Origin of the sequence: Chryseobacterium sp. FH2 (assembly GCF_001045455.1) — a bacterium.
Classification (GTDB): Bacteria; Bacteroidota; Bacteroidia; order Flavobacteriales; family Weeksellaceae; genus Chryseobacterium.
In genome coordinates this window covers 1-115343 of record NZ_LFNE01000004.1, presented here as the reverse complement: position 1 = coordinate 115343, position 115343 = coordinate 1, and the positions used below count along the sequence as shown (strand labels likewise).

The 115343-nt window shown below is 34.1% G+C and carries 112 protein-coding genes and 1 tRNA gene (1 of these 113 running past the window's edge); 64 read left to right on the top strand and 49 right to left on the bottom strand.

The window, feature by feature from the left end; all coding sequences use genetic code 11:
• The 6 genes from ACM39_RS07725 to ACM39_RS07700 form a co-directional block, all read right to left on the bottom strand.
• Window positions 1–1025, bottom strand: the 5' portion of a protein-coding gene (locus ACM39_RS07725) for an acetyl-CoA C-acyltransferase (protein ID WP_048510465.1). It extends 157 nt beyond the left edge of the window; 1025 of the gene's 1182 nt are visible here — the first part of the coding sequence; its start codon is at window positions 1023–1025; its stop codon lies off the left edge, out of view.
• Between the two features lie 23 nt (window positions 1026–1048).
• Window positions 1049–3442, bottom strand: coding sequence for a 3-hydroxyacyl-CoA dehydrogenase/enoyl-CoA hydratase family protein (locus ACM39_RS07720; RefSeq protein ID WP_048510464.1), 2394 nt, complete (start codon window positions 3440–3442; stop codon window positions 1049–1051).
• A gap of 8 nt (window positions 3443–3450) precedes the next feature.
• Window positions 3451–3900: a MarR family winged helix-turn-helix transcriptional regulator gene (locus ACM39_RS07715; RefSeq protein WP_048510704.1), complete on the bottom strand. Its 450-nt coding sequence runs from the start codon at window positions 3898–3900 to the stop codon at window positions 3451–3453.
• Window positions 3901–4065: 165 nt separating this feature from the next.
• The gene (locus tag ACM39_RS07710) at window positions 4066–4989 is read right to left on the bottom strand and encodes an ABC transporter ATP-binding protein (RefSeq protein WP_048510463.1); all 924 of its coding nucleotides are present in this window, start codon (window positions 4987–4989) and stop codon (window positions 4066–4068) included.
• 86 nt (window positions 4990–5075) lie between these two features.
• Complete coding sequence (locus ACM39_RS07705; RefSeq protein WP_048510462.1) at window positions 5076–6047, bottom strand: FecCD family ABC transporter permease; 972 nt, start codon at window positions 6045–6047, stop codon at window positions 5076–5078.
• A gap of 20 nt (window positions 6048–6067) precedes the next feature.
• Window positions 6068–6628, bottom strand: a complete 561-nt coding sequence (locus tag ACM39_RS07700; RefSeq protein ID WP_048510461.1) for a TlpA family protein disulfide reductase — start codon at window positions 6626–6628, stop codon at window positions 6068–6070.
• A 32-nt stretch (window positions 6629–6660) separates the two neighbouring features.
• Here ACM39_RS07700 and ACM39_RS07695 point away from each other — a divergent pair, with 32 nt between their 5' ends.
• Entirely contained in the window at window positions 6661–7785 is a 1125-nt protein-coding gene (locus tag ACM39_RS07695; RefSeq protein WP_048510460.1) for a ferredoxin--NADP reductase, read from the top strand.
• Between the two features lie 29 nt (window positions 7786–7814).
• Entirely contained in the window at window positions 7815–8399 is a 585-nt protein-coding gene (locus ACM39_RS07690) for a vancomycin high temperature exclusion protein (protein ID WP_410470242.1), read from the top strand.
• Here ACM39_RS07690 and ACM39_RS07685 read toward each other — a convergent pair.
• On the bottom strand, window positions 8396–10996 hold the full coding sequence (locus tag ACM39_RS07685) for a BamA/TamA family outer membrane protein (RefSeq protein ID WP_048510458.1): 2601 nt from the start codon (window positions 10994–10996) through the stop codon (window positions 8396–8398). The genes ACM39_RS07690 and ACM39_RS07685 overlap by 4 nt on opposite strands.
• Here ACM39_RS07685 and ACM39_RS07680 point away from each other — a divergent pair.
• Window positions 10982–11707: a TrmH family RNA methyltransferase gene (locus tag ACM39_RS07680; RefSeq protein ID WP_048510457.1), complete on the top strand. Its 726-nt coding sequence runs from the start codon at window positions 10982–10984 to the stop codon at window positions 11705–11707. The genes ACM39_RS07685 and ACM39_RS07680 overlap by 15 nt on opposite strands.
• Before the next feature lie 87 nt (window positions 11708–11794).
• On the opposite strand, the gene ACM39_RS07675 is transcribed toward ACM39_RS07680, so the two are convergent.
• From ACM39_RS07675 to porQ, 5 genes are all read right to left on the bottom strand, one after another.
• Window positions 11795–12292 (bottom strand): hypothetical protein, encoded by a 498-nt coding sequence (locus ACM39_RS07675; protein WP_048510456.1) that lies wholly within the window; start codon window positions 12290–12292, stop codon window positions 11795–11797.
• 3 nt (window positions 12293–12295) lie between these two features.
• On the bottom strand, window positions 12296–12604 hold the full coding sequence (locus ACM39_RS07670) for a phage holin family protein (protein WP_048510455.1): 309 nt from the start codon (window positions 12602–12604) through the stop codon (window positions 12296–12298).
• Window positions 12605–12684: 80 nt separating this feature from the next.
• The gene (locus tag ACM39_RS07665; protein WP_048510454.1) at window positions 12685–13035 is read right to left on the bottom strand and encodes a YtxH domain-containing protein; all 351 of its coding nucleotides are present in this window, start codon (window positions 13033–13035) and stop codon (window positions 12685–12687) included.
• 93 nt (window positions 13036–13128) lie between these two features.
• Entirely contained in the window at window positions 13129–13803 is a 675-nt protein-coding gene (cmk, locus tag ACM39_RS07660) for a (d)CMP kinase (protein WP_048510453.1), read from the bottom strand.
• A 94-nt stretch (window positions 13804–13897) separates the two neighbouring features.
• The gene (porQ, locus tag ACM39_RS07655; protein WP_048510452.1) at window positions 13898–14890 is read right to left on the bottom strand and encodes a type IX secretion system protein PorQ; all 993 of its coding nucleotides are present in this window, start codon (window positions 14888–14890) and stop codon (window positions 13898–13900) included.
• 167 nt (window positions 14891–15057) lie between these two features.
• Between porQ and pyrH the strand changes: the two genes are divergently transcribed.
• Window positions 15058–15765 carry a UMP kinase gene (gene pyrH, locus ACM39_RS07650; protein WP_048510451.1) on the top strand — a complete coding sequence of 236 codons (708 nt, stop codon included), beginning with the start codon at window positions 15058–15060 and terminating at the stop codon, window positions 15763–15765.
• Between the two features lie 126 nt (window positions 15766–15891).
• Complete coding sequence (frr, locus tag ACM39_RS07645) at window positions 15892–16446, top strand: ribosome recycling factor (RefSeq protein WP_048510450.1); 555 nt, start codon at window positions 15892–15894, stop codon at window positions 16444–16446.
• Between the two features lie 53 nt (window positions 16447–16499).
• Here frr and ACM39_RS07640 read toward each other — a convergent pair whose 3' ends face one another.
• The 4 genes from ACM39_RS07640 to ACM39_RS07625 form a co-directional block, all read right to left on the bottom strand.
• Window positions 16500–17129, bottom strand: a complete 630-nt coding sequence (locus ACM39_RS07640; protein ID WP_048510449.1) for a hypothetical protein — start codon at window positions 17127–17129, stop codon at window positions 16500–16502.
• 103 nt (window positions 17130–17232) lie between these two features.
• Window positions 17233–18687 carry an LptF/LptG family permease gene (locus ACM39_RS07635; RefSeq protein ID WP_048510448.1) on the bottom strand — a complete coding sequence of 485 codons (1455 nt, stop codon included), beginning with the start codon at window positions 18685–18687 and terminating at the stop codon, window positions 17233–17235.
• Between the two features lie 154 nt (window positions 18688–18841).
• Window positions 18842–19489 carry a LolA family protein gene (locus tag ACM39_RS07630; protein WP_048510447.1) on the bottom strand — a complete coding sequence of 216 codons (648 nt, stop codon included), beginning with the start codon at window positions 19487–19489 and terminating at the stop codon, window positions 18842–18844.
• A 69-nt stretch (window positions 19490–19558) separates the two neighbouring features.
• The gene (locus tag ACM39_RS07625) at window positions 19559–22123 is read right to left on the bottom strand and encodes an FtsK/SpoIIIE family DNA translocase (RefSeq protein ID WP_048510446.1); all 2565 of its coding nucleotides are present in this window, start codon (window positions 22121–22123) and stop codon (window positions 19559–19561) included.
• Window positions 22124–22611: 488 nt separating this feature from the next.
• On the opposite strand from ACM39_RS07625, the gene ccsA reads away from it, so the two are divergent.
• The 3 genes from ccsA to ACM39_RS07610 all read left to right on the top strand — a co-directional run bounded on the left by ccsA (window position 22612) and on the right by ACM39_RS07610 (window position 27300).
• Window positions 22612–25857 (top strand): cytochrome c biogenesis protein CcsA, encoded by a 3246-nt coding sequence (gene ccsA, locus ACM39_RS07620; RefSeq protein WP_048510445.1) that lies wholly within the window; start codon window positions 22612–22614, stop codon window positions 25855–25857.
• A 288-nt stretch (window positions 25858–26145) separates the two neighbouring features.
• On the top strand, window positions 26146–27012 hold the full coding sequence (locus tag ACM39_RS07615) for an SPFH domain-containing protein (protein ID WP_048510444.1): 867 nt from the start codon (window positions 26146–26148) through the stop codon (window positions 27010–27012).
• Between the two features lie 99 nt (window positions 27013–27111).
• Complete coding sequence (locus tag ACM39_RS07610; protein ID WP_048510443.1) at window positions 27112–27300, top strand: hypothetical protein; 189 nt, start codon at window positions 27112–27114, stop codon at window positions 27298–27300.
• Window positions 27301–27434: 134 nt separating this feature from the next.
• Here ACM39_RS07610 and ACM39_RS07605 read toward each other — a convergent pair whose 3' ends face one another.
• Entirely contained in the window at window positions 27435–27635 is a 201-nt protein-coding gene (locus tag ACM39_RS07605; RefSeq protein ID WP_048510442.1) for a hypothetical protein, read from the bottom strand.
• A 135-nt stretch (window positions 27636–27770) separates the two neighbouring features.
• Here ACM39_RS07605 and ACM39_RS07600 point away from each other — a divergent pair, with 135 nt between their 5' ends.
• The 10 genes from ACM39_RS07600 to ACM39_RS07555 all read left to right on the top strand — a co-directional run bounded on the left by ACM39_RS07600 (window position 27771) and on the right by ACM39_RS07555 (window position 38853).
• Entirely contained in the window at window positions 27771–29321 is a 1551-nt protein-coding gene (locus ACM39_RS07600; RefSeq protein WP_048510441.1) for an aldehyde dehydrogenase family protein, read from the top strand.
• Window positions 29322–29410: 89 nt separating this feature from the next.
• Window positions 29411–30736, top strand: coding sequence for an L-lysine 6-transaminase (lat, locus tag ACM39_RS07595; protein ID WP_048510440.1), 1326 nt, complete (start codon window positions 29411–29413; stop codon window positions 30734–30736).
• A 63-nt stretch (window positions 30737–30799) separates the two neighbouring features.
• The gene (locus tag ACM39_RS07590; protein ID WP_048510439.1) at window positions 30800–31030 is read left to right on the top strand and encodes a DUF2007 domain-containing protein; all 231 of its coding nucleotides are present in this window, start codon (window positions 30800–30802) and stop codon (window positions 31028–31030) included.
• A 220-nt stretch (window positions 31031–31250) separates the two neighbouring features.
• Window positions 31251–31763, top strand: coding sequence for a GNAT family N-acetyltransferase (locus ACM39_RS07585; RefSeq protein ID WP_048510438.1), 513 nt, complete (start codon window positions 31251–31253; stop codon window positions 31761–31763).
• Window positions 31764–31879: 116 nt separating this feature from the next.
• Entirely contained in the window at window positions 31880–32335 is a 456-nt protein-coding gene (locus tag ACM39_RS07580; protein ID WP_048510437.1) for a hypothetical protein, read from the top strand.
• 1 nt (window position 32336) lies between these two features.
• Entirely contained in the window at window positions 32337–33521 is a 1185-nt protein-coding gene (locus ACM39_RS07575) for an efflux RND transporter periplasmic adaptor subunit (RefSeq protein ID WP_048510436.1), read from the top strand.
• A gap of 1 nt (window position 33522) precedes the next feature.
• Window positions 33523–36669 (top strand): efflux RND transporter permease subunit, encoded by a 3147-nt coding sequence (locus ACM39_RS07570; protein WP_048510435.1) that lies wholly within the window; start codon window positions 33523–33525, stop codon window positions 36667–36669.
• 83 nt (window positions 36670–36752) lie between these two features.
• Complete coding sequence (locus tag ACM39_RS07565) at window positions 36753–38168, top strand: efflux transporter outer membrane subunit (protein WP_048510434.1); 1416 nt, start codon at window positions 36753–36755, stop codon at window positions 38166–38168.
• A 193-nt stretch (window positions 38169–38361) separates the two neighbouring features.
• A tRNA-Ala gene (locus ACM39_RS07560) sits at window positions 38362–38435 on the top strand.
• A 40-nt stretch (window positions 38436–38475) separates the two neighbouring features.
• The gene (locus ACM39_RS07555) at window positions 38476–38853 is read left to right on the top strand and encodes a hypothetical protein (RefSeq protein ID WP_048510433.1); all 378 of its coding nucleotides are present in this window, start codon (window positions 38476–38478) and stop codon (window positions 38851–38853) included.
• Window positions 38854–38906: 53 nt separating this feature from the next.
• Here ACM39_RS07555 and ACM39_RS07550 read toward each other — a convergent pair whose 3' ends face one another.
• The gene (locus tag ACM39_RS07550) at window positions 38907–39554 is read right to left on the bottom strand and encodes a hypothetical protein (protein ID WP_048510432.1); all 648 of its coding nucleotides are present in this window, start codon (window positions 39552–39554) and stop codon (window positions 38907–38909) included.
• A 154-nt stretch (window positions 39555–39708) separates the two neighbouring features.
• On the opposite strand from ACM39_RS07550, the gene ACM39_RS07545 reads away from it, so the two are divergent.
• From ACM39_RS07545 to hisIE, 14 genes are all read left to right on the top strand, one after another.
• Entirely contained in the window at window positions 39709–40278 is a 570-nt protein-coding gene (locus ACM39_RS07545) for a C40 family peptidase (RefSeq protein ID WP_117590734.1), read from the top strand.
• A gap of 183 nt (window positions 40279–40461) precedes the next feature.
• Window positions 40462–41274, top strand: a complete 813-nt coding sequence (locus tag ACM39_RS07540; protein WP_048510431.1) for a 2,3,4,5-tetrahydropyridine-2,6-dicarboxylate N-succinyltransferase — start codon at window positions 40462–40464, stop codon at window positions 41272–41274.
• Between the two features lie 29 nt (window positions 41275–41303).
• On the top strand, window positions 41304–42470 hold the full coding sequence (locus ACM39_RS07535; protein ID WP_048510430.1) for a glycosyltransferase family 87 protein: 1167 nt from the start codon (window positions 41304–41306) through the stop codon (window positions 42468–42470).
• 3 nt (window positions 42471–42473) lie between these two features.
• Entirely contained in the window at window positions 42474–43403 is a 930-nt protein-coding gene (locus tag ACM39_RS07530; protein WP_048510429.1) for a glycosyltransferase family 2 protein, read from the top strand.
• Complete coding sequence (locus tag ACM39_RS07525) at window positions 43404–44180, top strand: polysaccharide deacetylase family protein (RefSeq protein ID WP_048510428.1); 777 nt, start codon at window positions 43404–43406, stop codon at window positions 44178–44180. It begins immediately after the preceding gene.
• Window positions 44177–45274 carry a glycosyltransferase family 4 protein gene (locus ACM39_RS07520; protein ID WP_048510427.1) on the top strand — a complete coding sequence of 366 codons (1098 nt, stop codon included), beginning with the start codon at window positions 44177–44179 and terminating at the stop codon, window positions 45272–45274. The genes ACM39_RS07525 and ACM39_RS07520 overlap by 4 nt, the downstream gene beginning before the upstream one ends.
• Before the next feature lie 247 nt (window positions 45275–45521).
• Complete coding sequence (gene hisG, locus ACM39_RS07515) at window positions 45522–46379, top strand: ATP phosphoribosyltransferase (RefSeq protein WP_048510426.1); 858 nt, start codon at window positions 45522–45524, stop codon at window positions 46377–46379.
• Window position 46380: 1 nt separating this feature from the next.
• On the top strand, window positions 46381–47676 hold the full coding sequence (gene hisD, locus ACM39_RS07510) for a histidinol dehydrogenase (protein ID WP_048510425.1): 1296 nt from the start codon (window positions 46381–46383) through the stop codon (window positions 47674–47676).
• Entirely contained in the window at window positions 47663–48688 is a 1026-nt protein-coding gene (gene hisC, locus ACM39_RS07505) for a histidinol-phosphate transaminase (protein WP_048510424.1), read from the top strand. Before hisD ends, hisC begins: the two co-directional genes overlap by 14 nt.
• A gap of 4 nt (window positions 48689–48692) precedes the next feature.
• Window positions 48693–49787, top strand: a complete 1095-nt coding sequence (gene hisB, locus ACM39_RS07500) for a bifunctional histidinol-phosphatase/imidazoleglycerol-phosphate dehydratase HisB (RefSeq protein WP_048510423.1) — start codon at window positions 48693–48695, stop codon at window positions 49785–49787.
• Between the two features lies 1 nt (window position 49788).
• On the top strand, window positions 49789–50367 hold the full coding sequence (gene hisH, locus ACM39_RS07495; protein ID WP_048510422.1) for an imidazole glycerol phosphate synthase subunit HisH: 579 nt from the start codon (window positions 49789–49791) through the stop codon (window positions 50365–50367).
• 3 nt (window positions 50368–50370) lie between these two features.
• Window positions 50371–51093 carry a 1-(5-phosphoribosyl)-5-[(5-phosphoribosylamino)methylideneamino]imidazole-4-carboxamide isomerase gene (gene hisA / locus ACM39_RS07490; protein WP_048510421.1) on the top strand — a complete coding sequence of 241 codons (723 nt, stop codon included), beginning with the start codon at window positions 50371–50373 and terminating at the stop codon, window positions 51091–51093.
• Complete coding sequence (gene hisF, locus ACM39_RS07485) at window positions 51086–51838, top strand: imidazole glycerol phosphate synthase subunit HisF (protein ID WP_048510420.1); 753 nt, start codon at window positions 51086–51088, stop codon at window positions 51836–51838. The genes hisA and hisF overlap by 8 nt, the downstream gene beginning before the upstream one ends.
• Entirely contained in the window at window positions 51835–52422 is a 588-nt protein-coding gene (gene hisIE, locus ACM39_RS07480) for a bifunctional phosphoribosyl-AMP cyclohydrolase/phosphoribosyl-ATP diphosphatase HisIE (RefSeq protein WP_048510419.1), read from the top strand. The genes hisF and hisIE overlap by 4 nt, the downstream gene beginning before the upstream one ends.
• A 30-nt stretch (window positions 52423–52452) precedes the next feature.
• Here hisIE and ACM39_RS07475 read toward each other — a convergent pair whose 3' ends face one another.
• The 11 genes from ACM39_RS07475 to ACM39_RS07425 all read right to left on the bottom strand — a co-directional run bounded on the left by ACM39_RS07475 (window position 52453) and on the right by ACM39_RS07425 (window position 61774).
• Window positions 52453–53628 carry a M28 family peptidase gene (locus ACM39_RS07475; RefSeq protein WP_048510418.1) on the bottom strand — a complete coding sequence of 392 codons (1176 nt, stop codon included), beginning with the start codon at window positions 53626–53628 and terminating at the stop codon, window positions 52453–52455.
• Window positions 53629–53725: 97 nt separating this feature from the next.
• The gene (locus tag ACM39_RS07470; protein WP_048510702.1) at window positions 53726–54898 is read right to left on the bottom strand and encodes a M28 family peptidase; all 1173 of its coding nucleotides are present in this window, start codon (window positions 54896–54898) and stop codon (window positions 53726–53728) included.
• 103 nt (window positions 54899–55001) lie between these two features.
• Window positions 55002–55346 carry a 50S ribosomal protein L20 gene (gene rplT, locus ACM39_RS07465; RefSeq protein ID WP_048510417.1) on the bottom strand — a complete coding sequence of 115 codons (345 nt, stop codon included), beginning with the start codon at window positions 55344–55346 and terminating at the stop codon, window positions 55002–55004.
• Between the two features lie 122 nt (window positions 55347–55468).
• On the bottom strand, window positions 55469–55666 hold the full coding sequence (rpmI, locus tag ACM39_RS07460; protein ID WP_048510416.1) for a 50S ribosomal protein L35: 198 nt from the start codon (window positions 55664–55666) through the stop codon (window positions 55469–55471).
• Window positions 55667–56006: 340 nt separating this feature from the next.
• Window positions 56007–56828 carry an alpha/beta fold hydrolase gene (locus ACM39_RS07455; RefSeq protein ID WP_048510415.1) on the bottom strand — a complete coding sequence of 274 codons (822 nt, stop codon included), beginning with the start codon at window positions 56826–56828 and terminating at the stop codon, window positions 56007–56009.
• Between the two features lie 238 nt (window positions 56829–57066).
• Window positions 57067–57627 carry a translation initiation factor IF-3 gene (infC, locus tag ACM39_RS07450; protein WP_082140546.1) on the bottom strand — a complete coding sequence of 187 codons (561 nt, stop codon included), beginning with the start codon at window positions 57625–57627 and terminating at the stop codon, window positions 57067–57069.
• A gap of 41 nt (window positions 57628–57668) precedes the next feature.
• Entirely contained in the window at window positions 57669–59588 is a 1920-nt protein-coding gene (gene thrS / locus ACM39_RS07445; RefSeq protein ID WP_048510413.1) for a threonine--tRNA ligase, read from the bottom strand.
• Window positions 59589–59932: 344 nt separating this feature from the next.
• Window positions 59933–60118, bottom strand: coding sequence for a hypothetical protein (locus tag ACM39_RS07440; RefSeq protein ID WP_048510412.1), 186 nt, complete (start codon window positions 60116–60118; stop codon window positions 59933–59935).
• A gap of 11 nt (window positions 60119–60129) precedes the next feature.
• Window positions 60130–60735: a DUF4230 domain-containing protein gene (locus tag ACM39_RS07435; protein ID WP_048510411.1), complete on the bottom strand. Its 606-nt coding sequence runs from the start codon at window positions 60733–60735 to the stop codon at window positions 60130–60132.
• Window positions 60736–60741: 6 nt separating this feature from the next.
• Complete coding sequence (locus ACM39_RS07430) at window positions 60742–61305, bottom strand: TlpA family protein disulfide reductase (RefSeq protein ID WP_048510410.1); 564 nt, start codon at window positions 61303–61305, stop codon at window positions 60742–60744.
• Window position 61306: 1 nt separating this feature from the next.
• The gene (locus ACM39_RS07425; RefSeq protein WP_048510409.1) at window positions 61307–61774 is read right to left on the bottom strand and encodes a nucleoside triphosphate pyrophosphohydrolase family protein; all 468 of its coding nucleotides are present in this window, start codon (window positions 61772–61774) and stop codon (window positions 61307–61309) included.
• Window positions 61775–61866: 92 nt separating this feature from the next.
• Between ACM39_RS07425 and ACM39_RS19200 the strand changes: the two genes are divergently transcribed.
• Entirely contained in the window at window positions 61867–62037 is a 171-nt protein-coding gene (locus tag ACM39_RS19200) for a hypothetical protein (protein WP_165585108.1), read from the top strand.
• 24 nt (window positions 62038–62061) lie between these two features.
• On the opposite strand, the gene ACM39_RS07420 is transcribed toward ACM39_RS19200, so the two are convergent.
• From ACM39_RS07420 to ACM39_RS07410, 3 genes are all read right to left on the bottom strand, one after another.
• Window positions 62062–64992 carry a reprolysin-like metallopeptidase gene (locus ACM39_RS07420; RefSeq protein WP_048510408.1) on the bottom strand — a complete coding sequence of 977 codons (2931 nt, stop codon included), beginning with the start codon at window positions 64990–64992 and terminating at the stop codon, window positions 62062–62064.
• Between the two features lie 205 nt (window positions 64993–65197).
• Window positions 65198–65695 carry a DinB family protein gene (locus ACM39_RS07415; protein ID WP_048510407.1) on the bottom strand — a complete coding sequence of 166 codons (498 nt, stop codon included), beginning with the start codon at window positions 65693–65695 and terminating at the stop codon, window positions 65198–65200.
• Window positions 65696–65715: 20 nt separating this feature from the next.
• Window positions 65716–66855 carry an acyl-CoA dehydrogenase family protein gene (locus ACM39_RS07410; protein WP_048510406.1) on the bottom strand — a complete coding sequence of 380 codons (1140 nt, stop codon included), beginning with the start codon at window positions 66853–66855 and terminating at the stop codon, window positions 65716–65718.
• Window positions 66856–67049: 194 nt separating this feature from the next.
• Here ACM39_RS07410 and ACM39_RS07405 point away from each other — a divergent pair, with 194 nt between their 5' ends.
• The 5 genes from ACM39_RS07405 (at window position 67050) to purF (ending at window position 72728) form a co-directional block, all read left to right on the top strand.
• A complete protein-coding gene (locus tag ACM39_RS07405; RefSeq protein ID WP_048510405.1) occupies window positions 67050–68915 on the top strand; it encodes an endonuclease in 1866 nt (621 codons plus the stop codon).
• Between the two features lie 150 nt (window positions 68916–69065).
• Entirely contained in the window at window positions 69066–69671 is a 606-nt protein-coding gene (locus tag ACM39_RS07400; RefSeq protein WP_048510404.1) for a SatD family protein, read from the top strand.
• 2 nt (window positions 69672–69673) lie between these two features.
• The gene (locus ACM39_RS07395; protein WP_048510403.1) at window positions 69674–70369 is read left to right on the top strand and encodes a DUF3307 domain-containing protein; all 696 of its coding nucleotides are present in this window, start codon (window positions 69674–69676) and stop codon (window positions 70367–70369) included.
• 36 nt (window positions 70370–70405) lie between these two features.
• Window positions 70406–71125 (top strand): phosphoribosylaminoimidazolesuccinocarboxamide synthase, encoded by a 720-nt coding sequence (purC, locus tag ACM39_RS07390; protein ID WP_048510402.1) that lies wholly within the window; start codon window positions 70406–70408, stop codon window positions 71123–71125.
• Between the two features lie 103 nt (window positions 71126–71228).
• Window positions 71229–72728 carry an amidophosphoribosyltransferase gene (gene purF / locus ACM39_RS07385; RefSeq protein ID WP_048510401.1) on the top strand — a complete coding sequence of 500 codons (1500 nt, stop codon included), beginning with the start codon at window positions 71229–71231 and terminating at the stop codon, window positions 72726–72728.
• An 81-nt stretch (window positions 72729–72809) separates the two neighbouring features.
• Here purF and ACM39_RS07380 read toward each other — a convergent pair whose 3' ends face one another.
• The 4 genes from ACM39_RS07380 to aroB form a co-directional block, all read right to left on the bottom strand.
• On the bottom strand, window positions 72810–73541 hold the full coding sequence (locus ACM39_RS07380) for a porin family protein (RefSeq protein ID WP_048510400.1): 732 nt from the start codon (window positions 73539–73541) through the stop codon (window positions 72810–72812).
• Between the two features lie 385 nt (window positions 73542–73926).
• Window positions 73927–74481, bottom strand: coding sequence for a porin family protein (locus ACM39_RS07375; protein ID WP_048510399.1), 555 nt, complete (start codon window positions 74479–74481; stop codon window positions 73927–73929).
• Between the two features lie 216 nt (window positions 74482–74697).
• Entirely contained in the window at window positions 74698–75348 is a 651-nt protein-coding gene (locus tag ACM39_RS07370) for a porin family protein (RefSeq protein ID WP_048510398.1), read from the bottom strand.
• A 250-nt stretch (window positions 75349–75598) separates the two neighbouring features.
• Window positions 75599–76645 (bottom strand): 3-dehydroquinate synthase, encoded by a 1047-nt coding sequence (gene aroB / locus ACM39_RS07365; protein WP_048510397.1) that lies wholly within the window; start codon window positions 76643–76645, stop codon window positions 75599–75601.
• A 291-nt stretch (window positions 76646–76936) separates the two neighbouring features.
• On the opposite strand from aroB, the gene ACM39_RS07360 reads away from it, so the two are divergent.
• Window positions 76937–77896: a pseudouridine synthase gene (locus tag ACM39_RS07360; RefSeq protein WP_048510701.1), complete on the top strand. Its 960-nt coding sequence runs from the start codon at window positions 76937–76939 to the stop codon at window positions 77894–77896.
• Between the two features lie 200 nt (window positions 77897–78096).
• Here the strand turns inward: ACM39_RS07360 and pncA are convergent, their stop codons facing one another.
• Window positions 78097–78702, bottom strand: coding sequence for a bifunctional nicotinamidase/pyrazinamidase (pncA, locus tag ACM39_RS07355; protein WP_048510700.1), 606 nt, complete (start codon window positions 78700–78702; stop codon window positions 78097–78099).
• A 170-nt stretch (window positions 78703–78872) separates the two neighbouring features.
• On the opposite strand from pncA, the gene ACM39_RS07350 reads away from it, so the two are divergent.
• The 6 genes from ACM39_RS07350 (at window position 78873) to ACM39_RS07325 (ending at window position 82760) form a co-directional block, all read left to right on the top strand.
• Window positions 78873–80015, top strand: coding sequence for a DEAD/DEAH box helicase (locus ACM39_RS07350; protein ID WP_048510396.1), 1143 nt, complete (start codon window positions 78873–78875; stop codon window positions 80013–80015).
• 209 nt (window positions 80016–80224) lie between these two features.
• Complete coding sequence (locus ACM39_RS07345) at window positions 80225–80821, top strand: hypothetical protein (protein ID WP_048510395.1); 597 nt, start codon at window positions 80225–80227, stop codon at window positions 80819–80821.
• Window positions 80802–81338 (top strand): YfiT family bacillithiol transferase, encoded by a 537-nt coding sequence (locus ACM39_RS07340; protein ID WP_048510394.1) that lies wholly within the window; start codon window positions 80802–80804, stop codon window positions 81336–81338. Before ACM39_RS07345 ends, ACM39_RS07340 begins: the two co-directional genes overlap by 20 nt.
• A complete protein-coding gene (locus ACM39_RS07335; protein WP_228377074.1) occupies window positions 81332–81793 on the top strand; it encodes a DUF1569 domain-containing protein in 462 nt (153 codons plus the stop codon). The genes ACM39_RS07340 and ACM39_RS07335 overlap by 7 nt, the downstream gene beginning before the upstream one ends.
• Window positions 81790–82164: a bacillithiol system redox-active protein YtxJ gene (gene ytxJ, locus ACM39_RS07330; RefSeq protein WP_048510393.1), complete on the top strand. Its 375-nt coding sequence runs from the start codon at window positions 81790–81792 to the stop codon at window positions 82162–82164. Before ACM39_RS07335 ends, ytxJ begins: the two co-directional genes overlap by 4 nt.
• Window positions 82164–82760 (top strand): Crp/Fnr family transcriptional regulator, encoded by a 597-nt coding sequence (locus ACM39_RS07325; RefSeq protein ID WP_048510392.1) that lies wholly within the window; start codon window positions 82164–82166, stop codon window positions 82758–82760. Before ytxJ ends, ACM39_RS07325 begins: the two co-directional genes overlap by 1 nt.
• Window positions 82761–82815: 55 nt before the next feature.
• Here the strand turns inward: ACM39_RS07325 and ACM39_RS07320 are convergent, their stop codons facing one another.
• On the bottom strand, window positions 82816–84231 hold the full coding sequence (locus tag ACM39_RS07320; RefSeq protein WP_048510391.1) for a PLP-dependent aminotransferase family protein: 1416 nt from the start codon (window positions 84229–84231) through the stop codon (window positions 82816–82818).
• Window positions 84232–84321: 90 nt separating this feature from the next.
• Here ACM39_RS07320 and ACM39_RS07315 point away from each other — a divergent pair, with 90 nt between their 5' ends.
• The 6 genes from ACM39_RS07315 (at window position 84322) to ACM39_RS07290 (ending at window position 87381) form a co-directional block, all read left to right on the top strand.
• Entirely contained in the window at window positions 84322–84726 is a 405-nt protein-coding gene (locus ACM39_RS07315; RefSeq protein WP_048510390.1) for a hypothetical protein, read from the top strand.
• Window positions 84727–84790: 64 nt separating this feature from the next.
• Window positions 84791–84997, top strand: a complete 207-nt coding sequence (locus ACM39_RS07310) for a hypothetical protein (RefSeq protein WP_048510389.1) — start codon at window positions 84791–84793, stop codon at window positions 84995–84997.
• Window positions 84998–85083: 86 nt separating this feature from the next.
• A complete protein-coding gene (locus ACM39_RS07305) occupies window positions 85084–85272 on the top strand; it encodes a hypothetical protein (RefSeq protein WP_048510388.1) in 189 nt (62 codons plus the stop codon).
• Window positions 85273–85306: 34 nt separating this feature from the next.
• Window positions 85307–85921 carry a Crp/Fnr family transcriptional regulator gene (locus tag ACM39_RS07300; protein WP_048510387.1) on the top strand — a complete coding sequence of 205 codons (615 nt, stop codon included), beginning with the start codon at window positions 85307–85309 and terminating at the stop codon, window positions 85919–85921.
• Window positions 85922–86128: 207 nt separating this feature from the next.
• Entirely contained in the window at window positions 86129–86638 is a 510-nt protein-coding gene (locus ACM39_RS07295; RefSeq protein ID WP_048510386.1) for a CinA family protein, read from the top strand.
• Window positions 86635–87381, top strand: a complete 747-nt coding sequence (locus tag ACM39_RS07290) for an SDR family oxidoreductase (protein WP_048510385.1) — start codon at window positions 86635–86637, stop codon at window positions 87379–87381. Before ACM39_RS07295 ends, ACM39_RS07290 begins: the two co-directional genes overlap by 4 nt.
• Before the next feature lie 105 nt (window positions 87382–87486).
• Here the strand turns inward: ACM39_RS07290 and ACM39_RS07285 are convergent, their stop codons facing one another.
• Window positions 87487–88638 (bottom strand): helix-turn-helix domain-containing protein, encoded by a 1152-nt coding sequence (locus tag ACM39_RS07285; RefSeq protein ID WP_048510384.1) that lies wholly within the window; start codon window positions 88636–88638, stop codon window positions 87487–87489.
• A gap of 259 nt (window positions 88639–88897) precedes the next feature.
• Between ACM39_RS07285 and ACM39_RS07280 the strand changes: the two genes are divergently transcribed.
• Window positions 88898–91783 carry a TonB-dependent receptor gene (locus ACM39_RS07280; RefSeq protein ID WP_048510383.1) on the top strand — a complete coding sequence of 962 codons (2886 nt, stop codon included), beginning with the start codon at window positions 88898–88900 and terminating at the stop codon, window positions 91781–91783.
• Window positions 91784–91795: 12 nt separating this feature from the next.
• Entirely contained in the window at window positions 91796–92620 is an 825-nt protein-coding gene (locus ACM39_RS07275) for a tyrosine-protein phosphatase (RefSeq protein ID WP_048510382.1), read from the top strand.
• Window positions 92621–92707: 87 nt separating this feature from the next.
• On the opposite strand, the gene ACM39_RS07270 is transcribed toward ACM39_RS07275, so the two are convergent.
• Window positions 92708–93217: a pyridoxamine 5'-phosphate oxidase family protein gene (locus ACM39_RS07270; RefSeq protein ID WP_048510381.1), complete on the bottom strand. Its 510-nt coding sequence runs from the start codon at window positions 93215–93217 to the stop codon at window positions 92708–92710.
• A 274-nt stretch (window positions 93218–93491) separates the two neighbouring features.
• Here ACM39_RS07270 and ACM39_RS07265 point away from each other — a divergent pair, with 274 nt between their 5' ends.
• Together ACM39_RS07265 and ACM39_RS07260 are read left to right on the top strand one after the other, a co-directional pair.
• Window positions 93492–94628, top strand: coding sequence for an MFS transporter (locus ACM39_RS07265; RefSeq protein ID WP_262483794.1), 1137 nt, complete (start codon window positions 93492–93494; stop codon window positions 94626–94628).
• A gap of 193 nt (window positions 94629–94821) precedes the next feature.
• Window positions 94822–95745 carry a DUF3078 domain-containing protein gene (locus tag ACM39_RS07260; RefSeq protein ID WP_048510379.1) on the top strand — a complete coding sequence of 308 codons (924 nt, stop codon included), beginning with the start codon at window positions 94822–94824 and terminating at the stop codon, window positions 95743–95745.
• Window positions 95746–95890: 145 nt separating this feature from the next.
• Here ACM39_RS07260 and ACM39_RS07255 read toward each other — a convergent pair whose 3' ends face one another.
• The 3 genes from ACM39_RS07255 to ACM39_RS07245 form a co-directional block, all read right to left on the bottom strand.
• A complete protein-coding gene (locus ACM39_RS07255) occupies window positions 95891–96706 on the bottom strand; it encodes a ferritin-like domain-containing protein (protein ID WP_048510378.1) in 816 nt (271 codons plus the stop codon).
• A gap of 25 nt (window positions 96707–96731) precedes the next feature.
• The gene (locus ACM39_RS07250; RefSeq protein WP_048510698.1) at window positions 96732–97442 is read right to left on the bottom strand and encodes a ferritin-like domain-containing protein; all 711 of its coding nucleotides are present in this window, start codon (window positions 97440–97442) and stop codon (window positions 96732–96734) included.
• Between the two features lie 86 nt (window positions 97443–97528).
• A complete protein-coding gene (locus tag ACM39_RS07245; protein ID WP_048510377.1) occupies window positions 97529–98098 on the bottom strand; it encodes a fasciclin domain-containing protein in 570 nt (189 codons plus the stop codon).
• A 278-nt stretch (window positions 98099–98376) separates the two neighbouring features.
• Between ACM39_RS07245 and ACM39_RS07240 the strand changes: the two genes are divergently transcribed.
• The 3 genes from ACM39_RS07240 (at window position 98377) to ACM39_RS07230 (ending at window position 100863) form a co-directional block, all read left to right on the top strand.
• Window positions 98377–98946 (top strand): RNA polymerase sigma factor, encoded by a 570-nt coding sequence (locus ACM39_RS07240; RefSeq protein WP_228377073.1) that lies wholly within the window; start codon window positions 98377–98379, stop codon window positions 98944–98946.
• A 1-nt stretch (window position 98947) separates the two neighbouring features.
• Complete coding sequence (locus tag ACM39_RS07235; protein ID WP_048510376.1) at window positions 98948–99757, top strand: anti-sigma factor domain-containing protein; 810 nt, start codon at window positions 98948–98950, stop codon at window positions 99755–99757.
• Window positions 99758–99918: 161 nt separating this feature from the next.
• Window positions 99919–100863 carry an aldo/keto reductase gene (locus ACM39_RS07230; protein WP_048510375.1) on the top strand — a complete coding sequence of 315 codons (945 nt, stop codon included), beginning with the start codon at window positions 99919–99921 and terminating at the stop codon, window positions 100861–100863.
• Window positions 100864–100931: 68 nt separating this feature from the next.
• On the opposite strand, the gene ACM39_RS07225 is transcribed toward ACM39_RS07230, so the two are convergent.
• Window positions 100932–102776 carry a chloride channel protein gene (locus ACM39_RS07225; RefSeq protein ID WP_048510374.1) on the bottom strand — a complete coding sequence of 615 codons (1845 nt, stop codon included), beginning with the start codon at window positions 102774–102776 and terminating at the stop codon, window positions 100932–100934.
• 77 nt (window positions 102777–102853) lie between these two features.
• The gene (locus ACM39_RS07220) at window positions 102854–104122 is read right to left on the bottom strand and encodes an NAD(P)/FAD-dependent oxidoreductase (RefSeq protein ID WP_048510696.1); all 1269 of its coding nucleotides are present in this window, start codon (window positions 104120–104122) and stop codon (window positions 102854–102856) included.
• Window positions 104123–104256: 134 nt separating this feature from the next.
• On the opposite strand from ACM39_RS07220, the gene ACM39_RS07215 reads away from it, so the two are divergent.
• Both ACM39_RS07215 and ACM39_RS07210 read left to right on the top strand, forming a co-directional pair.
• Window positions 104257–105246: an aldo/keto reductase gene (locus ACM39_RS07215; RefSeq protein WP_048510373.1), complete on the top strand. Its 990-nt coding sequence runs from the start codon at window positions 104257–104259 to the stop codon at window positions 105244–105246.
• Window positions 105247–105412: 166 nt separating this feature from the next.
• Window positions 105413–105763 carry a hypothetical protein gene (locus ACM39_RS07210; protein WP_131701426.1) on the top strand — a complete coding sequence of 117 codons (351 nt, stop codon included), beginning with the start codon at window positions 105413–105415 and terminating at the stop codon, window positions 105761–105763.
• Between the two features lie 84 nt (window positions 105764–105847).
• On the opposite strand, the gene ACM39_RS07205 is transcribed toward ACM39_RS07210, so the two are convergent.
• Window positions 105848–106237: a hypothetical protein gene (locus tag ACM39_RS07205; protein WP_228377072.1), complete on the bottom strand. Its 390-nt coding sequence runs from the start codon at window positions 106235–106237 to the stop codon at window positions 105848–105850.
• A 293-nt stretch (window positions 106238–106530) separates the two neighbouring features.
• On the opposite strand from ACM39_RS07205, the gene ACM39_RS07200 reads away from it, so the two are divergent.
• Both ACM39_RS07200 and ACM39_RS07195 read left to right on the top strand, forming a co-directional pair.
• A complete protein-coding gene (locus tag ACM39_RS07200; RefSeq protein ID WP_048510371.1) occupies window positions 106531–109719 on the top strand; it encodes a TonB-dependent receptor in 3189 nt (1062 codons plus the stop codon).
• Window positions 109720–109872: 153 nt separating this feature from the next.
• Complete coding sequence (locus ACM39_RS07195) at window positions 109873–110439, top strand: OmpH family outer membrane protein (RefSeq protein ID WP_048510370.1); 567 nt, start codon at window positions 109873–109875, stop codon at window positions 110437–110439.
• A 146-nt stretch (window positions 110440–110585) separates the two neighbouring features.
• Here the strand turns inward: ACM39_RS07195 and ACM39_RS19025 are convergent, their stop codons facing one another.
• Both ACM39_RS19025 and ACM39_RS07190 read right to left on the bottom strand, forming a co-directional pair.
• Window positions 110586–110756 carry a lmo0937 family membrane protein gene (locus ACM39_RS19025; RefSeq protein ID WP_117590730.1) on the bottom strand — a complete coding sequence of 57 codons (171 nt, stop codon included), beginning with the start codon at window positions 110754–110756 and terminating at the stop codon, window positions 110586–110588.
• A 123-nt stretch (window positions 110757–110879) separates the two neighbouring features.
• Window positions 110880–111680: a Cof-type HAD-IIB family hydrolase gene (locus ACM39_RS07190; RefSeq protein ID WP_048510369.1), complete on the bottom strand. Its 801-nt coding sequence runs from the start codon at window positions 111678–111680 to the stop codon at window positions 110880–110882.
• 272 nt (window positions 111681–111952) lie between these two features.
• On the opposite strand from ACM39_RS07190, the gene ACM39_RS07185 reads away from it, so the two are divergent.
• Window positions 111953–112759: a helix-turn-helix domain-containing protein gene (locus ACM39_RS07185; protein ID WP_048510694.1), complete on the top strand. Its 807-nt coding sequence runs from the start codon at window positions 111953–111955 to the stop codon at window positions 112757–112759.
• Between the two features lie 45 nt (window positions 112760–112804).
• Window positions 112805–113941, top strand: coding sequence for an FAD-dependent oxidoreductase (locus tag ACM39_RS07180; protein WP_048510368.1), 1137 nt, complete (start codon window positions 112805–112807; stop codon window positions 113939–113941).
• Window positions 113942–114015: 74 nt separating this feature from the next.
• On the opposite strand, the gene map is transcribed toward ACM39_RS07180, so the two are convergent.
• Window positions 114016–114780 (bottom strand): type I methionyl aminopeptidase, encoded by a 765-nt coding sequence (gene map / locus ACM39_RS07175; RefSeq protein WP_048510367.1) that lies wholly within the window; start codon window positions 114778–114780, stop codon window positions 114016–114018.
• Window positions 114781–115343: the final 563 nt, after the last annotated feature.

Sequence of the window (115343 nt, the reverse complement as noted above, 5' to 3'; positions counted from 1 at the left end):
CCGTTTACATTCAAAATATCAGGATTTAACCCTAATTCTTTTTTGATGGCAACAGACTGTGATGCAAATGCTTCGTTTAACTCGATTAATTCAATATCTTTTAACTCTAAACCGGCCTGTTTTAGTGCTTTTGGAATTGCATAGATTGGTCCCATTCCCATGATTCTCGGTTCAAGACCTGCTGCTGCATACGCCATTAATCTTGCTTCCGGTTCCAATCCTAATTCTTTTACCATTTCTTCGCTCATCACCATTACAAAAGCGGCTCCATCGCTCATTTGGGAAGAATTTCCGGCAGTTACGCTTCCTCCGTTGGCGAAAACGGGTTTTAATTTGGCCAAACCTTGCAAAGAAGTATCTGCTCTTGGTCCTTCATCTACAGAAAAATCAAACTTTTTGGTCTGCATTTTCTGGCTTTCATCCAGAAAATTATATTCAACAGGAATCGGAACAATCTGGTTGGCAAATTTACCTTCCTGATTCGCTTTTAAAGCCTTCATGTGGGATTCAAAAGCGAACTGGTCCTGTTCTTCTCTTGTGATATTGTATTGTTTTGCCACTTCTTCAGCAGTATAACCCATTCCCCAATAATAATCAGGGTTTGTTTTTGCGATATCCGTTTCCGGAACCGGTTTGTAGCCTCCCATAGGAATATAAGACATAGATTCTGTACCACCTGCGATAATGCAATCTGCCATTCCTGCCTGGATTTTTGCAGAAGCAATCGCAATCGCCTCGCTTCCTGATGCGCAATATCTGTTTACGGTAACTCCGGGAACTTTGTCTGTATTTAATCCCATTAAAGAAATCAAACGGGCAACGTTCAAGCCTTGTTCAGCTTCGGGCATTGCATTTCCTACGATAAGGTCGTCAATTCTGTTTTTGTCTAATTGCGGAAGCTCTGCCATTAATTTTTCAATAACGGTAGCCGCCATTACGTCGGGACGAGTAAAACGAAGGGAGCCTTTAGGTGCTTTTCCTACCGCTGTTCTAAATCCTTTTACTATATATGCTTGTTTTGACATTTTAATTTTTAATTGTTAGATGATTAATTTCTAAGCGGTTTTCCATTCTGTAACATATACTGAATTCTCTCCAAAGTTTTCCTTTCTCCACAAAGTTGTAAGAACGTTTCTCTTTCAAGATTCAATAAGTATTGTTCAGTTACGACCGTTGGTTCAGAAAGATTTCCTCCGACCATTACGTTGGCTAATTTGTCTGCGATTTTCTTGTCATGCTCAGAGATGAAGTTCCCTGTCAACATCTGGTCAGTTCCAACATAAAACATTCCCAAAGCGTCTTTACCTAAAACTTTTACTCTCTGCTCAATCGGCTGAGTATAGCCCTGTTCGGCTAATAATTTCGCAATTTTTTTAGCTTCTGCAATCTGCCTGTTTTTACTTACGGAGACAATATCTTTTCCTTTTTCAAGGATTCCCATATCGTACGCCTCGTAAGCGGAAGTGGCTACTTTACCCATCGCGATATTCATGAAGGCTTCACGAAGCCTGTTGTTTTTAACATCATCACTGTGGAATTCTCTGGAAGTTCTCAATGTCAGCTCTTTTGTTCCGCCACCGCCGGGAATTACACCAACTCCGGTTTCCACCAATCCGATGTAGGTTTCTGCTGCTGCAACGACTCTGTCTGCATGCATCGTCATTTCGCAACCGCCACCAAGTGTCATCCCGTGAGGAGCAACAACAACTGGAATGGAAGAGTAGCGAACTCTCATCATCGATTTTTGGAAATAAGCAATCGCCATATTCAAATCATCCCAATCCTGCTCGATAGCCATCATTAAAATCATCGCTAAATTCGCTCCGACAGAGAAATTTGTCCCCTGATTTCCGATTACTAATCCGTCATACTCTTTTTCAGCTAAATCAATGGCTCTGTTTAATCCGTCTAAAACTTCACCTCCCAAAGAGTTCATCTTGGAACGGATTTCAAAATTGATAATCCCGTCGCCTAAATCTTCAATCGCAGCACCGGAATTACTCCAAAGCGTTTTGTTTTTTCTGATATTATCTAAAATAATGAAAGCATCCTGACCCGGAATTTTGTTGTACTCACCTGAGCTTTTATCTACGTAAATGCTTTGTCCTTCATCATTCACCTTATAGAAAGTTTCTACGTTTTTCACCCAGCCTGAAACTTCGTAACCGGCATCTTTAGCCAATTCAATACCTTTCTGAACGCCCACTGCATCCCAGATTTCAAACGGCCCGTTTTCCCAACCGAAACCAGCTCTCATCGCATCGTCGATTTTGTACACTTCATCGGAAATTTCAGGAATTTTATGGGAAACATAGGCGAATAACGCTCCAAAAGATTTTCTGTAAAGCTCTCCGGCTTTGTCTTTTCCACCAATTAAGACTTTAAACCTGTCAATCGGCTTATCAATATTTTTAGTTAATTCTAAAGTCGGGAAAGAAGATTTTCCCTGAAGCTCATATTCTAAAGTATCAAGGTTTAATCCGTGAATTTCAGATTTTCCTTCTGCATTTTTCACTTTCTTATAGAAACCTTGCTCTGTTTTTGAACCCAACCATTTATTATCAACCATTTTCTGGATGTAATCAGGAAGGGCAAAAACATCATTGAAATCATTAGCTTCGGCACCGCTTTGACGCACGCCATTCGCAACCATTACCAGCGTATCCAGACCAACAACATCTGCTGTTCGGAACGTTGCAGATTTTGGGCGACCGATTACAGGACCTGTCAGTTTATCAACTTCAGAAACTGTCAATCCTAATTTCTGAACGTTGTGAAGCAAGTCCATCATCGAGAAAACCCCGATTCTGTTGGCGATAAATGCAGGCGTATCTTTTGCTAAAACAGTCGTTTTTCCTAAGAATTTTGCTCCGTAATTCATATAGAAGTCGATTACTTCCGAAGACGTATCATTGGTAGGAATAATTTCTAAAAGAGGAAGGTATCTCACAGGATTAAAGAAGTGTGTTCCTGCAAAATAATGCTTGAAATCATCACTTCTTCCTTCTGTCAAAAGATGAATAGGAATCCCTGATGTATTCGAAGAAATCAAAGTGCCCGGTTTTCTGAACTGTTCGATTTTTTCGTAAACTGATTTTTTGATGTCGAGTCTTTCAACCACAACTTCAATAATCCAGTCTGTATTTTTTATTTTTGGTAAATCATCATCAAAATTTCCAACTTTAATTCTATCCGCGAATTTAGGAGAATAGAGCAGAGCCGGGCTTGCTTTTTTCAGTTTTTCAAAGTTTTCGGAAGCGATTCTGTTTCTTACCGCTTTATCATCTTTGGTCAAACCTTTTTTCTGTTCTGCTTCAGTCAATTCAAAAGGAACGATATCCAAAAGCGAAACTTCTACGCCAATATTGGCAAAGTGAGCCGCAATACCGCTTCCCATAATTCCTGAACCAAGAACCGTAACGTGTTTGATTCTTCTTTTCATTTGATTTATTATTTTCTGTTATTTAAATCGGTGGCAATTTTCATGATTTGAACCATTACTTCCTTAAAAGTTTCTAACTTTTCAGGAGCAATTTTCTCCATCACTTTTTTATTGAAATTTACAACAACTTCTTTAGACATATTTCTGGAATTCAACCCCTTATCTGTAAGTTTAATGATAACTTCCCGTTTATCGGCAGTTGTTTTTTCCTTATAAATATATCCGTTGTCTTCAAGAAGTTTGATAATTCTGGTTAATGAAGTTGGCTCGATAGCCATTTTAGGGCCTAGGTTTGTACTTCTTGTTCCTTCTTTAGGGTCAATTTTAAGAAGAGTAAGGGCTTGAACAGCCGTAGAATCATGCTCTTGGGCAAGATCTGTGTACATTTTAGAAACAGCTAGCCAAGTCTGTTTTAAAATTAAATCTACATTTTCTATTTTATCTTTATTATTATCCATCATTTTCGTTGAAATGGTTTAATCCAAATTTAGTAAATATTATGCATGCATAGTATTTATTATCGTTAAAATTTGTTAATACACTGATAATAAAATGATTAAATTGTATGATAAGCATAATACTATGCATGCATAGTATGTGAAATTAATAAATAAAAACAAGTATTAATAGATGGTTTTCACTAAATTAACTATTTCTTCAAAAGATTCACATTGCTGTTTCAATGAATCATTAGAAATGATCCAAAAGTTATTTTGAAACTCAAAATTTAATGAAGAAAGATCCTTTTGGAAATTTTTTTGAAGTAAAGAATATAGCATTTCTTTATAAAAATCCGGCGCAATAATTTTTGGAGCAACAAAATTTTCATTTACTTGAAACAAAGAAGCATTTGTCAGTTCACTATGTTGAAGCAATACATCTTCTACAATTCCGGAATGCAAATGATGGTTTTTTATGTACCAGATTTTGTCTGCAAATTCTTTCGCTAAACGCCAATCATGTGAAGAAAAAAGAATCAGTTTGTTTTGCTCTTTAGCTAATTTTCGAAGCGTTTTTAAGATGGTGACTTTATTTTTCTCATCTAAATGCGTTGTTGGCTCATCGAGAATGATGATAGGGGAGTTTTGTGTCAAAGCTCTTCCAATAAAGGCTTTTTGAAGATTTCCGTCTGAAAGATTTTTGAGTAACGTATATCTGTATTGATTTAAATCCAATTCTTCAATAATGTGCGATACTTCCTCTTTGTCTTCTTTTTTAAGTTCAAAATAAAAAGGATAGTAAATATATTTTCCTAAAGAGATAAGATCTTCAACCGTATAATTTTGTGGTATAACCGATTTGGAAAAAACAACAGCAATATTTTCTGCAATTTCTTTAACGGAGAGATGTTTTACCTTTTTATCATTAATGCAAATTTCACCTTTTAAAAGAGGAATTTGATGTAAAATAGATTTGATTAAAGTTGTTTTTCCTACACCGTTATTCCCGATTAACAAGCATACATCTCCTAAATTCAGGTCTGCATTGACATCTGAAATTAAGGTTGTATTATAACCGATATTTGCTTGTTTGATTTGTAGGTGCATTTTTGTTGTTTTTATTGCAAGGTCGCAAAGGTTATTACTTAATCTACAGTTTTTATTTTTAAAATTGATTTTGTTCTATCCTCAAATTAAACCTTATTCTGTTTCAAAAGCATCATCAAAATTACAGGAATTCCAAATATAGAGCTTATCACATTTAAAGGAATCTGAGATTTTTCTGCAACGATTGAAAAAAACAGCATCATTAACATTCCCAAAAACATATTTAAAATCCATTGCTGCCAAAGTTTTGCAGGATTATAAATCAATCGGCAAAAATGCGGAACTATAATTCCTATAAATAAAATAGGACCTAAAAATGCTGTAACAGAAGCAGAAAGCAGGGAAGAAGCAATAATTATCAAGATTTTTAAATGCTGGAGATTTACTCCTAAACTTTGTGCATAAGAACTTCCTAATGAATTTCCAATCAGTGGTTTTATGGTTTTAAAGCAAATAAATAATCCTACTAAAATTAAAATTGATAAAACATAAATCTGATTCCTTGTCACCATATTATTTGCTCCGAAAGACCACAAGATATAGTTTTTCAAGCTTTGATTTTCGGCATAAAGTTGTAATATAGAAACAATTGCTCCGGCAAATGCAGAAACCAAAAAACCAAAAATAATTAAATAAGATTTATCCTGAAATTTATTTGACATGGATAATAAAACCAGCATCAGAAGCAAACTTCCAACAATTGCAGATAAGCTGAGAAAACTGTTTTTTAAAAAATCGGGAAGGAGAATATCAGATGAGAAAAAGATGTAAAATGCTACCGATAAACTCGCCACCGAAGTTATCCCTAAAATATCAGGCCCGGCTAAAGGATTCTGAAAATATTCCTGCATGAGAAAACCCGAAGTAGGGATAGAAATCCCTGCCAAAAGCATTACCAAAACGCGATTCACACGGATTTCGGCAATCTGGCTGTTTGAAGAGTTCTGAAAGAAGTCCTGAAAGTGTAAATGTAAAAATCCTGTGTTCAGATTAATAACCGCAGTAAAAATAATAGCGATTAACAGCAATAAACACAGAATTTTAAATTGGGTTGACATTACAAAGAATCTGTAAAGTTTTATTTCAAAAGAGAATGAAGCTTATTATTCAATTCTTCTTCTGTCATCATACCTAAAAATTCTTCAGTTTTACTGCCTTTTCTAAAAAAAGTAAAAGGTATCGAACCTCCATCCCATTTCTGGAAATTTTCCGGAAAGAAATTCTCATCCAATTTTTTACCGTCCAGTAAAACTATATTTTCAGCTAAGTTATTTTCTTCAGCGAATTTTTTTACAGCTCCGTTCCATTCAGATTTTTCATCCAGATTCACGAAAGTAAATTTTACAGGTTTTCCTTTCAGTTCCTCAATTTTATTTTTAAAATGAGGAATTTCCCTCATACACGGCCCGCACCATGTTGCAAAAAAATTGGTAACATATAATGTATCATTGTTTTTTGCTAAGTAATCACCGATTTTTTCAGGAGCAATTTCCGGAGAAACAAACGATTCGCCTGCTGATTCAACATTTTGGGACACGGAAAGCGAATCTGTAGTGGTTGCATCATTATTTTTCTCGCTCTCTTTTTTACAACTTGCCAATGCAAATAGAACAAGCGTGGATAAAATTATCTTCTTCATAAATTATTTTTTATCTATTTTTGAATTGAAGTATGGAACAACAAATCTATAAAGGGAAACTGACACAGTTTCATTGGCTAAAAATAGCGAAAAAGGAAGAACTGACCAAAAATACTTTTTCTCTGGAGTTTGATATTCCTGAGAATCTGAAGGAGAATTTTACATTTGAAGCAGGGCAGTTTGTAAGTCTGAAATTTCAATCTCATGGTAAAGAAGTTATTAATGACTATTCGATGACTTCTGCTCCTTATGAAAATAAAATAGCTTTAGGAATAAAAGTGAATTCTCCTGATGGAGAAACCTCACAGCTATTTAAAAATTATAATACCGGTGATGAATTATTGGTAAGCGAACCCAGCGGAAGGTTTACTTTAGTTTCAAAACCAAGTGAATTCAGAACGATCGTAGGTTTTGCCGCAGGAATCGGTATTACCCCAATTTTAAGTCACTTTAAAAATATTCTTCATAATGAACCAAGAACCAGGATGTTTTTATTTTTTGGAAATAAGAGTTCAGAAGATTTGGTTTTTAGAGAGGATTTAGATAATCTTGCCAGAACTTGTGGGGACAGATTACAAATTTTCTATTTCTTCTCACAGGAAAAGCCAAGTAATCATTTCTTTTATGGAAGGCTGGATGAAAAAAAATTAAATCTGATTATTAACCAGATTCTGCATTTAGACGATACTGACGAAGAATCTACTATTTGGGATGCCGTAGATGAAGTTTTGATATGTGGAAAAGGTGAAATGATTAAGACTCTGGCAAATGCATGCTATCATCACGGAATCCCAAAGAAAAATATTCATTTTGAGCTTTTTGAAGAATTTAATGACGATATTTACCCTATCGAAAAAGAATTTCCGTTAATCGAAAATGTTGAAGTAGAATTTAAAATGTTTGGAAAAGAGTTTAATACTGAATTTCCAACCAATGAGGATAAAATTTTACAACAATTATTAATTCAAAAATTCCCTGTCCCTTACTCCTGCAAATCAGGGATTTGTGGCAGTTGTGAATGTATTTTGGAAGAAGGTGAGGTTGAACTTTTGGAGAATGAATATTTAACAGAAAAAGAAGAAGGGAAGGGGCATATTTTAGCTTGTATGTCGATTGCTAAAAGTCAGAAAATAAAGCTTAACTTTGATCTCATTTGAGAATTGTAAAAAACATAATTAATCTTGCATTGATATCAATAGAAATAGGAATTCTACTGATATGCCTTTGCAATGCTTGGGTTTTTGGACTTACAGACGGTAGAACCTATACCAAAATCTCAAAAATTCCTCCAAGAGAAGCTGCTCTTGTTTTGGGAACTTCACCTAAGATGAGATCGGGGCTTTCCAATCCTTATTTTACAAAAAGAATGGATGCAACGGCTCTACTTTATCATCACGGGAAAATCAAAAAAATTATTGTGAGCGGAGAGAAAAGTAAGGGCTACAACGAGCCCGCGGCTATGAAAAATTATTTAATTTATCAAGAGGGCGTTCCGGAAGATATTATTATTGAAGATCCGAAAGGTTTTAATACATATAAAAGTATTTTGCGCTGTAAAGATGTGTATAAAGAAAAAAATGTGATTATCGTTTCACAGGGTTTTCACAATCTCAGAGCGTTGCTTTTTGCACGAAATAATAGCATGAACGCTTTGGGTTTTGATGCACAGGACGTCACAAAACCAGAAAGTTACTACAGAAACCAATTCAGAGAAATACTCGCAAGAACAGTTGCTGTAGTATATTTGGCGTTAGGAATTTCTCCTGATTAGAATGGATATCCGAAGGCAATGTTCAATGTTGGCTTGAAAGGATTAAAACTGCTGAATCTCCATTTTTCACCGTCCGGTTTGTTGGGATCATAGATTTTATAGGCTAAATCAAGTCTCAATGTGATGTAAGCAACATTCACCCTTAAACCAAATCCACTACCAATACCCATTTGTCCCAAGAATTTATTGAATTTAAATTCGTCCCCGTATCCGTCATTATAATTTTTAAGACTCCAAGTATTACCAATATCTGTAAACAATGCACCTTCATACATATCGGTAAAGGGAACCCTGAACTCAATATTTGTAGTAAGTTTTATATTATCTGTCATATAAGTACGAACCCTTTCGTCAACTTGGGAATCTGCAGGTCCAAGACCTCCATAAGCTACCCAAGCTCGAATATCATTAGATCCGCCATTAAAATAAGATCTGATGACCGGCATATCCTTAGAATTTCCGTATGGAATACCCACACCAATGAACTGGCGTAAAACTAAAGTGTTTTTATTAAACTTAAAATATTTTCTTGTATCAACATCAAATTTTACAAACTGGGCGTACGGAACGCCAAAAATAGTTCTTTGAGGGCTCGTTACAATACCCCCGCCGTCGTTTCTCTTTTGATTGAAAACACTTAAAATATTTCCGGCCAATTCTACTTTTCCATTGAAATAAAAAGCATTGGGATAATCTTTTTTTCCAATTTCATTATAAACAAAATTATAAATCATTGATGAAATAAGAACATCCTGTGTTTGCCTGTCTTTATTCACTAAAGTCCCTAAAAAGGCAATCATGCGATTTTCGCCAGCTGCATCAAGGCTATTTCGATAATCAAAATCCTCTGTGATATGCTGGGAAACCTGATCGATAGTAAGCTGTCCGGAATTAAAATCTTGCTCAACCGAAGGATGAGAAGCAAAATAGTCGGTAAAAATTTCTTCCCTAATAGCATTGTCATTCACAAAATAGTCATAATAAGCAGATTTATTTTTCGTTAAGCTCAATTGTGTATTAAATAATGTCAACTTATGATAAACCTGATCATTTACATTAGCCTGAAAGTTAAGACCTGTTGTAAAGTTTACCCTTCCTAAACCAATATTGTTCTGAACAGAAGCTCCTAAAATAATCGATGAAGTAGGAGTGTACCTCTTCGGAATAAACTTATAATAATCAAAAGGAAGCAGCAATCTTGGAAAATTAAGAGATGCCTGAGCAGATAACTCGTAAGCCAAAACTCTTTTATTAATATCTTGTGTACTTCTGATAGAACCGAAAGTTCCTGATAAACTGGTAGAAAGGTTTTCCATACCTCTGAAAACATTCCTGGTTGTTAAATCTATTGACGGAGAAATTCCAAGATTTAAAACCTGAGAATAATTAATATCTGTTCCTAATTTTAATTCATATTTATCGAGAGGTTTTAATAAGTATAAAACATCTACTATACTATCATTAGGACTTGTACCGCCGCCATGCCTTAAAGAATCCCTGGATTTTAGAATACTGAAATTATTCATTGCCAGAAAGTTTCGTTTAGTCACATCAAGCTTTTTCTGATCATAAACCTGTTTGTTGTCTACAATGATCGCTCTCCAGAGTGATGAAGTTTTATACCTATCATCCATTTTATGAAATCTTACCCTTCGTAAGCTGTCTTTTGTAGTATTTTTAGGAAAATCACTTGCTTTATCTACAATCGCAACATCAATATTCCCGATAGTAGCAACTTTATAAGGTGTATCAACAGAGTCTTTATGAATTTCCAAAGTCAAAGGCACCTGTTTTCTGCTCTTTAAAGAGTCTGCAACGAAATAAACTTCATCATTAGAACTGTTAAATCTGTAATATCCATTTTTCCTCATCAATTCATTCAGTCTTGTTACTTCTTTTTCAAGAACTGTCTGATCAAGAACCTGCCCGGATTTTATATAAGTTTCCTGTATTGAATACTTATAAACATTCTTAATCTTCTCATCCGGAATATTATAGTAATAATCCTTTATATAGGTAGGATCGTTATGCTTAATAAAATAAGTTACAGCAGCTTTTTTCGCAGCGGAATCTATGTCATGTTTAAATTTAACCTCTGCATCCCAAAAACCTCTGTACGTAAGTCTTTTTTCAATGGATTCGGCACTTTTTTCTGTTCTGGACTGATCCAAAATAACAGGAGGCGTTCCCCAATTGTGGTATAACCTGTCTAAAAGTAAGCTTTTTCCTACACTGCTCTTCATATTGTATTTAATGAAAAGAGAATCCCTCAGGTTTTGAGTTCTCATTTCACTGGGATAAGTCATATATTCATTCAGAATCGTATCGTACTTCGGGTTTGCAGCATTATAGAGCAGTAAACTCAGAGGCATGAAAAGAAGTTGCTTTTTATTAGGTTTTTGCTGAACGTAGTTTTTTAGTTCGTCATCAAAATTTTCTGTCTTATCTTCAAACTGAAAGTTGTTCTTTGTAAGCAAATATTCACCATCCGGAACTTTTTTTGTCGTACTACAAGCATAAAGGAGACCAACAAATGTTGCGAATGAAATAATTTTATAATATTTTTGAGGAGAATTCTTATAATGCTTACAGCTCATACAATAAAAATTTTACAGTCTTTAGATAAAAAGAAGTTCAGGCAAAAATACAATTTGTTTTTGGTTGAAGGTAATAAAATCATTTGTGAACTTTTCAATTCTAACTTTAAAATTAAAGAAATATTATCTACCGATCCGCAAAAATTGGACCGCACTGATATACCTATTACTCATATCTCTGAAAATGAGCTTAAAAAAATTAGTTTTTTACAAAACCCGAAAGATTCTGTAGCGGTTTGCTGGCTCAATGAAGAAAAAGTGTTTGAAGATAAAAATATTCAGTTAGTTTTAGATGGAATTCAGGATCCCGGAAATTTGGGTACAATTATTCGTTTGGCAGACTGGTTTGGAATTGAGCAGATAATCTGCAGTGAAGATACCGTAGATTTTTATAACCCAAAAGTAATTATGGCAAGTATGGGATCTTTTACAAGGGTAAATATTGTTTATACGAATCTTGTAGAATACCTTTCAAAAACTGAAAATATCAATATCGGAACCGATATGGAAGGGGAGAATATTTACACTTTTCAAAAGCCTGAAAAGATTAATTTAATTTTGGGAAATGAAGGAAACGGAATGCGCCCTGAGACAGAAAAATTACTTCAAAAAAGTATTAGTGTTCCAAGATTTGGAAAATCGCAATCTACAGAAAGTCTGAATGTTTCAATGGCTGCCGGAATTATTTTAGGGCAACTATTTTCTAAATAAAAGTTATATATTAGAGGCTGGAAATTAGTAAAGCTTAATACAATTTTAAAACTAACTTCCAGCCTCTAATATATAACTTCTAATAAATTATATAAGTTGCTCCATACTGGAAACACTTTTGTTTTTCTGATAAGTTTCTAATTTTTTCCTTACAAACTTTAGTGCAACCGGTGCCAGATAAATCAAAGCAACACCTATCAGTTTTTTCTTCCACTTCGGGCTTTTCATACTTTTCTTTGCATAGTTGCCCACCAAAGCTGTTATACCTAATTTTATAATAGTATCCAAAGCATTTCCTGAAAAAGCAGATCCGGCAATACTCATTGCAGTATTCTTACTAATCAACATATCTTTTACCTCAGAAGTAACCTGTTTAGCAATTACGTCTTTTCTCAAAACTATTTTTTCATCACCGTTTTTATCTACTTTTTCCTGAAGATACTGATCAGTAAGTCCGTTGGTAAATGCGCTTAAGCTTTCTTTGGTATTTTTAAATGTCAAAAGGTTTTCCAAATCATCAATTTCATCTTTCAATAGCTTTTTCTTTATCCTTAATTCATTTAAATTTTCATAACTTCTCCCCATAATTTAGTGGTTTAAAAATTTAATAACATTATCTGCAACAGTATTTACTATCTTATTCTTAAAGATAACAATAAAAATCATGATTAAGAAATAAAATGCTGCTACGATAAGAAAACCGTATGATGTATTATCTAAAGCTTTACCAATAAGAAATGCAATTCCGAAGTTGAAAAGAACAATAAAAAAAGCAAAAGCAACAAGCAGTACTACAAAATAGGTGACAAGCCCTGCGGAAAGAGAAGATTTTTCAGTCGCTTCTATTTTCAGCAAATCGATTCTCTTAGACGCATATTCTTTAATAGTTTCTATCATTGTTTTTTTTTTAAGTTACAAAAAAAGGAACTTTTATACGCAAAGTTCCTTCCACAATTTAATCTTAAAAATTAAATTATTTATTTTTTAAGATCATTTAATTCTGCCTCTACATCTTTTACAACGTCAGTAGTTTTCGCAACAATTTGATCTTTGTATCTGTCATAACCGTCTTTTACAGTATGAGCTACATTATTAGCTGTTTCTTTAAAAGTAGAAGAGATATTGCCATATTGATCTTTTACTTTGTCAGAAACTTCTTCATACTTATTTTTAGCCTGATCTTTTAAATCGTTTGCCTTAGTTTTAATTTTTTTTCTGGTTTCTTTACCTTCTTCCGGCGCATAAAGCATTCCTAAAATTACACCCGCCGCAGCACCTGCAAGAAGTCCCGCTAATATACCTGCTGTATTGTTTCCTTTTCTAGACATTTTTCGTTTTTTTAATAGTTAATAAACATTAGTTTTTACAGTAATAAAACTACAATTAACATACCAAAGGGTGTGAATGACTTATAAAAAATGTTAAATCTTTTGAATGTGAGATAGAATACTGTTTATGGTTTCATCTTTCGTAAGATTTGTGTTATCTATGACAGTGGCATCTTCAGCCTGCCTTAATGGCGCAATTTCTCTTTCACTGTCAATTTTGTCACGTTCGAGAAGATTTTTTTTCACCTGCTCCTCTTCTGTATTGATTCCTAAACTTAAAAGTTCATGGTATCTTCTTTTCGTTCTCTCATCAATACTTGCTGTAAGAAAAAATTTGAAATCAGCATTTGGTAAGACAACAGTTCCGATATCTCTTCCGTCCATAATAATTCCGCCTTTTTGTGCCAGAGTCCGCTGGGACTGTAATAAAAAATCTCTTACTTCTTTTTGTTTTGCCACAAAACTTACATTATCTGACACCTCATTAGTACGGATTGCTTTTGAAATATCTATATGATTGAGAAAAAGAATTAATTCTCCGTTATCATTCTTAAACTCAAGCTCGATCTGATCAAAAGAAGAAAATAATTGTCCGAGATTAATAGAACCATCTTCATACAGGCAGTTTTGTAAAGCAAACCATGTAACACCTCTGTAAAGCGCACCCGTATCTAAATGAATAAGCCCCAATTTTTGGGCAATGACTTTAGATATTGAACTTTTTCCGGTAGACGAGTACCCATCGATAGCAATTACAGGTTTTTTCATACCGCAAATTTCAAGATTTTTTTTAAAAAACCAAGAAACCTTAAGAGATTTTCTTAAGGTTTCTGTATATGTTGTTATTATTTAAGGATAAAAATTATTCTCCACGATGACTGCTAAGGTCTACTGAAACGCCTATCTGATTCACATTTGAAGCATTATGATATCTTATATGCGCATAATCTAAACGAAATCTTGAGACTTTGATTCCAAAACCACCTGAAAGACCTGAAAAGTTTCTCTGGTCAGCTACGGCAAGTTCGTTTCCGCGTTTCACGTTATATCCCAGCCTGATATTAAAGTTTTTCTCAGGGAACAATTCTGCTCCAACAGAAAAGTGATCAGCAATTTTTCTTCCAACATTTACTTCCTGACCGTTTACGTTGTAATCTGAAGAAATATTAAATTCCTGCAAATCATGAGCTGTGACTGTAATCGCAAGCGGAATCGCTTTTAAAGTCCGGGTATATCCCAAATCTATTCTAAAAGGTAGATTTTCCCTCGTTCCATTGAAAGATTTAAACTGATATCCGAAATTCCTTAAGACTAATGAAGCTACTTCTTTAGTCTTTTTATTGTGATAAGTAATCCCCGCTGTTCCCGCAATCGCAGAAGAAGTGTAGGTATCAATTTTTGAAGTAATGAAGTTTAATCCCCCGCCAATTGTCCAGTCTTCTTCGAATTGGTAGGCATATCCTGCTCCGATCGCAACATCTGAGGCCGAAAATGTACCGTTTTCAAACCCACTTTCATCTGTTCTCGGAATATTTCCATAGCTCATATACCGAGCGTTGACAGTAGCCATATGACCATTATCAAAGTCTTTAGCATAGGCAATGGTTCCGTATTTAGAGTCTGCTAAATAAGCAGCTCCGTTGATGGAAAGCTGTTTGTCTGAATCTTTATTCAACAAAGCCGGATTTGCAATAGCAAATGAAGCATCATAATCCCTTATCGTAATTGCGTCTCCTCCTAAAGCAGCCTGTCTTGCAGAGACGGGAATGTTTAAGAAAGGGTAAACATTTGCTCCTGTTTGTGCAAAAGAAACAATTCCTGATAGAAACAATGAAAAAATGACAATTTTCTTCAATTCAGTTTATTATTAATGCAAAAATAATCCTTTTTCGTACTTTTCAAAATATTTCTCACATTATTTATACTTAAATATTTTTCTTTTATCAATATTTTTAATGATTATATTTGCAAAGTCAAATTTTTGACAAATCAGGTAAACAAAAAAAGTTATTTAAAATAAAGATGAAATATAAAAGAATCCTTCTAAAACTTAGTGGTGAGGCCTTAATGGGGAACAGACAATACGGCATTGATACTGACAGATTACAGGAATATGCTGTAGAAATCAAAAAAGTGGTAGATAAAGGTTGCGAAGTTGCCATTGTAATTGGAGGAGGAAACATTTTCCGTGGAGTAGCAGGTGCTGCAAAAGGGATGGACAGAGTGCAGGGAGATTACATGGGAATGCTTGCAACAGTAATCAACGGAATGGCCCTGCAAGGTGCCTTAGAGCATGCAGGAATCAAAACAAGACTGCAATCAGCCATCGAAATGGATAAAGTGGCTGAGCCCTTCATTAAAAGAAGAGCGGTAAGACACCTTGAAAAAGGAAGAGTTGTCATCTTCGGAGCGGGAACAGGGAACCCTTATTTTACAACGGATACGGCAGCAACTTTGAGAGCTATCGAAATCGGGGCTGATGTTATTTTAAAAGGAACCAGGGTAGATGGTATCTATGACAGCGATCCTGAGAAAAATGCAGGTGCTGTAAAATATAATTCATTATCTTTCGATGAAGTTTTCGAAAAAAATCTTAAAGTAATGGATATGACAGCATTTACTTTAAGCCACGAAAATAAATTGCCCATTATTGTTTTTGATATGAACAAAGATGGTAATTTAGAAAAAATTGTAGACGGAGAAAATGTCGGAACTTTAGTTGATTTGTAGGTTTGGTAACGGATAAAATATTAGGGTCAGGTAAACCAATTTAAATATACCACCTATTATTTAGTTACTTATCTAAAAAATCAGTTATTATATAAAATGTGTAACTTATCAAATTTTGAATATATAATGGAAGAATTAGATCTTATATTAGAATCTGTAAAGCAGGACATGGATGCAGCTGTAAAGCACTTAGAACACGCATTTCAGAGAATTAGAGCAGGACGTGCTTCTACATCAATGGTTCAGGATGTTATGGTAGAATATTACGGGGCTCCGACACCTATCAACCAGGTTGCCAATGTTTCTGTACCGGATGCTATGACAATCTCTATTCAACCTTGGGATAGAACAGCTATCGGTGCAATAGAAAAGGCTATTATCAACTCTAATTTAGGTTTTGCACCTTCTAATAACGGGGAAAATATTATCCTTAATGTACCTCCATTAACAGAGGAAAGAAGAAGAGAATTGGCAAAACAGGCTAAAGGAGAAACGGAAGATACTAAAATCGTTGTAAGAAATGCCAGACAAAACGGGTTGAAAGAACTTAAAAAACTAGACGGTGTTTCTGAAGACGTTATCAAAGGATTAGAAGAAGAAATCCAGGTTCTTACTGATAAATTTGTGAAGACCTGTGATGAACATCTTAAGATAAAAGAAGCTGAAATTATGAAAGTATAATTTTCGGTTTTTTGAAAAAATAAAGGGGCTTCAGTTTTGAAGTCCCTTTATTTTTAAAGACATTTTATTTCGCCTTTTTTATCTTTATTTTTAAGGATTGACCGATAAACTGCCATCAGTTCTTTCACATTATATTTTATTTCCTTGTTTGGAACGGTTTCAGGGTCTACATTTTTACCAATTGATCTTACGGTGAAATTTTTCTCCAGAGATTTTATAGGATTGTTGTTTTGCAGATAAATTCGAAGTTGATTAATACTATCTTTCGTAATTGGTTTTCCAGTCGTTCCGCCATCAAATTGCCATACTGTATCATCTTTGAAGATGAAAAATATATGGCCATTCTTCACGTAATACTTTGTTAAAGAAGAGTAATGACTGTCTGCCAGAAAGTGTTTTACCATTTTTAGCTTTTGATTTTCATAATAAAAATGAATTTCACCTTCTATTTCTTCGCAGTTATAGCTAAAACCGGTTGAATCAAGCTTTTTGGCAATTAGTTTATCATTCAAAACAGCAAATTCTTTTTTAATGTCATCAATAGTTTGAGGATTATTTGTTTGAATTGAGTCTATTTGTGATACTTGGTTGTTTTTTGAAACAGACTTTAAAACATTTTCATCTGATTCTTTTTTGCAGGAAATAATTAATATAAAACTTAGTATTGCAAGTATAATTTTCATATAAAAGTGATTGTGTAATGCTAAAAGTACAAAAACTTAAAAAAAATAAATAAAAAAAGATTCAGGAAACTCTGAATCTTTTTTTGTTTTGAATCGTAAAAGATTACTGATACCTCTTATGTTCTTTATTTTTAGAAAACCTTCTTGTAACAGGCTTAAAGAATGCTTTATATTTTTCAGCGTCAAACAACTGAGAATCTGTAAGTGCTTTATACGTCATCCAAATTCCGAAAGGGAGCAGAATCATGTTCGGAAGCCAAGCTGCTAAATAGGGGTCCATTTTTCCAACCCAGGCAATATTTTCAATTCCTAAATTCATTACGTAGAAAACAATGAAAATCACAATTGCAATAATTACAGGAACACCCATTCCTCCTTTTCTGATGATCGAGCCTAAACTTGCACCAATCAGGAAGAAAATAATACATGTAAATGAATAGGAAAGAATTCTTTGCTGATAAATAATGACTTTACTGAAATACTTTACATTTTGTTTTATTTCAGTGCTTTTTCCATCCAGGGTAGTTTTCAGATTGTCTAATCTATTGTGAGCATTATAAATCATTTCAAGCTTTGTTTTAGACTTTACCGTATCAATTTTTACCTGCTGTTTCGGTTTTTCTTTCTTCTTATTTTGCTCCATGTAGCTTACCACGGAATTTGTCTGATTCAATGCATCACTTGTAGTAGTCTCTATAAACTGTTTGTTATCTTTCTTAATTTTTGAAATCGTTTCGAAAAGCTCATTAAATGTGTTAAAACGATAATCGTCTGTAATTTGTTCTTTTTCGATAGCTTTATTAATGATATCACTAATATCGAAATGAGAAGTCAGTGTATCAAATTTTATCGCCTGGTCGGGTTGTTTTTCACGGGCATTCCCACTTTTTCCTTCAAAAGCATCTTCGTAAACATATCCATTATATAAAACCAATTTCAGGAAATTTCTATTAGCTGCTGGAACAAATTTTCCTTTTTCCGCTACAATTGACTGTTGATTTTCGTAAGTGCTGGATTTTCTGTGAACAAAAACGCCTTCAATATTTTCCCCGTTTTCACCATAAATTTTATCAAACTTCACCATATAACCGGGAATCTGATCAATAAACTGTCCCGGAGTAAAGTTCAGGGCAGGTTTGGTTTGAGCAATATTAAAAAGCATGTTTTTTGCTTTTTTCTGAAAATCAGGAATGATGTTATTTGAAAAGAAATATAGCATGATGGCCAGTAATGTGGTAACTCCCAACAGTGGCATCATGACTCTCGTTAGGGATATCCCGGCAGCTTTCATGGCAGCGAGTTCGTACCGTTCTCCAAATTCTCCGAACGACATAATACTCGCCAAAAGAATGGTAAGCGGAAGTACCATGCTCACAACATTCACTCCAAGGTAAAAAAGAAGTTTGAGGATTTGCCAGTAAGTCAATCCTTTCCCCATAAATTGCCCTAATTGAACCCAGATAATGTTTACAATAAAAATGAAAAACAATACACTGAATATAAAGAAAAATGGTCCGAAGAAGGTCTTTATGATATATTTATCCAGAATTTTTAACATGCGCCAAAATTAATGAAAAAGCCACAAAGTTTTCTTTGTGACTTTAATATTTATTATTTTTTTATAATTAAAGAAAAAGCGAAATCGTAAAACAGCAAATCTGCTTTTGAATTGTTCATTTTCTTGCGATTCTATGATTTCGCCATTTATACTTTTATAATTCTGTAATGATATAATTTTTAAACTTACTTTTATCAAATACAAACATATTTGAATCTAAATTCTGGTTTTCTTTATATTCCTTAATAGCAATTACAGCCACATCATTATTATTTCCGTGCTGTTCCAGTTTTACCATTTGCTTTTTTGCGGAATCTACAAACAGGTAAACATATTTTAATCCGTTTGCCTTTACCGGAGTAAGTTTTATGAAATCTGCGCTTATACCGTTTACCGTTTTCTTACCGCCATATGTCACATTATAATCATTTCTATAGGTTGTAAGATAATTGATAGGGGAGAACATGCTGCTGCTTTCATTTGGTTTAGCAATTGTCACCTCCATATCTTCTGCATTGATATTATAGATTTTATTTCCGTCAAAAATCTGTTCTGTATCCATGATTTTCAACTTATATTTATCTCCTGCAGCATAATAAATTCCCGGTTCCGTTTTAGCAACCTGGCCATTAATGCCACTTCCGAAAGAAAATTTAAAATATGTATTCTTTTTAGAATTATAATTTGCTGTAATATCGTCTAATATTTTTTTTGCCTTTGCATCGATCTTTTGTGCAGTGGCAAAACCCACAGCTCCTACAACAAAACTTCCCAATACAATTTTTGAAATAATACTTTTCATTTTTAATTTTTATATATTTTAGACATTCTCAAATGATAAAAGTTAAACTCAAAATTGTCTGTTTATCCCTTACCCACGCAAATCTTCCAAAAACTGTTCCAAAGAATGAAGATCACTGATGATTACTTCTCTTGCTTTGGCTCCGTTGAAGCCTCCTACAATACCGCTTGCTTCCAACTGATCCATAATTCTTCCCGCTCTGTTATATCCTAATTTTAATTGTCTCTGAAGCATAGAAGTAGAACCTTGCTGAGTTGAAACAATAATTCTCGCCGCATCTTCAAATAATGCATCTTTTTCATTCGGATCAAAAGTTCCTACGGTATTGGTAGAGTCCTCAGACACATATTCCGGAAGCAGGAATGCTGAAGAATATCCTTTTTGCTCACCGATAAATTCAGCTAATTTTTCCACTTCAGGAGTGTCCACAAATGCACATTGAAGTCTTAGAATTTCATTTCCGTTAAAATAAAGCATATCTCCTTTACCGATAAGCTGATCTGCGCCTGTAGAATCCAGAATGGTTCTCGAATCGACACTTGAAATTACTCTAAAAGCTGCTCTTGCAGGAAAGTTAGCCTTAATCATACCTGTAATTACATTTACAGAAGGTCTTTGTGTTGCCACAATCAGATGAATACCAACGGCTCTTGCTAACTGTGCTAATCTGGCAATTGGTAGCTCAACTTCTTTTCCGGCAGTCATAATCAAATCCGCAAATTCATCAACTACTAAAACAATGTATGGCAAATAACGGTGTCCGTTTTCAGGATTTAATTTTCTTTCCGTGAATTTTTTATTGTATTCTTTCAAATTTTTACAGAAAGCATTTTTAAGTAAATCATATCTTGTATCCATTTCGATACAAAGAGAATTTAACGTATTAATTACTTTATTGGTATCCGTAATAATGGCGTCTTCTGAATCCGGAAGTTTTGCCAAATAATGCCTTTCAATTTTTGAATATAAAGAAAGTTCCACTTTTTTGGGGTCAACCATCACGAATTTTAATTCGCTCGGATGCTTTTTATACAGAAGAGAAGTAAGAATCGCATTAATACCGACAGATTTACCCTGACCTGTAGCACCCGCCATTAACAAGTGAGGCATTTTTGATAAATCAGCCATGAAAACTTCGTTGGAAATCGTCTTACCGAAAACCACAGGCAAATCCATATCTGTATTCTGGAATTTGTGAGAAGCAATCACAGAACGCATAGAAACCATCGTAGGATTTTTTCTGGGAACTTCAATTCCGATTGTTCCTTTTCCTGGCATCGGTGCAATAATTCTGATTCCCAAGGCTGAAAGATTCAATGCGATATCATCCTGCAATTTTTTAATAGCAGCAACTCTGATTCCCGCTTCCGGAACAATTTCGTACAAAGTAACAGTTGGGCCAATCGTAGCTTTAATTTCGGCAATCCCAACATTAAAGTTTTTAAGAAGCCCAACAATTTTATTTTTGTTTTCCTCTAATTCTTCTTTATTTATAGAAATTTCTTCGTTTCCGTAATCTTTTAAAAGTTCGACCGGCGGCATTTGGAAATTTGCTAAATCCAGTTTATGATCATAAAGACCATGCTTATCGACTAATTCCTGAGATTTTCTGTCTGATTCATCCAAAACATCGATTACGGGTGCAACCTCTACATTGAATTTTATTTCATCTTTAGCAACAGTTACCGAAGAAGGAGAAGAATTCCCTGAAGGCTTAATATCAAAAGCCTGTTCCGGAGATGTTGTCGGGATATTTGGTTTTGTATTTAAATTTAAATTAACCGATTGTGAAAAATCATTTTTGTCATCCTCAAATGAAGTATGATTTGGCGTCACAATTGTATTTAAATTTGTAGAAACAGGAACTTCCGGAAAATCTTTAGGAATATTTACGGGATCAGGTTCTGTAATTTTCACATTGGTTTTTTGAGCAACTTCTGTTACCGTAACTTTCGGTTGAACATCTTCAGTACTTCCTGCTTCCTCCATTAATTCTTCATCAGCTTCAAAATCTTCATCAGAACTTGGCATCATAGATTTTACCTTTCCAATGGTATTTTCGTTGATTTCGTTGAATTTATTTTTAATAGAACTTGGTCTTAAATTAAACTCCAAAACGAAATATAGAATAATACTGGCTGCCAAAACAAGCCAAAGCCCAACACTTCCGATAATAGCATCCATCGAATCCATGATTTGATAACCATAAACTCCGCTCAAAACTCCCTGACCTTTTGTAATAGCTCCAAATAAAATGGGTAACCAGCAGATGAAAAACAAAGAATGGCCAAATGTTTTCCAAGGCTTAAAGATTTTCTTTTTCAGGATCATTGTTCCAAGAACCAAAAATAAAAATGCTATAATAAATGAAGCAACTCCAATACTTTCAAAAATGAAAAGATTTCCCAGCCAATCTCCCAGTTTTCCAAAAACATTTGATGATTTTATACTTTTATCCAACATAGTCCCTGCCTGGCTCTGATCAGCCTTCCAATTTGCTAAATATGAAACAAATGAGAAAGTAAGAACTATAGAAAAAAGTATACATATAAGCCCAAAAAATACTCTTGGCTTTGATAAAAGTTTGCCTTTCTCAGGCGACTCCTGCTGCTTGTTTTGTGTCTTTTTATCCATAATATCAATGTGGCAAATTTAATGTTTTTTCAACAGTAAAATAATCTTTTGTACTTAAAAAAAACTGTTAAATTCTCCTTAAATAATTAGATTTTAATTTTATTTCGTTTAATAATTATTGATTAAAAATATTTAAAATAATTTAATTATTAGTTTAAAGTTTACTTATGGTTTATATTATATAAAAGAACAAAGTTTAAAAAATTTCGGAATAAAATAGTATAATAATAAATTATCTTACTTATTGTAATTATCTATTAAACAGTATTTTATGTTTATAATTTTGTATGGAAAATTCAATTATATAATCAGCTATTTTAGATTCACGTCCTAATTTACATTAAAATTTAAATTTTTCTCAAGTAAGAATAAGCTTATTAAGAATGATTCAAAATTACAAAAACAGGCTTTAAAATGACAAAAAACAGCTTTTTTTATCTGCTTTGTTCTTTATCCTGCTTATTTTTGCATGTCAAGTAAAAAAAATCATGAAGAAGCTCCAAGATATTATTATCTCAACCAGAACAATGGCTGTGTTGTTATTGGTGTATGCATTCGCAATGGCTTATGCAACGTTTTTGGAAAACGATTACGGAACTCCAACAGCAAAAGCTCTAATTTATGAAGCAAAATGGTTTGAATTAATCATGTTCCTGCTGATTCTCAACTTTATAGGCAATATCGGAAGATATAGACTTTGGAAGAGAGAAAAATGGCCGGTTCTGATTTTCCACCTTGCCTTTGTGCTTATTTTCTTAGGTGGTGCTATCACAAGATACATCAGTTTTGAGGGGACAATGCACATCAGAGAAGGGGAAACTTCAAACGAAATTGTAACCGACAAAAATTTCTTTAAAATCAAAATTGAAGAAAAAGGCGATGCGCTTGATTATCAAGATATTCCTTATTTGATGTCTCCGCTGCACAAAGATTTTAGTGCCACTTATGATTTCCACGGAAAAGAGATAAAAGTTGTTGCTAAAGATTATGTTCAAAGAAAAAAAGACAGTTTGGTTGCTGAATCAAACGGTACAGAATATCTTCATTTGGTTTCTACAGGAAATACGGGAAGACAGAACATTTATATCAAACCAGGTGAAACAAAATCTATTAACGGTACTTTGGTAACGTTCAACAGAGCAATTGACGGTGCAGTAGAATTCAGGAATGATGGTGGAAAATTAATGATCAAAACACCTGTTGATGCGTCTTATATGACGATGGCAACTCAAGCGACAGGAAATACAACAAAAAATGAATTTCAGCCTTTAGCTTTGAGAAGTTTATACAGCATTAACGAATTGAAACTTGTCGTGCCCGAAGGCCTTAAAAAAGGACGGCTAATCGCTATCGAAGGTGACAGAAAGAAAGACCAAATGGTTCCTGATGTACTCACTGTAGAAATTCAAGGTCCTAAAACAAAACAATTGGTAGATTTATCCGTTGAAAAAGGAAATCCGAATGCTTACAAACAAGTAGCCATGGATGGGCTGAATATCATGCTTGGTTTCGGGCCAAAAATTTACAATACCCCTTTCGCGCTTAAATTAGATGATTTCGTCATGGAAACGTATCCCGGAAGTTCATCTCCAAGTGCGTATGAAAGCCATGTTAAAATTATTGATAAAGGAACAGAAACTCCTTATAAAATTTATATGAACCATGTTTTGAATCATGGCGGTTACCGTTTTTTCCAGTCTAGTTTTGATCCGGACAGAATGGGAACAGTACTTTCTGTAAACCACGATTATTGGGGGACTTTGATTTCTTATATTGGATATGCATTTTTATTTATCGGAATGTTTGTTATCTTCTTCTGGAAGGGAACTCACTTCTGGAAACTAAATAAAATGTTGATAAACGTTAATAAGAAAAAAGCTACGATGGTTGTTTTGTTGCTTTTAAGTTTAGGCTTAAATGCTCAAAAAATTGAAACACATGGTACCACAGATGGAAGCAGAGAACACGTTCATATAGAAGGTGATGGCCATACTCATGCAACCGCTCCTGAAACAGTTCAGCCACAAGGTCCACAGCCGTTTACAAAGATGAAAGTGGTTTCGGCAGATGAAATTATTGCCAGAAACAAAATAAGTAAAGAACATGCTGATAAATTCGGATATCTTTTGGTTCAGAATTTTGAAGGAAGAATTGTTCCAATTAATACGGAAGCTCTAGATGTTTTAAGAAAACTGTATAAAAAAGACGAGTTCAAGGGAACAGATGGAAAATCGCTTACTGCGAATCAATGGTTTTTATCTGTCAATACAGATACTCCAAGCTGGACAATGGTTCCAATGATTCGAGTTGGAGAGAAAGGAGGTGATGAATTGAAGAATAAAACAAAAGCGAATGATGATGGCTACACTTCATTGATGAATCTTTTCCCGGCTGATGCCAATGGAAACCTTACATACATCTTAGAACATGATTACAACACTGCATTCCGTAAAAAACCGGCAGAACAGACAAATTATGACAAAGAAGTAATTGCCGTAAACGAAAGAGTTCAGATTTTCAACGAATTTTTCAGCGGACAGTTTATGAGAATCGTTCCTGTGAAAAATGACCCAAACCATACTTGGCATTCTTGGCTTGATCAAAAATTCGAACCGGATATGGAATCTCAACAGGTAATGGGGCCATATTTCGCAGAAGTTTTACAAGCACAGCAATCAGGAAACTGGAGCAAAGCAGATGTTGAATTGGCAAAGCTTTCAGATTATCAGCAGAAATGGGGGAAAGCAGTAGTTCCTGCAAAATCGAAAGTTGATCTGGAAGTTTTCATGAATAAAGTAAATATCAACTTCAAATTATTGATTTTCTATACGTTAATTGGAGGATTACTTTTAATTTTAGGTTTTGTTGAGTTATTCAAGAAGAATAAAGTTGTAAATAAAACCATCAAAATAATTATCATTATAGGTATTGTTGGATATTTATTCCACTTCTTAGGATTGGTTGCAAGGTGGTACATTTCCGGCCATGCTCCTTGGAGTAACGGCTATGAAGCTATTATCTTTATCTCTTGGGTAGGTATTACAGCGGGCTTATTGCTTTACAGAAATGCCAACGCATTGATTCCTGCAGCAGGATTTATGGTGGCTGTTATTATGATGGGATTTGCTCATGGAGGTTCCGCACTTGATCCGCAGATTACACCACTTGTACCTGTATTGAAATCTTATTGGCTGATTGTTCACGTAGCAATTATTACATCCAGTTATGGTTTCTTTGCCTTATCGATGATCATTGCTGTAATTAGTTTGGTATTCTATATTATTTCAAGCAAACAGACCTACAAGTTACACCACGATACCACATTAAAAGAGTTGGCTATTGTTTCTGAAATGTCTCTTACCATCGGATTATTTGCTTTGACAGTCGGAAACTTTTTAGGAGGAATCTGGGCAAACGAATCTTGGGGAAGATATTGGAGCTGGGATCCAAAAGAAACCTGGGCATTCATCTCAATTATGGTATATGCATTTGTATTGCACATGAGATTAGTTCCTGGATTGAGAAGCAGATGGGCATTCCACGTAGCGACAATGTTTGCTTTTTGCTCGATGGTAATGACTTATTTTGGAGTAAATTATTACTTAAGCGGACTGCATTCTTATGCAGCAGGAGATCCTGTTCCGGTTCCGGCTTGGGTATATATCGGCTTGGCTACGATGACTCTTTTATCATTAGTTTCTTATTTTAAATTCAAAACGTTAAATAAAAAATAAATTTTAAAATCTTAATAAAAAGAAAATCCCGGAAAAGTCATTTTTATCGGGATTTTTTATGTTTAAAAACTAACAAAATTTGTAATAGATGCTTTGATTTTGTCTGGCATGACATCTCTAATTTGTAACATTTTTTTACAAAATTTCTCCTCAATATATAGCAAAGTAAAAGCCTCTCAATATTTATAAAATCTGAGCACAGGAAAACTGACAACAGATAACTGGTAAATTAAAATTTTTCTATATCTTTATGATATCAAAATAATATCACATTTTAAAATTACATTTATGGAAAAAATCTTAAAACCAATCTCAGGTTATCTTACGTTAGCCATTTGTCTTGGATTATTTATTGTTGCTGCTTACCTGTTTATTATGGGAGTTGACGGAAATATCACATGGGTTATTTTAGCAATGCTGTGTTTTATTACTTCATGTTTTTTATTAAAAGGCTTAATGATTATTCAACCGAACCATTCAAGAGTTTTAAACTTCTTCGGAAAATACGTAGGAACGGTAAAAGACAACGGATTGTTTTTCATTAACCCTCTGTATTCATCTCAAAAAATCAGTCTCCGTTCTGAAAATTTACAAGGACAAACATTGAAAGTAAATGACAAAATGGGTAATCCAATAGAAATTGCCGTGGTAATAGTTTGGAAAGTAGGCGATACTTACAAGGCAGCATTTGATGTTGAGCGTTATTCAGATTTCGTAAGAATGCAGAGTGAGGCCGCAGTACGTCATTTGGCAATGAGCTTTCCTTATGACAATTTGGAAGACGATCATGCACCGATTACCCTGAGAGAAGGTGGTGATAAAATTAATGCCATCTTGGAACAAGAACTTACTGACCGGCTTTCAAAAGCGGGAATCACCATTCAGGAAGCAAGAATTTCACATTTGGCTTATGCGTCAGAGATTGCAGGAGCAATGCTCCAAAGACAACAGGCAACTGCCATTGTAGCCGCACGAACTAAAATTGTAGAAGGTGCTGTAGGAATGGTAGATTTGGCTTTAAAAAAGCTTTCAGAAGAAAATATCGTTGAATTGGATGATGAAAGAAAAGCAGCAATGGTAAGTAATTTAATGGTTGTTCTTTGTGGTGAAAAAGCAGCACAACCCATCTTAAATGCAGGAACATTATATAATTAATTTCTATTTAACGAAGGAGAAATCATTTAGGTCCTTCATTTTGTTCTATTCAGAATGACAAAAAAACTCCATAAAGCTTTGCACTAAAAAAGATAAAAAATGAAATCAGAAAAAACTCAAAACTCTCCCGAAAACAAAGGCAAAAAATCTTTCGTCTTAAGGATTGATGAGTCTACTTACAAACTGCTGGAAAAATGGGCAAATGATGAATTCAGAAGTGTAAATGGGCAAATTGAGTATTTACTTCATCAAAGTTTAATTAATTCGGGGAGAAAAAAGAAGGAATAATTAATTTAGTAATAAAAAATAATAGATTCTCATTTCACTTCGTTCTTCTTTGAATAGCAATACAACCCCAATATATCTTAAAGAAAAAAGCAGAGAAAATTTCTCTGCTTTTTTTTGTTCCCTATATCAATTAATTAATCAAATATCGTTGTAATATAATTGCTAATCACACTCCAGAAGTTTTTTCCAAGGAAATAAATAAGGGTAGAAGTGATAATACCTTTTACCGTAAAAAATATAATTCCGCCAATTCCAAACTTCTTCAACATTCGCTTCCACCTGGAGTTTTTCTTTTCTTCAATTATAGGTTCATTTACCGTATTATTATTTTCCATTTCTGAAATTCAATTGATTACCCTACAAAGATAAGCATGTTTATAATTAGTCCAAATAAAAAACAGGCTAAAAAAATAAAAATTTTGCAGTTCGTCTAATATTTTTAACTTTAGGGAAAACGAAAAGTAATATTTATGTCTAAAAAAGTAAAGGATTTTGGAATTGAAAAAACTCTCAGAAATCTAGGAATTAAAGATGAAAATAAAGGAACTTCAGTAGGCGGAAAATACTTCGCATCGGGGAAAACAATCGAAAGCTTTTCACCTGTAGATGGTAATTTGATTGCTAAAATAAAGACTTCGGGAGAATCTGATTATAACAAAGTAATCGAAACTGCTGAAAAAGCATTTAAAGAGTTCAGGCTGATTCCGGCTCCTAAAAGAGGAGAAATCGTAAGACAATTAGGTCAAAAATTAAGACAATATAAGGATGATTTAGGGAAGCTTGTTTCTTATGAAATGGGTAAATCTTTGCAGGAAGGCTTAGGCGAAGTTCAGGAAATGATCGATATCTGCGATTTTGCAGTGGGAGTTTCAAGACAACTTCATGGGTATACCATGCATTCTGAAAGACCTGGTCACAGGATGTACGAACAATATCATCCGCTTGGGATTGTGGGAATTATCACCGCTTTTAATTTTCCGGTAGCAGTTTGGTCCTGGAACACCGCTTTGGCATGGATTTGTGGTAATGTTACAATTTGGAAACCATCTGAAAAGACTCCGCTTTGTGCGCTTGCCTGCCAGAATATTATGAATGAAGTTTTGGAAGAAAACAATCTTCCTGAAGGAATTTCAAGTGTATTGGTAGCAGATCATGAAATCGGACAAAGATTAGTCGATGACAAAAGAGTTTCTCTTGTTTCTTTCACAGGCTCTACAAGAGTAGGAAGAATGGTTTCTTCTAAAGTTGCTGAGAGATTCGGGAAATCTATCCTTGAACTAGGCGGAAACAATGCCATCATCATTTCTAAAGACGCAGATATCGATATGTCAATTATCGGAGCGGTTTTCGGAGCGGTAGGAACAGCAGGACAAAGATGTACTTCCACGAGAAGACTGATTATTCACGAAAGTGTTTATGATGAAGTGAAAAACAGACTGGTAAAAGCCTATGATCAATTAAAAATAGGCAATCCTTTAGATGAAAATAATCACGTGGGGCCGCTTATCGATACTGATGCTGTAAATATGTATCAGGAAGCTATAAAAAAAGGTAAGAAGGAAGGTGCAAAATTCATTGTTGATGGTGAAGTTTTACAAGGAAAAGGGTACGAATCGGGTTGCTATGTAAAACCATGTATCGCTGAAGTTAAAAATTCTTACGAGATTGTACAACACGAAACTTTTGCGCCAATCTTATATTTAATTAAATACAAGACCCTGGAAGAAGCAATTACAATTCAAAATGATGTTCCACAGGGATTATCGTCTGCAATTATGACACAAAATTTGAGAGAAGCAGAATTATTCCTTTCTCATGCAGGTTCGGATTGTGGAATTGCTAATGTAAATATCGGAACTTCAGGTGCTGAAATCGGAGGTGCTTTTGGTGGTGAAAAAGAAACCGGAGGAGGTAGAGAATCTGGTTCAGATGTCTGGAAATATTATATGAGAAGACAGACTAACACCATAAATTATACAGCTCAACTTCCTTTAGCACAGGGAATTAAATTCGATTTATAAACCCTTAGTTTAAATTAATTAACTTATTATATTATAAAGATTTATGATAATCTGATTTTTTATTAATTTTTTTCAATTCACACAAAAATATGGAACAAACAATTGACATACAAGTAAATAAAGTAAAAGAAATAGTAGGTAAGCACGTTTTGGCAGATGGCTTTGATTTCGTGATGGATATTGAAAAATCCCACGGTTCATGGCTTTACGACAAACTTACCAATAGAGAATATTTAGATATGTTTTCGATGTTCGCTTCGGCGTCTGTCGGTTATAATCATCCTTATTTAGTTGAAAAATCAGCTTGGTTAGGGAAAATGGCAGTTAACAAACCTACTTTGGCAGATATCTATTCTGAAGAATATGCTCAATTTTTAGAAGTTTTTGAAAGAGTGGTTATTCCTGAAGAACTACAGTATGCTTTTTTTATCGAAGGCGGAACATTAGGTGTTGAAAATGCAATGAAAGCCTGCTTCGACTGGAAAACACGAAAAAATTTTGAAAAAGGCCTTGATACAGAAGCCGGAATATGCATTCACTTCAGACAGGCATTTCACGGCAGGAGCGGTTATACCCTAAGCTTGACAAATACTTCTGATCCGAGAAAATATCAGTATTTCCCGATGTTTGACTGGCCAAGAATTCTGAATCCTAAATTAACTTTTCCCATTACGGAAGAAAATTTAGAAGAAACAATTAAAAACGAAAGATTAGCTTTATTAAATATTGAAGAAGCTATCTTAATGAATCCTGATAAAGTGGCTTGTATTATTATCGAACCGATCCAGGCTGAAGGGGGTGATAATCATTTCAGAGATGAATTTTTATTAGGATTAAGAAAAATTTGTGACCAAAATGAAATTCTTTTAATTTTTGATGAAGTACAAACCGGCATCGGAATTACAGGAAAAATGTGGGCTTTCCAACATTTTACAGCAAAACCGGACATTATTTCTTTCGGTAAAAAATCACAGGTTTGCGGAGTTTTAGCAAATAAAGAAAAGTTTGACGAAGTGCCGAATAATGTTTTCAGAGAAAGCTCAAGAATCAATTCTACTTTTGGAGGAAACTTTATTGATATGCTTCGTTTCCAATTGGTAATGGAAGTCATTGAAAAAGAAAACCTTGTAGAAAACGCAAGAGTTATAGGTGATTATTTATTGGAAGGTTTAAAAAAACTAGCAGAAAAATATCCGGAAAAACTTTCAAACGCAAGAGGAAGAGGATTAATGTGTGCCATTGACCTGCCGACTCATGAGCAAAGAAACCTCTTACGTGAAGAACTTTTCCATGATGGTTTGTTCATCTTAGCATGTGGGGACCAGTCACTTCGATTCAGACCTCATTTGAATGTTACGGAAGAAGAAATTCAGCTTGCATTAGATAAAATTGAAAATAATATTAATAAAATTTAAAACTGAGAATTTGTAATTTTCAAAAAAACGTTATATATTTAGATACTCAAAACGTGATAGAATATGGAAAGAAGTACAAGAGTATCAGTTTTTGAAAGTGACAAACCTTCAGAAATACAGTTAATCAAATCAAAATTAGACGACGCGCAAATTATAAATGCGGTTGAAAATAATTATCTTACTTTTACGACCACACCTACAGCTACATCGTTAAAAGTAATGGTAGATTTAGAAGATGAGAAGAAAGCATTCGAGATTATCGACAGTTATCTTCAGCAGGCAGAAAATCAATAAAAAACAATTTCATAATTTTAAATTTTACTACTTCGAACCGAAAATTAATTTTAATTAGTTTTCGGTTTTTTTAATTCAAAATTTTAAACTTTTAAAAATTATAAGTAAGAATTTGGGAATTATTTTTATTTTTTAAAAAAATTAGCCATTTAATTTAAATAAAACTTAAAATATAAGAAATCTAAATTCCTAAATCTTTTTAAGCTAAAAATTTCACAGCATGAATTCGGAAATTAAACTAAGAAAGGCAGAAATTGAAGACAGAGACATTATCTGGAATATCTTACAACAGGCAATAGAAAGAAGAAGACAAGACGGAAGTACTCAATGGCAACAAGGTTATCCCAATCTTGATACTGTGGAAAGTGATATCTCAAAAGGCTTCGGGTATGTAATGACAGTGGATGGAGAAATTGCGGTTTATACAGCTTTAATTCTCAATGATGAGCCTGCTTACAGTACTATTGAAGGAGCCTGGCTGAGTGACGGAGAATTTGTGGTTGTCCACAGAGTCGCTGTTGATGAAAAATTTGCAGGTCAGGGAATGGTGAAAAAATTATTTGATCATATTGAAGATTTCACGAGAAAACATGGTATCCAGAGCGTAAAAGTAGATACAAATTTTGATAATCTTGCTATGTTAAAAATCCTGGAAAGCAAAGGATATACTTATTGCGGAGAGGTATTTCTTGCCGGCGGAATGAGAAAGGCCTATGAGAAGATTATAATTTGAGCAAAAAGTTAAATCCATTTTCATTGAATTTTTAAAACGCCCAGTATTTATAAACTCTATTGAGTTTGTTCGTTTAGTTCAGAACTAATTTTTACATTTGCTCAAATTTATATACAGTGCATAAGAGTATAGAAATTGACGAAAAAATATTTCAGGATGCTGTAAAATTTTATGGTACCATTTTCGACATCCCTCCTTTAGCTTCCAAAATCTATGCCTATCTACTTTTCGATGCCGAAAGGGTAGGAATTACTTTTGATGAATTTGTGGAAGTTCTTTCTGCTAGCAAAAGTTCTGTTTCTACAAGTATTTCATTGCTTTTGAATGCAGAGCTTATTGTAGATCACAATAAGATGGATGAACGAAAACGATATTTTTTTCTCAATGAAGAATATAAGAAGATAAGATTTGAAAAAATAGTTCAGAAAATGCAAGACGAATTAAAGCTACTAGAAGATTTAAACAATTTTAAAAAAAATCAGGACGATGGGTATAACGAAAGAATTGAAGCTTATAAAGCTCTTTTAAATAAAAATATAATCAATATTCAGGAATCTCTTAATAAACTATAAAATGAACAATAAGCTAGTTATACTTTCTATTGCAGCGCTTTCGCTTACGGCCTGCAAAAAAGAAGCTCCAAAACAGGACGGTGCAAAACCTTATCCTGTAGTAAATGTGGAGTCCAAAAATATAGTGGGCTATCAGACTTTTCCCGCCTCTATACAGGGTAGGGTAAACAATGATGTTCGCGCTAAAATACAAGGATATATTACTCAGGTTTTGGTAGATGAAGGGCAGTATGTAACAAAAGGACAGCCTTTATTCCGTCTGGAAACCAATATTTTGAGTGAAAACGCTGCCGCTTCCAAGGCGGGAATCGGTGCTGCAGAATCGACTATTGCAGCAGCTCAGGCTTCTGTGAATGCAGCTCAGGTTGAAGTAAATAAACTAAAACCTCTTGTACAAAAAAATATCATCAGTAATGTCCAGTTACAAACAGCTCAGGCAAATTTAGCTCAGGCCCAGGCTCAATTACAACAAGCTAATGCAGCTAAAAGACAGGCAGTTGCCAATTACAAAGGAGTAGAGGCCAATATTGATTACTCGGTTATCCGTGCCCCAATTTCCGGTGTTATCGGAAAACTTCCTTTAAAAGTAGGTAGTTTAGTTGGTCCGACTGATCAGACACCTTTGACGACAATTTCTGACACCTCTCAGATATTTGCTTATTTTTCAATGAATGAGAAAGAATATTTCAATTTCCTTGAGAAGTCTCCCGGAGTTTCCATGCCTGAAAAAATTAGAAACCTTCCGATGGTTGAGCTTCAACTGGCAAACGGAAGCCTTTATCCTGAAAAAGGAAAAATCGAGGCTATTACAGGACAGATTGATCCTACGACAGGAACTATCCAGTTCAGAGTTGCATTCTCTAATGCCCAAAAGTTGTTAAGTAATGGAAACAGCGGAACCATCAGATTCCCACAAGCTTATGACAATGTATTAGTAGTTCCTGAAAGTGCTACTTATGAGCAGCAAGGTATCGTTTACGTTTATAAAGTGGAAAAAGATACTGCTAAAAACGTTGTCATTGATGTTATCGACAGAATCGACAATATGACTTTAGTAAAATCAGGGGTGAAGAAAGGCGAAATGATAGTGGCAGCGGGAATCGGCGGATTGAAGCCAGGAACTGCCGTGAAGCCGAAACCTGTAAAAATGGATAGTCTTGTACAATCAATAAAACCGAAATTCTAAGATGATTAAAAACTTTATAAACAGACCGGTTTTATCCACCGTAATCTCAATTATGATTGTGATTCTCGGTATTTTGGGACTGGTTTCGTTACCGGTTACACAGTATCCGGATATTGCACCTCCCACGGTAAGTGTCAGTGCAAGTTACACCGGAGCCAATGCCGAAACTGTAATGAAGAGTGTGGTAGTACCTTTAGAAGAACAAATCAACGGGGTAGAAGGTATGGACTACATTACTTCTACAGCCGGAAATGATGGTGCAGCACAGATTCAGGTATTTTTCAAGCAAGGAATTGATCCGGACATTGCTGCGGTAAACGTACAGAACCGTGTTACAAGAGCAACACCGCTACTTCCAAGTGAGGTAACCCGTTCAGGGGTTGTTACTCAGAAACAGCAGACAAGTGCCTTGATGTATATGTCTTTTTATTCCGAAAACAAAGATTTAGATGATGTATATCTTCAAAACTTTTTGAATATCAATGTTATTCCAAACTTAAAAAGAATTAATGGTGTGGGTGACGCCAACGTTTTCGGGGGTAAAAACTACTCTATGAGAATCTGGTTAGACCCGGCGAAAATGGCAGCTTACAGTATAACGCCAACTGATGTCACCAATGCTATCAACGAGCAGAGTAGAGAAGCTGCGGCTGGTTCTATCGGGCAAAATAGTGGTAGTTCTTTCGAATATATCATTAAATATGTAGGTAAATTCAACAATAAAGAACAATACGATAATATTATCATCAAATCCCTTGGAAACGGGCAAAACTTAATGTTGAAAGACGTAGCTAAAGTAGAATTGGCAGGCCAGTCTTACACGGGAATCGGGGAAAACGGAAACAGTCCATCAATCAGCATGGGGATATTCCAGACACCGGGTTCAAATGCCCAGGAGATTATTAAAAACATTAAAACCTATCTGAAATCAGCCGAAGGAAGTTTCCCTGAAGGAATAAAATATACATTCAATTTTGACACGAATGAGTTCCTGGATGCATCGATAGAAAAAGTTGTTCATACCTTAATTGAAGCATTTATTTTGGTATTCATCGTTGTATATATTTTCTTACAGGATTTCAGATCTACGTTGATTCCCGCGATTGCGGTACCTGTATCTATTGTAGGTGCATTCTTCTTCCTGAATTTATTTGGATATTCATTAAATTTATTAACGTTATTCGCTTTGGTGTTGGCAATTGGTATCGTTGTGGATGACGCGATCGTCGTCGTCGAAGCGGTGCACGCCAAGATGGAACACGGTATTTCAGATGCTAAAAAAGCAACGGTAGAAGCCATGGATGAAATTACGGGAGCAATTATCTCAATTACTTTGGTAATGGCTGCAGTATTCATTCCGGTAACATTTATTACAGGGCCTACGGGAGTATTCTATCAGCAGTTTGGTATTACACTTATCATTGCGATTATCATTTCTGCAGTTAATGCCTTGACTTTAAGTCCGGTTTTATGTTCATTATTTTTAAAACCTCACTCAGAACATCATGCAGAATACAAAAACCTGAATTTCCTTCAGAAGTTTTTCTACAAGTTTAATATTGCTTTTAAAACAGCTACAGAACGCTACGGAAGAGGGTTTGTATTTTTATTGAGACATAAATGGGTAACACTAATCATTTTTGCCTTAACAGCTGGTATTCTATATTGGGCAAGTACAACGATGAAAAAAGGTTTTGTACCTACGGAAGACAGAGGGATTATCTTTACAGACGTTCAGCTTCCTCCGGGTGCTTCTATGGAAAGAACATATAATGCTTTGAAAACACTTCAAGCAAAAGCTTTAAAGGTTCCGGGAGTACAAAATGTAACTATTTCTACAGGTAGAGGTTTCTTATCTGGAAACGGTAGTAATAACGGTCTTGCTTTCATTAAGTTAAAACCTTTTGATGAAAGAAAAAAAGACGGACAGACTTCCGAAGATATTACGAAAAAATTATTCGGAATTTCAGGAGCTGTTCCGGATGCTAAAGTTGTATTCTTCCAGCCACCGAGTGTTCCCGGCTTTGGTAACAGTGCCGGTTTCGAGATGGTACTTCTGGATAAATCAGGTGGCGAATATGTAGATTTGGACAACAAAATGAACGAATTCATCGGGAAATTGATGGAAAGGCCTGAAATTGAATTTGCTCAGTCTTCATTTAACACAAAATATCCTCAGTATCAAATGGAAATCAACGTTCCTTTGGCTAAACAATCAGGAGTTTCTGTAAGCGATATCTTAGCAACCATGCAGGGATATATCGGGGGTATTTATACTGCTGACTTTACAAAGTACGGAAAACAGTTCAGAGTAATGGTTCAGGCTCTTCCGGATAATAGAAAGACTATTGATAATCTAAACGAATTGTATGTAAAAACAGGTTCCGGAGTAATGTCACCCATTTCACAGTTTGTGACTCTTTCAAAAGCGTATGGACCGCAGTCGGTAAGCCGTTACAACCTATTTACCTCTGTGAAAATTACAGGTGCAAACTCAGCCGGTTACAGTTCCGGAGATGCAATTACGGCAGTACAGCAGGTGGCTAAAGAAACGTTAAATCAAAACTACGATGTAGAATTTACGGGGTTAACGAGAGAAGAATTAAACTCAGGCTCTCAGACATTATTGATTTTCGGATTAAGTTTAATTTTCGTTTACTTTATCCTTTCGGCTCAGTATGAAAGTTATATTCTTCCTCTTATTGTGGTAATTTCTCTTCCTCTTGGGGTAATGGGAGCTTATTTCGGACAAAAAATCATGGGCTTGGAAAACAATATTTACTTCCAGATTGCCTTGATTATGCTAGTGGGATTATTAGCGAAAAATGCCATCCTGATTGTCGAATTTGCCGTTCAGAGAAGGCATCACGGTGAAACGATTGTAATGTCTGCCATCAATGCTGCAAAAGCAAGATTAAGACCAATTTTGATGACATCATTTGCGTTCATATTCGGTTTATTGCCGTTGGTTTTAGCAAGCGGAATTGGTGCGGTAGGTAACAGATCAATTGCAACCGGTGCAGCAATAGGATTATTAATAGGAACTATTTTAGGACTTTTTGTAATTCCTGTATTGTATGTCATTTTCGAATACTTACAAGAAAAGGTGAAACCTCTTAAAAAAGAAGAAATCAATTTAGCAGAATAAATTTAAAGTTAAAGAAATTAGAAGTTAGAGATTAGTCTAAAACTAGCTTCTAACTTCTAAACTCTAACTTCTAACAATAAAAAATGAAGAGTTTATTAAACATCATAAAAGGAATAACTTTTTCAGTCGCAATTCTTGGTGCCGTTACCTCTTGTATGGCAAGAAAGGAATATGAAAGACCGAAAAACGTGGTTGACGAAAAGCTTTTCCGTACAGATATGCTTCCTTCTGACAGTACAACAATTGCTAATATTTCCTGGAAAGAAATATTTACCGATCCCATACTTCAAAAGCATATTTCGAAGGCTTTAGATAATAATTTAGATATAAGAATCGCCCTGCAAAGTATTAATTCTGCGGAAGCATATTTGAAACAAAGTAAAGCAGCTTATGAGCCTACTTTAACGGTTGGCCCCGGCTATACTTTCCAGACTCAGTCTTTAAATACGCAAACCGGGCAATTATTCGGGCAAAGACGTTATATCAATCAGCTTGACATTACGGCAAGTTTAGGCTGGGAAGCTGATATCTGGGGCAAAATGAAAGCTCAGGAAAAGGCTCAGCTGGCAACTTACTTAGGAACTGTTGAGGCTCATAAAGCAGTGAAAAGTGATTTGGTAGCGTCTATCGCTTCTGCCTATTACCAATTGTTGACTTTTGATGATCAGAAGAGAATCATTACAGAAACAATAGCGGTTCGTGAGAAAAATTTAGAAACAACAAAAGCGTTAAAAATAGCAGGAACGGTAACAGAAGTTGCGGTTCAGCAAAGTGAGGCACTTGTTTTCAATGCAAAATCTTTATTGATTGATATGGATACGCAAATTCAGTTGTTGGAAAACACCATGAGTTTGCTGATGGGAGAGCCATCACATACAATTGAAAGATCAACTTTGGAAAGCCAGAGAATTCCAATTGATCTGAGATTGGGTTATCCTGCCCAGCTACTGGCAAATCGTCCGGATGTAATGAGAGCGGAATTTAATCTAATGAATGCTTTTGAATTGACAAACGCAGCCAAAGCCCAGTTTTATCCTACTCTGAGATTAACGGGAAGCGGTGGGCTTCAATCAATGGATATTGATCACTTATTCAGTGTAAATTCATTGTTTGCAAGTGTAGTTGGAGGATTGGCTCAGCCTATTTTAAACAAAAGAACTATCAAAACAAACTATGATGTAAGTTTGGCGAACCAGGAAACGGCATATTTAAATTTCAGAAAAACAGTTCTTACAGCTGGAAAAGAAGTTTCTGATGCGATAAGAGTTTTCTCTGTTCAGGATTCTTTTATTGATTTGAAAAAGCAGGAGCTTGATGCCTACAAAAAATCGGTAGACTATTCACAAGAATTAGTAAACTACGGTATGGCAAATTATCTTGAAGTATTGAATGCAAGTGTAAATTCATTAAATGCAGAACTTAATATTTCAAATGCGGAATATAGTAAAATGAAGGCAGCGGTAGAGCTTTATCAGGCTTTAGGCGGCGGCTGGAAATAATTTTTGCTAGATATTTTTCTTAAAACGTATGCTACTCGTTGGCATACGTTTTTTTATTTATTTATCTTAAAAGGTAATAAAAACTGATTATTATATAGATGTTTTTAATTCTCATTAAATAAAATTCAACAAAATATTTGTATATGTAGTTTAAATACTTACTTTTGTACCGCTTCGGAAATACAGAACATTCGGGGGATTGGCGCAGTTGGCTAGCGCGTTTGACTGGCAGTCAAAAGGTCACGGGTTCGAATCCCGTATTCTCCACAACATTGAATTTATTTCATAAAACTATTATAAAAAGACTATGAAGAAACTTTTTTTACTTTTATTGACCGCTTTTTTATTTATCGGATGTAGCTCAGATGAAGATACGATTTATGATTACATCGGAACATGGTCGGGAACTTACGAAGGTGCTGACAAAGGAAATTGGAATATTGTAGTTGCCAGTGACGGAAAAGTAACAGGAACTATGCATTCTGAAGAGAATAATGAAAATTATTATATTTCAGGCCGTCTAAGCGAATCAGGTGATTTGAATGCGGTAGTGGGAACTCCCGATGATGGTGAATTCAAAGGTTCTTTAAATAGAGATGATAAAAACGGTAACGGAAGCTGGAGAAACTCAATTCCTACGCCTATTAGAACTGGCACCTGGAAAGGAGAGAAAAACAAGAAGTAATATTTTTTTTCTTAAAAATATATAAAAGCCTGTAAATTTTACAGGCTTTTTGTTTATATAAATCCCATATGGGTTATTTTTTGATCTTTTTTCAAAACTACAAAATGTAATAACAAATTCTCATTATTAAAATACTTTTTAAAAATAAGTTCATCTTTTTCTTTTAAAGAAATACTTTCTTCATATTTTTCTGATAAATAATTTTCAAAATCAAGTTTTAAAGTGATAAGAATGATGTTATCAACAGATGTTTCCTTACAAAATTTCAAACTAAGACTTTCTAAATCTGATGAAATTGAAACTACATTTTCAAGATTCAATTTATTTCCAAATTGAAAATTATTAAGAATAGTTTTACCATTTTTTGTACCCAAACCATTTTTTACCGTTCTTTTTCCTCTTTCTGAAGTAGCATCTAGATCCTTTATTTCAGTCATTACTTTCGCAAATTTCTGATAGAGTAGAGGATCATTTGACTCTTTAATAAATTTTTCAAGAGCCTTCCTTATCATTTTTCCAACTTTAGAACAATGTCCGAATTCAGAACTGTTTTGCCTTACTTTTTCATAAGAAGGACTTTTCTTAAAAGCATTTTTATTGAATCCGCTTTTCTTCCGAACAATATTTTTGCCATTCAAATTGTAAAAAACAAGATCACCAACAGTGCCTTTTATTTTGATTATACTCTCATATGTTGCCATGTCCCAAAATTGGACTCAAATATAGTGATATTTAAATAAATACAAAATTTTAATATATATTTGTAGTATAGTTATAGTATAGTTATTTTATTGTTTAAATATAAAATGTATATTTGTATAAAATTTAGTTACTTAAGTAAAAAATGAGATGAATATGACAACTAGATCACTCTCAAATAAAAGGTTGAAACAGATATATGTTTTATTGATTGCTTCATCGTTTGCCATGTCCTGTGGAAGTTCAAAAAGTGTTGCTACAAAGAAAAATACAAGTACTAAAACCGTTGCAAAATCTGAAAATTTAAGAAAATTAGATTCAAAATTCGACGGAAATCTTTCAAAATCAATCAACAGTATTTTAAAAGATGCTGAAAAATATATCGGAACACCTTATAAGTTCGGCGGAAATACTTCATCCGGATTTGATTGTTCCGGTTTTACGGTAAAAGTTTTTGAAGAAAACGATTTTCAGTTACCCAGAAGATCCTCCGATCAAGCCGAAGCAGGTAAAAAAATTGATATAAAAGAAGTAAAACCCGGCGATTTACTATTCTTTGCAACAGCCGGAGGAAACAGAGTTTCTCACGTAGGAATTGTACATGATATAGGAGATGATGGCGAAGTAAAATTTATACATGCTTCAACCTCAAAAGGAGTAATTATTTCTTCCCTGAACGAAAAATATTGGAATAAAACTTATCTGCATGCGCAAAGAGTTTTATAATAGAATTACATTAGCAGGAATTTCACAGAGACTACAGGTGAAACTATTCCGGATAAAAAACTGCCGGGACGTTTACTGTGATTGATTTAAATCATTTTAGGATTATCAATTTTCAAAATATTTGCTTGATCTTTTTTGTATCTTTGGCGGCATATAATTTTTCAATTTAAATTAATAAGAAACATGTCGTTACAACAAACTATTGAAAACATCTGGGATAATAGAGATTTATTGCAAAATGAGGACAGCCAAAAGGCAATTAGAGAGGTTATTTCTTTATTAGACTCTGGTGAACTTCGTGTTGCTGAACCTACAGAAAACGGATGGCAGGTAAATGAATGGGTGAAAAAAGCTGTAGTAATGTATTTTCCGATTCAGAAAATGGAAACTATTGAGGTAGGTCCGTTTGAATTTCACGACAAAATTCCTTTGAAGAGAAATTATGCTGAAAAAGGGGTGAGAGTTGTACCTCATGCTATCGCAAGAGAAGGATCTTTCGTTGCTTCAGGAGTAATTATGATGCCTTCTTATGTAAATATTGGTGCTTATGTAGATTCGGGGACAATGGTTGATACCTGGGCAACTGTGGGAAGCTGTGCACAAATCGGTAAAAACGTTCACTTGAGTGGAGGTGTTGGTATTGGCGGTGTCCTAGAACCGCTTCAGGCCGCTCCGGTAATTATTGAAGATGACTGTTTTATCGGGTCAAGATGTATCGTAGTAGAGGGTGTCCACGTAGAAAAAGAAGCTGTTTTAGGAGCTAATGTCGTATTGACAGCATCTACAAAAATTATCGATGTAACCGGTGATCAGCCGATTGAAATCAAAGGAAGAGTACCTGCACGTTCAGTTGTAATCCCGGGAAGTTACACAAAACAATATCCTGCAGGGGAATATCAGGTTCCATGTGCTTTGATCATCGGTCAGAGAAAGGAATCTACAGATAAGAAAACGTCTCTTAATGATGCATTAAGAGAAAATAATGTAGCTGTATAAGCTCGTTTAAAAACTAATACCACACAACCTTGAAAGAAAAATTTCTTAAATTCATACTAAACCCTAAATATATATTTGGGGTTTATCTTATTGTAGCATTAGTGACTGCGCTTTCCAAATATTCCCGAGGAAATTCTATCAATAATTATCTTATCTTTAAGAATGTATTTTTCAATACACTTCATGAAAGAAACCTGTATCTACAATATCCGGATCTTTATCAGGATTCCAATCATTACGGAATATTTTTCAGCACTTTAATAGCTCCATTTGCTTTAATGCCGGATTGGATGGGGATCTGTCTCTGGAATGTTGCCAATACAGCCGTTTTCCTGTATGCAATTTATAAGTTGCCCTTATCGGAGCCTAAAAAAGCATTATTCGCTTTGTTTTGTTTGCAGGAGTATATTACTTCATCACTTTATTTTCAATTCAATGTTGCATTAGTAGCTCTTTTAATGTTAGCGGCAATTTATATTTACGAAAATAAGGAAGTAAAATCTGCAACAGCAACAATGATTGGAATATTTGTAAAAATCTATGGCATTGTAGGTCTTGCTCAATTTTTCTTCATTAAAAATAAATTTAAATATATTATTTCAGGAATCGCAATAGCAATATTATTTTTTACTGTTCCTATGCTGTATTCAAGCCCTGGATTTGTATTACAAAGTTATGCAGACTGGTTTCAGTCATTGGCAGAAAAAAACGGACAGAATCAGGGTTTAACTTCTTATCAGGATATTTCTTTGATGGGTGTTGTAAGAAGGATTGCAGGGGATGCCGATATCTCAAATTTATACTTTTTAGGATTTGGAGTGCCTATATTTTTGTTACCATATATTAGGGTCAAACAATATAAGAATTATGCATTCCAGTTAATGATACTGGCTTCGACCCTGCTATTTGTGGTATTATTCAGTTCCAGCTCAGAATCACCGACTTATATTATTGCCGTTGCGGGAGTGATGATTTGGTTTTTTATTCAAAAAGAAAGAACTCCTCTAGTGACAGGACTGTTAATTTTTGTTATTATTCTGACCAGTTTTTCAACTTCGGATTTATTCCCTAAATATGTTAAAGAACATTTCATACATAAATATTCTTTAAAGGCCGTACCTTGTATTATCGTTTGGTTTAGAGTTATTTATGAGCTGTTAACAAAGAATTTTGAAAAAGATTATACTTTAAATTAATTTATGAAGAAAATCTCGATTGTTATCCCCGCCTACAACGAAGAAGGTAATGTTGCCATAGTTCATGAAAAAATAAAAAAAGTTTTTTCAGGATTAAACGATTATGATTTTGAAATAATCTTCGTAAATGACGGAAGCAGAGATAATACCCAACAAAAATTAGAGGAATTATCTCAAAAATATGATGAAGTACGATTTATTGAATTTTCCAGAAACTTTGGACATCAGCCGGCCGTAAAAGCAGGAATGGATAATGCTCATGGAAATGCCGTAATCTCAATGGACGGAGATCTCCAGCATCCTCCGGAACTTATCCCTAAAATGATTGAAAAATGGGAAGAAGGCTACGATATTGTATTTACAATTCGTACTTACCCTAAACAAATTTCATGGTTTAAACGCAAAACTTCTGACTTTTTCTATAAAATCCTGTCCAGCCTTTCGGATGTAAATCTTACAAAAGGTGGTGGTTCAGATTTTAGACTGATGGATGCAAATGCTGTTGAAGTCATGAGAAATTTTAAAGAAGATGATTTATTTCTACGCGGTCTCACAAGCTGGATGGGGTTCAAACAAATTGGGATTGACTTCACCGCTCACGAAAGAATTGTCGGACAAAGTAGCTATAATCTAAAAAAAATGCTCACTTTTGCCTTTACAGGAATTACGGCATTTAGTGTGAAACCTCTTTATATAGCAGCGTATTTAGGTTTTCTTTTTTCAGGGCTATCAATAATAGGTTACGGAGCTTATGTCATACATTCATTTATTGCACATACTGAAATTTCAGGTTGGGCATCGCTAATTATGACAATAGTTTTCTTTGGAGGTCTGCAATTAATTATTCTAGGAATCATTGGGATTTATTTAGGTAAAATCTTCAAACAGAGTAAAGAAAGGCCCAATTACATTATAAGAAATAAAAATTTTTAAATGGTTTTATTAAGTTTTGATATCGAGGAATTTGATATGCCTTTGGAATATAATGGCAAAATTTCTTTTGAAAAACAACTATCCATATCCCAACAAGGGCTCGAAAATATTTTAAATATTCTTCAAAAGCATAACGTAAAAGCTACATTTTTCTCAACTGTGGTTTTTGCTGAAAATAGTAAAAATTTAATTAACAGATTATTGAATGAAGGTCATGAATTAGCTTCTCACACATGGTTTCATTCAGAGTTTGAAGAAAAACATTTAAAACAATCAAGAGAAAAGCTGGAAGAGTTATTTTCTGCAAAAGTTATGGGACTGCGAATGCCAAGAATGATGCCTGTGAATGAAAAAGCAGTTGAAGAGGCAGGTTATTCTTATAATTCATCGATCAATCCTACTTTTTTACCGGGAAGGTATAATAATTTAAAAGTTTCCAGAACATATTTCAAAGAAGGAAATGTAATTCAGGTTCCGGCTTCTGTTTCACCTAATTTTAGAATTCCTTTATTTTGGTTAAGTTTCCACAACTTTCCACTGTTTTTCTACAAAAAATTAGCTTCAGATACATTAAAAAAGGATAATTATCTTAATGTTTATTTTCATCCTTGGGAATTTTCCGAGATTAAAGATGAAGCGTTTAAATTGCCTGGTTTTACCGTAAAAAATTCGGGAAAAGATATGGTTGAAAGATTTGATGAATTTGTGGGCTGGCTTAAAAGTAAAAACTATATCTTTGGAACCTTCCAGGAATTTCTAAAACAAATTACACTATGAAAATTGCATTTGATGCAAAGCGTTTTTTTCACAACACATCTGGCTTAGGAAACTATTCGAGAGATTTAGTAAGAATTCTTTCTCAGTATTATCCTGAAAATGAATATCTTCTATTCAATAAAAATAAATCTGAAAGAGGTTTTGATATTCTTGAAAAATCAAACGTTCATTTTATCGAATCGTCCAAAGGAAATATGTCCCGGCAATTGAAAATGGGAAAAGATGCACAAAAGCAAAATGCAGATATTTTTCATGGTTTATCGGGTGAATTGCCTTTAAAATGGGATAAAAAACCAATCAAAAAAATAGTAACCATTCATGATCTTATTTTCGTAAGATATCCTCAATATTATTCTTTTTTTGATCGTAAAATTCATTTGTGGAAATTCAAAAAAGCGACAACAATTGCGGATGAAATTATTGCCATTTCAGAACAGACAAAACAGGATATTATTACATTTTTAAAAGTTCCTGAAAGTAAAATTACTGTTATCTATCAAGGCTGTCATCAGGCTTTTAAAGTGCAGCATTCCAGGGAATTTATTCAAAAAACGAAAGAGAAATTTCAGCTTCCGGAAAGATTTATTTTAAACGTCGGAACGATTGAAGAAAGAAAAAATTTACTGAATATTGTAAAGGCCATTAAAGACACTGAAATTCCTTTGGTTGTTGTCGGGAAAAAAACAAAATATTTCAAAAAAACAGAAGAATTTATCCGTAAAAATAAAATGGAAAAACAAGTTCATTTTCTTGAAGGAGTTTCAATGGATGAGCTTGCTGTTATTTATAAACTAGCTGATATTTTTGTTTACCCTAGTTTCTTTGAAGGTTTTGGAATTCCTGTTATAGAAGCGCTTTTCTCAAAGACAGTTGCCATTACCAGCAATACAAGTTGCCTTCCGGAAGCAGGCGGTCCAGATTCGGTTTATATTGACCCAAAAAATTATTTGGATATTCAATCAAAAATAAAATTTCTTTGGGATAATGAATCTGAGAGGAAACGCCGTGCTGATAAGGGTTTTGAGTTTGTTCAAAAGTTTAATGACAAGCCAATCGCCTCTGAATTGATGAAGCTTTATCAAAAAAATATTTAGAAAAATCTTTGCAGTTAAAAAATAAGTCCTACATTTGTACCACAGATTTCAACAATGAAACCGAATTTTTTAACAGTACATCATTATCATCATTATCTCTGCCAAGACGGATATTGATTGATATGTACCTGTGTTAAAAATCAAAATAATTAAACCGTCTGAGTAAATAGACGGTTTTTTTGTTTTCTGGTTTTTCACGAAAATACTTCAACTATCACTTTATTTACTCAGATCCAATTTAAACGAAATGAGTAAATTAAAAATTGCAATCCAAAAAAGCGGCAGGCTTTATGAAGAGTCTTTACAACTCCTCAAAGACTGTGGAATTTTTGTGAATAATGGAAAGGATCAATTAAAAGTTTCAGTCGATAATTTTCCTATGGAGATTATGTATTTACGAAACTCTGACATTCCTCAGTATCTTGAAGACGGAGTTGTGGATATTGCCATTGTAGGTGAAAACCTTTTAGTAGAAAAACAAAAAGATATTGAAATTATTCAAAAATTAGGTTTTTCAAAATGCAGGGTTTCCTTAGCAGTTCCAAAAGAAGTAGAGACCGATAGTCTTATTTATTTTCAAGATAAAAAAATTGCTACTTCATATCCCAATACTCTTAAAAATTTTCTGAAAAAAAATAATATTCCGGCGGATATTCATGTCATTTCAGGTTCCGTTGAAATTGCTCCCAATATAGGCCTTGCAGATGGAATCTGCGATATTGTGAGTTCCGGAAGTACTCTTTTTAAAAATGGTCTGAGAGAAACTGTTACTCTTCTTACCTCCGAAGCTGTACTTGCCAAAACCTCAATTTTAAATGAGACTAAGCAAGCAATTCTGGAAAAATTTCTTTTTAGAATCAAGTCTGTTTTAAAGGCAAAAAAATCTAAATACATCTTGATGAATGTGCCCAATGAAAAGATTCAGGATATTTCACGTGTGCTTCCTGTTCTTAAAAGTCCTACCGTAATCCCTTTAGCAGAAGAGGGTTGGAGCAGCATACATTCCGTGATTGATGAAGTCAGATTTTGGGACGTCATTGATGAACTCAAAGAAAAAGGAGCCCAAGATATTTTAATTATTCCAATTGATAAAATGGTGATTTGATATGAATATAAACCGATATCCCGAAAAAAAAGAATGGACAAAATTAGTAGAACGTCCGGCTATTAAAAGAGAAGAAATTTCGAAAATCATTGTAGAGATTTTCACAAAGGTTGAAAAGTGTGGAGACAAAGCCTTATTAGAACTCAATAAAAAGTTTGATAATGTTGAAATTCAAAATTTAGAAGTTTCCCGAAACGAAATCCTTGAGTCAAATCTATTGATAAACAGTGATTTAAAAAAGGCCATCCAACAGGCAAAAGAAAATATTACAAAATTTCACGCTTCACAAATAACCGGTATTCAAAAAATAGAAACCGCAAAAGGCGTGATTTGCTGGAGAGAAAACCGGGCAATTGAAAAAATAGGGATTTATATTCCCTCAGGGACTGCACCCCTTTTTTCAACTGTTTTGATGCTTGCAATTCCCGCCCAACTTGCTGGTTGTAAAGAAATTATACTTTGTACGCCTCCCGATAAAAATGGAAGTATTAATCCGGCAATTCTTTATACGGCACAACTTTGTGGTATTACAAAGATTTTCAAAACAGGAGGAGCCCAAGCCATTGCAGCAATGACTTTTGGAACTGAAAGTATCCCGAATGTTTATAAAATTTTCGGCCCGGGAAACCAGTTTGTAGTAGCTGCAAAAGAATATACTCAAAATTATGGTGTGGCCATTGATATGCCTGCAGGCCCAAGTGAGGTTTTGGTAATTGCTGATAAACAAGCTATTTCGGGGTTTTGCGCTGCAGATTTATTATCACAGGCTGAACATGGAACTGACAGCCAGGTAATTTTTATTGCTGATGATTTCAAAATTTTTAATCAGACTATTGCTGATGTAGAAAAACAGATTAAAGCTCTACCAAGGAAGGAATTTGCTCAGAATGCTTTGAATAACAGCTATTTTATTCTTTTAAATAATATTGAACAAGCTATCGAATTTAGTAATTTATATGCTCCTGAACATCTTATCCTAGCGATAGAAAATTTTGAAAATTATATTCCGTTGATTCAAAATGCCGGTTCGGTTTTTCTTGGAAATTATTCATGCGAAAGTGCAGGAGATTATGCAAGCGGAACTAATCACACTTTGCCGACAAACGGATTTTCAAGAAATTACAGTGGAGTATCTCTTGACAGTTTCGTAAAGAAAATTACCTTTCAGAACTTATCAAAACAAGGAATTCAAAATTTAGGAAAAACAATAGAAATCATGGCAGAAGCTGAAGGTTTAACAGCTCACAAGAATGCCGTTTCAATACGATTAAAACAAATACAAAATGACAACAATTAATATCAACACTTTAGTCCGAAAAAATATTTTAGCATTACAGCCTTATATCAGTTTTAGGGATAATAATAAATTTGATTCACCTGTTTTATTAGATGCGAATGAAAATCCGTTTGGGAAATATAACCGTTACCCTGATTCTACACAGAAAAAACTGAAAGAAAAATTATCTCAGATTAAAAATATTCAGCCCAGCCAGATTGCGGTAGGAAATGGAAGTGATGAATTGATAGATTTGATTATAAAAGTTTTCTGCGAACCCCAAAAAGATTCAATCCTAATGATGAATCCTTCATTTGCCATGTATGGTTTTTATGCATCAATCAATGAAAACAAAGTTATAAAACTAAACCTAAACGAAAATTTTGACATTAATAAAGATGATTTTTTAAAGATTACAGCCGACAATTCGTTAAAAATTTTCTTTTTATGTTCTCCTAATAACCCGACAGGCAACTGTATACAAGATATTGAATTTTTTATTAAAAATTTTAATGGAATTGTGGTGGTAGACGAAGCTTATATAGAATTTTCTGATGAAAAATCAAGTGTAGAACTGATTGAGAGATATCCGAATCTTATTGTTCTTCAGACTTTTTCAAAAGCTTGGGGAAAAGCTGGTGCAAGAGTTGGAATTGCTTGCTCTTCAGAGGAGATTATCCGATTGATCAATTTGGTAAAAGCGCCTTATAATGTGAATTCTATGAGCCAGGAAATGATACTGAATTGTCTTGATAATCCCAATGAATTTGACAAGAACTTAGAAAATATTTTTAAGGAAAGAACTTGGTTAAATTCCAAATTTGAAGATGTAAACTGCATCAAAAAAGTATTTCCAACAGATGCAAATTTTTTCCTGATTGAATTTGAAGACGTGGAAAAAGTTTATGAAAATTTAGTGGAAAACGAAATTTTAACAAGTAAAAGAGCTCCTTCTATTCCCAATTGTATCAGAATCAATATTGGAAACCAAGAAGAAAATCAAAAACTGATTAATATTCTAAAAAACATTTAAAATCATGAAAAAAGTATTGTTTATAGATCGAGATGGAACATTAATTATTGAACCTCCGGTTGATTTTCAGGTTGATTCTCTGGAAAAGCTGGAGTTTTACCCCAAAGTAATTCAAAATTTGTCAAAAATTGCGAAAGAACTAGATTACGAGTTAATTATTATAACCAATCAGGATGGCTTGGGAACAGATAAGTTTCCTCTTGATAATTTCGTAAAGCCGCAGGAAAAAATGCTTAAAACATTTGAAAATGAAGGAATTATTTTCAATGAAATTCTGATTGATAAAAGCTTTGAACATGAAAATTTACCCACAAGAAAACCTCGAACAGGATTACTTGAAAAATATATTTACGGAGATTATGATTTAGAAAATTCTTTTGTGATAGGAGATAGAATTACAGATATTCAATTAGCAAAAAATTTAGGGTCAAAAGCTATTTTTATTAATAAAATTTACAATAAAAATGCTGAATTGACGACTGAAAGCTGGGATGAAATTTATCAATATTTAAAACAAATTCCGAGAAAAGCTAAAGTTTTAAGAAGAACCCATGAAACAGAAATAGAAGTCGAAGTAAACCTTGACGGGAAAGGAAATTCGGAAATTTCTACAGGTTTATACTTTTTTGATCATATGCTTGAACAAATTTCACGTCATGGGAATTTGGATTTAAAAATTAAAGTCAATGGTGATTTGCAGGTTGACGAGCATCACACTATCGAAGATACGGGAATTGTTTTGGGAGAAGCTGTTTTAAAGGCTTTGGGAAAGAAAAAAGGAATTGAAAGATATGGTTTTTTACTTCCGATGGACGATTGCCTTTCACAGGTTGCTATTGATTTTGGAGGAAGACCTTGGTTGGTTTGGAATGTAAATTTTAACCGGGAAAAAATCGGAGATGTACCTACCGAAATGTTTTTTCACTTCTTTAAATCTTTCACTGATTCTGCCAAATGTAATGTGAATATTAAAGCTGAAGGTGAAAATGAGCACCATAAAATTGAATCTGTTTTTAAAGCCTTTGCAAAAGCGGTAAAAATGGCAGTCAATCAAACCGACCAAAACTTCAATCTACCTTCCACAAAAGGAAGTTTATAATATGATAGCTATTATAAAATACAACGGAGGAAATGTATATTCTGTCCAAAATGCTCTGAACAGGCTGAATACAGAATCAATAATAACCGATGACTTTGATTCGATTAGAAAAGCCGATAAAGTTATTTTCCCGGGAGTAGGTGAAGCTTCTTCAACAATGAATTTACTCAAAGAGAAAGGTTTAGACAAACTTATCCCAACTTTAACACAGCCTATTTTGGGAATTTGTTTGGGAATGCAGCTGATGTGTAAAAGTAATGAAGAAGGAAATACAGCTGGAATGGGAATTTTTGATATTAATGTTAAAAAATTTCCGTCAGGAAACGTTGTTCCTCACATGGGATGGAACACAATTTCAGATTTCAAATCACTATTATTTTCGAAAATTCAAGAAGAAAATGATGTCTATTTTGTTCACAGCTATTATTGTGAATTATCAGAAAATACAACATCAATTTGTGATTATATTTTGCCATTTAGCGCGTCCTTACAGAGGGATAATTTTTTTGCAATGCAATTTCATCCGGAAAAATCGGGAAAAATTGGAAGCTTGTTATTGAACAATTTTTTAAAACTTTAAATTATGAAAATTATTCCGGCAATTGACATTATTGATGGAAAATGTGTACGTCTCTCAAAAGGAGATTATGACACCAAAAAAATATATCATGAAAATCCTGTAGAGGTTGCTAAAGAATTTGAAAGTTTTGGTGTGAAATTTCTCCACCTGGTTGATTTGGATGGCGCAAAATCACAACATATCGTTAATCAAAAAGTTCTAGAAAGTATTGCTAAAGAAACTTCGTTACAAATTGATTTCGGAGGTGGTTTAAAAACGCAAGAGGATATTAAAATAGCTTTTGGTTCAGGAGCTACACAGATTACAGTTGGAAGCATTGCTATTCAAAACCCTGAATTTTGTTATAAAATTATAAATGAATATGGCGCTGAAAAAATCATTTTGGGGGCTGATTGTGAAAATAGAAAAATTAAAACTTCCGGCTGGCTCAAAGAAAGCAATAAGGATGTAATTGACTTCATTCTTGACTATAAAAATAAAGGTATCCAGAATGTAATTTGCACCGATATTGCAAGAGACGGAATGTTGGAAGGCCCTGCGACTGATTTATACAAAATGATTTTGAATGAAACTTCAATTCAACTTACAGCGAGTGGTGGAATTTCAAATATTAAAGATGTTTATAAAATGAAAGAAATCGGCTGCTCAGGAACCATTATAGGCAAAGCCATTTATGAAGGAAAAATCAAACTGAAAGAAATTCAAAAATTTATTGAAAATGCTTAAAAAGAGAATTATTCCCTGTTTAGATATAAAAGACGGAACTACGGTAAAAGGGATCAATTTTGAAGGATTGATAAATGCAGGAAATCCCATTGAATTAGCTGAAAAATATGAAAAAGAGGGAGCAGATGAATTAGTTTTTCTGGATATTACAGCAACCATTGAAGAGCGAAAAACTTTCGTTGAATTGGTAAAAAATATTGCTAAAGAATTAAGTATTCCTTTCACAGTCGGAGGCGGAATATCTTCTGTGGAAGACGTGAGAAAATTGCTGGAAGCCGGTGCAGACAAGATCAGTATTAATTCTGCTGCAGTGAAAAAACCAAAATTAATATCTGAACTCTCATACGAATTTGGGAGTCAATGTATTGTCGTTGCAATTGATACCAAATTCGCTAATGGTTCAGATTGGGTCCATATCAAAGGAGGTCGGGAAATCACCGCTTTACAAACTCTTGATTGGGCAAAAAAATCTGAGGAATTGGGAGCAGGAGAAATTCTTTTAACTTCCATGGATGCTGACGGAACTAAAAATGGTTTCGATTTAAGAATTACAAAACTGATTTCTGAAAATGTGAATCTCCCCGTCATAGCCTCGGGAGGAGCCGGAAATGTAAAGGATTTTGAAAATGTTTTTAATGAAACACCAGCAACAGGAGCTTTAGCTGCAAGTATCTTCCATTTTGGAGAGCTGAACATCAATGATGTAAAGCAAGAATTAAAAAAACAAAATATAGCAATACGATGAAATTAGATTTTAATAAAGCAAACGGCCTTATTCCTGTTGTCATTCAGGATTACAGAACTTTACAGGTTTTAATGCTTGGTTATATGAATGAAGAAGCTTTTATAAAAACAAAAGAGGAAGGAGTTGTTAGTTTTTTCAGTCGTTCAAGAAACAGGCTCTGGACAAAAGGTGAAGTATCCGGAAATTTTTTATCCGTAAAAAGTATTCATAATGATTGTGATAATGATACAATTTTGATTAAAGTAATCCCAAAAAAAATTGTTTGCCATACAGGAAGTTTCAGCTGTTTTGGAGAGAAAGCTTCAAAAGGATTTTTATATGAGCTGGAAGAAAAAATTTCACAACGGATTGATGAAAAGATACATGATTCTTATACTTATTCATTATCTCAGAAAGGAATAAATAAAGTGGCTCAGAAAGTGGGAGAGGAAGCGATAGAGCTCGTAATAGAAGCCAAAGATGATAATGATGATCTATTTAAAAATGAGGCCGCAGATTTACTCTATCATGTTTTGATTTTACTTAAAGTCAAAAAGTTTTCTTTACAGGAAATTGAAGAAATATTACAAAGCCGGAACAAATAAAAAACCTCATTATAAATGAGGTTTAATTGTTTATCTTTCGATTAATATTTTTCTTACAACTTTCTCTTTATCGGTTTTTACAATACCCAAATAAACACCATTACTTAATTCTGAAACATTTATTTTAGTTTGATTTTCAGTCTTAAACAATGAGCGGGATGATAAATCCGTTATTTCGAAATGAAAGTTTCTAACTTTATTTGGAAGCTCAAGATACAACTCATCTTTCGCAGGATTTGGATAAATTTTTAATGACTCCAAAGAATTTTTCACTTTGGTTTCATCAGTTTTTAATAAACTGGTTGCAGCTACAGCGAAATGTTGCAGGGCACCCAAAGATGCTTTTCCGACATTGTAAATATAAACAGGATCTGTATTGGCAAAAGTATCATTTACTGTATGTGGATAATTACTTCTTATTTTTTCAAAATAACCTGTAATGACCTCACCTTTTGCTTCAAAAGGCATATAATCAGTATCTTCAGCTTCATCAATATCTGTTAAAAGTGGAGAATAAAGCTGGGTACAAGTTATCAATTCCTGGGTAGCAGCAACCGAAGCAGCTGTATTATTAGGATTGCCACCCATATCTTCATCACAATAAATTGTATTATTATTGTTACCCATTTTTCCACCTACCTGATCCAAATTGAAAACCAGTTTTATATCCAGTACACGGTTTGAACCTTGATAGGCAACAGTATTTGCATAATGAGAGCTGCCCTTCAAGCCTTGCTCTTCACCAGAAAAATGAATAAATTTAATTGAATATTCCGTAGGAACGTCTTTCATGATTCTTGCTGCTTCCAAAATAATTGATGTACCGCTTCCGTTATCATTAACTCCGGGACCAGTGATACTGTCGAAATGCCCGCAAATAATAACATATTTATCTGGATACAATGTTCCTGTTTTTGTAATAATTAAATTTTTAGAACTCGTACTTCCAAAAGTAAAAGGATCCTCTACAATCTGATTCGCAGAATATCCATAAGAAAGATATTTATTTTTTAGCCAAGCCAAAGCATTACCATTGGCAACAGATCCCGTCGTCTTGACCCCCAAATTACTAAACTCCTGTAAGTTTGTCGTAATATTGGTTTGTGTAACCAGATTGGCTCTATCTTGATATGCTTGTATAAAATTTTGGCCTTTTAAGCTAAATATTGTCAGAGAAAAAAGTAAGGAAGTAGCAATTTTTTTCACTTTATTTATTTTTATTACATTTTTAATAATTTCACAAATTTAACAATAAAAAAATCCTAAGCAAGACTTAGGATATAATAAATTTATTAAGAACATTTTATTTCTCAATAATAATTTTCTTGGTAACGGATTCTTTATCTGTTTTTACAGTGCATAAATAGTTTCCGTTTTCCAAACCGGACAGATTTATCTTAGCCTGGTTTTCTCCTTTTAATAAAGATCTACCCGTCATATCTGTTAATTCAAAACTGAATTTTTTTACATGATTTGGTAAATCTATGGTAAGGATATCTTTTACAGGATTCGGATACACTTTCACTGATTCTAAAGAATTTTTAGGAGATTCATTTACTCCCAGAATTGTAGTGGAAGCAGCCGCAAAATGTTGTAAAGCACCTACTGCAGCTTTACCCACATTAAAGACATAAGCAGGATCTATATTAGCAAAAGTATCGTTTACCGTATGCTCGTTATTACTTTGGATATTTTCATAAAAACCTGTGATAATATCACCATTTTCTTCAAAAGGCATATAATCTGACGAATAAGCATTAGACATTACTGTTTGAAGCGGGGAATATAACGTAGTGCAAGCTGCCAGTTGTTGTGTGAAAGAAAGAGATGCCGCATTATTTCCTGGCTGCCCGCCTTGATCGCTTTCACATTTTATTTTATTATTGTTGTTTCCTATTTTGCCTCCGACTTGGTCAATATTAAATACCAATCTGATATTCATCACGCGATTTCCGTTTTCGTACACCACATTATTTGCATAATGATCACTTCCGTACAATCCTTGCTCTTCACCGGAAAAGTGAATGAATTTAATAGAGTATTCGGTAGGAATATCTTTTAAAATTCTCGCAGCTTCCAAGATAATGGAAGTTCCGCTTCCGTTATCACTCGTTCCCGGACCTATAATTGTATCATAATGTCCGCAAATAATAACATAAATATTAGGATAAAGCGTCCCCGTTTTAGTTATGATTAAGTTCTTGGAATTTAAACTTCCTATAGTAAAAGGATCTTCTGTCATCTGGCTTGCCGTATATCCGTAGGAGGTGTACTTATTTTTCAGCCAATTTAGAGCATTTGTATTTGCTACAGAGCCGGTAGTTTTTACTCCCAGACTTTCGAATTCCTGTAAATCATTCGTAATATTAGTTTGAGAAACCTGATTAACCCTGTTTTGATAAGCCTGAATAAAAGATTGTGCCTGCAAACCATAACCTGCTAATGAAAAGAGTAGAAGAGTAGTTATTTTTTTCACTTTAAAAGAAAGTTTTATATATTCAATAATTTTAAGCAAATGTATATAATAAAAAAATCCCGAGCAAAAAACTCGGGATTATATTGATAACAAAAATTCTACATTATTTTACTTGATCTACAACTGCTTTGAAAGCCTCAGGGTGATTCATTGCTAAATCTGCTAAAACTTTTCTGTTAAGCTCAATGTTGTTTTGTTTAAGAGCTCCCATAAACTGAGAGTAAGACATTCCGTGCTCTCTGGCTCCTGCGTTGATACGCATAATCCAAAGTGCTCTGAAATTTCTCTTTTTCTCTTTTCTACCACGGTAAGCATATTGCATTGCTTTTTCCACGGCATTTTTAGCTACAGTCCAAACGTTCTTTCTTCTACCGAAAAAACCTTTAGCTTGCTTTAAAATTTTCTTTCTGCGAGCTCTTGAAGCTACGGCATTTACTGATCTTGGCATAATTTAAATTGTTTTTTTGAAAAGGGCGGTAAACTGTTTCATTACACTTATCTGCACCGTTTCAGGGTTAAAATTTCTGAATTTTTTGAATTCTTATAAACCGAATTATAGATTTATAAAAACTACTTAATTGCTAATTGACGTTTAACACTTTTTTCGTCCACAGAAGCAACGTAAGAAGTAGTAGTAAGATTTCTCTTCTGCTTAGTTTCTTTCTTAGTTAAGATGTGGCTTTTATAAGCATTTTTTCTTTTGATCTTACCAGAACCGGTAAGAGCAAAACGCTTTTTAGCACCTGATTTCGTTTTTAATTTTGGCATTGTTTTGCTTTTTATGTTTTGTTATCAATATCTAATTACAATTTTTCTCAAAATACTCTAGTATTTATTGTTAAAGGGCCAGTATCCATAATTACATAGTCTCCTTAAACGCAATTTCATTTTTTATTTACCTGAGAATAGGATCTGCAAACCCATTTTCAACTCTACCACCTTTAAAAGTAAGTGTAGCAGGGAACTCATAAGTCCTGTAAGCAAATAAAATTTCTAATCATTGTGTTATATAAATCAGTTTGCAAAATTACGAAAAAAAATTCAGACTTTAAACATAAAATACCGCAGACATTAAATGTTTACGGTATTTATTTTTAACCAGGTATACTTATGATTTAAAGAATTCCAAAAGATCTTTATTGATAGTTTCAGCTTCTGTAGTTGGCATACCATGAGGGAATCCCGGATAAGAAATCAATTTCCCGTTTTTCAGTAGAGTAACAGCCACTTTGCCTGTTGTTTCAAAAGGAACAATCTGGTCATCTTCGCCGTGCATTACCAGCACAGGCACGTCCACATTTTTTAAATCTTCTGTAAAATCGGTTTCAGAGAAAGCTTTTACACAATCATAATGGGCCTTAATAGAACCGCTCATTCCTTGCCTCCACCAGTTTCTCTGAATACCTTCAGAAATCTTTGCACCTTCTCTGTTATACCCATAAAAAGGAAAAGTAATGTCTATGAAAAACTGTTGCCTATGTTTTGCCGTATTATTTCTAATATCATCGAAAACAGAAATAGGAACTCCGTTTGGGTTATTCTCATTCTGAACCATTATTGGAGTTACAGCGCTTACCAAAACTACTTTTGACACTCTTCCTTTACCATGTTTTGCAATATATCTGATTGCTTCTCCGCCACCTGTAGAATGACCAACGTGAATCACATTTTTTAAATCTAATGCTGTTACAATTTCGTCAACATCAGAAGCATAGGTATCCATATCATGACCATAAGGAGTCTGCTCAGATTTTCCGTGCCCTCTTCTGTCATGAGCAATTACTCTATATCCCTGCTCCAGGAAGAAAAACATTTGTGCATCCCAATCATCACTAGATAATGGCCATCCGTGGTGAAAAAATACAGGCTGCCCTTTTCCCCAATCTTTGTAATAAATTTCTGTTCCGTCTTGTAATTTAAGTGTGCTCATTTTATTATATATTTATTTATATTTTATTTTTATTATTTAATATAGCAAATTTAGAGCAAAACTTTTCACAGAATATTGATGTAGGATAAAATTTAATTATAAATTAATAAGTATTATGATTAATTATAAACCATACTCATTTATGCTTGATTTAGCAGAATAAACTAAATAGAAAATAAAAAAACCTCAAATTACTTTGAGGTTTGTATTATAATTTGACGGGACTCGTCACTAATGCTTATTTAGCCGGTTTTTTAGGACTCATCATCATAATCATTCTCTTTCCTTCAAGCTTAGGAAGCTGATCTACTTTTCCTACGTGCTCTAATTCCTGAGCCAGCTTCAGAAGTAAAATTTCTCCCTGATCTTTAAAGATAATTGAACGTCCTTTAAAAAACACGTAGGTTTTTAATTTTGAACCTTCTTCAAGGAATTTCTCAGCATGCTTTTTCTTAAATTCATAATCGTGCTCATCAGTCTGAGGTCCGAAACGGATCTCCTTTACAACCACTTTTACCTGCTTAGCTTTTAATTCCTTCTGCTTTTTCTTTTGCTCGTATAAGAACTTTTTGTATTCTAATACTCTTGCAATAAACGGTTCAGCCTTATCGGAAATTACTACTAAATCCAATTCTTGCTCAGCAGCAATTTGTCTTGCTTTGTCAATCGGATAAATTCCCGGCTCTACGTTATCTCCCACCAAACGAAGCTCTCTCACACGAATTTTATCGTTGATTAAGTGTAAGTCCTCTTGTACAGGACGTCTTTGTGGGCCCCTGTTGTTAAATCTTTGTGCTATTGTCTTAAATTTTATTGGTTAACTTTCTATTGACAGCTATTCTATATAGCTGCTTCTTTCTTAAAATAATTGACGAAATCTTCCATTTTCATCACTCCAAGATCTCCTTCACCACGTCTTCTTACAGAAATTGTGCCATCGTTCTCTTCGTTTTCGCCTATTACAAGCATGAACGGAATCTTATTCAATTCCGCATCACGAATCTTTTTACCTGTCTTTTCGTTTCTGTCGTCAATCTGACCGCTAATATCGTGATTTTCTAAAAATTGTGAAACTTTTTTTGCATAATCTACATATTTTTCACTGATAGGTAGAATTATAAACTGATCCGGGCTCAGCCAAAGAGGGAAGTCACCCGCAGTATTCTCAAGCAAAATCGCGATAAAACGCTCCATAGAACCAAATGGTGCTCTGTGGATCATTACCGGCCTGTGTTTTTCATTATCATTTCCGATGTAATGGAGATCAAATCTTTCCGGTAAATTATAATCAACCTGGATAGTTCCTAATTGCCATTTTCTGCCTAAAGCATCTTTCACCATGAAATCAAGTTTCGGACCATAGAATGCAGCTTCGCCATACTCAACTACAGTTTTTAAGCCTTTCTTTTGAGCAGCATTAATAATCGCATTTTCTGCCTTTTCCCAGTTTTCGTCAGAACCGATATATTTTTCTTTATTTTCAGGATCCCTCAATGAAACCTGGGTTACAAAATCTTCAAAACCTAAAGATTTGAAAACATAAAGCGTTAAATCAATTACCTTTTCAAATTCTTCAGAAAGCTGATCCGGAGTACAGAAAAGGTGAGCATCATCCTGAGTAAATCCACGAACTCTTGTTAAACCGTGAAGTTCTCCACTTTGCTCATACCTGTAAACAGTTCCGAATTCTGCATATCTTTTTGGTAAATCCCTATAGCTCCATTGTGAAGTTTTGTAGATTTCACAGTGATGAGGACAGTTCATCGGCTTTAGCAAAAATTCTTCTCCTTCATTCGGAGTTTTAATCGGCTGAAAACTGTCGGCACCATATTTATCCCAATGCCCTGATGTTACATACAATTCTTTGGCTCCAATATGAGGTGTCATTACAAATTCGTAACCGCCTTTTTTCTGAGCATCAGAAAGAAAATTTTCCAGCTTTCTTCTCAAAGCAGTTCCTTTTGGCAACCAAAGCGGCAAACCGGCACCTACCTTTTCTGAGAAAGCGAAAATTCCAAGTTCTTTACCTAATTTTCTGTGATCCCTTCTTTTAGCTTCTTCTAATCTTTCAAGATATTCAGCCAGTTCCTTCTGTTTAGGGAAAGAAATACCATAAACTCTTGTTAACTGAGGATTTTTTTCGTTTCCTCTCCAATATGCTCCTGCCGCATTTAAAATCTTAACGGCTTTTACAATACTCGTATTAGGAATATGTCCTCCACGACATAGATCTGTGAAATTATCGTGAGTTACAAAAGTGATTTCACCATCATTAAGGTTAGAAATCAATTCTACTTTATACGGGTTATCTGCATAAACTTTTAATGCCTCTTCTTTAGAAACAGGGTATAATGAGAACGTTGAGCCTTTTTTAGCATTTTCCAATACTTTCTTTTCAATTTTCTCAAAGTCTTTTTCAGATAAGCTCTCGTCCCCGAAATCTACATCATAATAAAATCCGCTCTCTATTGCAGGGCCTATTGTCAACTTAGCATCAGGATAAAATTCAAGGATAGCCTGCGCCAAAAGGTGGGCTGAAGAATGCCAGAAAGCTTTCTTTCCAAGATCATCGTTCCAGGTCAACAACTGTACCGTAGAATCCGTGGTTATAGGTGTGGTTGTTTCTACTTGTTTGTCATTAACAACTGCAGAGATGGTATTTCTAGCCAATCCCTCGCTTATAGATTTTGCCACATCTAGCGGAGTAACTCCCGCCTCGAATTCTTTGACGCTATTGTCTGGAAGTGTAATTTTTATCATTGTTTACTAAGAAATTTTAAGATGCAAAAATACGCATTTTTTATTTAAAATGATACATAAACGGTATATTTGAAATAAGAATTAATACTAAATCATGAAAAATACATTTGCAATTTTTGCATTACTTATTTCCAAACTCAATTCTTTCAGAAAAATACTCTAAAATTTTCAACTTCAAATAAAACACTAACCTTATTTTCTTATTGAAATTCTTGCAGTAGAGTATAGAGAATAATAAAAATTTTGAATTATATAAAATAAAAACATATCTATTAATGTTTTTCTGTAATATTCACTTTCAGAAAAAAGGTTCTGCCTTGTTGACAGAACCTTTTGATTTAAGATTATTCTTTAGTATTATCCGTTTTTCCTGATTTATTTTTGGAAGATTTTTGTACATCTTCTTTATCAATATCAGGCGGATTGGTCTTTTTTGATGAAGCAGGAATATTTTGGAAATCCTGATTTTGTTTTTTGGTTTCTGCAGCATTTGCAGATTCTTTGCTTTTATTATTTCCTTTTGAGTCCATAGCTTTAAATTTTATAGTCCTAAAACATCCAGTTTACCTGTCTGGTCTTCTATACTATAATTCAAAGCCTTTGCCAAAACGAATATATTATTAAGATTTTCCATTAATTGTTTGTGCCCTTCATCTCTTAATCTATTTTGATCAATAGATTTAATAGCAGCATCCTTTGCTTTTTGAGTTACACTTTTGATATCTTTCTCAGAAATTCTGTTGATAAAAGAATCGTCCATAGACTGAATTTCAACACTTGGAGTAATTCTTATATCTGCATTAGGTAATTCCGTAATAATCAGTTTTTTATTAATAGAATCTACCTTTATTTTCATCTTATTCAAATCATAAGAAACCTGCGCATTGGTTTTAGTATAGGTAATAATACTGTTGCTGGAAACTTCGCTTCCGAAAATTTCAATACCCATCTTTGTTTTCTGCATAGAAGAAGCATCCTGTTCCAAAACCACCATTTTATTCATCTTAGAAATTTGGTTTGTCAAAATATAATAATCTGACTTTTCCGTTTTACTTCCAAGATTGAAACAAGATTTCAGCCCGAAAAACAGGAATAACATGACAAGAACTCCTGCCAGAAATGGTACTATGATTTTATAATTTCTCAATATTTATTATTTGAATATTTCTTTAAGTACTGACGAATCATCTTTTTTCAGGATTTCTACTAAATCCCTTTCAATATATCCTGAAGTTGGCATTTCTATAATTCTTCCTAATTCTTTACCATATTTTTCAACAATAATAGTAGGAACCTTCTGAATATTATAACGGCTTTCTTCGCCTGCAGGAGACTCTTTTTTGCGGTTTACAGCAATGATTGTAAGCTTGTTTTCGGGATATTTCAATTCTTCCAGAATTTTCATCAGTCTGGGAAAATCCCTGTGACTGTCTTCACACCAGGTGCCCATGAAAACGATGATATTGTAAGTGTTGATTTTTTCTTTTTTCAGTTCTCCAATCGCTTTTTGATCTATGGCATATTCGTCATGCTCTTTTACATACCAATCTGCATACGGAGCCTTTAAAAATTGATCTTTTAATTGGTTTCCCAATAGCATTTTACCATCTTTAGTAGTTTCCACTTCACGATTTACCACTACTTTTTGAGCACTAAACTGTTGAGATACCAAGAATAGAGCTGAAACGGCAACAATATTTGTAATAAATTTTTTCATATTATTTTTCGATAATTTTCTTTAAATCAGCAGGAGAGTAGTACTTGTTTTTTAAGACTTTATGATCTGCCTGTCTGTAAACATTATACTTTTCACCTGATTTTTCATAAAAAGATTCTACCTCTTTAGCTTTATAAAATTCAACAGTTTCCTGTGCCTGCTTTTCATCATTACAAGCTTTAGACATATTAGAACGCTGAACTTCGTTGAATAGCTCTACAAATTTGTTGCCAAGTCCGAATTCCAAAACAGCACCGCTCAAAACATACTGTAAATCACAAAGTGCATCCGCGATTTCTACGATATCATTATCTGCAATTGCCTGTTTTAATTCGTTTAATTCTTCCTGCAAAAGCTCAACTCTCAGATTACACCTTTCTGGTGAAGGAATCTGTGGCGTATCTAGAACAGGGGCTTTAAAAGTTGTGTGGAATTCTGCTACCTGGTTCAGACTATCAATTTTATCCATGAATATTTTTTATTTAAGGCAAATATAAAATTTTTAGAAGTTAGAAGCTAGAAATTAGAGGTTAGAATTTTTGTTATTTATTGAAAAAACACATGAAGTTAATTTTAGATATTAATCATAATTTTATGGTAAAAGTAATTCATATGGTTTTATCATTCTCAAGAAGAAAGAATCTATTTCATTTCGTTTTGAATGACAAAAAGCTGTTTAAAGAAAAACTAATTTTTAATAAAAAAAGACTGCCCGTTTCCAGACAGCCTTAGCATAGTTTAATTTAAAAATGGTTATTAATTTTTAATGAATCTCTTTGTAACCTCTCCAATCTGAATAAGGTAAGCTCCTTTTGTAAGGTTGCTTACATTTACAGCTCCTCTTTCAAGTTTTCCTGAGTTGATTAGTTTTCCACCCATTTCGAAGATTTTATAATCTTCTGACGTTGTATTTGAAATATTTAAAATATTTTGTACAGGGTTTGGATATAATTTAATATCTGTAATTAAATCTTTTGTATTTACTAAATCTCCTTTTCCTGATGAAACAATATTTAATGTATAATCTTCAACTTGCCCATAAGTATATGATCCGCAAGATGACGTAGGAACAGAGTTGTACTGCATCATAACTCTCATTCTGGTATTACCTACAGTTGCAGTGGACGGAATTGTAATTGAGCCTGTTACCGGACTCGTTGTAGAACCGGCTTTAGACCAGGCTAATTCACCACTGTCTGTAAAATCTCCATCGCCATTGTAATCGATATAGACTGCATACGCTTCATTATATTTAGTTGACGTCCAAACAGGAGTTATAGAAATTGTATAAGAACTTCCTTTTGTTACGTTTGTAGAAACCGACGTAAAGTTTTCATATCCCGCAGTTCCTGTAGAAGTATTATTAATAGTTCCGAATTTCACATTTCCGATTCTTTCGTCTGCCGTATTTGAAGCTGAAGCTGAACAATAAGAAACAGTGCTTCCTGCAAGGGTTGTAACACTTACCGTATTACTTGAAGGTGAAACGTTTCCTGCTGCATCTTTTGCTTTAACTGAGAAACTATAAGTAGTTGATGGAGTCAAACTTGTCACAGTATAAGACGTTGAAGCCGTAGAGCCGATTAATGAAGATCCCTGATATACATCATAACCCGTAACAGCTACATTATCTGTTGCACCGGACCAAGAGAGGTTTGTACTTGTAGAAGTTGTGCCGGAAGCTGCAAGAGTAGGAGCTGTAGGAGCAATAGTATCTGAAGTTCCTGAACCCGCATTTACTGTGATGTTTGCATTATTTACATCAAAGAAGATGTGATTTGAACCTTTCACCATAATTCTTCCGGTAGTAGTAGAAACATTCGGAATTGTCACAGCCTGGGTTCCGTCATTCGGAGTTCCGGCTAATAGAGTAGTCCAGGTATTTCCGCTGTCTGTGGACCAAAGAATATCTACATTTGCAGCATTTACACCATTTGCCGTAGTTCCTGCTACATTCCAGGTAACCGTTTGAGAACTTCCGCCTGTGTATGTTGTTGCTGAATTCTGAGAGCTAACACTGAAAGGCCCTGCAGTTCCGTTTACTGTGATTACAGTATCATCAGAATTGTTCCCTGAACCTCCGGCTCTATTGTCACGAACCGTAAATCTAAAATTATAAGTTCTTGCTACGTTTGAAAGTGCTTCAACAGTGATTTCGGAACCCGCCGTTGTTGTCGCACCTGTTAACACCGAAGCCATTCTTGGGAAATATCTCACCGGAGAAGCAGTTGGTGTCCAAGATCTGAAAGTGGGTCCTGATGCTTTTGTAGCACTTGCCGCAGAGCTGGCTCCTGTCTGAGAAGAAGAAGCATTGTCCATTTGCTCCCAGATGTACGTTAAAGAATCGCCGTTTGCATCAGTTCCGGTACCTGTTAATACAAATGGTGTTCCTTTCGGAATGGTATAATCTAAACCTGCATTCGCTGTTGGAATTGAATTTCCTGTGCTTGTACTTACAGGGCAGGTTTTGGCTTTAATATTATTGGTAATCTGCTGAATACTGATTGCGTGGAAGAATGCATCTGAATGTGGCTGAATATCCTGGCTTGTAATTCCCGCATACCCCATGATTGTAGATCCGGAACCAGGTTCCATATTTGCTCCCGTCCCTTCATTACTCATTGAGAATGTATGGTTTCCGCCGAATTGATGTCCCATCTCATGAGCTACATAATCAATATCAAAATTATCACCCGAAGGAATTGCATCAGCAGGAGAGGTATAACCACTACCTTTTGAACCATTTGTACAGACGCATCCGATACAACCTGCATTTCCGCCTCCTCCCGAAGCCCCGAATAAATGCCCGATGTCATAATTTGCTTCACCAATCACTGAAGTTAATGTACTTTGAAGTTGAGAATTCCAGCTGCTCATTCCTGAAGCCGCAGAATAAGGATCGGTGGAGGCATTGGTATAAATCACAGCATCATTATTTGAAATCAATACCATTCTCGCTGCAAAATCTTTTTCAAATACTCCGTTTACACGAGTCATGGTATTGTTCATTGCTGCTAAAGCATTGGCTTTTGTTCCACCGAAATATGCAGTATATTCCCCTGTACAAGATAATGCAAGTCTGAAGGTTCTTAATTTAGCATCATCAGCGTTTGGTCTTGCTGTAAGATTTGTACCTGAAACTCCTTTTTGAGCAACATCAATTACGGTACATTCAAACTTGTTTAAATCATCTTTTTTGTCAGATTTTTTGTAAACCACGTACGTTGATAAATCTTTAGTATAAGGTTCAATAAAAACGGCAGATTTGTCCCCATAAATTTCCATTGATGACAAACCCAGTGGAGAAACGCTGAAATACACTGTTGCATTTGAATCGTCCAATCCTTCACCTACATAAGATTTGATGTCCGGAAATTTTGCAGCAAGCTGAGGATCAAAATTTGAATTTTCTCTTACTTTGAAATTTTCCATTTTTCCTTCAGAATTTGGGAAGGAAATAATGATCTCTGATTTTTCTCCTGCGGCAAGTCTTTTCGGAGCTCTTGCCAAGGCATTTTTTAATCCATTAATATCCAAACTGTAAATTTTTGGATTATTAATATTCGTTTTGTTTTCAAGAATTTCCGAAGATGCTTTTTTAACTCCTTCAGACCAAAGACGATCAGTTTGAGCGAAAGAAACTCCTGTGATAAGAAGCATTCCGATCATTGATAATTGTTTTTTCATATAAATAAATATTTGATTATGGTATATCAAAGCTAATAAAAAATTTATAACGAAAAAGAAAATTTTTTAAGAAAATTTTTGATTATCTATTCAATATATTATGCCATACATTGATTATAATTAAAATATCATTTTCTCAAAAAAAGAAAATAGCACCCGTAAAACACGAGTGCTATTCACTTATTGATGATATAATTCTAACTTTCTAAAACTTATCGTCGGCAGTCGGTCCGTACAATCCCGGAACTTTATTTCCTGTAGATCTTAAATAAACAACCAACTCACCTCTGTGATGATACAAATGATTATACAAAAAACCTCTGATTACCTGAATTTTCTGAGTAGGAGGAAAAATTATATTTCCGTGCATCTCCATTTTCCATTCATTAAAATAGGCACTTTCATCTGAATTTTCTAAAACCCGCTGGGCTTTAGCAACATTTTCTTCAAATTTGGCAACAATATTTTCCGCTTTAGAGATATTCCCTTTATCATATTGATATGTTCCCATATCAAAGATATCCTGATTAAAGGTAGATTCATACCAATTATAAATTTCCGCAATATGGGAAGCTAATTGTGCAGTTGTCCAGTTTTTTTCAGATGGTCTCCAATCTAAGGCACTGTCAGGAATTGCTTTTAAAATTTTTCTGGTGTTTTCTGCTTCATGCAAAAATTCACCCAGAAGGGCTTTTTTAATCATTTATATGTTTTTAACTCAATCTATTTTGTGATATCTCTACCGATAACTAATCTTTGGATTTCAGAAGTTCCTTCACCGATGGTACACAGTTTAGAATCTCTGTAATATTTCTCAGCAGGAAAATCTTTTGTATAACCATACCCTCCAAAAATCTGAACGGCATTGTTCGCAATTCTTACACAAGCTTCAGAAGCATATAATTTTGCCATAGCTCCTTCTTTTGTCATTTTCTGTTTCGAATTCTTCAACGTTGAAGCTCTTTGAATCAATAACTCAGCAGCATCGATTTCCGTTGCCATATCTGCCAACATAAAGTTGATAGCCTGAAATTCTGAAATTGACTTTCCGAATTGCTGTCTTTCTTTAGCATATTTCAAAGCAGCCTTATAAGCTCCTCTTGCAGTACCTAAACTTAAAGCAGCGATAGAAATTCTGCCCCCATCCAAAATTTTCATAGCCTGTTTGAAACCTTCTCCAACTTCTCCTAAACGGTGAGAATCCGGAACACGAACGTTATCGAAAATCAATTCCGCAGTTTCAGAAGCTCTCATTCCTAGTTTATTTTCCTTTTTACCGGAAGCAAAACCGGGCATCCCTTTTTCCAAAACAAAAGCTGTAGAATTATTTTTGGCTCCAATTTCTCCTGTTCTTGTCATTACCACAGCAATATCTCCTGAAATAGCGTGAGTAATAAAGTTTTTAGCACCACTGATTATCCATTCATCACCATCTTTCACGGCAGTTGTAGACATACCTCCAGAATCTGAACCTGTATTGTGCTCAGTCAAACCCCAAGCTCCGATTACTTTACCTGAAGCTAACTGTGGAAGCCATTTATTTCTTTGTTCTTCGTTTCCAAATTCGTAGATATGATTGGTACAAAGTGAATTGTGTGCTGCAACAGAAAGACCAATTGATGGGTCAACCTGAGAAATCTCATCAAGAATCGTCACATACTCATGATAACCAAGACCAGAACCACCATATTGCTCAGGAATAACAATTCCCATGAAACCCATTTCCCCCAACTGGTGAAACAAATCTTTTGGAAACGTTTGACTTTCGTCCCACTCCATAATATTAGGTCTAATATTCTTTTCAGCAAATTCTCTTGCCGTTTCTGCTATCATTTTAATGTTGTCAATAGTCTCTGTATTCATATAAGATAAAATAGTTAATTCCCAAAGATAACCAAATTGACGGAATGCGAAAGAAATTTATTTCTGTTATAATAATTTATACTCAATACTTTAATTTTCAATTTTTTATATTTAAATATTTAATGATTTTTTAATAAATTTTTCTCAACTTTGAGTAGATTAATTTACTATTTTAGCCACCCAATTTTTAAAGAATGAAAAAATTTTTACTTCCAATAATTTTAATTTCATCATATATTTCCGCACAAATTCCTGCGGGTTATTACGATGGAACAACAGGTTTGACCGGTTACGCGCTGAAATCTAAACTTCATGAGATTGTCTCGGCGAAAAACATCAGCTGGCATTATGGAGATCTTACTAATTATTATAATCAAACAGATTTGGATAAATATTATGATCATGATGCCACCAATACGACTATATTATTAGATATTTATTCTGAAATTCCCACAGGCCCGGATGCTTACGAATATACAACCGCAAACATCATCGGAAGCGCCGCAACAGAGGGGTTAGGCTGGAATCGTGAACACATGATGCCTCAAAGTACATTTTATAGTAATTACCCTATGTACTCTGATTTATTTTATGTAGTCCCCACTGATGCAAAAATCAACCAGCTGAGAAGCAACTACCCTTATGGAATTGCCGGCTCAACCAATTTTTATACTTTTACCAACACTTCAAAAATCGGAAACAGCGCTATTCCGAACTGGGTTTATACAGGAAGAGTTTATGAACCTATTAATGAATTTAAAGGTGATGTTGCAAGAAGTTTATTATATTTCGCAGTAAGATTTGAGGGGAAATTAGGTACTTTTAATTATAACAACAGCACAAATCCTGCTTCTGATACCAATCCGTTAGACGGAACAGAAGAAAGAGCTTTTGAACCCGCATATATCGCAATGCTTCTTCAATGGCATCAGCAAGATCCTGTATCTCAAAGAGAAATTGACAGAAACAACTCAGTTTATGCTTTGCAGAAAAACAGAAATCCATTTATTGACAATCCGTCTTGGGTAAATGCAATTTGGGGGCAGGCTCCGGATGCTGTTGCTCCGCAGTCCCCAACAAACCTTACAATTACCCAAAACAGTGCTTATTTTACAACTTTAAGCTGGGCTCCAAGTTCAAGTACAGACGTAATAGGTTATAAAATTTATCAGAATGGGGCTTTAGTAGCTTCTACCAAAGGAAACTCAATAAGTATTGATCACCTTACACCTTCCACAACATATAATTTTACGGTCAAAGCCTACGACAACGGCTATTTGTATTCTCCGGACAGCAATACAGTTTCAACGACAACGTTAGCTTCCGATATTTATGCTAGAGATTTAATAATCACAAAATACTTAGAAGGAACTTCTAATAATAAAGGTTTAGAAATCACCAACAGAACAGGGCATCCTGTAAATTTGAATGATTACAGACTTTCAATTCAGCTTCCAAGCGGAAGTAATTATTATTTTCCTGCGCCTTATGAACTGGAAGGAACTGTTCAAAATAATGAAACTTTCGTAGTATTAAATCCCGGAGCAAATTTCTCTTGCTACACCATTGATCAGGCTAAATTTGTGACTGCTGCTCCACAAATGACTTTCTCAGGAAGCCAATACCTGGAATTGAGATATAAATCTTCCACAATAGATGCAATAGGTTCCACAGGGCAGTCAAACACATCAATATTATCTAATGTATCTTTATATAGAAAAGCAAATATCAGCCAGCCCACAGCAACATTCAATCTCAGCGAATGGGATTCCTACGCAAGTAATTACTGCCAAAATTTAGGAGTTCTCTCAGCCTCAGATGCTCTTTATACTAAAAATGAAGAATTTAAAATATATCCAAATCCTGTAAACGAAACCATTTTTGTAAACGGAAAAGTTGAAAATGTGAAAAATGCTCAGATTTTAGATTTCTCAGGAAAGGTTATTCAGATTGAAAATTTACCATTCAAAAACAAGAAAAATATTTCTGTACAAAACTTGACGCCAGGTTCATATTTATTAAAACTTGATGATAAAGCCTATCAGTTTATAAAAAAATAGAGCCCAATATAAGTTTTAGATTACTGTAAAGTACCCTAAAATCAGCCATTTACTATATAATCGACATAAGCAGATTCACTAATAATCAATATCTATAAGTGTTTCTGCTTATATCTTTTATTTATAAGTAATTATGCTTATATTTGCAAAATGATAGCGGTCATTACCGGTGATATTATAAATTCGCAACAGGCAGATACAGAAGTTTGGATTACCAAGCTTAAAAATCTTCTCGAAAATTGGGGAAGCGCACCTCAGACATGGGAAATTTACAGAGGGGACGAATTTCAGTTCAAATGTACTATAGACGATGTTTTTTGGCGTTTCTTAGCTATAAAATCTCTTATAAAAAGTCAGGAAAATTTAGATGTGAGAATTGCCATTGGCATTGGTGAGGAAAATTTTTCGTCTGAAAAAATCACAGAATCCAACGGTACAGCGTATGTAAATTCCGGAAGATTATTAAATGATCTTAAAAATGACGGACATACTGTTTCCATCAAAACATCCAACGCTTCTGTAGACAGAGATTTGAATATTTTACTCAAATGGTCTTCCAAAGATTTTGATAACTGGACAATGGCTACCTCCGAAATTATTCATGAAATGATTATGAATAAGGAAATCACACAGGAAGATTTAGCGAAGAAGTTTAACATTTCACAATCTTCCGTAAGCCAGAGATTGAAGCGCGCAAACTACGAGCTAATCGTAGAGACTAATCAGTATTTTAGAAAGAAAATTTCAGAATTGTAAGCATGATTTTCACTAAACTCATATTGGCACATTTATTTGGAGACTTTATTCTCCAGCCAAATTCTTGGGTTGCAGAGAAAGAAAGTAAAAAACTGAAGAGCAAATATCTGTATCTTCATGTTTTAATCCACACCATTTTAAGTTTTATTCTCCTTTGGGATCTGCAACTTTGGTGGATAGCTGTTTTAGTAGGAATCACACACTTTATGATTGATGCCGCGAAACTGAGTTTTCAAACTGTTAATAATAAAAAAAACTGGTTCTTTATAGATCAGCTTCTTCATATTTTGGTAATCGGGGGAGTTTCTTTTTATTTTAATGAATTTAATTTTGAGTTTTTTAAAAATCAGGATTTCTTAAAAATATTGGTAGCTGCATTGTTTTTAACAACACCTGCCTCTATTTTTATTAAAATATTATTGTCTTCATGGACTCCCGTTCCGGAAACTGTAAATAATATACAAAGCGAATCTTTATCAAGCGCCGGAAAATATATCGGTATTTTAGAGCGTTTGCTGGTTTTCACTTTCATTTTGGTGAATCACTGGGAAGGCGTAGGTTTTATGGTGGCTGCAAAATCTGTTTTCAGATTCAGCGATTTGGCTCAGGCAAAACAAAGAAAGCTAACCGAATATGTATTAATAGGTACACTTCTGAGTTTTGGCATGGCTGTTTTAACAGGAATTTTAATCAAGTAAAAATAATATAAATCTAACTAATAAGACATTTAGAAAATGGAAAAGAAAGAAATGTTGTACGAAGGTAAAGCAAAACAAGTATTTGCAACCGATAATCCTGATCAAGTAATAGTGCGTTTCAAAGATGACGCTACAGCATTTAATGCTCAAAAAAGAGGTTCTGTGGATTTGAAGGGCGAAATGAACAACGCTATCACCACTTTGATTTTTGAATATTTGAATGAAAAAGGGATTAAAACTCATTTCATAAAACAATTAAACGAAAGAGAACAATTAGTAAGAAAAGTATCTATCATTCCTTTGGAAATGGTCGTTAGAAACTATTCTGCAGGAAGTATGGCTCAGAGATTAGGAGTTGAAGAAGGTATCAAATCTCCGGTAACAATCTTCGATATCTGCTACAAAAAAGACGAATTGGGAGATCCTCTTATCAATGATCACCATGCTGTTTTCTTAGGTGCTGCCACCTATGAAGAACTTGATGAAATGTATGAACTGACATCAGATATCAATGAAATCTTAATCGATTTGTTTGACAAAATGAATATCATTCTTGTAGATTTCAAAATCGAATTAGGAAAAACTTCAGACGGTGAAATCATCCTGGCAGACGAAATTTCTCCTGATACTTGCAGACTTTGGGATAAAGATACTATGAAGAAACTGGATAAAGACAGATTCAGAAGAGATCTTGGAGAAGTAACTGAAGCTTACGTCGAGATCTACAACAGATTGAAAACTTTACTTGGCAAGTAAGATTTTAGATAAAATTAGGTGTAAAAATGGATTTAACATAATATTAAATTTTCCATCTAATTAAGATATCTATAAAAATAAAATCTAGATTAGAAAAAATAGAATGAAAAGTTTAGACATTCATAAAAGTGAATATTTAAAACAATTTGAAACTCAAACCTACGGAAGGAATCTTTTCAGAACACAGGAAGAAGAAAGGCTTGATGCTCCAAATGAGGAGTGCGGTATTTTCGGAATGTATTCTGATAATGATTTAGATACGTTTTCTCTTTCACAATTCGGACTTTTTGCGTTACAGCACAGAGGTCAGGAAGCGTGTGGTATTTCTGTTCTCAAGAATGGAAGAATTACCAATATGAAAGATGAAGGGTTGGTTTTGGATGTTTATAAAGAGATTCAGGATCCTGAAACTTTTATGGGAAATTCTGCAATCGGGCATACCCGTTATACGACTGCAGGAGATAAAAAGAAGTATAATTTCCAGCCATTTTTCGCGAAAAACGAATATGACCAAATTATTCTTTCTATAGCGCATAACGGTAACCTTACCAATGCAAGAGAATTGAAAGCAGAATTGGAAGCTGAAGGTGTAGTTTTCAGAGCGACTTCTGATTCTGAGGTGATTTTAAGATTAATCCAAAAAAATCTTGACCTGGGACTTCGTGGAGCTATTAAAGCAACCATGGAGAAAATTGAAGGAGCATATTCTGTTGTCGGAATGACAAGAAATAAATTTTTCGCATTCAGAGATTTTAACGGAATCAGACCTTTGGTTTTAGGAGCAATCAACGAAAATTCTTACGTTGTAGCTTCTGAATCTGTGGCTTTAGATGCTGTTGGAGCGCAGTATGTACGTGATATTTTACCGGGAGAAATCATTTATACAAATGAAAATGAACCGGGAAAATTAAATTCTTATATGGTAGATGAGCAAAAAGGAAAGCAAAGAATCTGCTCATTTGAATATATTTATTTTGCGAGACCTGACTCTACATTAGAAAACATCAACGTTTACGAAATCAGAGAAAAATCCGGAGAGAAAATCTGGGAACAAGCTCCTGTAGAAGCTGACTTGGTAATCGGAGTTCCGGATTCCGGAGTTCCTGCTGCGATTGGGTTTTCCAAGGCTTCAGGAATACCTTTCCGTCCGGTTTTGATTAAAAACAGATATATCGGAAGAAGCTTTATCGTACCTACTCAGGAAATGAGAGAGAGGGTAGTAAACTTAAAATTGAATCCTATTATTTCTGAAATCAAAGACAAGAGGGTAGTGATCATTGATGATTCTATTGTTCGCGGAACGACATCCAAAAGATTGGTAAAAATTCTGAAAGATGCAGGTGTAAAGGAAATTCACTTCAGAAGTGTTTCTCCACCAATTATTGCGCCCTGTTATTTAGGAATTGATACACCTTCAAAGGATGATTTGATTTCTGCAAATATGACAACTGAACAGCTTAGAGATTATTTAGGTGTTGATTCTTTAGAATTTTTAAGTACAGAGAACCTTAAAGAAATTTTAGGTTCTTCTAACCACTGTTTCGGGTGTTTTACAGAAGAATATCCTGTAGGAAAAGGGGAGGAATTGGAATTATTTAGTTAAAATATTCTAATTAAATAAAAAAACGAAAGGTCAGACTTAAAGTCTGACCTTTTCATTTGGAATTAAATTGGTTATGTTATATTAAAATTTGTAATTCAATCCTAATTGGAAAACTCTGTTTGTATTAATATTCTTATCTTGTTCTGCAACTCCTGAGTTGTTTGCAATATGGGTCAAACTATTTACATATCTTGCATTGATACCCAAATTAGGAGTAAAATAATACCCCAGACCAAGACCTAATCCTACATTAAATTTCTTTACATCATCTTTGTCAATACTGGTAGAATAAGATTCTGTTTTTGTGGCTGTACTACTTCCCGTAGTAGTTGTAGTAACAGTTTCTCCTTTGTTTTTTCCGTCTAAGAAATAACTGAATTCAGGACCAGCTTCAAAATAAAAATTCTGAGTTGGTTTAAACTGAACCATAAGAGGAACTGAAATATAATTCAGATAAGCCTTTGCATCTGACTTCGTTTTTACCGTTGTATCACCTGTTGTAACTTCAGAAGATGATACTACACTTTTTGCACCTAGCTGGTTATATAAAACTTCCGGCTGAACCGCAAATTTACTGGATAAAGGAATATTAACGAAAACACCCGCATTAAATCCTATCTTTTGATTTTTAGCACTTAGTTCTTGCTCACTAAATTGAGAAGCGTTTGCGCCCCCTTTGATACCAAATCTTACCGGTTCTTTTTCGTTGTTTTTTACAGTGGTAGTTGTTACTGTAGTTTTTGTTTCCTGAGTTTCCTGAGCAAAAGATAATGTACCAGCAACTATTGCTAGTCCTAGAAATAACTTCTTCATAATTTTATTTTTTTAATTTTACTTTTCTGTCTCATCATTAAATCAGACGTATGGTAATTTGCAAAATGCTTGCCAAAACGTTTAATCATTTGCAAAATGCTTTGTATAGGGCATTTCCAAAGTTTGAAAATCAACGATATTTGCCCTATATTTCCATAAAATGTGAAGTTATTATTGCTTTTCGCTTTAATTTTTTAGTTAAAATCACTTAAAATTTTATACTTTAAAAATTGACTTGAAAATTCCCGGAATATCTTAAGAACGTCTAAATACAAAAAAATCAGCATATTTTTTGAGCAGTATTAAACATATAATATTGATTACAAATCGAAAAGGCCAGGCTTAACTAAATAAACCTGGCCTCTTCTATTGAAATCAAAATTTGTTATTTGAATTTGTAAGCCAAACCAACTTGGAATACATTGTTTTTACCTTCCAATTGGAAGTTTCCAACTTTTTTAGCAACATCCGTTACACCTGCAATATATCTTGCTGTAACGCCAATGTTTTTAGTGATATAATATCCTGCTCCCAGACCAATACCAAAGTCAAACCCTTTAATATTATCAGAATCTACCGATGCTCCGTTTCCTTTAATTTTAGAATCAATCAAGAAGCTAAACTGAGGACCAGCTTCCAAATAAAGGTTTGGTAACGCATTATACTGGAACATTACAGGAACTGAAATATAGCTTAAATTTAGTTTATCATCACTAGAGTCATCAAATTTTGCGCCGGCACCGTTATATAAAACTTCCGGTTGGATACTGAACTCTTTAGCAACCGGAATGTTTGCAAATACACCTCCGTAGAATCCTGCTTTAGCCGTCATCTCATCATGTGAAATCGAAGAAACATTAAGACCGGCCTTCAAACCAAACGTTTGAGCAAATGTGAAAGAACCGGCAGCCAATGCTAAACCTAATAATAATTTTTTCATAGCTTTAAAATTTTAATATCTTTTATTTTTCTATTTCAACATTTTACGCAAAATACTTGCCAAAATGCAAATACTGATTAAAATCATATAAGTCCATCTTAAAAAGCAAGTCTGAATATTTTAAAAACCATATTAAAATAAAAAAGTCAGATTAAAAATAATCTGACTTTTTCTATTGAATCTTAAATTTGTTTTTTCTGAATGTTGTTAAGCTTTTTATTTAAATTTGAAAGCTAAACCTACCTGGAATACGTTGTTTCTCACAGCGTCACCATTGTTGTTTTTATAGATATCTGTTAAACCAGCAGTATATCTAGCTGTAAGACCTAAATTGTCCGTGAAGTAATATCCTGCTCCAATACCGATACCAAAGTTAAATGTTTGGAAATCATCCTTATCTAAGCTCGTAACTTCTGAACCATTAGAGTTTCCATTTGTAGAACTTTTGAATTTATCTTTAGCACTTACAAGGAATCCGAATTCAGGGCCTGCTTCTAAATAAAGATTTGGAAGAGCATTATATTGGAACATTACCGGTACAGCCACATATCCTAAATTTCTTGAATATTCTGCTTTATAATCATTACCTAAAACAGTATAGTTTCTAGTTACTTTAGAACCTAAATCATTATAAATAACCTCTGGTTGTACACTGAAATTAGTTGCTACCGGAATATTTGCAAACACACCTGCATTAAAACCGATTCTAGATTTTGAATCATCCAAATCTGCTCCATCTGTAAGTGAAGAAACGTTCATACCTCCTTTAATACCAAATGATACCGGGTTAGAAGATGTAGTTGGTGTTTGTTGAGCGAATGCCAATGAACTTGCAGTTACTGCTAATCCTAAAATTAACTTTTTCATAACTTTAATTTTTTTAATATTTTACTATTCTTAATTTTAAATTTTACTACTGTCTAATTTTCTGTCAGACGCAGAGTATCTTTCAAATTGCTTGCCAAAAATCATTTTCATGATAAAAATCAGTAAAAAAACCGCCTATGTCAGACGGTTTTTAAATAATAATTGATTGTAAATCAATAATATAAAATCAATTAAATGTTTGTTTAATTTTCTTTCTTACAAGTATTTTTTATGTCTTCTGATAACTACTTTAAAAATTATTTAAGTTTCTGTAAAAACCAAAAGATTTTAAAATATTTTTTTGACTACATTCATAATCAAACGTGCATTCACCAATTCCTGAAAGGAGAGAAAAGTTGATTTTACTGTCAACATTTTTCTTATCATTTAATAATAAACCAAAAATATCTTCATCTTTAAAATCACTGATATCCAAATAGGGGTAATATCTTTGAATGTTTTCAATAATAAATTTAGAATCATCTTCAGAAATTAGGCCTTCCAAATAGGCAAGATGTGCTTCACAAATCATCCCTGCAGCTACTGCTTCGCCATGAAGAACAGGGTTTCCCTGGCTTAAACATAAACTTTCAATACTATGGCCGATGGTATGGCCAAAATTCAAGGTTTTTCTGACATTCTTTTCATGAAAATCTTTTTCTACAACATCCTGTTTGATATCCATAGAAGTCTGAATATGCGGAATAATACCATCTATATCCAATTTATGAATGGCAATAAGATTTTCCCAATGCAGTTTATCTGCAATCAGACCGTGCTTCAGCATTTCTGCGAAACCGCTTCTTAGTTCCTTAAAAGGAAGCGTTTCTAAAAATTTAGGATACACAAAAATCTGTTCAGGAAAAGTAAAAGTTCCCACCATATTTTTATAATGCATCAAATCAATCCCCGTTTTTCCGCCAATTGACGCATCGCACATGGATAAAAGGGTAGTAGGGATATTAATAAATTGTATCCCTCTTTTATAGGTAGAAGCCACAAAACCTCCCATATCAGTAATCACACCGCCACCAAGATTGATAACAAGAGCTTTCCTGTCCGCCTGCATTTCTGTCAAGATTTCCCAAAGCTGATTGGCAGTCTGGATATTTTTCATTTCTTCGCCCGCCTCAACCTCCAGAATTTCAAAGCCTAAATCTGTCTCCATATTTCCCAAAAGAATAGGCAGACAATATTCATGCGTATTTTCATCAACCAAAATAAAGATTTTACTGAAAGATTTTTCGTGTAAAAAGTCGTTCAGTTGAGAAAAATTATCGTTTAATATTGTTATCATTTTCGGAATTTCTATAAAGTTAATTGTAAAACAATATTGCAAAGTTATGATTCTTAATTTTTAACTCGTAACTAAATTACTATCTTTGTAGAAATTTTTAGAATGAGCAGAGATAATAATAATTCAGGAAAACCAAAAAGACCAAGAACTTCAACAAGAAATAATTCTGATGATTCTCGTGCTTCTAAATCTGGAAATTCTTCAGGTTCAAGACCTTTCAAAAAATCTTTTCCTAAAGCTGGAGAGAGAAATTCTGATCCCAGGAAAAGTGATACCAGCTACGAGAGCCGAATGGAAAAGAAATACTCAAAAATTGAAAAAGAGCCATTTATTACAAATCCAGGTGAAGAAAAAAAGCCATTTGGAAAATCAGCTCCTAAAAGAGGTGGAGGCAGAAACAGTTTTGATACTAGAGATAAGTACGAAAGAGGTAGCTTAAAATATGGCAGAAGACCAGGTAGCGGGAATGATAGAAATCAAGATGGCGCCAAATCTTTCGTGCAAAAAAGAAGACTGAACAAAATAGAAAAAGATGTTCATAAGGACACTATCCGTCTTAATAAATACATTGCCAATTCAGGAATTTGCAGCAGAAGAGAGGCTGACGAACTGATTACGCAAGGACTTGTAGAGGTAAACGGAAAAGTAGTAACTGAAATGGGGTATCAGGTTCAGAAAACTGATAAAGTAGTTTTTGACGGACAAAATATCACGCCGGAAAAACCTGTTTATGTACTATTAAACAAACCAAAAGGGTATATTTCTACTACGAAAGATGACAAAGCAAGAAAAACAGTAATGGATTTGGTAGCAAATGCCTCTCCTTACAGAGTTTTTCCTGTTGGAAGATTGGATCGTTCTACAACCGGAGTTATTCTTTTAACGAATGACGGTCACATGACGAAAAAATTGACACACCCATCTTTTGACGCTAAGAAAATTTATCATGTAACTTTAGATAAGAAATTGACTCATGAAGATATGAAACTTATCGCAGAAGGTATTCGTTTGGACGAAGGTGTAGCTGTTGTGGATCAAATTTCTTTTATTGAAGGTAAACCGAAAAATGAAATCGGTATCGAAATCCATATCGGATGGAATCGTGTTATCAGAAGAATTTTCCAGAGATTAGGATACGAAGTGGAAGCTCTTGACAGGGTAATGTTTGCAGGATTAACGAAGAAGAACATCAAAAGAGGACATTGGAGAATCCTTACAGAACTAGAAGTGAATAATCTTAAAATGCTTTAATACGAATTGTAAAATTCATTTTTTAAGAATTTTAGTTAAAAAATAAAAAGACGTTGAAAAAATTCAACGTCTTTTTTATTTATAGGCCGTTTGTCATTCTAACAAAGAAAGAACCTGTTATCTGTTGTTGAAAAGATTCTTCATTACGCTCCGCTACATTCAGAATAACAAAAAACGCTGTGATTTTATTTACTAAAAAACTATCCTAAAACGGTTACTCCTTTTTGAATCATTTCATAAATAGCATCTCTGCCATTATCCGGTTTTACATTTACAGCTCGTGTCCCGTTGAAATGCAGACAAGTTACATATCCGTTTGCAACCGCATCTGTACAAGTGAATTTTACACAGTAATCCATTGCCAAACCTACAATTTCCACCAATTGGATATCATGATATTTCAGGAAATCATCCAAACCTGTTTTCATGAAGTGATTGTTATCCTGAAAACCGCTGTAGCTGTCAATTTCAGGGTTTTTCCCTTTTTGGATGATATGAGTTACCTTATCTCTGTTTAGATCTTTATGGAATTCTGCACCGAAAGTTCCCTGTACACAGTGATCCGGCCACATAAACTGTGGAACACCGTTTAAAATAATGCTTTCACCTACATTTCTTCCGTTATTACTTGCAAAGCTTTTATGATTTGCAGGATGCCAATCCTGAGTCAAGACAATTTGATCGTATTCATTTTCTTCCATCAGAAGATTGATATACGGGATCACTTCATTCGCTCCCGGAACTGCCAATGCGCCACCTTCACAAAAATCATTCTGTACATCTACGATTATTAACGCTTTTTTCATATTTAGATTTCTCGAATTTTTAATAAATTTACGAAAACTAATATTCAAAAAACCGTCCAAAATATAATTATCGGACAAATCGGCATTGTATAAAAGAAAATTGTAATCACTGTTTTGTTTGAGCGAGAAACCAAATACCAATAGCTTATCTTTGTACCAAATAAGTTTTTATGTCATTTGAATCTTTGGGATTATCACACAATATTATTCGTTCTGTCAACAAATTGGGATATTTGAAACCTTTTCCAATTCAGGAGCAGGCTATTCCTGTTATTTTACAAGGAAAAGATTTAATGGGAATTGCACAAACCGGTTCGGGAAAAACAGCCTGCTTTGTGATGCCTATTTTAGAAAAATTACAAAACTCAGAGGTTAAAAAAGACCGTAATGTTCAGGTTTTAATATTGGTTCCTACACGTGAGCTGGCAATTCAAATAGATGAAGTTTTCAGAGTTTTTACACAAAACTTAAAACGTGAAATCCGTACAATGGCTGTGTATGGCGGGGTTTCTATCAATCCTCAAATGAAAGGTATGTTCGGAGTAGAAGTTCTTATTGCAACGCCTGGTCGTTTATTAGATTTAATTGATCATAAAGCAGTAAGCATTTCCGGAATCAAGCACTTAGTGATCGATGAGGCAGATAAAATGTTTCAGCTAGGTTTTGGTGAAGAGATGAATAAATTGTTTACTCAAATGCCTGTCGCAAAACAAACAACTTTGTTTTCAGCAACTTTAAACGATAAAGTTGCTGAAATGAGAGGACGTTTATCCATCAATCCTACGATGATTGAAATCAAGAAGGAAGAAGTTGAAATAGACCATATCGAGCAATTTGCTTACCACGTCTCTCCGGAAAATAAAGGTCCTTTTTTGCGTTATCTAATTAAAGAAAAGAAGGTTGAAAAAGCATTAATCTTTGTATCATCTACAAGATCAGCAGATAATTTGGTAGAAAAACTGAAAAAAAATAAAATAAAAGCCGTTGCTATTCACAGTCAGAAATCGCAGGGTGCGCGTAGAAATAATTTAGAAGAATTTAAAGTAAATGGTGCTCAGTTTTTAGTGGCAACTGACTTAATTGGTCGTGGAATCCATATCGAATTTTTGCCTTGTGTTATCAATTACGAATTGCCTCGTTCGCCTTTAGATTATATTCACCGTATCGGTAGAACGGGCCGTGCAAACGAAAAAGGGACTGCTATCAATATTTTGACAGACGACGAATTGCAGCATTTCAGAGTAATCCAAAAGAAAATGGGTAAAAAAGTTACTTTACAAAGAACAGAAGGTATTGATTTACACGGTTATTAATGTAATAAATAAAATAATAGGCTTCAGTTTTTAATAGAATTGGAGCTTTTTTGATTACGAATTTTTAAGGGAATATATTTTTATTTTGTGAATAATAAAACTAACAATTAACGCATTTTTCATATTCCGTTTTCGAAATTTTAATATTTTTACAAAAACTAATATTCAAAAACAGCTCAGGGTATATTCATTGGGCTAATCGACATTACATGGGAGAATTTACTATTGTTAAAGGTTTATTTGATAACAGAAAACGGCAATTAATCATTGATGAAAATTTTATAAAATTTGAAAATAAAGATAAGAAAGACGATCTGTTCACAATTATAAATAAAGATGAAATCATAGGTTTTCGTTATGGTACTCATTTTATTAGAGGATATCGTTTTATTATAGGAAGAGAATATCAAATTTTTATCCGAAATAAATCAGGAAAAGAGCTTAAAATAAACTTCAGCCTTTTCTATAAAAGAAAATTGAATGAAAAACATCAATTATTTTGTGATCTTGTCAATGAATTATGGAAGCAATATTTTGATGAAATTTTAGAAAATTATTTTCAGAAATTTAAAAATAATGTGCCATTCGAACTTTCAGGAGTTAAAGTTTTGCATGACAGAATACAATTTAGTAATAAAAAAATTTTACTTGAAGACTTAGATACAAAAGCATATTATCAGTATCTTATGATTTTTTCTAAACAAGATAAATATAATAACAAAATGTTGTATTATTTAAAAGATAAAGATGCCGTAATTTTATCAGACTTATTAACCAAAATAAAAAATGAATACTCTAGAAAATAAAAAATATCCAATAGGGCACTTTCAGGAACCTGCAAATATCTGTGATATCAAATTGGATGAAAATATAAAAGTTATTAAAGACTTTCCCGGAAGGTTAAAAAATCTCATTGAAAACTTTTCTGATGATGAATTAGATACCCCTTACAGAGATGGCGGATGGACAGTGAGACAACTCGTCAATCATCTTGCTGACAGTCATATTAATAGTTTTATCCGTTTTAAACTGGCTTTAACAGAAGATAATCCTACTATAAAACCTTACGATGAGGCAAAATGGGCAGAACTTCAGGACAGCATTAGTATGCCGGTAAAACCTGCGATGCGAATGATAAAAGGAACGCATCAGCGCTGGACTGTTTTATTAAAAAGCCTTACTAATAAACAGTTTGAAAGAACATTCCGTCATCCTGAGAAAAAAAATGATTACGATTTGAGATATTATGTAGCATTGTATGCTTGGCATTGTAATCATCATTTTGCACATATTGATAATTTGAAGAAGGAAAAAGGTTGGTAAAGAAAAGTCTCCATAATCGGATCTATTTTGATGAAATTGTTGAAAGGATTTCTCATCTTTCGGAAAATTCTCCGAAAAAATGGGGAAAAATGAACGTGAGCCAAATGATGAAACATTGTGATTTAATATTACAAATTCCACTGAAAAAGGTTGAAATACCGAAGATTAATATTTTTTTACAATATGTAGGAATTTTTACAAAAGTAGAAATGCAAATTTTTAACAACGGAATTCCTCATAATATGCCAACTTTTCAAAAAGTAATTGTTAATTTTGAATGTGATTTTGAAAAAGCAAAACAAGATCTTTTGGAAAAACTGAATGAATATTGGTATGCTTATCAAAACAACAACCTGCCGGAAAAACATAACCTTTTCGGTAAAATGGAAGAAAAAGATTGGGGTTTTCTGGAATATAAACACCTCAATCATCACTTAAAACAATTTAATGTATGAGTTTTTTTGATAAAATATTTGGCGGAAAACAGGAAGCTTCTGAAGAAAAATCTTTCTGGAACAAAATAGAATCTGAACAGGATTTGGAAAAAGCTATTGAAAATTCTCATCATAACATCATTGCAATTTTCAAGCACTCTACAAGTTGTTTTATCAGCAAGACTGTATTGAGAAATTTTGAAAAAGAAGTAGAAAATTTTGATAAAAAAGTAGACTTTTATTACTTAGATTTGCTGGCACATAGAGGAATTTCGAATAAAATCGCAGAGATTTTCGGAATTCGTCACGAAAGTCCGCAACTGATAGTAATAGAAAACGGAAAAGCAATAAATAGCGCTTCACACGAACTTATATCGACAAGCATCATTTAATGAAGAATATCAATAACTATTTAGCCAAAGTATTAAATGTTCCTCTTGAAAAAGTGAACATGTGCAGTCTGCATTATGAAGTAAAGAAAATTCCCAAGAATCAATTTATTTTACAATACGGAGAGATCTGCAGACATATATACTTTGTAGAAAAAGGACTCCTGAAAATGTATTCTATCGATAAAAACGGAAAAGAACACATTATACAGTTTGCTCCCGAAAGCTGGCTGATTTCTGACCGAAGCAGTCTTTATTTTAATGAAAAATCTATTTATTATATCGAAGCCGTTGAAGATTGCGAAGTTCTTTTGCTGCATCCTGACTTTATCAGCAAATTAGTAGGAGAGTTCCCGGATAGTCTTGAAAAAAGCGATATTCTGGTGCAAAAACACATCAAAAGTCTTCAGGACAGGATCAATTCTTTACTAGGCGAAACAGCAGAAGAGCGATATATGAAATTTATCAAAATGTATCCGGATTTGCTTCTGAGAGTTCCACAATGGATGATTGCTTCTTATCTTGGCATTACTCCTGAGAGTTTAAGCCGTGTAAGAAAAGAACTGGCAAGAAAAAATTTCGTTCCGGATAATAAATAATTTCAAATTTTAATTTTATTAAACTGAAAATCCTATCGAAAAGCAAAACATGAAATCAGGTTAAACTTTTTGCTAAATTTCCAACCTTTCTCAAGCTCAATTCTGTATTTTCTGTCCAAGGTAAGCCGATGCAGAGCCTCATACAGTTTTCATATTGATCCTGAAGTGTGAACATTCTTCCCGGCGCAATGCTTATGTTTTGTTTAATTGCCAAATCATAAAGTTCAGCTGTTTTAACTGTTTTATCAAATTCTACCCAAAGAGAAAGCCCGCCCTGTGGACGGCTGGTTTTTGTACCTTCCGGAAAATATTCTGCTATAGTACGAACATAATTCTGGTAATTATTTTGCAATGTTTTTCTAAGTTGTTGAAGATGCTTTTCATATCGCCCTGTTTTTAAAAAATTGGCAACAGCTTCATTTACAATTGAGATAGATGAGGTAGCGTGAAGTAATTTCAACTTTAATATTTTATCTTTGTATTTTCCGGGAGCAATCCAACCTACACGATATCCGGGAGCCAGCGTTTTTGAGATCGAACTGCAATACAAAACGTTTCCCCCCTTATCAAAAGATTTGCAGCATTTAGGTCTATTTACGCCAAAATATAAATCTCCGTATACATCGTCTTCAATCAACGGAATGCTATTTTCCGCCAAAAGCTTTACCACCTCTTTTTTATTTTCGTCAGACATACAGCTTCCTAAAGGAGCATTGAAATTGGGAATAAGCAGGCACAAATTGATCTTAGGAATTACTTTTTTTAAAGCCTCAATTTCAATTCCGGTTGTGGGATGGGTGGGGAGCTCTAAGACCTTTAACCCTAAACCGTTTGCCAATTGTAAAATTCCCGGATAACAAGGACTTTCGATTGCAATTGTGTCACCGGGTTTTCCTAATGCCATCAAGCAAAATGAGAGTGCATTCATTCCTCCGTTTGTTGTAATTAAATCATTTTCGTTGAGGTTTCCACCCCAAGCTAAAGAACGAACAGCAATCATTCTTCTCAATTTCAAATTTCCCTGAAGCTCTTCAAATTCAGTTCCGCCTTCTTTTAATTCTCTGGTTGCATTTATAATTTCCTTTTTAAGTTTTGCCTGAGGAAGAAGATCGCCGGAAGGGATACCGATAGAAAAAATAGTAAAATCTTTTTTACCAATATTTTCATACACTTTACTGATTAATTCATCAGGCTCACTGTTATTGGCAATCAGAGACGGCCGGCTGATTTCAGGAAGTGGAAGCCTTATAGAAAGCAATTGACTTACAAAATATCCTGACTGTGGTTTTGATTCTATTAAAGATTGAGATTCAAGCTCAAGAAAAACCCGCTTTGCCGTGTTCATACTGATTTGATGATCATTACACAAAGTCCTTACAGAAGGTAGTTTCTCACCTGCCTTCAAAACGCCATTTCTTATTTGGGCCGCAATCCCGTTGCTTATTTCTCTATACAAAAATTCTTTATTCATTTCTTAAACTGTACTCATACAAATATACAAAACTGATACTGTGTTTATCAAATTATCATTTTTAATTTTGGGTTTTCAATAAAATTAAAAATGATAACAAATACAATATCAAAAGATCAGTCTGTAAGCGGTTGGATAAACGGTTTTATCGGTGTACTTTTATTCAGCGGTTCTATGCCTGCAACAAAATTTGCTGTTCTCACTACTTGGAAGTCTTTTAGTGATTGGTTTTGCTGTTTCTCAGGGAATTTCGGCTTCCCCGATTGGCGATATCTTAATGTTGTAATGTTATGCAGATTAGGGTACGCAGAAGGCGCAAAACTGTCAAAAACATTAGAAGGATGGCAAGTAATTTCCTGGGCTTTAATTGGCCTTAGCAGCACATTTTCTTCACGAGCAGGTAAGCATCGGAATGTTAGGTATTACAATAGGGGTGGTTTTATGTGTGGTCGCAACCAAAAAGTTTGCGAAATAAAATTTTACTATCCATTATGATTTAGATCATAAAATAAAGCTTGCCCTTCTTTGTAATTTTGAAAAACACCAAAATATAATTATTATGAAATTAGCAGCATCATTGATTTTAGCTTCAGGTCTTGTAGTTCTGAGCTGTAAAAAAGAAACAACTACGTCAACTACCAACGTTGACACTATAGTTACAACACCTCCTGATACTGTAGTTACAACCATTCCATCAGATACCGTTAATGCTGTTACACCAACAGATAATACCGGTAAAAAAATGGATACAATGAAAGTAAAATAATCATTCACACCTAATAAGGTGTATGATAATTACTTCCTATTTATTTACATCATTTTATTATAATATATCATTACTTACCCATCAATATGGATAATTTTGTTCCTATTGATGGGTTTTTGGTTTTAAATCAACTCAAAATAAAAAGAAAATATGTATACGATTCTCAATATATACAGTTGAAACCTTTAAAAACAAATGCTATTTTAACTTTATTTAACAAATACATTAATACTAACGGTGCAGGATTTGCTTTAGAAGCTTCAAAGAGATTTTAAAGCATTTTTCAATTCTAACACCAAGACTAATATTATGAAAACGATAAGCTGTATGAAAATTGATGAGTCGTTGTTGGAATCATTTGGTGCAGAAATTAAAAATTATAAGCCCAAAGAGTTTATATTCCGCGATGGTGATTCACCTCTTTATTATTATCAACTAAAGAACGGGGTTGTAAAAATTAATCATTATGATGAAAATGGCAAAGAATTTATCCATAATATTTTAGGCGAAAACCAAAGTTTTGGAGATTCTTTATTATTTACAAACAAAAAATATCCCATTAATGCAATAACGCTTAGTTCGAGTAGTGTTATAAAACTTCCGAAAAATCGTTTTTTTGAGCTCTTACAACAACATCCGGATATAAACCGTGACCTAAACAATTGTTTTTCGCAACATCTTTATTACAATCTTATTATGATGCAAAGTTTGGCATCTCCCCATCCGAGCGTAAGAATAAAAGGATTAATGGAATATTTAAAAAGTTTTCATTCTTGTGATGATGCCTTTTCTTTCCATATAAAACTGACAAGACAACAGATAGCAGATCTGATAGGGCTTCGTGTAGAAACAGTGATAAGAACATTAAAAAAAATGCAGGAAGAAAATCTTTTAAAGATAGAAAACAAGCAGATTTTATATTAATACTATGATCTGAATCATAAAATAATCTGCATGTTATTTCCGAAATTTAAGATAAGAATTGATTTAAATCTGAATTTTGAGACATATATCATAATTCTTTCCTAAGTTGAAAGTAGTGTTGATGAAATTTGCCAAGGTTTAGATTAAAAGGGAGAAATCCTGAGTCAGAAATTATAACCACTTCACACCATACAAATATTGATTATCATGGAATTTCAGAAAAATTTACTTGATTACATAAGCCGATCATTAATAACAACAGGCGAGACAATCTCAGTAGCAGAAAGTGTTACATCAGGATTACTTCAATTAGCATTTTCACAAATGCCAAATGCTTCATTATTTTACAAAGGAGGAATTACAACCTATTCTTTACCCGAAAAAACAAGGTTATTAAAAGTTAACAAAACAGAAGCTCAGGAATGTGACTGCGTATCAGAAAACATCGCGGAAACAATGGCTCTGAATGTTGCAAAAATGTTTGAAACAGATTGGTCTATTGCCACAACCGGCTATTGTACACCTATAAGAAATTCTTCATATAAAGTTTTTGCCTATTTTTCTTTTTCATATAAAGGCGAAATTATTCTCACCAAAAAATTAGAGCTGCATCCTAAAACTCAGGCTCTGAATGCCCAGCTTTATTATACAGAATTCATTCTGGGATGCTTTAAAAGTGAAATCAATAACCTTTTATTACTAAATAGTTTTGCATGAGAAAATTGATCAATAAGTCTGTATTAATTACCGGAGCTGACAGTGGAATAGGCAAAGCCACAGCTTTACTTTTTGCTCGGGAAGGAGCCGATATTGCCATCATCTATCATAAAGATGATAAAAGTGCAGAAAAAACAAAAAATGAAATATTATTATTGGGAAGAAAGTGTATTATTTTTGCTGGAGATATTAATGATCATGAGTTCTGTGAAGCTACCGCTAAAAAAGTAGTTGATGAATTTGGCAAAATAGATGTCTTAATAAATAATGCGGGAACACAGTTTCCATCGGATAATATTGAAAATTTAGAAGAAAAAAATATCCGAAAAACATTCGATTCTAATATTATAGGAATGATTTTGTTGACAAAAGTTGTTTTTCCTTATTTAAAAGAGGGTGGTAGTATAATCAATACAACATCTGCGGTTGCTTATCAGGGACATCCCGAATTGTTGGATTATTCAGCCACAAAAGGTGCAATTGTTTCCTTCACCCGATCGCTTGCCCTCCAGGCAAAATCTAAAGGAATTCGAGTAAACGCCGTTTCGCCGGGCCCTGTAGCAACACCGCTTACAGAAAAAACTTTTGGAGACGAAAAAGAAGATCCAAACAAACCTCCGTTTGAAAGAAACGCAATTCCGGAAGAAATTGCAACAAGCTTTTTATTTCTTGCAAGCGAGGATTCGGCTCAGATAACAGGACAGGTTCTTCATCCAAACGGAGGATTAATCGTTAACGGATAATCATTTTTTAAGAAAATGTCTATTCGTTTGTTGAATTTTTAATATTTGCCATTATTATAAAAAACGAAAAGAAATAATTAATTGAGAAAAATCCTGCTACAATTCTTAGCTTAATCCAAATTTTTGTTCAGAAATACTCCTAAAAGTCTTTTCTTTGATCAAACTTTTATAATATTCTGACGGGGTTTTACCAATAATTTCTTTAAAATAACGGTTAAAAGAAGATTTCGATTTAAAACCAGCTTCATAAGCAAAGGATAAAAAATTAATACTTTCGTCTTTTTCAATGGCTTTTTTTACCATTATTTTAAAATATTCAATACGATATTCATTGATATAGCGGTAAAAGGGTTTATGCTTATAACCATTTAACATTTCACTGATTTGGTATTTGTTGATTTCTGTTTTTAAAGCCAGTTGATCCAATGTCAGATCACAATCCCTGAACAACTCCTGAACTTTCACAGACTCGTCCATTTTTTGCCATAATTCATTAAATTTTACTTCGTAATCAATGGTATTTAAAGCTGGATTATCTTTATTAATGATAATTTTCAGACTATCATTTGAATTTACCTCTTCTAAACTTTCAATTTCTGTTTTAAGGCTTTTTCTTACTATCAAAAGACAAATAACAAGCAACAAAAAGTAAGCAATACTTCTTATCGAAATATTAATAATCTGAGCTTCTTCAGGAGAAAAGTATAATAATATTTTGGAAGCAATCACACCCGATTCCATTAAAAGAATACAGTAGGAAATTCGTGAAATTACGTCATATTCAACCTTTTCCAAATTCTTATTTTTATTAATAATTAAAACTGCTTTCAACGGATAATATGAATTAACCGCAAAAAGAATAATCAGACTGAACTCATTATATAAATCAAGCAATTTTTGATCAACATGATTCAGTACGAAAAAAACACAAGAAACCGTTAAATATCCTATCATCAGAACAAAAAGCGGCAAAAAAACATACCATTTTGAGGTAACAGAAAATTCTTTTTTTGTTTTGCTTAAAGCGTATAAATAAATCAAGGGTCCATAACACGCCCCAATAAAAGTATTCATCTGCTGCCTGATACTTTCATCCGGAATAAAATTGAAAATCACAAATTTGATGATTAGATGTACAGCAATTGCAGAAAGCAGAAAGATAAAAAGATAGCTGGAACCCGCTTTTTTCTCTTTTACCTGCAATAGCCAAAGCGCTACAAGTGCCTGAAAAGCTCCGATAATAACGATATATTGCATTCTTCCTTAGGTTTACACAAAATAAATATAAAAACTTCATTTTACCATTCAAAATATTATTATATATCTATTAAAAATTTCATTTGAATGCTTAATATTCAGTTCATAAATAAATAACAATCTGTTAAATTAATATAAACATCTCAATTTCAGTATTTTAAAAGTACTAAACCAACGAGTGAGACGTTTTGTGATATGGTTTTTTCTCTTGGACGAAAGATGGTTTTGATTCGTTCAATTTTGCCAACAAAAAAATCCTATGAACAATTCTATTGGTTTTTCAAAAAGCAAGTCGGGAATCATCCAGATATCTGCGTTTTTCCTGATGGCTTCTTTCGGAACCATTCACGCACAGACCATCAAAGGAACTGTTGTCGGGAAAACAAACGGAGCGCTTCCCGGAGCTAATATTTCAGTAATAGATTCCGATTCTAAATCAGTTTCGACTTTAGACGGAGATTTTAATTTACTTTCGCCAAAATTGGGAGAAATCAACCTAAAAGTTGAATATATTGGCTATGAAACGAAAATTTTTCCTGTTACCATTAAAGAAGGGACTAATGACCTTGGCTACATCACGATAACGCCGGAAGACAAAAAAAACAAGGATAAAGTAAGCAATATTCAGGAAGTTGTGATTTCCAGACCCAATGCTTTGACACAGGCAAAAGCTTACGAAATCAAAAAGAATAACAACGCTATCATGGAAGTAATCGCAGCAGATGCTATCGGAAAGCTTCCGGATAGGAATGCCGCTGAAGCCGTACAAAGAGTTCAGGGAGTTGCTGTTGCTAGATATCACGGTGAGGCAGATCAAGCAACAGTGAGAGGAACTCCTTTTGCGTGGACATCGGCTTTATTCAATGGAAACAGGCTGCCAAGTGCGAATGTTTTAGGAAACAGATCTTTCGTTTTGGATGTTGTTCCTTCGGAATTAATCCAGTTTGTGCAGGTTTCAAAAGCTGTTACCCCCGATATGGACGGTGATGCGATTGGCGGAAGTATTAATTTTATCACAAGAACAGCTCCCGCAAAGAAAACTTTAAGCGTAAGCGGAGCAGGAGGTTATAATACTTTTTCACATAACGCAACTTATAATGGCTCAATTGTTTACGGAGACAGATTTTTTAATAATAAGCTAGGCGTTATCTTGTCGGGAGCTATTTGGGACAGACAATGGGGCGCAGATTCATTTGATGTGACTTATAATACAGGCGCAGATAATGATATCCAAAGAAAATCTATCAATTCTGTGATGATGAAAAGATATATGGGAACAAGAAGAACGATAGGTCTGAACGGTGGTCTGGAATATAAATTAAATGCCAGTAACAAATTTTATTTCAGAGGAATGTTTAACAAATTTGATGATATCCGACCTGTTTATGAGTCTTATGTAGATTACACCAATACCCGATATCAGTACAATTTCAGGTATTCTCATTACCAGACTGAACTGTATGGAATGGAATTGGGTGGTGAACACAGCATTTCATCAAAATTAAATATCGATTGGATGCTAAGTGATTATCAGGCAAAATATTTCCTTGACACACCGCCTGCAAACGATATAAAAGGGCTTCCTATTTCTACTTTCAGACAAAAAATTACCGGTGGGTTTAATAATCTTTCGAGTGACGGAAAACGTTATTGGGGATTTGATTCTCCAAACGGAATAGGAGGCGAGTATATGGATTACAGCTCTGATACCGCCAACCCGAATGAAGTAATGAGCGCCGATAAACTATTGCTTTCTCAATTAGTCATCTCAAAATTAGACAACAATGAAAGAGATAAAATTGCGAGAGTTAATTTAAAATATGATATTAATTCAAATATTACTTTAAAAGCCGGTGCAAAATATCGTGAAAAAGATAGAAATAGCACCTATGGATATAATGCTGTTTTTGTTCCGACCACTTCTTCATTATTAAGTCTTTCCCAATTATCAACCTCAGAACCGCCAAAAGGAACCGGATTTTTAAGCGGAATGAATGGAAATTATGATCAATACATTATGAATCCCCCTACAAAAGAACAGCTTTTCCAGATGTTTTCGCCTGAGTTTTTACAGCAAAATGGTTTTCAGGATTTTTCAAGCGCCGATTCTAATGCAACAAGCGTTTACACAGGCGAAGAATCCGTCTTTGCAACGTATGCAATGGCAGAAATTAAGGCAAGTGATAAATTTAAAATCGTAGGAGGTTTCAGAAATGAAACAACAAGATTAACTTTAAACGGAGCAAAATCGATAAAAGAAGGAACCTCATCAGTAATATCTCCATCCATTGTAGAAAGCAACTACAATGCTTTTCTTCCGATGCTGCACCTACGTTATAATTTTTCATCAAAAGCAAGCTTGAGATTGGCCTACACACGCTCATTTATCAGACCAAATTTTGGAGATATGTCACCCGGCTCCAGTATTGACAATACGTCAAGCCCATTTAAAATTAACCGGGGAAATCCTGATTTGAAGCCCACGTTCAGTCACAATTTTGATGTAATGGGAGAATATTATTTCAATAATATCGGGATTCTCTCAGGAGGTGTTTTTTATAAGAAAATTTCAGATATAGTATTCACAGATGCATCTTTAATGAATATAGGAGGTACAGATTATATGGTAACTCAGCCGAAAAATCTTCAGGATGCAAATCTCATCGGTCTTGAAGTGGGAATTAATAAGCGTCTTGACTTTTTGCCCGGCTTCTGGAATGGTTTTGGAGTTGAGTTTAATTATACTTTTATCAATTCAAACGTAGAAGTTCCGAGAACGGTAAACGGGGCTCAGTCTTTTGACAAAACTACACTTCCCAATCAATCTAAAAATCTATTCAATGCTATTCTTTATTATGAAGGAAACAAAATCATGATACGTTTGGCAGGAAATTACAGGGGCAAATCCGTAGAAACTATCAATCAGAATCTTGGACCGAACTATTACATCTGGTCAGATAAAAACTTTACTGTCGACTTCTCTGCAAGCTACGATATCAGCAGAAAAGTTAAGGTCTTTGTTGAATTAAATAATTTAAGCAACGAAAGTCTGAGACTTTATATGGGTGACAATAAAAAGAGAATCACTTCTAACGAATGGTACGGAAGCAGAGGCCAGTTGGGGGTTCGTTGGCAAATATTTTAAATTAATTTATACATGAAAAAAATACTATTAACAGCAGCAATTATTGCTTTTGGAACAAATTCACACGCACAAATCAAAGACAGTCTTCGCCGTGTTGTAAAAATGGAAGGCGCATACAACTTCAGAGATACAGGAGGTTACAAAACTACTGATGGAAAAGAAGTGGTTTTAGGCAAAGTCTTCAGAAGTGATGCGATTGATAAATTATCTGATAAAGATTTAAAAACATTTAAAGATAGAAAAATAGCTACCGTTGTAGATTTCAGAGGTATTGAAGAAGCAAAACAAGCTCCGGATAAACTGCCTCAAAATACGAATTATCTTCTTTGCCCGGCCGGAAGCAATAATCTACCGACTGCTCAGGATATGGCTAAATTTTTAAAGGATAAAAACTTTCTTTTTGATATGTACGGTGAAGGCGGGCTACCTTACTTTGGTGAAAGATACAGAGCACTATTTGTTCAACTATTAACCCTGAAACCTGATGAGGCTCTTTTATTCCACTGTACAGGAGGGCGTGACAGAACGGGAATGGCTTCGGCATTATTTCTAAAGATTTTAGGAGTCCCGCAGGATGTAATCGAAAACGACTATATCGCATCTAACTTTTATCTAGCTAAAAATCCCACAATGAAAAACATGTATTCAGGATTATCTAAAATGGCAGGAATGAGCGAAACCGAAATCAAACAGCAAATGGAATTAAGACCAGAATTAATAAGAAATTTTTTCACAGCCATTGATAAAAAATATGGAAATATTGAAAACTTTTTTCAGGTTGAAATGGGGATTGGACCTAACGAAATAACAATTTTAAAACAAAAGTATACGAAGTAAAGCAATCATTCAAGATTAGATTTAAATTGAAAAGCCATCTCAATATGAGGTGGCTTTATCTTTATAAATCAATCATAACCGAATTTGCTAAACTATAGCATTTCCTTCCACACCGTCAGAATTATTGGTCTTAATTCCTGTAATTGCAGAAGCTACAAAACTGAATAAACTTACCAGTTTTCCTGCTTTTGTGTCCCAATAATAGGTTTCTTCCGGCTCTACCCGAATAATAGAAACTTTAGGATCATCCTTACCCTCTTCAAACCATGCTTTTGCCAATGGCGACCATTTATCCTCAATAGTAGTTTTATCCTTGTAAACAGACGCATTTCCATATACAGAAAGATATTGAGAATCACTGTTGTTCATAAAAAAAAGCTGGACTCTGCGATCCTCTTTTATTTCAAAATTTTTGTTGCTGATATCGCTGCTGATAAACCAAAGGTTCCCGCTGTCATCAGTTTCCTGCAGTGTCATTGGCCGGGAATTGACAGGCACATTTCCCAATTCTGTACAAAACATACAGATTCTCGCGCTTTCCGACAGTTCTTTGATTTTTTTAATTGCTTCCTGATGGGTAAGATTTTGTGTTGACATAATAATATATTTTAAGTAATTTGGTTTAAAAAATTATACAAATTAATAATCTGATCTACAGTTATCATTCAAAAATCCGACCAATAGAAATATTTTAAATGTTAAAAAATTAAACTACAATAAAACTTACTTTATCAATGGCAATTACATAAAATTTTAATGAAACATATTATTAATTGGCTTTATTTTATAGTAATTTCGCTGCTTAATTTAATTCCAGATTTTCATGCAGCCTGATTCTTCCCCTCGAATTTCCCGTACAGTTATTTGGTTAATGGCAATTATTTCCGGCCTTGTAGTAGCAAATAATTATTATAACCAACCCTTATTGGCCCTTATTTCAAATGATTTAAAAATTTCAGAAAGTGCAGCAGGTAAAATTTCCGTACTTACACAGTTAGGATACGCAGCAGGGCTTTTATTAATTGTTCCCTTAGGAGATAAGTTTTTAAGAAAAAAATTAATCCTCATTGATTTGCTCTTAGTTTTTGCCTCATTACTTTGGATGGCATTTGCCAGTCAATTGTGGATGTTGTACGCAGCAAGTTTACTGATTGGTACAACTTCTGTAATACCGCAACTTTTTGTACCTATCGCAGCCGAACTTTCGTCTGATGAAGAACGTTCAGGAAACATAGGATTGGTAATGTCGGGTTTACTTTTAGGAATTCTTTTATCTCGTTTTATTGGAGGAATTGTTGGTGAACTGTGGGGCTGGAGAGCCATGTTCGGAATTGCAGCAGGAATAATGATTTTGGTATGGATAGCCGTTTATAAAATGCTCCCGGAAATCCAACCCAATTTTAGAGGAACTTATAAAGAACTGATGCGTTCTGTGGCATATCTGGCGAAATCTCAACCCATTTTGCAATTGGCTTCTTTTCGTGGAGCAATGGCATTTGGTTCAATGTGTGCATTGTTTACCACTTTAGTCTTTCACATGGAAAAACCGCCTTTCAACGCGGGTTCTTCTGTTGTTGGAAGTTTCGGACTGGCAGGAGCAGTTGGAGCTTTGGCTGCAGCAAAAGTTGGCCAGCTTCAAAAGTATTTAGATTTAAACAGAATTATTTTTTATTCTTTATTAGTCGTTTTGGGAAGTTGGGCTTTTACGTATTTCGCAGGAGAAACATATTGGGGACTTATTGCCGGAGTTATTCTTGTTGATTTAGGAGTGCAGTCCAGCCACATTATGAATCAAACCAATTATTTTTTAATCAAATCAAATGCTGTAAATAGACTGAACACCGTTTACATGGTTTCTTACTTCATCGGTGGTTCATTAGGAACATGGACGGCTTCTATCGCCTGGCAACAGGCACAATGGGCAGGTGTATGTTTTGTTGGTACAACGATGGGATTATCAGCCTTAATTGCACATCTCTTATTCTGCAGAAAAATTAGTTTAAATTAATCTTCAACGTATTGGTTTCCGCCGCTTTACAACTGGTATTACGGATTATGAAATTATTTAAAATATATAAAGATATTACTACAAATTATATCTCTAATATATGAATAAATAATTTTTAATTCTACATAAGTTTGTCATTTTGCATTTCAATATGAAATATTATTTTTAATTTTAATCTTGAAATAAATAAACTATGAAAAAAACTTTATTATCAGCTTCCCTTTTTCTAGGGAGTTTTGCTTTTGCACAAGAGGCAAAGACTGATGCATCAGTTGCAGATACTACAAAAGCCTGGAGTATTCAAGCACAGAATACATTAATGCTAAACCAAGCTGCCTTTTCAAATTGGGTAGGGGGCGGGGCCAATAATATTGGATGGCTTGCCGGAGTAAACTACAATATGACTTATGAAAAAGGAAAAGATCTTTGGGAAAACATCATCATTTTGGGTTATGGACAAAACAACACAAAAGGAATAGGCACCAGAAAAACTCAGGATGTTATCAACCTTTCTACTAACTATGGCCGTGAATTTGCAAAAAACTGGTATATCTCTGGTGGAGCTAGTCTGCAGACGCAATTTGCTGCCGGCTATGAAGACGGGAACAATCCTGATGCAGCAAAGCTTTCCAATTTTATGGCTCCGGGATATGTAAATGTGGGAGCAGGTGTAACGTATCGGCCAAATGATAATTTTACGATGACCTTACGTCCTGCCAATGCAAGATGGACATTTGTTTTGGATGACGATTTGCAATACGCCGGAACTTATGGTTTGAAGCATGACGGCGATTCTTCATTGTTCCAGTTTGGTTTTTTGGGAACAGCAATTTATAAAGTAAAACTGATGGATAATATCAGCTTAATCAATACAGGATCGGTATTTTCAAATTATTTAGAGCATCCTGAAAGACTTGTTCTTTCATACAGCGGTGTTTTGAATATGAAAATTAACAAATTCATTTCAACTAATATAACGTTGGATTTACTGTACGATCATAATCAGATTCAAAAAACACAGCTAAAGCAGACTTTAGGAGTTGGTTTTGCGTATAATTTTGACAATGGTAAAAAACGTTCCGATAAAAAGGAAAATCAGGATTGGATGAAACAGTAAATTAAATTTAAATGATAACAATAAAAGACTAGCTTAAGAGTTAGTCTTTTATTGTTATGTATAAAGGATCAGTTTTTTATCTAAACGAAAATCCTTTTCCAAGTGAATCTGGAAAAGGATCAACACCTAATATTAAGAAATTATATCAAACAATAAACAAAGAAGCAATTGTCTGAGCATCATTCCCACTTAAAATTTCATCATAAGCTGCAGAACCGGCCGCTGCACCAAAGGTAGTTGCAGTATTAAATCCTGCCTGATTGGTATTATCTTCACCTGCATAGACAGGATTTGTTGCGGGTGGCATATTTCCGCCGTTTGCCAATTCTATCCATCCTTTATTTGCTCTCATCCTTCTGACTTGAGAAGCATGTCTGGCTTCTACAGAGTGAATCTGAAGAGCCGCCTGTAACACCGCTTTATTTGACATTACATTTCCAGCCTGTCCTTTATAGGCTCTCACCCCTGTATCTTCAAAAGCCTGTGCGAGAACTAAAAATTGATTATAATCTGTAAATGGCGAGAAATTACCTCCTGCTGAAAAATCAAAAGTAGGTTTTGCTCCCGGTGTGACCCCTAGAGAAGTCAATGTACTTTTTAAAAAGTTGACATGAGCAGATTCATGTTTTGCGATTTGCATGAAAACAACTCTGTCTGCACTCGGAATCAAAGCTCCTGCAGCAAGTCCCATCGAGTAGTATTCGTTTTCCAGATATTCCAGAATTAAAGCAAGTTGTAAAGCATCAGTTAAAGTACTTTTGAATACATTTCCTGAAACAGAAGACCTCGGAGTTTCTGCTTTTGCAGGAGCTGATATCAACACTCCCAGTCCCAGAGGAACAGAAGCAACTGCTGCTTTTTTACCAAATTCCGTAATATTTGTAAGGGTTTCTAATCTTGTAGCTTCCGTAGTGAAAAATTTATCATTAGAAAGTTTATCCAGTAATTTTAGAATGTTCATAATAGTAGATTTTGAAGTTGAATAATTAAATAATTCCTTGCTCTTTCCATGTAAAAGGAGTTTTTATAAATCCTCCCGCTGCCATTACAATGTCTTTAGGCTCTTTGGCAAGATCTAACCCGTTAGCATCAATCACATCATCTCCTGAAAAAGCAGCCGTTCCGGGATTAATAGCATTTCTGATCGCTGAAGCATGTCTTGCTTCCACAGATACTATTTTCCCTGCAATAACAAGATAATCCGGATTGGCAATATACTTCCCGGCTCCGTTATAAGCAGCAACTCCCGTATCCTCCAAAGCTTTCGCAGTGGCTAGTACAGAGTTCCTGTCATTGAAATTCACATTAGAATATTGAAATTCCAGCGTTGGTAAAACATTAGACGTCACACCGCCTATTGCAGCTTTGAAAAAATCTCTATGAATCACCTCATGATGGTAAAGATCTGTAAACAGCTCTTTCTCCACACTGGAAATTCCTGAATAAAAATTATTAACAACTTTGGTATAAAAATCTGCTTCCAACTGTTCTAAAGCATAGGCATAATTTAAAATTCCCACATCTCCGGAACCTAAATCAAAAATTTTAGAATTTGAAAAGTCAAAATCGTCATTATCATCACAACCGATAAGGGTAAGTCCAGCCATTGCAAGGCCGATACCTCCCAGTTTTAAAAAGTTTCGTCTCCCTGTATCAAGGGTAGCTCCCTGACTAGAAACATGAATAGTTTTTTTCATAATATTATTTTTAAGTATTTGATATTTTGAACAATAAATAGAAAAAAACAGCATACTAAGTATGCTGTTTACAACTAATAAACCATTTACGGCATCAATACCGTATCAATAACATGAATAACACCATTTGACTGATTCACATCAGCTATTGTAATTTTAGCATCGTTTCCTTTGGCGTCTCTTACGTATAGATCTTTTCCTTTTGTCCAGAAAGTAAGTTCTTCACCTTCAACTGTTTTCATCATACTTTTCCCTTTTCCGGTTTTTACTGCAGCCCAAATTTCTTTAGCATTAAATTTTCCCGGAAGAACGTGATATGTTAAAATTTTTGTCAGTGTTGCCTTATTTTCCGGTTTTACTAAACTCTCCACAGTACCTTTTGGTAATTTTGCAAATGCCGCATCTGTAGGAGCTAATACTGTAAAAGGGCCATTTCCCTGTAAAGTTTCGACCAAACCCGCTGCTTTTACTGCCGCAACCAGTGTTTTATGGTCCTTGGAGTTTACAGCGTTTTCAATTATGTTTTTAGAAGGGTACATTGCTGCGCCACCTACCATTACTGTATTTTCTTTCATCATTTGTGCGGTTGCCTTTCCACTGAAAGCGAATGATAAAACTATCATTCCTAATACTGTGATTTTTGATCTTGTGTTCATTGTATCATTTTTTAATTAATTTTACTACCTGATTTTTTGTTCTTACTGTCATTTACGAGGGGAGTTTTGTTTTAGATTTAAAAAAAAATATTTAATTTTTAAAACACTCATAATCAGTGATTTATTTTTATTAAAAAGGATAAAATTTATATTAAAAATTAATAAATCGGTAATGCATATTCTTTTATATTAAAAATTTTCAAACATTTTATTAAAATCATTTTACTATTTAAAAAGATATTGGGTTTTTGTTTGTTATTTGTTTTATTTTATTACATTTGAACCGAAAAATATGTACTATTAAAACAAACTATTCGGAAGAGGAACTTATCGTTTTGCTTAAAGAAAAAAACGAATCTGGTTTTCATTATTTGTATGACCATTATTCCGGTGCACTTTATGGTCTTATTCTCCGAATTGTACAGTCTAAAGAATATACTGAAGAAATTATTCAGGATGTTTTCGTTAAAATCTGGAATTCTATCCATCAATATGATGCATCAAAAGGAAGATTTTATACCTGGATGATCAATATTGCAAGAAATACAGCGATAGATTATTTAAAATCAAAAGGGTTCCAAAATGAACTCAAAAACCAACCGCTTCCTGATTTCGTATATAATTCTGCCGAACTTTCAACCACCAATAACTCGTCCGATTTTATTGGATTTAATAATGTACTTAAAGGTTTGGAGGTTGATAAACAAGAACTTATCAACCTAGCATATTATCAGGGATATACCCAAAACGAAATATCCGAAAAACTGAAAATACCGCTGGGAACAGTAAAAACGAAAATGCGGAACGCACTGATGAAATTAAAGGATTTGCTAAAAGATTATCAATAAATTGAACACTAAAGAATACATATCATCCGGAATTATAGAATCTTATATTCTAGGTCATGCTTCTCCCGAGGAAGCAGGCATTTTGGAGTGTGTGATGAAGAACAATGCTGAAGTAAAAGCGGCTTTTGAAGAAGCACAAAAAACTTTGGAAGAATTGGCTACAGCACAGGCTGTAACACCTCCAAGCGATTTAAAATCAAAGATTTGGATCAGGATTCAGCAAGACCAGATTGTTGAAGAAATACAGCCTGTCATTTCCACGGATATACCCGCTGCAAAACCTCAGAAAGAAATTAGAATTCAAAGAAATGGCAATTGGAAAACATATGCAATTGCAGCTTCGGTTTTGTTTCTGGTAAGTATTGCCGGAAATCTTTTCTGGATGAACAGCCAATCTAAAACCAGGGAAGAAATTGCTAAATTGCAGACTGAAAAACGATCTCAGGATTTAGCAATGCAGAGAATGAATCAGAAAATGAATATGATTACCAATCCTGAAATGCAGATGATCATACTGAAAGGCGTAGAAAAGCATGCAGATTCTAAAGCAATGGTTTTCTGGAATAAAAAAACAAGAGAAGTATATCTGAACGCAGAAAGTCTTCCTAAAGCGCCTCAGGGAATGCAGTATCAGCTTTGGGCAATTGCAGACGGCAAACCTGTAAGCGCAGGAATGTATACCGAGGAAAAGGACAGCAAAATTGCACTTGCCAATATTCCTAAAGCTCAGGCCTTTGCTATTACTCTTGAAAAGCAAGGCGGAAGTGAAGTTCCTACAATGGAAAATATGTACGTAATGGGAGAGATTTAATATACATTTGTAACTTACAAAATATAAAGGTCAACGTTAAATGTTGACCTTTTTTCATTGAGAAAAAATATCAATGGAATAGAGAGATTAAACAATTAACCGTTTTAATATTTACTATCTTTAGGCTAATCAATAATAATTCTTTAATCTCAATAATTCTTATGGAAAAAAGAAGAATAAAAAACACCGATTTATCTATTGCACCCATTAATTTTGGAGGAAATGTTTTCGGCTGGACACTGGATGAAAAGCAGTCTTTTGATATTTTAGACAAATTTGTAGATGGAGGCTTCAATTTTATCGATACAGCCGACACCTACTCCTGGTGGGTAAATGGAAAAGGCGGTCAATCCGAAGAAATCATCGGAAAATGGATGAAAAACAGAGACAACAGACATGGTCTTGTTATCGCAACAAAAGTGGGCTCTGAAACAAAAGAGCATGGCTTTGACATCAGTAAAAAGCATATTCTAAAATCTGTTGATGAATCCCTACAAAGGCTTCAGACCGATTATATCGATATTTATTATACGCATTTTGATGATAATAAAACACCAATTGAAGAGACTTTATCAGCTTATGATGAAATAATAAAAGCAGGAAAAGTCCGCTATATCGCAGCATCTAATTTATCTCCTGAAAGGTTAAAAGAATCATTCGAAGTTGCAGAAAAGAATAGCTTTCCAAAATACGTTGCACTTCAGCCCCATTATAATTTAATGGAAAGACAGCGTTTTGAGAAGGATTATGCTCCTTTAGTGGAACAGTTTGATTTAAGTGTATTTCCATATTGGTCTTTAGCCGCAGGATTTTTGACAGGAAAATACCGCGATGAATCCGATTTTGCCCAAAGCCAAAGAGGAGAAGGGGTTAGAAAATATTTAAATCCTAAAGGATTGGAAGTTTTAAAGGCATTAGATGAAATCAGCAAAAAGTATAATACAAAACAGGCGACAATAGCATTAGCATGGTTATTGGCAAATCCTTTAATTACGGCACCGATTGTAAGCGCAACAAGTGAATCTCAGCTTGAAACATTATTTTTAGCACCAAAAATTGAATTAAGTTCTTCCGATATCGAGCTTTTAAATGAAGCCAGCAAATAATTTTAATTAAATTTTAAGATAAAAGAGCCGTTCAACAGTTATTTTTGAACGGCTTTTATTTTTTAGTTTCAATCAGAATATTCTTTAAGTAATTGCCTGTAACTCATTAATATTGTTGATTTAGAAATAAATCCTATAAATTCGTTATTATCATTTACAACGGGTAAATTCCATACTCCTGTATCATCGAAAGTCTGTAAGATTTCCAAAGGTTTGTTTTCAGGATGAATTACTGCTGGAGGTGCTTTCATAATTTGAATAATTGTTGTTGAAATTTTTTCATTGGTAAACAAATACGGACGAATATCATCCAATGTTAAAATTCCTCTTAAAATCTTATTTTCATCAATAATTGCAAAAATATTTTTATTCCCGTTTTTTACCAGCTCGAATAATTCTGTAATGGGAGCATTTTCATGAACAGCCTGCGAATATCTGTCAATAAAATCTTCTGTTTTCAATGAAAACAATAAATTTTTATCATGCTCGTTGGTAAATATCTTTCCCTGATCTGCTAACGATTTTAATTCCGGAGAAATAGGAGAGAACCATTTTGCAATGAGATAAGACATAATAGAAACAATCATCAAAGGAATAAATAAATCATAGCCGAAGCTAGACTCCGCAATCAGGAAAATTGCTGTAAGAGGCGCATACATTACTCCGCTCATTGCACCCGCCATTCCCACTAAAACGAGATTGGTAACGGGAACTTCCGTAAAACCAATCTGTTGACAGACTATTGCAAAAAGGTATCCAACCGTTCCGCCGGCAAAAAGTGAGGGCGCAAAATTACCTCCGTTTCCGCCACTGAAAATGGTAAAAGAAGTTGCAAAAGCTTTTAACAGGAGAACAAGAATCAGAAATATAATAATCGTCCAGTCTTTTATCTCAAAATATCTGAAAAAGCTGTTCTCTATAATCTGATGGGTATCTCCATTGGTAAAGGCTTTTACCGTATCATAACCTTCACCGAACAAAGGAGGGAAAAGTACACATAACAAGGAAAGTACAGCCCCTCCAAACATTGCTTTTCTAAGTCGGGACAAGTTAAGCCCTTTCATGAAATGCTCAACTTTTTGAGAAATTATGACAAAATACCTGGCATACAAACCCGTTACAATTCCTAAAATCAGGTAATAAGGGACATTTTTATAATTAAAAGCTTCCCTTGTATAAAATCGGAAAAGTACGTCTTCCTGAAGTAAAATCCTTGACAACAGACTCCCACAAACCGCTGCTACAACCAATGGAATAAAATCTGTAAAAACAACACCCGTCAGCAAAATTTCAAAAGCAAACATGATTCCCGCAATCGGCGCATTAAAAGCAGAAGCAATTCCCGCTGTGGCTCCTGCAGCTAATAAGAGGGTACGCTCTTTATAGCTTAATCGATAGGTTTGGGCATAGTTTGAACCAATAGCCGCACCTGTAACGGCAATCGGACTTTCCAGGCCGGCAGAACCTCCAAGTCCAACAGTGACAGCACTTTGAACAATTTGAGAATACATTTTAACTGAAGAAACGATACTTGAGTTCTGAGCAATTTCGTATAAAATAGCACCAATTCCTTTTCGGTCCTGTCCTTTAAATATGGTCAAAACAATGCTCGCCGTAAGAACAATTCCCAAAAAAGGAAAAATCACATAAAATAAAATCTGGTATTCAAAGTGTACTTTAGTCGTAATAAAATGATGAATATTATGAACCAGAGTTTTCAGGATAACTCCTGCTAAACCTGCCGAACATCCTACAATAATCCCGGAAAGTACAAGAAACTGATTTCGGCTAAGCCTGTTGTTTAGCCAATGAAGAATAAGCTCGTAACTTCGTGCTTTTTCAAGTCCATATTTTTGAAAGTCTCTTTTAAACTTCAGAAAGCTGAGATACTTTCTTTTATTATGAATTTTCACTTATTTGGCAATTTTATTCCATAACCGAGTTGTTACAGTTCCGTAAATTTATGAAATATATCAGTTACCTTCAAGTTTTACGTTTTGCTAGCGTTTCTTTTAGGCATTAAAATAAGCCTGATAGAAGGATTATTAGTAATAAATAATCTGAACCATTCTACCGCAAGGCGAACTTTGTTTCCGAAACTTACCAGCGGTATAATATGAATAAACAGCCAAGTTAACCACGCAAAAAAACCTCTGAATGAGAATTTGGGCAAATCCACGACAGCATTAAATTTAGAAATAATTGCCATACTTCCTTTATCGTCATACGTAAATGGGAGCAAGGCTTTCCCTTCCTCAATCCTTTTAAAATTTTTGGCTAAATGTTTACCATGCTGAATGGCAACTTGTGCCAATTGCGGATGGCCTTTCGGAAATTTTTCATCAGAAAACTGAAGAGAAATATCACCTAATGCATAAATATTTTCAGTCCCATTCACCTTATTGTGGGAATCAACTAAAATTCTTCTTCCTTTTCCAATGCTTTCTCCCGGTAAACCGGGAACTTCACGACCGGTAACACCGGAAGTCCAAATCAAAGTTTCTGTTTCTATGGAATTTCCGTCTGATAACATAACTTTTCCATCAATATAATCCTTTACAGATACATTTAGAATAATTTTTACACCCAGTGATTCAAGTTTTTTATAAGCCGTTTCCTGAGCCATTTTACTCATTGGTGAAAGCAGTGTCGGCAAAGCATCTATTAAATATAAGTTTGAAAGCCTGCTTTTGATTTCAGGATATTCTTTTTCAGCGATAAATTGTCCCATTTCAGCCAGCATTCCCGCAAGCTCTACGCCTGTTGGCCCACCTCCTGCAATGACTACATTCTGTAATTTTTGAGCAGTTTTGATATCTTTATTTCTTGCCGCTTCTTCAAGATTAAGCAACATATAGTTTCGAAGATAAAGGGCTTCTTCTATATTTTTCATTGGAAGAGCACATTGTTGCACATTTTCCATCCCAAAAAAATTTGTCTCGGTTCCTAAAGCAATTACCAGATAATCATAACTTAAATTTCCTGTATCTGTTTCAATTATTTTGTTTTCAGAGTTAACTTTCGTAAGGCTTCCCATATGAAAGTGCACATTTTTATACCCCGAAAACAGCTTTCTGAAAGGATAGCTGATATTTGACGCTTCAATAAAGGAAGTTGCCACCTGATAAATAAGCGGTGGAAAAAAATGATAGTTATTTTTGTCAACCAGCGTAATACGGAATCTACCGTCGTTTTTCAAAGATTTGATAAGATTAATTCCCGCAAATCCTCCGCCTACGATTACGATATGTTTTTTCATAGTATTTGATATTGAAGTGGTATTATTTTTCATTCAAGAATAGCGCCAAAGAAAGTTTAAGATATTTAACCTAAAAACAAAACTCTGCACAATGTTTGTATCCTTTACAACAACCAAAATTTAAATATTATCATATGAAAGCAGACATTTTAACCGAAAAACACCAATTAGGATTAGGTGGAGTAGCTATCGGAACTGCATTTGAAGCCCTTACAGATGGAGAATCTTATGAAGTTTTGCAGAAAGCCTGGGATTTAGGAATCAGATATTATGATACTTCACCTTGGTACGGATTAACGAAAAGCGAGCGAAGATTCGGAAATTTTCTTCATGGCCAAAATAGAGATGAATTTATATTTTCTACAAAAGTCGGTAGATTATTTGTTGAAGTTCCTGAGAATGAAGTTCCGCCTACGATGTGGAAAGCTCCTTTGAATTATGATTTTGAACATAATTATACGGCAGATGCCATCAAAAGATCTATTGAAGAAAGCCTTGAAAGAACCCGTCTAAATCATATCGATATTGTTTATATTCACGATTTGTCGGAAGATCAGGTGGGAGACCGTTATCCTTATTTTCTGAAACAGGCAAGAGAAGGAGCTTTTAAAATTCTTTCAGAATTGAGAAGTCAAGGCGTGATTAAGGCTTGGGGAATGGGCGTCAATAAAATAGAACCCATTCTTGATTGTATTGAATCTGCTGATCCTGATATTTGTCTTTCTGCGACTCAATATTCGATTTTAGAACATGAAGATGCTGTTGACAGGCTTCTTCCCGCCGTAAAAAAAGCTGGTGTGAAACTGGTTTCCGGAGCAGGTTTTAATTCCGGATTTATTGCAGGAAGAGATCGATACAATTATACCAATGTAATCCCGAAAGGAATGAAGGAAAAGCGTGATAAAATCAATGAAATTGCTAAAAAATACAATACAAATATTCTCCATGCGGCACTTCATTTTGTATTGGCTGCAGATGAATTTGCTTCAATAATTCCCGGAGCGAGTAAACCGGACCAGGTTCAGGATAACATTAATGCATTAAATGAAAAAATTCCTGCAGATTTTTGGAAAGAACTCAAATCAGAAGGTTTGATTTACGAAAAAGCACAAGTTCCCGCTTAGTATAAAAATTTATCTATAAATAGTAATACCGGCAAACTTATTTGCCGGTATTTTTTATTTTGATTACAAATAAAAATCTGTATCCATAAAAATACTGTATTCTGTATCTGTGTCTTATCTTTTATACTCAATACATTTGTTTCATCAATAATCAAAGAATATGGAAATGGAATACAAATTACAACAAAAGAGCCACTTTATCGAAGTTTATATCTCTGATATTCCTGAACTCAAGAAAATTTTTCTGGAAACATTCAATCTGGAAACTGTCAATGAAAATTTTGGAATTCCATTTTTATTAATGAAAAAAGGAAATTATGTCACAGCGTTTGCAAGTCTCATTATTGCTGAAAATAAAATTGATTTTATAATTTACGGAAATACTGATGTAACGAAAAAAGATATGGGAATTTTCTTTAAAAATGCTGAAAAATATATCAAACAAAATAATTCAGGTAACTTTCGTGATATCGAAAAATTAAGAAATAGTATTGATAGAATGGTCAATTGGTTATAGCATAACGAAGGATAAGTGATGTGGAAAATGTTGTTACAAAGTGTTGGCATCCTCATGTAAAATGATTAAAACACAATATAAAACTCATTTTTTTGAGTTCTGTTTTTTCAAATCTTCCCAAATTGGTTTATAATCATATGTGGGATAAAATTCTGTATTAAAGGCTTTCCAGGCAGTTTTTTCGACAGATAAATTGAAGTTTCTCAATTCTGAAGCCGGAATTTTTACCGTTACAACCTGTCCGATTCCCATCATTACATACCAGGAAACAACCCGTGCAGAAGCAGGAGGAAAAGTTTCGTAAAATTTATTGGCTTTTAAAATTTCCTGATTTTCGGCGAGGTTTTTATCCTGTTGATGTTTCAGAAATACAGTAATCATTATAGAATCCGATTTCTTTTCCTGAGCTTGTCCAAAAATTCCCAAGAAAATAAAAGAACAGATAAGAAAAGATTTCATGATCTTTATTTTCATAATTAATTGTTTTCAGACCTAAAATTAATGAAGATAATTTAAAATGTATCAATTAATCGGATATATATTATTTAAAATTAATGGTGACATTAGCTGTAAAATCTTCATTTAACCCTTACAAATAGGGGTTTTATTATTTTTAAAATATAGATAAAATCTTATGCAAATAAATTTCTTTAATTTTTTTTTAAGAAAATGTTAAGCATTATGTCATATAATGTTATCTGTATGTTAACGCAAATACACTCCTCCTGAAGATAATTTTGCCATATAATTTTTGAAGTAATAAAAAAATGAAAAAAATAATCTGTACAATAGCATTATTATCTTTCAGTCTTGCTTTCTCGCAGGAAACCAGCTCTAAAATTTTCGGAAGGTTACGTGGTACTACTTCCGAAATGACCGTTAAAGTAACACATGTACCAACAAACAGTACTTTTGAAACCAAAAGTAACAGTAGGGGACAATTTAGTTTAGACAATCTACAACCGGGAGGTCCTTATAAAATTGAAATTACAGAAGGTTCCAATGTTGTATACACCAACAATAATGTACAGCTTTCATTGGGAAGTAACGACCTTCCTGTGGTAGAACTGGGTGGAGACAAAGAAAAAATGATTGATGAAGTAAAACTGACTTCAAAAAGAACAACTAATGCTAAATTTGGAGTAGGAATCAGCCAGGCACAGATTTCAGGGCTTCCAAATATCAACAGAGGCATTCAGGATGTCACAAAACTGGTTCCTCAAAGTGCTAATAATTCTTTTAACGGAACCAACTTCAGATATAACAACGTTACGATTGATGGTTCTATTAATAATGATGCGATTGGATTTAGCCCTTCTTTGGGAGGTCAGACAGGGACCTCAGGAATGCCGGGAAGCAGTACCCGTTCCAACTCCATTAGCTTGGATGCTATTCAGGATGTGCAGGTTTATATTGCTCCGTATGATGTAAAATTAGGAAACTTTTTGGGTGGGAGTATCAATGCGGTAACAAGAAGCGGTAGCAATAATGTAGAAGGCTCTTTATATATGTACGGCCGAAATGCTTCTATTACAGGCCGAAATAGAGTAGGAGACAATTCTAAAATGCCTAATTCCTTCGAAGATTTTATTTACGGCGGGAGAGTAGGGTTACCTGTGGTAAAAGACAAGCTTTTCTTATTTACAAACCTTGAATACACAAAAAGAACTGATCCTGTTTTCTACAATGCAGACGATCCAAACGCTTTAGTAAATGAAAGCGTGGCTCAGCAAATTTCAGATTTCGTAAGAAATAATTACAATTTCAATGTCGGAAGCTTTAACCAATATAATAATTTTTCTGAAAGTGCAAAGCTTTTCAATAAATTAGACTGGAAAATCAACGATAAACATACTTTATCCATTAAAAACAATACTGTATTTTCACAAGCTTCAAACTTAGAAAGAGATGGCGCAAATTTCCGTTTTTCAAACATGGATTTCGTCCAGAAAAATAATGCTTCTACCACAACTTTAGAATTGAAAAGCCGTTTTAATGATAAATGGAATAACAATTTAATCGTAGGATATTCATCAATTCACGATTACAGAGATCCAACTTCCGAAAACCCGATGTTCCCACAAGTGGAAATTGCTTACAACGGGGGAACCATTTTACTTGGAAACGATAGGGAAGCCACTGTTTTTAACATGAAACAGAAAACTTTCGAAATTACAGATAATTTAACGTATAAAACAGGTCATCATACCTTTTTATTAGGAACTCACAACGAATTGTACAATATCGATTATGGTTTTGTAAATGCGTTAAACGGACGAATTTCTTATAAAAGCTTAAATGATTTTTATAATGCAAATCCCGCGAGAATAAGAGGAACTTATTCTTTAGCCGGAGATGACAGGCAATCACTTTTTGATAATCCTTACGCTCATTATAAGGTTAATTTATTGTCTCTATACTTCCAGGATGAAATTAATTTAGGAAGATTAAGACTGACTCCGGGAATAAGAGTAGACTATACCGACTTACCAAACAAACCTCTTTTGAGTCAACAGGTTACCAATTCGCCGACTGACCCAAATTTAGGAAATACATATAGCTATACCCCTTTAAACCAACTTACAAACAATTATCTGAATAAACCTACGATCTCTCCAAGATTAGGATTTACAGCTGACCTTACAGAAGACAGATCGGTTGTGATGAGAGGTGGCTCAGGTATTTTTGTAGGAAGAATTCCTTTTGCCTGGCTGGGCTATGCTTATTATAATGACGGAATAGGCTTTGGAAGTTATGATTATAATGCGCCTACAGCAGCTCAATTAGCAGCAAACGGAGATCCTTTGGTAAGCGCAAATTTCCCGAAATGGCAAAATTCTTCAAAAGTACAGGTAGATTTAATTGATAATAATTTTAAAATGCCTAGAGTATGGAGAAGTTCATTAGCCTTTGATTATACATTTTCAGGATATAAACTTACGCTGGAAGGAATTTACACGAAAGTTCTTTATGACTTAAAATTCCAGCAGGTAAACAAAACTGATGATGTGACGTATTTCAGCTATGATACCAACCACGAAATGCCGATTTACACAACCAATATCAACAATAACTTCTCGAATGCCTATATGCTTTCCAACACAAAAGAAGGATACAGATATAATTTGACGGCACAGCTTGCAAAATCTTATAATTTTGGTTTAAATTTCTTCGTTGCCTATACTTACGGTGATGCAAAAGATATAACAAACGGTATTAGAAACTCGATGGAAAGTAACTGGCAAATGAACCAGTCTCTAACGCCAAATGATCCTCAATTGGCAACTTCCAACTTTGCTATCAAAAATAGAATTGTTGCGAATCTTGGATATTCCTTAAATCTTTCACCGTCAAACAGATTATCTGCAAACGTTTACTTTAATGCCCAATCAGGAAATCCTTTTTCCTGGGGGTTTGTAAACAGTACTATTGCAAATACAGGTCAGGCTGCAGGTCTTGCCTATATCTTTAAAGATGCAACCGAAGCGGCAAAATATATGGCACCGATAAAAGATGCTTCGGGAAATATTTTGGTAACCGCTGCTCAACAGGTTGCAGATTATGAAAAATTCATTAGCGGTAATGAATATCTGAACAGCAGAAGAGGAAAATTTACAGAAAGAAACGGGGACTTTACCCCTTGGAATATTCAGGCTGATTTCAGAATTATGGATGAAATAAGACTAAGCGAAAAATCTAAAAACAATATTCAAATTTCATTAAGTATTATTAATCTTACCAATTTATTAAACAAAAATTGGGGCAAAGTATATTTTGTACCCAATACATTTAATTCAACAGCAAGTGTTGGTTTAACAAAAGTTGGAAATATTGCGACAGGGCAGCCATCTGCAGGAGATCCTACGTATAACTTTACAACACCTACATCACCGTACACTATTGATCAGTTTGCATCAAGATTTCAGGCGCAGCTGGGAATCCGCTACAATTTTTAATATTTCTTTATTTATTACTTACTATAGATTCTTTCAAGAAGAAGTCCGATTTTCTTTCGGGCTTCTTTTATGTACTGGTATCACTAAAAATATAGGGATATTTATTATATTTGTTACCTTTAATTCAAACTAAAAATTTAAAACAATATAGAAATGAAAAAATTAATTACAGTATTTATCGCAGGAGTAGGGTTCTTTTTTACTTCAAACCTTATCAATGCACAGCAAAAAATCGGTCACGTAAATTCTGATGAAGTTTTCGCAAATCTTTCAGAAGCTAAAACAGCCGAATCTAATGTTGAAGCTTTTACTAAAACCAAACAGGCAGAAATAGAAAAACTGATTAATACTTACCAGACAAAATTAAAAGCTGCTCAGGATAAGGAAAAGACTCTAAGCGAAGCCAATAAAGAAACCATAATGAAAGAGCTTACGGCTGCACAAACTGAATTACAAGAGCTCGGTGCATCTATCGAAGCTGCCCGTACAAAAGCAGCTCAGGATATCTCTCAAAAGCAAAACGAATTGTTTACACCCATTCAGAAAAAAGTAGCAAGCATGATTTCTACTGTTGCTAAAGAAAAAGGACTAGCTTATGTGTTTGATATAGCCACTTCGCAGGGAAACAACAATATCGCTTATATGGATGGTGGCGAAGATATCACACCCACTGTAAAATCTAAATTAGGAGCAACATCTGCTCCAGCAAAAACAAAATAAATAATTTTAAAGGCCATTAAAAATAGACTCTGTCATTAAAGTAAGATCCTGTTTTTGTAAAAAATCCCTGACAATTATTGTCAGGGATTTTTTATATTTAAAGTTTTAAATAAAATTGAACAGAGTTCATTACACGTTTTTCAACTTTAATCGAGTGGTTTTCTGCCCGTAATAATATTATAAAGAATTACAATAATGGCAATTACCAATAAAACATGAACTAGGTAACCTGTGCTGATTCCTGGTATGATACCCAACATTCCTAAAAGCCAAACGACAATGCAAATGACTGCGACTAACCATAATATACTTCTCATAACTAAAATTTTTTAATGTGATTTATTTATTAAATACACATATTGTGCCTTTCTGGATATATTATCATAAAACATATACCACAAAATAAATTACGATTAAAATTTTTTAGGTAAATCATTAAACTAAAGAAGTCCAAAATGCCTTAAAGCCCTTTCAATTCCGTGATTATCAACTTCTTCTGTTATAAAATCTGCAATCTCTTTTACATTGTCATTAGCGTTTCCCATTGCCACGCCAATTTTTACAGATTTTAACATCGAAATATCATTCCCTCCGTCTCCAAAAGCCATCGTTTCTGAAATATCAATCCCAAAATACCTGCAAAAGTTTTCGACACCGTTTTGTTTTGTGATTCCACCCGGATTCACATCTGCAAAAAGGGGAGTCCATCGGGAAGCAATAGAATTGGGCATCACTTTTTCCATAAATATTTTCTCATCTTCCGGCCCGAGAAAAATATTAGCCTGAAGGACATTGTCGACATCAATATTATCCTTATCATGCAAAGGCGGAACAGGAAGATTCAGGTGACCATACATTCCGACAACTTCCGGCGTTGCATCGCTCAGCTCGATCTTATCCTCATACATTAATGAAAAGCTTAAAGGGAATTTCCGTGAATAATTAATCAATCCTTTAATATCTGAAGAATCAATTGCTTTTTTAAACATAATATTTCCGTCTGTAGTAATGCAATACCCTCCGTTGAATGTAATAAACCCATCAAATTCCATATGTTTGATATGATCGAGAGAATTTATAGAACGTCCTGTTGCAACAATAACCTTAATACCTTTTTTACGAAGTTTTTTTATTGCTTCCTGTGTTGATTCCGGAATTTTATTTGTTTTAAAACTGATTAAAGTACCGTCTACGTCAAAAAATACCGCTTTTATTACAGGGTTTTGAATATTAGGATTCATATTAAATATGATTGTGAAATAATTAAACTAATACTACAAAAATACGAACAATAATCTTATGATTAATGGTTTAACCTGATATATAATTATTAAATTTAATTAAGATTAATTATTCATTTGAACAAATTTAAAGAACAAATTACATCCTATTCGCTTTCAAAATAATGTAGAAGAGAAAAAAACTTAAGAAAAATTCTTTGTTTTTGGAGGAGGAAAATTAAATCAAAAAGCTAATTATTTAGTAATTTTATTCATTATTAATGAAACTTCAAATGCACAAGGAATTTTATCCGCCAGAAGAACTCCAGGATACTATAAAATGTTTCTGGTACAACAATAATGATTTTGGAGAAACGGAGACGAGTTTTGAGGTAATTCCTGACGGATACGCAGAAATAATTTTCCATTTCGGAAGCGGATGCCGTATTTCTCTCAATGGAAAGCTGCAAAATCTACCTTCACCATTTTTAGTCGGGCTACTCAACCAACCTATACATTTTCACACAAAAAACCGTTTGGAAATAATTGCTATAAGATGTTTTCCTTGGACGGTTTTTGATTTGCTCGGCTTAGCTTCCAACAAAAATGGGGTTCATATTTTTGAACATCCTATTGCCAAACTTCATTCTGCATTACAAAGCTTTATTGATAAGAATAAGATAGAAGAAGCTGTAAACCTGGTAAAAGAATATTTTCTAAATACTCAGGTTTCTACCGATAGTTTGCTTTATAAAGCAGGAATTGCGATGAGAAAAGCCAATGGAGCTATCCCGGTAAATCAAATTGCAAATGCAGCTCATGCAACCGTACGTACGCTGGAAAGAAAATTCAAACAATCTTCCGGTCATACTATGAAAGACGTCTCCGGATTGATGCGTTTTGAGCAGGTGCGAAATAAATTATGGTTAAAACCAGGTTCTAATCTCGCAGAATTAGCTATTGAATCAGGCTATACCGATCAGGCCCATTTAAGCAGAGAATTCAGGCGTTACAGCGGAACTACACCTTCAAAATTTGCCCGAAAAGCAAAAAAAGAGCAGATTCCGGATTATGATTTTGTCGCATTTATACAATCCTGACACCATTATATTTCAGAATTTTGTCATGAAATTAACAGATAAAAAATGCACAATTTACTGAATGATAAAAAGGTAGCCATCATAGGAGCAGGACCAGTTGGGTTGACAATGGCAAAATTATTACAACAAAATGGAGTAGAGGTAAGTGTTTATGAAAGAGACAAAGACTCAAAAACCAGAATTTGGGGTGGTACGCTCGATTTGCATGCAGGTTCCGGGCAGGAAGCTCTGAAAAAAGCAGGGTTACTGGAAAAATATTATGAAAATGCCTTACCTATGGGAGTTAATATCGCTGACGAACATGCTAAAATATTATCTACAACAGAAATTACTCCTGAAAATCAATTTGATAACCCGGAAATCAACCGGAATGATTTAAGGAATTTACTTCTTGACAGTTTAAAAACAGGAACTGTTATCTGGGACGGAAAATTGACCAATCTTGAAGAAAGTAACGGAAAATGGTTATTGCAATTTGATAATATACCTGATGAAACGGCGGATTTTGTCATCATAGCAAACGGCGGAATGTCAAAAGCAAGATATTATGTTAACGAAACCGAAGTTGAAGATACCGGAACTTTTATTATTCAGGGTGATATACCTAAGCCGGAAGTAAACTGTCCTGAATTTTATCATCTATGCGGTGGCAAAAGGCTGATGGCAGCTTACAAAGGAAATTTACTGGTTGCCAACCCGTATAACAGTGGAGCGTTAACGTATGGAATTATTTTTAAGAAACCTGAAGAATGGAGTCATGAAAATCAATTAAATTTCCAAAACCCGGATGAAATTATAAAATTCTTTTTAAACCGATTTTCAGATTGGGCCGAAGTTTATAAAGAATTATTCCGCGAAACCAAATTTTTTGTCGGATTGCCTACGAGAAAACTGCCCTTAAACAAACCTTGGAAAACCGACCGCCCTTTGCCAATCACATTGATTGGTGATTCTGCACATTTAATGCCTCCGTTTGCAGGTCAGGGTGTGAATACAGGGCTTGTGGATACGCTAACTTTATCTGAAAACTTATTCAATGGAAAATTTGAAACAATAGAAGCTGCCATTAATGATTATGAACAAAAAATGTTTGTTTATGCTTCTGAAGCACAATCGGCATCAAGCGAAAACGAAATAGAAATGCAGGATCCTGATTTCTCTTTTATGAAATTTATTCACTAAAATTTCTTTTTCCTATTTTAAATAAACCTTTCCATGTAAATAGGAAGGTTTATTTATAAATTTTTGTAGATATTTTAATTCAAAATATCATTCATTTGGGTTAAAATTATTGGCTTTCCATCTGTCACTACAATTGTATGCTCATGCTGAGCCATATATCCGCCTTTATTACCCACCATCGTCCAGCCATCATTCAATTCTACTGCAAGATTTGAATGTGTTGAAATAAATGTTTCAATTGCTACAACAGAATTTTTTTTAAACCGTCTGGAATCATAACGATTTCTATAATTCATTAATTCATCCGGTTCTTCATGCAAACTTCTTCCAACGCCATGCCCCCCGAGATTTTTAATCACTTTAAAACCTCTTTTTTTCGCTTCAGTTTCCATAAGAAATCCTATATCAGCTATTCTTGTCCCTCCTTTAATATTATTAATTGCTTTTTCTAAAATATCTTTAGAAGCATTCACCAGTTTCTGATGTTGGTTAATATCTTTTCCGATGATAAATGACCCTCCATTATCTGCCCAATATCCGTTGAGCTCAGCCGAAACATCAATATTAATTAAATCTCCCTCTTTTAAAACTCTTTTATCTGTCGGAATACCATGACAAAATTCATTATCTACGCTGATGCAGGTCCAGCCTGGAAATCCGTAAGTCAGATAAGGTGCTGATTTTGCCCCAAAATGGGAGAGTATTTTGGCTCCATACTCATCAACATCCTTTGTAGTCATACCTGCTTCAGCATAATTAATCATTTCTTTCAGAGTATATGCAACAGCTTCACTCACTTTTTGCATCCCAATTAATTCTTGTTCATTTGTTATTGACATATTATTATTCTTTCATGTAATTGTAATATACAAAGTTAGGAAATTTAAATCTCGTTTTAAATTTGATTTATTAATCTACTCACTTTATTAAGGCAAGATTTAGATGTTGTGGAGAAGTGCAGTTGAGCTACAGTTTATTTTTGTTATAGATTGGTTTAGGAATAGTATTTGAAAGTTTGAAAATATTACAATTTAACATAATATAAATTATAGGACAAATTATAGCTACAATTCTTATTTATGTGTAAATGCAGAAAAAGCTGATTTTTCATCACACTTCTAGATATTTGTCAATAAATTCACGATTGTTTTGCATATTTAAAAAATATTTTTATATTTGAAATAAGCATATTTTCCATATTTGGTTCTGTTTAAAGTTCAAATTAAAATATGCTTAAATAAACACAAAAACAACGAAAAAAAATTATGGAAACCCCCGACCTTGATGCCGCTTTCGGCACGTCCAAACCTTTTGAATACTGGCTGAACGACCCCACCAATCCCATCGTATACTGCCTGCTCCAGCTCGACGGAAAGGATTTCCTCGCCAAAAACGGATATAC

Coding starts and splice junctions, on each gene's coding strand:
- ACM39_RS07720 (WP_048510464.1), bottom strand. CDS start 3,442: ATGAAAAGAAGAATCAAACACGTTACGGTTCTTGGTTCAGGAATTATG.
- ACM39_RS07715 (WP_048510704.1), bottom strand. CDS start 3,900: ATGGATAATAATAAAGATAAAATAGAAAATGTAGATTTAATTTTAAAA.
- ACM39_RS07710 (WP_048510463.1), bottom strand. CDS start 4,989: ATGCACCTACAAATCAAACAAGCAAATATCGGTTATAATACAACCTTA.
- ACM39_RS07705 (WP_048510462.1), bottom strand. CDS start 6,047: ATGTCAACCCAATTTAAAATTCTGTGTTTATTGCTGTTAATCGCTATT.
- ACM39_RS07700 (WP_048510461.1), bottom strand. CDS start 6,628: ATGAAGAAGATAATTTTATCCACGCTTGTTCTATTTGCATTGGCAAGT.
- ACM39_RS07695 (WP_048510460.1), top strand. CDS start 6,661: ATGGAACAACAAATCTATAAAGGGAAACTGACACAGTTTCATTGGCTA.
- ACM39_RS07680 (WP_048510457.1), top strand. CDS start 10,982: ATGCTTACAGCTCATACAATAAAAATTTTACAGTCTTTAGATAAAAAG.
- ACM39_RS07685 (WP_048510458.1), bottom strand. CDS start 10,996: ATGAGCTGTAAGCATTATAAGAATTCTCCTCAAAAATATTATAAAATT.
- ACM39_RS07675 (WP_048510456.1), bottom strand. CDS start 12,292: ATGGGGAGAAGTTATGAAAATTTAAATGAATTAAGGATAAAGAAAAAG.
- ACM39_RS07670 (WP_048510455.1), bottom strand. CDS start 12,604: ATGATAGAAACTATTAAAGAATATGCGTCTAAGAGAATCGATTTGCTG.
- ACM39_RS07665 (WP_048510454.1), bottom strand. CDS start 13,035: ATGTCTAGAAAAGGAAACAATACAGCAGGTATATTAGCGGGACTTCTT.
- cmk (WP_048510453.1), bottom strand. CDS start 13,803: ATGAAAAAACCTGTAATTGCTATCGATGGGTACTCGTCTACCGGAAAA.
- pyrH (WP_048510451.1), top strand. CDS start 15,058: ATGAAATATAAAAGAATCCTTCTAAAACTTAGTGGTGAGGCCTTAATG.
- frr (WP_048510450.1), top strand. CDS start 15,892: ATGGAAGAATTAGATCTTATATTAGAATCTGTAAAGCAGGACATGGAT.
- ACM39_RS07640 (WP_048510449.1), bottom strand. CDS start 17,129: ATGAAAATTATACTTGCAATACTAAGTTTTATATTAATTATTTCCTGC.
- ACM39_RS07635 (WP_048510448.1), bottom strand. CDS start 18,687: ATGTTAAAAATTCTGGATAAATATATCATAAAGACCTTCTTCGGACCA.
- ACM39_RS07630 (WP_048510447.1), bottom strand. CDS start 19,489: ATGAAAAGTATTATTTCAAAAATTGTATTGGGAAGTTTTGTTGTAGGA.
- ACM39_RS07625 (WP_048510446.1), bottom strand. CDS start 22,123: ATGGATAAAAAGACACAAAACAAGCAGCAGGAGTCGCCTGAGAAAGGC.
- ccsA (WP_048510445.1), top strand. CDS start 22,612: ATGAAGAAGCTCCAAGATATTATTATCTCAACCAGAACAATGGCTGTG.
- ACM39_RS07615 (WP_048510444.1), top strand. CDS start 26,146: ATGGAAAAAATCTTAAAACCAATCTCAGGTTATCTTACGTTAGCCATT.
- ACM39_RS07610 (WP_048510443.1), top strand. CDS start 27,112: ATGAAATCAGAAAAAACTCAAAACTCTCCCGAAAACAAAGGCAAAAAA.
- ACM39_RS07605 (WP_048510442.1), bottom strand. CDS start 27,635: ATGGAAAATAATAATACGGTAAATGAACCTATAATTGAAGAAAAGAAA.
- ACM39_RS07600 (WP_048510441.1), top strand. CDS start 27,771: ATGTCTAAAAAAGTAAAGGATTTTGGAATTGAAAAAACTCTCAGAAAT.
- lat (WP_048510440.1), top strand. CDS start 29,411: ATGGAACAAACAATTGACATACAAGTAAATAAAGTAAAAGAAATAGTA.
- ACM39_RS07590 (WP_048510439.1), top strand. CDS start 30,800: ATGGAAAGAAGTACAAGAGTATCAGTTTTTGAAAGTGACAAACCTTCA.
- ACM39_RS07585 (WP_048510438.1), top strand. CDS start 31,251: ATGAATTCGGAAATTAAACTAAGAAAGGCAGAAATTGAAGACAGAGAC.
- ACM39_RS07575 (WP_048510436.1), top strand. CDS start 32,337: ATGAACAATAAGCTAGTTATACTTTCTATTGCAGCGCTTTCGCTTACG.
- ACM39_RS07570 (WP_048510435.1), top strand. CDS start 33,523: ATGATTAAAAACTTTATAAACAGACCGGTTTTATCCACCGTAATCTCA.
- ACM39_RS07565 (WP_048510434.1), top strand. CDS start 36,753: ATGAAGAGTTTATTAAACATCATAAAAGGAATAACTTTTTCAGTCGCA.
- ACM39_RS07555 (WP_048510433.1), top strand. CDS start 38,476: ATGAAGAAACTTTTTTTACTTTTATTGACCGCTTTTTTATTTATCGGA.
- ACM39_RS07550 (WP_048510432.1), bottom strand. CDS start 39,554: ATGGCAACATATGAGAGTATAATCAAAATAAAAGGCACTGTTGGTGAT.
- ACM39_RS07545 (WP_117590734.1), top strand. CDS start 39,709: ATGACAACTAGATCACTCTCAAATAAAAGGTTGAAACAGATATATGTT.
- ACM39_RS07540 (WP_048510431.1), top strand. CDS start 40,462: ATGTCGTTACAACAAACTATTGAAAACATCTGGGATAATAGAGATTTA.
- ACM39_RS07530 (WP_048510429.1), top strand. CDS start 42,474: ATGAAGAAAATCTCGATTGTTATCCCCGCCTACAACGAAGAAGGTAAT.
- ACM39_RS07525 (WP_048510428.1), top strand. CDS start 43,404: ATGGTTTTATTAAGTTTTGATATCGAGGAATTTGATATGCCTTTGGAA.
- ACM39_RS07520 (WP_048510427.1), top strand. CDS start 44,177: ATGAAAATTGCATTTGATGCAAAGCGTTTTTTTCACAACACATCTGGC.
- hisG (WP_048510426.1), top strand. CDS start 45,522: ATGAGTAAATTAAAAATTGCAATCCAAAAAAGCGGCAGGCTTTATGAA.
- hisD (WP_048510425.1), top strand. CDS start 46,381: ATGAATATAAACCGATATCCCGAAAAAAAAGAATGGACAAAATTAGTA.
- hisC (WP_048510424.1), top strand. CDS start 47,663: ATGACAACAATTAATATCAACACTTTAGTCCGAAAAAATATTTTAGCA.
- hisB (WP_048510423.1), top strand. CDS start 48,693: ATGAAAAAAGTATTGTTTATAGATCGAGATGGAACATTAATTATTGAA.
- hisH (WP_048510422.1), top strand. CDS start 49,789: ATGATAGCTATTATAAAATACAACGGAGGAAATGTATATTCTGTCCAA.
- hisA (WP_048510421.1), top strand. CDS start 50,371: ATGAAAATTATTCCGGCAATTGACATTATTGATGGAAAATGTGTACGT.
- hisF (WP_048510420.1), top strand. CDS start 51,086: ATGCTTAAAAAGAGAATTATTCCCTGTTTAGATATAAAAGACGGAACT.
- hisIE (WP_048510419.1), top strand. CDS start 51,835: ATGAAATTAGATTTTAATAAAGCAAACGGCCTTATTCCTGTTGTCATT.
- rplT (WP_048510417.1), bottom strand. CDS start 55,346: ATGCCAAGATCAGTAAATGCCGTAGCTTCAAGAGCTCGCAGAAAGAAA.
- rpmI (WP_048510416.1), bottom strand. CDS start 55,666: ATGCCAAAATTAAAAACGAAATCAGGTGCTAAAAAGCGTTTTGCTCTT.
- ACM39_RS07455 (WP_048510415.1), bottom strand. CDS start 56,828: ATGAGCACACTTAAATTACAAGACGGAACAGAAATTTATTACAAAGAT.
- thrS (WP_048510413.1), bottom strand. CDS start 59,588: ATGATAAAAATTACACTTCCAGACAATAGCGTCAAAGAATTCGAGGCG.
- ACM39_RS07440 (WP_048510412.1), bottom strand. CDS start 60,118: ATGGACTCAAAAGGAAATAATAAAAGCAAAGAATCTGCAAATGCTGCA.
- ACM39_RS07430 (WP_048510410.1), bottom strand. CDS start 61,305: ATGAAAAAATTTATTACAAATATTGTTGCCGTTTCAGCTCTATTCTTG.
- ACM39_RS07425 (WP_048510409.1), bottom strand. CDS start 61,774: ATGGATAAAATTGATAGTCTGAACCAGGTAGCAGAATTCCACACAACT.
- ACM39_RS19200 (WP_165585108.1), top strand. CDS start 61,867: ATGAAGTTAATTTTAGATATTAATCATAATTTTATGGTAAAAGTAATT.
- ACM39_RS07420 (WP_048510408.1), bottom strand. CDS start 64,992: ATGAAAAAACAATTATCAATGATCGGAATGCTTCTTATCACAGGAGTT.
- ACM39_RS07415 (WP_048510407.1), bottom strand. CDS start 65,695: ATGATTAAAAAAGCCCTTCTGGGTGAATTTTTGCATGAAGCAGAAAAC.
- ACM39_RS07410 (WP_048510406.1), bottom strand. CDS start 66,855: ATGAATACAGAGACTATTGACAACATTAAAATGATAGCAGAAACGGCA.
- ACM39_RS07405 (WP_048510405.1), top strand. CDS start 67,050: ATGAAAAAATTTTTACTTCCAATAATTTTAATTTCATCATATATTTCC.
- ACM39_RS07400 (WP_048510404.1), top strand. CDS start 69,066: ATGATAGCGGTCATTACCGGTGATATTATAAATTCGCAACAGGCAGAT.
- ACM39_RS07395 (WP_048510403.1), top strand. CDS start 69,674: ATGATTTTCACTAAACTCATATTGGCACATTTATTTGGAGACTTTATT.
- purC (WP_048510402.1), top strand. CDS start 70,406: ATGGAAAAGAAAGAAATGTTGTACGAAGGTAAAGCAAAACAAGTATTT.
- purF (WP_048510401.1), top strand. CDS start 71,229: ATGAAAAGTTTAGACATTCATAAAAGTGAATATTTAAAACAATTTGAA.
- ACM39_RS07380 (WP_048510400.1), bottom strand. CDS start 73,541: ATGAAGAAGTTATTTCTAGGACTAGCAATAGTTGCTGGTACATTATCT.
- ACM39_RS07375 (WP_048510399.1), bottom strand. CDS start 74,481: ATGAAAAAATTATTATTAGGTTTAGCATTGGCTGCCGGTTCTTTCACA.
- ACM39_RS07370 (WP_048510398.1), bottom strand. CDS start 75,348: ATGAAAAAGTTAATTTTAGGATTAGCAGTAACTGCAAGTTCATTGGCA.
- aroB (WP_048510397.1), bottom strand. CDS start 76,645: ATGATAACAATATTAAACGATAATTTTTCTCAACTGAACGACTTTTTA.
- ACM39_RS07360 (WP_048510701.1), top strand. CDS start 76,937: ATGGAAAAGAAATACTCAAAAATTGAAAAAGAGCCATTTATTACAAAT.
- pncA (WP_048510700.1), bottom strand. CDS start 78,702: ATGAAAAAAGCGTTAATAATCGTAGATGTACAGAATGATTTTTGTGAA.
- ACM39_RS07350 (WP_048510396.1), top strand. CDS start 78,873: ATGTCATTTGAATCTTTGGGATTATCACACAATATTATTCGTTCTGTC.
- ACM39_RS07345 (WP_048510395.1), top strand. CDS start 80,225: ATGGGAGAATTTACTATTGTTAAAGGTTTATTTGATAACAGAAAACGG.
- ACM39_RS07340 (WP_048510394.1), top strand. CDS start 80,802: ATGAATACTCTAGAAAATAAAAAATATCCAATAGGGCACTTTCAGGAA.
- ytxJ (WP_048510393.1), top strand. CDS start 81,790: ATGAGTTTTTTTGATAAAATATTTGGCGGAAAACAGGAAGCTTCTGAA.
- ACM39_RS07325 (WP_048510392.1), top strand. CDS start 82,164: ATGAAGAATATCAATAACTATTTAGCCAAAGTATTAAATGTTCCTCTT.
- ACM39_RS07320 (WP_048510391.1), bottom strand. CDS start 84,231: ATGAATAAAGAATTTTTGTATAGAGAAATAAGCAACGGGATTGCGGCC.
- ACM39_RS07315 (WP_048510390.1), top strand. CDS start 84,322: ATGATAACAAATACAATATCAAAAGATCAGTCTGTAAGCGGTTGGATA.
- ACM39_RS07310 (WP_048510389.1), top strand. CDS start 84,791: ATGAAATTAGCAGCATCATTGATTTTAGCTTCAGGTCTTGTAGTTCTG.
- ACM39_RS07305 (WP_048510388.1), top strand. CDS start 85,084: ATGGATAATTTTGTTCCTATTGATGGGTTTTTGGTTTTAAATCAACTC.
- ACM39_RS07300 (WP_048510387.1), top strand. CDS start 85,307: ATGAAAACGATAAGCTGTATGAAAATTGATGAGTCGTTGTTGGAATCA.
- ACM39_RS07295 (WP_048510386.1), top strand. CDS start 86,129: ATGGAATTTCAGAAAAATTTACTTGATTACATAAGCCGATCATTAATA.
- ACM39_RS07290 (WP_048510385.1), top strand. CDS start 86,635: ATGAGAAAATTGATCAATAAGTCTGTATTAATTACCGGAGCTGACAGT.
- ACM39_RS07285 (WP_048510384.1), bottom strand. CDS start 88,638: ATGCAATATATCGTTATTATCGGAGCTTTTCAGGCACTTGTAGCGCTT.
- ACM39_RS07280 (WP_048510383.1), top strand. CDS start 88,898: ATGAACAATTCTATTGGTTTTTCAAAAAGCAAGTCGGGAATCATCCAG.
- ACM39_RS07275 (WP_048510382.1), top strand. CDS start 91,796: ATGAAAAAAATACTATTAACAGCAGCAATTATTGCTTTTGGAACAAAT.
- ACM39_RS07270 (WP_048510381.1), bottom strand. CDS start 93,217: ATGTCAACACAAAATCTTACCCATCAGGAAGCAATTAAAAAAATCAAA.
- ACM39_RS07265 (WP_262483794.1), top strand. CDS start 93,492: ATGGCAATTATTTCCGGCCTTGTAGTAGCAAATAATTATTATAACCAA.
- ACM39_RS07260 (WP_048510379.1), top strand. CDS start 94,822: ATGAAAAAAACTTTATTATCAGCTTCCCTTTTTCTAGGGAGTTTTGCT.
- ACM39_RS07255 (WP_048510378.1), bottom strand. CDS start 96,706: ATGAACATTCTAAAATTACTGGATAAACTTTCTAATGATAAATTTTTC.
- ACM39_RS07250 (WP_048510698.1), bottom strand. CDS start 97,442: ATGAAAAAAACTATTCATGTTTCTAGTCAGGGAGCTACCCTTGATACA.
- ACM39_RS07245 (WP_048510377.1), bottom strand. CDS start 98,098: ATGAACACAAGATCAAAAATCACAGTATTAGGAATGATAGTTTTATCA.
- ACM39_RS07230 (WP_048510375.1), top strand. CDS start 99,919: ATGGAAAAAAGAAGAATAAAAAACACCGATTTATCTATTGCACCCATT.
- ACM39_RS07220 (WP_048510696.1), bottom strand. CDS start 104,122: ATGAAAAAACATATCGTAATCGTAGGCGGAGGATTTGCGGGAATTAAT.
- ACM39_RS07215 (WP_048510373.1), top strand. CDS start 104,257: ATGAAAGCAGACATTTTAACCGAAAAACACCAATTAGGATTAGGTGGA.
- ACM39_RS07210 (WP_131701426.1), top strand. CDS start 105,413: ATGGAATACAAATTACAACAAAAGAGCCACTTTATCGAAGTTTATATC.
- ACM39_RS07205 (WP_228377072.1), bottom strand. CDS start 106,237: ATGAAAATAAAGATCATGAAATCTTTTCTTATCTGTTCTTTTATTTTC.
- ACM39_RS07200 (WP_048510371.1), top strand. CDS start 106,531: ATGAAAAAAATAATCTGTACAATAGCATTATTATCTTTCAGTCTTGCT.
- ACM39_RS07195 (WP_048510370.1), top strand. CDS start 109,873: ATGAAAAAATTAATTACAGTATTTATCGCAGGAGTAGGGTTCTTTTTT.
- ACM39_RS19025 (WP_117590730.1), bottom strand. CDS start 110,756: ATGAGAAGTATATTATGGTTAGTCGCAGTCATTTGCATTGTCGTTTGG.
- ACM39_RS07190 (WP_048510369.1), bottom strand. CDS start 111,680: ATGAATCCTAATATTCAAAACCCTGTAATAAAAGCGGTATTTTTTGAC.
- ACM39_RS07185 (WP_048510694.1), top strand. CDS start 111,953: ATGCACAAGGAATTTTATCCGCCAGAAGAACTCCAGGATACTATAAAA.
- ACM39_RS07180 (WP_048510368.1), top strand. CDS start 112,805: ATGCACAATTTACTGAATGATAAAAAGGTAGCCATCATAGGAGCAGGA.
- map (WP_048510367.1), bottom strand. CDS start 114,780: ATGTCAATAACAAATGAACAAGAATTAATTGGGATGCAAAAAGTGAGT.